Consider the following 113,486-nt stretch of genomic DNA (forward strand, 5'->3'; position numbering starts at 1 on the left):
ACAACGAGGTGGTCTGCGCGCTCGGCGACCCGAGGGTCCCCGCGCTGGCGGAGAGCATGGGGACCACGCGCAGCGCGGCGGCGCTGGAGCTGTGGCGCGACAGGATCGACGGCGCGGTGGTCGCGGTGGGCAACGCGCCGACGGCCCTGTTCAGGCTGCTCGAACTGGTCGAGGAGGGTGTGGGAAGGCCCGCGGCGGTGCTCGGCATCCCCGTGGGCTTCATCGGCGCGGCCGAGTCCAAGCAGGCCCTGGCGAGCAGCGGCCTGGAGTATCTGGTGGTGCACGGCCGCAGGGGCGGCAGTGCGATGGCGGCGGCCGCGGTCAACGCGATCGCCAGTGAGCGAGAATGAACATGGTGGCGGGACGGCTGTACGGCGTGGGCCTGGGTCCTGGCGATCCCGAGCTGGTGACGGTGAAGGCGGCCAGGCTGATCGGCCAGGCCGACGTGATCGCCTATCACAGCGCCAGGCACGGCAGGAGCATCGCGCGGTCGATCGCGCTGCCGTACATGCGGGAGGGTCAGGCCGAGGAACTGCTGAAGTATCCGCTGACCACGGAGACCACCGACCACCCCGGCGGCTACCAGGGCGCGCTCGACGACTTCTACGCCGAGTGCGCCGACCGGCTGGCGGCGCACCTCGACGCGGGCAGGGACGTGGTGGTGCTGTGCGAGGGTGACCCGCTCTTCTACGGCTCCTACATGCACATGCACAAGCGGCTGGCGCACCGCTACGAGACCGAGGTGGTGCCGGGGGTCACGTCGGTGGCGGGGGCGGCCGCGGTGCTGGGGCGTCCGCTGGTGGAGCACGAGGAGACGCTGACCGTACTGCCCGGCACGCTTCCGGCGGAGGTCATCACCGAGAAGCTGAGGAACGCGGACTCGGTGGCGGTGCTCAAGCTGGGGCGGACCTTCGAGAAGGTCAGGGACGCGCTGGCGGAGGCCGGGCGTCTCGACGAGGCCTGGTACGTCGAGCGCGCCACCACGGCCAGCCAGCGGATCGAGCGGCTCAAGGACGTGGACCCGGCCGGCGTGCCCTACTTCTCCCTGGCGCTGCTCCCCAGCGGTAGCCGCCGCGACGAACCGCGGGAGCCGCAGGGAGAGAGCACGTGGGAAGGGGTGGCGGTGGTCGGGCTCGGGCCCGCCGGCGAGCAGTGGCTCACCCCCGAGGCCCGGCAGGTGCTGGCCGAGGCGACCGATCTGGTCGGTTACGGCCCCTACGTGGACAGGGTGCCGCGGCGGCCGGGTCAGCTGCGCCACCGTACCGACAACAGGGTCGAGGCGGAGCGCGCGGCGCACGCCCTGTCGCTCGCCGGCGAAGGCCGCAGGGTGGCCGTCGTCTCCTCGGGCGACCCCGGCGTGTTCGCGATGGCGAGCGCCGTGCTGGAGGCGGCCGAGGACTTCCCCGGCGTCCCGGTGCGGATCGTCCCCGGGCTGACGGCCGCGCACGCCGTGGCGAGCAGGGCGGGCGCGCCGCTCGGTCACGACTACTGCGTCATCTCCCTGTCGGACCTGCTCAAGCCGTGGGAGGTGGTGGCCGACCGGCTGAGGGCCGCCGCGAAGGTGGACCTGGTGCTGGCGATCTACAACCCGGCCTCGCGCAGCCGTACCTGGCAGGTGGGCGCCGCCCGCGACCTGCTCCTGGAGCACCGCGACGCGGGCACTCCCGTGGTGATCGGCCGCGACGTCGGCGGCCCGCAGGAGACGATCACCGTCACCACGCTCGGCGAGCTGGACCCCGCGCAGGTGGACATGCGCTGCCTGCTCATCATCGGCTCCTCCACCACCCGCGCGACGGACGGCGGCACCGTCTACACCCCGCGTCGCTACCCGGCGTGAACCCCCGAGATCCCGAGATGCCACCCGGCGTGAAGCCCAGGAACCCCGAGGCGCCACCCGGCGTGAACTCCAGGAACCCGCTACACCGCGTGGACCCACGCCGCGGCGGCGGCCACGGACTCCACGGCCACCGGGCCCTCGGGGAGCGGTGGTCTGCGGACCACGATCACCGGCAGTCCCGCCTCCTCGAAGGCGTCGAGCTTGGCGACGGTCAGCGAGCCGCCGCTGTCCTTGGTGACCAGCACGTCGAGCCCGTGCGCGCGGATCAGCTCCCCCTCACCCTCGACCGTGTACGGCCCGCGCGCCAGAAGTATCCGGAAATTTCCGGGAATGGGGGGCTCTGGCGGATCGACCGACCTCGCCAGGAACCACAGGTCGGTCAGCCCGGCGAACACCGGCATGCTCCGCCGTCCCGTCGTGAGGAACACCCTGCTCCCCACCGAGGGCAGCACCCGCGCGGCCGCCTCCAGCGAGCCGACCAGCCGCCACCCCGGCCTGGGCGGCCATCCGGGCCGCCGCAGCACCAGCAAGGGCGTCCCGGTGGTACGGCAGGCTTCCACCGCCGAGGCGGTCATGCGGGCCGCGAAGGGATGCGTGGCGTCCACCACTGCGTCGATCCGCTCGGCGGACAGCCACGCCGCCAGACCGGAAGCCCCGCCGAACCCGCCCACGTGGACCTCGCCCACCGGCAGCCGGGGATCGCGCACCCGTCCCGCCAGCGACGACACCACGTGGACCCGTCCGGAGAGCTCGGCCGCCAGCGCCCGCGCCTCGGCCGTGCCACCCAGGATCAGAACCCGCCGCACCCGTCCTCCATCCTCGAACCATGACCACGCCACTGCGCCACGGCTGGACCACCGGCGCCTGCGCGACCGCCGCGACGGCGGCGGCCTACACCGCGCTGCTCACCGGCGACTTCCCCGACCCGGTGACGATCACCCTGCCCAAGGGCCAGCGTCCCGCGTTCGCGCTGGCCAGGGAGTCGCTCGGCGACGGCTACGCCGCCGCCTCGGTGGTCAAGGACGCGGGCGACGACCCCGACGTGACGCACGGCGCACTGATCACCTCGACCGTACGGCAGGCCGCCCCCGGCACCGGGATCACGTTCGCGGCGGGCCGGGGCGTCGGCACGGTCACCAAGCCCGGCCTGCCCCTGGACGTGGGGGAGCCCGCCATCAACCCGGTGCCCCGCCGCATGATGACCGAGCACATCGCGGCCATCGGCGGCCACGGCGACGTCATCGTGGAGATCTCCGTCGAGCACGGCGAGGAGCTGGCCAGGCGCACCTGGAATCCGCGGCTCGGCATCCTGGGCGGCCTGTCGATCCTCGGGACGACGGGCATCGTCGTGCCGTACTCGTGCTCGGCCTGGATCGACAGCATCCGCAGGGGCGTGGACGTGGCCGTCGCCGCGGGCCGTACGCACGTGGCGGGGTGCACCGGCAGCACTTCGGAGAAGGTGGCCGCCGAGCTGTACGGCCTGCCCGAGGACGCGCTGCTCGACATGGGCGACTTCGCGGGCGCGGTGCTGAAGTACCTGCGCCGCCACCCCGTGCCCAGGCTGACGATCGCGGGCGGCGTGGGCAAGCTGTCCAAGCTCGCCGACGGCCATCTCGACCTGCACTCGGGTCGGTCGCAGGTCAACCTGGGCCTGCTGGCCGGGCTGGTCGGCTCGGCGGAGCTGGCCGAGCGCATCCGCGGCGCCAACACCGCGCTGCACGCGCTGCGCCTGGCCCAGGAGGCGGGCGAGCCGCTGGGCGACCTGGTGGCCGAGCGGGCCCACGCCACCGCCGTCGGCGTGCTGCGCGGCGCGCCCGTCGAGGTGGACGTCGTGGTGATCGACAGGGCCGGGGTGATCGTGGGCCGTCACGGCTGACGGCATCGCTCGGCGGAGTAGAGGTGGCTGTCGGGGAACTGCGTCGCGGTCAGCACCCTGCCCACGACGATCACTGCGGTCCTGACCACGCCCGCCGCGGCCACCTTGGCGGCGATGTCCGCGAGCGTGCCCCTGATGACCAGCTCGTCCTCGCGGCTCGCCCTGGCCACCACCGCCACGGGACAGTCGGCCCCGTAACCGGGCACGAGCTCCTCGGCCACCTGCGCGATCCGCTGGACCGCCAGGTGCAGCACCATCGTGGCCCCGCTCGCCGAGAGCGTCGTCAGGTCCTCGCCGGGCGGCATCGGGGTGGCCCGCGCCGAGGTGCGGGTGAGGATGATCGTCTGCCCGACGCCCGGCACGGTCAGCTCCCTGCCCAGCGTCGCCGCCGCCGCGGCGAACGCGGGCACCCCCGGCACCACCTCGTACGGCACGCCGATCGCGTCCAGCCTGCGCATCTGCTCGGCCATGGCGCTGAACACCGAGGGGTCGCCAGAGTGCAGCCTGGCCACGTCCAGCCCCTGGGCGTGCGCGGCGGCCAGCTCGGCGACGATCTCGTCGAGCGTGAGGTCGGCCGTGTCGACCAGGCGGGCGCCCGGCGGGCACGACTCCAGCAGCTCGACGGGGACCAGCGAGCCCGCGTAGAGGCACACGGGAGACGCCTCGATCAGCCGGAGGCCGCGCAGCGTGATCAGGTCGGCGGCGCCGGGGCCCGCGCCGATGAAGTGGACGGTCACGTGCCGCTCTCCTTGGTCGCTGTCCAGATGGTCACCGGCATCATGCTCTTCCATCCGGTGAAGCCGCCCACGGGGGCGGACCTGCTGACCGCCAGGCGGACCAGGTCGCCGCCGTGCCTGCCGTACCAGCCGGTCAGGACGGACTCCGACTCCAGCGTGACGGCGTTGGCCACCAGCCTGCCGCCCGGCGGCAGGGCAGCCCAGCAGGTCTCGAGCAGCCCGGGGACGGTCGCGCCACCGCCGACGAACACCGCCGACGGCGTCGGCAGCCCCTCCAGCGCGCCGGGCGCCCTGCCGGTGACCACCCGCAGCCCCGGCACGCCGAGCGCGGCGGCGTTGCGGCCGATCCGGTCCGCGCGGTCCTGGCGGCTCTCCACGGCGATCGCCCGGCAGGACGGATGGGTGCGCATCCACTCGATCGCGACGCTGCCCGCGCCCGCGCCGACGTCCCACAGCAACTGGCCGGGCAGCGGGGCCAGCCGCGCCAGGCTGACCGCGCGCACCTCGCGCTTGGTGAGCTGCCCGTCGTGCTCGAACGCGGCGTCCGGCAGCCCCGGCACCGGCGGCAGCGGCACGGTCCCCGGATCGGCCACGCACTCGATCGCGACCACGTTCAACTCGCCGGCCTCCGCCGCCCACGAGGCGGCGGTGCCCGTCACCCGCGACTCGTCGGCCGAGCCGAGCCGCGACAGCACGTGCATGACGCTCGCGCCGTAGCCGTGCTCTCTCAGCAGCTCCGCCACCAGGGCGGGGCCCGCTCCGTCCGCCGTCAGCACCAGCACCCTCCGCCCGGGCAGGACGGCGGCGCGCAGCGCGTCGAGCGGACGGCCGACCAGGCTGACGACAGGCGTCTCCTCGACGGGCCAGGCCAGCCGGGCGCAGGCCAGCGACAGGCTGGAGGGATGCGGCAGGATCCGCAGGTTCTCCGGGCCGACCGTCCTGGCCAGTGTCGCGCCGATCCCGAAGAACATCGGATCCCCGCTGGCCAGCACGCAGGTGCCGGGCTCGGAGACCAGCGCGGGAAGGGCGGGCAGGAGCGGCGAGGGCCAGCGCACCTTCCGCGCGCCCCCTGCGGGGACGAGGTCGAGCTGGCGGGCCGAGCCGACCAGCACGGCCGCCTCGGAGATCGCCTGCCTGGCGGCGGGGGACAGTCCTGCCCAGCCGTCGGCCCCGACGCCGACGACCGTGATCACACGTTGCCCAGGGTGTTCGTGATCGTGATCTCGATGACCACGCGGGCCGGGTTCGGCCGCGGCGGCTTGTAGCGGGCGGCGTAGCGGGCCTCGGCGTCGGCGACCTGGTCGGGCTCGGCGCGCAGCACGGCCGTGCCTTCGAGCGTCGACCACCGCCGCCCGTCGACCTGGCAGAGCGCGACCCGCGCGCCGTGGGCGATCAGGCGAGCCTTGTGGGAGGTCCCCGACGTGATGACCCTGGCGATCCCCGCCTCCAGGTCGAGCGTCGCGCCCACCGGCACCACATGAGGGGTGCCGTCCGGACGGACCGTGGTCAGCGTGCACAGGTGCCGCTCGCGCCAGAACTCGGCGAACTCCGCTCCCCGCGCGGCCAGATCCACCTTTGCCCCTTCCGTCCTTTTCTCGTGCACGGGCCAGCGTAGCGACCTGCGCACCGGGACGTTCTGGAAGGATGGGGGACATGAGTGCAGTGAAACTCGACGGCAAGGCGACCGCGGCCAAGATCAAGGCGGACCTCACCGCGCGGGTGGCCGCGCTCAAGGAGCGGGGCGTGGTTCCCGGGCTCGGCACCGTGCTGGTCGGCGACGACCCCGGCAGCCAGATCTACGTCGCGGGCAAGCACCGCGACTGCGCGGAGGTCGGCATCGCCTCCATCCGCGTCGACCTGCCCGACAACGCCTCCCAGGCCGACGTCGAGGCGGCTCTCGACGAGCTCAACGCCTCGCCCGCGTGCACCGGCTACATCGTGCAGCTCCCGCTGCCCAAGCACCTCGACACCATGGCCCTGCTCGAGCGCATGGACCCGGCCAAGGACGCCGACGGCCTGCACCCGGTCAACCTCGGCCGCCTGGTGCACATGGTCGACGCTCCGCTGCCCTGCACGCCGCACGGCATCGTGCTGCTGCTCCAGGAGTACGGCGTGCCGCTGAAGGGCGCCGACGTCGTCGTGGTCGGCCGCGGCATCACGGTGGGGCGCTCGCTCGGCCTGCTCCTGACCCGCCGCAGCGAGAACGCCACCGTGACCCTCTGCCACACGGGCACCGCCGACCTGGCCTGGCACGTGCGCCGCGCGGACGTGGTGGTCGCTGCGGCCGGCGTTCCCGGGCTCATCACGGCCGACATGGTCAAGCCGGGCGCCGCGGTGCTCGACGTGGGCGTGTCGCGGGTGGACGGCAAGATCGCCGGCGACGTGGCGGCGGACGTGGCCGGTGTGGCGGGCTTCCTCACCCCGAACCCCGGCGGCGTGGGCCCGATGACCCGCGCCCTCCTCCTCTCCAACGTGGTAGAGGCCGCCGAACGCTCCCTGACGGGTTCCTAGGGGCACAGCGGGGGAGGCGGTCACCGGGTGAGGGTGGCCGCCCCGCTGTCCGTGATCACGGGGTGCGCTTCTCAGGGGACGCGGTGAAGTGAAGGCATCCTGCGGGCCTGTGTGACTGGGGTGGTTTTTCCCGTCCAATCGGCCAGACGGGCGCCGTTGCGGCGGGGGGCGAAGTCCTGCTGGGTACGCGCCCGTGAGGGACGGTCACCGGTGACCGACGGAGGCGCGTAGGGCGGCTGGTAGCCGTACAGCATCAAAACGATCGCAGCGCCGACCGGAGGTTGCCGGAGGACCGGGCGAGGGCAGCGCGCGCCTGGGTGGGGTCGGCGCCGGTGAGGAGCATGATGACCGCGGTAGGCACCGACCCCTCGGCCGTCTGGAGGGCCGGTTCGACCTCCGCGTCCGGCAGCCCCGTGATCGACGAGACCAGGTCGTGCGCCCGCGCCCACAGCTTTTCGTTCGAGGCCACCAGGTGCGTCATCAGGTTCCCGTGCGTGCGCCCCAGCCTGACCATCGTCAGCGTCGAGATCATGTTGCAGACCAGCTTCTGCGCCGTCCCCGCCTTGAGCCGGGTCGAGCCGGTCAGGAACTCGGGCCCCACCACCACCTCGATGGCGATCTCGGCCGCCGCGCCCAGCGGCGAGCCCGCGTTGCAGGCGACCCCGACCGTCATCACGCCCATGGCCCTGGCGTGCCGCACCCCGCCCACCGCGTACGGCGTGCGCCCGCTGGCCGAGATGCCGACCACAGCGTCGGCCGCCGACAGCGACACCTTCGTCAGGTCGGAGACGGCCAGCTCGGCGGAGTCCTCCGCCCCTTCGACGGCCACCGCGAACGCCGAAGGCCCCCCGGCGATCAGTGCGAAGACCTCCTCGGGCGTCGTGCCGAAGGTGGGGCCGCACTCGCTGGCGTCCAGCATGCCGATGCGGCCCGCCGTGCCGGCGCCGAGGTAGATGAGCCTGCCGCCGTCCCGCATCCGCGCCGAGACGGCGTCCACGGCGGCGGCGATCTGCGCCGACTGCCCCGCGACCGCGGCGGGGACCAGGGCGTCCTGCTCGCCCATGCGCCTGACCAGATCGAGCGTGCTGAGCCCGTCGAGGTCGTCGAGGCCGGGCAGCTGCTGCTCGGTGACGAGATCGCGCAACATGATTCCCCCGTGGAATGGCGAAAATCTAATCAGCTCTGACTATAGATGAAAATTTCCTTCATCGGGTCCGGAAAACCTTGAGCGCATCCCTGGTCGCGCGCAGGGCCGTCTCCGAACTGTCGAAGGTGCGCTGCGCGAGTCCGACGAAGATGCAGTCCACGATCAGCAACTGGCTGATCCTGCTGGCCAGCGCGCCGGGGCGGAAGGCGGTCTCCCGTCCCGCCGACACCAGCACGTGGTCGGCCACCTGGGCCAGCGACGAGCGCGGGTTGTTGGTGATCGCCACCGCCAGCGCGCCCGACTCCTTGGCCGTCCTGGTCGGCACGATCACGTCGGTGGTCTCGCCCGAGCAGCTCACTGCCACCACCACATCCCCCTCACGCAGCAGCGCGGCGCTGGTCAGCGCGAGGTGCGCGTCGCTGAAGGGGTGGCTGGACAGGCCGATGCGCATGAGCTTGTGCGCCAGGTCGGCCGCCACCAGACCCGAGGCGCCGACGCCGTAGACGTTGATCCTGCGCGCGGTGGCGATCGCCGCCACCACCTCACCCAGCTGCTCGGGCACGAGCTGCTCGGCGGTGTCGGACAGCGCGTCGACCTCCGCCCTGGTCACCTTGGCGATCACGTCGGTGAGCGGGTCGTCGGGACCGAGGTCGCCGGGCACCAGCCGCTCGGGCGTCTCCCTTGCCACCGCGCCCGCCAGCGCGAAGCGCAGCTGGGAGTAGCCGGAATAGCCGAGCGCCCGGGCGGTGCGCACGATCGTCGCCTCACTGGTGCCCGAGACCGCGCTGAACTCGGTGATCGTGCTGCGCACCACCACGCCCGGATCGTCCAGGATGATCTTGGCGATGGCCTGGGCCGCGGGCGTGAGGGACGGGAGCACCGCCCGCACCTGCGAGACCGGGTTCACGGGCTCGTTCATCGGGTCAGCCATTCGGCGGCCGCCTGCGCCGAGACCTTGGAGATGCCGTTCGTGGCGACATAGGTGGCCCCCACGGGCTCGGCGGGGATGCCCGTCTCCACGACGATCACGTCGGGGCGGCGCCGTACGGCCTCGGCCACCGTCTCCCGCACCCACGGGTGCCGCGCCGCGTCGTGGATGACCAGCACCAGGGGCCGGTCGTCGAGCTCGGCGGGGAGCCTGCCGACGCGCGTGGTGCCGGGCAGCAGCTCGCCGAGCGCGGCGGCCAGGCCGGTGGGCGTGTCGGGGTCGATCGCCTGGTTGTGCCGCGTGTTGACCTCCACGACCAGCGGCGCGCCGGTCAGCCTGGCCGTGCCCGTGACGGTGAGTGCCCTGCGGGCCGCCTCGATCCCCGCCTCGTCGTCGGCCGCCACGTTCGCCCGCCGCGCGGCGTGCCACTCGGAGAGGGCCGCGACCCTTCCCGCGGCCTCGGCCAGGCGCTCCTCAGGCAGCGATCCGTCGCGGACGGCCGCCACGATCGCGTCGCGGATCTCGTACAGACCCTGCTCGGTGAGCAGTCCCGCGCAGATCGCGTCCACGCCCGCGCTGAGCGCGCGCACCGCGATCTCGCCGGGAGAGTACATCGCTGCGACGGCCTTCATCTCGATCGCGTCGGTGACCACCATCCCGTCGAAGCCCAGCTCCTCGCGGAGCAACCCGGTCAGGATGGTACGGCTCAGCGTCGCCGGCCCCGCCGGGTCGAGCGCCGGGATCAGCAGGTGCCCCGACATGACCGCCCGGACGCCCGCCTTGATCGCGGCCTCGAAGGGCGGCAGGTCACGGGCCCGCAGCTGGTCGAAGGAGGCGTGCACGGTGGGCAGCTCCAGATGCGAGTCGGCGACGGTGTCGCCGTGCCCGGGGAAGTGCTTGGCGCAGGCCGCCACGCCCGCGGCCTGCACCCCCTTGATGTAGGCCACGGAGTGGCGCGCGACCAGGTCGGCCGTCGGGCCGAAGGAGCGGATGCCGATCACCGGGTTGGCCGGGTTGGAGTTGACGTCGACGGAGGGCGCGTAATTGAGCGTGATGTCCGCCTCGGCGAGGAGCCGCCCGATCTGGCGGCCCACCCGCTCGGTCAGCGCCACGTCGTCGACCACGCCGAGGGCCCTGTTACCGGGGAAGGAGCTGCCCTCGCGGGCCTCCAGCCTGGTGACGACACCGCCTTCCTCGTCGATGGCGATCACCACGCCCGGGTTCTCCGCGCGCAGCCCGGCCACCAGCTCGGCGGTGCCCGGCGAGACGTTGCGGGCGAAGAGCACCGCGCCGCCCAGGCCGTCGGCCACCGCCTTCCGCATCCAGTCGGGGGCGGTGACGCCCTCGAACCCGGGCTGCAGGACCGCCATGGCGAGTCGGTACAGGTCGGTCACGAGACCTCCTTCTTCGGCCTCATGGCCAGACGGCGACGCCTGCTCATGGCGGCATTTTCCTTCACGATTATTGATCTGAAGGTAATTTTCTGCCATCGTCGCCCTCGAACACAACCACCTCCCCCGAGAGGCGCCCCCCATGCCCACTAGAAGGACCGTCCTGAAGGGTCTCGCCCTCGCCGCGGCCGCTTCGGTCGTCCCGCTTCCCGCTTTCGCCGAGCCCGACTACGTGCCACCGCTGCGCCAGATGCGCGGCATGTGGATCGCCTCCGTCGTCAACATCAACTGGCCGTCGAAGCCGGGGCTGAGCGCCGACCAGCAGAAGGCGGAGTATCTCGCGTGGCTCGACCTGGCGGTCTCGCGCAAGCTCAACTCGGTGTTCGTGCAGATCAGGCCCACGGCTGACGCCTTCTGGCCGTCGCCGTACGAGCCGTGGTCGCAATACCTGACCGGTGTCCAGGGGCAGGACCCCGGTTACGACCCGCTCGGTTTCGCCGTGGAGGAGACGCACAAGCGGGGGCTCACCTTCCACGCGTGGTTCAACCCCTACCGGGTCTCCATGCAGGCCGACCCCTCGAAGCTGCACCCCTCCCACCCGGGCAGGCAGCACCCCGAGTGGATCCTGCCGTTCGGCGGCAAGCTCTACTACAACCCGGGCCTGCCCGAGGTGCGGAAGTTCTGCCAGGACGCGATGCTCGACGCGCTCACCCGCTACGACATCGACGGCCTGCACTTCGACGACTACTTCTACCCGACCAACACGACGGCCTTCAACGACGCCGCCACCTTCGCCCAGTACGGCGCGGGCTTCCCCGACCTGGCCTCCTGGCGGCGGCACAACGTCGACCTGATGGTCTCGGAGATGCAGCAGCGGGTGCGCGAGGCCAAGCCCGAGGTGGCGTGGGGCATCAGCCCTTCGGGCATCTGGCGCAACAAGGCCAGCGACCCGCTCGGCTCCGAGACCAACGGCGGGCAGTCCTACGACAACCTGCACGCCGACACCCGCGGCTGGGTCAAGAAGGGCTGGCTCGACTACATCGCGCCCCAGCTCTACTGGTACATCGGCCAGCCACCCGCCGACTACTCCAAGCTCGTCCCGTGGTGGTCGAACGTGGCCGACGGCACCGGCACCATGCTGTGGATCGGCCAGGCCGCCTACAAGGCCGGCGACCCCGCCCAGGCCAAGGAGTGGCAGGACCCCGCCGAGCTGTCCAGGCACCTCACGCTCAACAGGTCGCACCCGCAGATCGGCGGCGACATCTGGTACAACGCCAACGACCTGCGCGTCGACCGCATCGGCTCGATCAGCACGGCGGTGCGCGACCACTACCAGCGGCCCGCGCTCGCGCCCCTGCTGCCGAGGCTGGCCGACGGCCGCGGGCCCAGCCGTCCCGTGCTCGCGCACGCGCTGCTCGGAGAGGGCGGTGTGGAGGTCAAGATCGTCGCGCACGGTCACGACGTGCCGTTCAACTACGCGATCTTCAGGTCGTCCGAAAGGCTCGGCTCCTTCGACGACGCCCGCCACCTGGTCGCCGTCGTGCCCGCGGACAAGCACGTGACCTGGACCGACCCCGACGGTAAGAAGGGTGACCACTACTACGCGGTGGCGGTCGACCGGGTCAGCAGGACCAGCCGTCCCAGCCGCGGGCGACAGGTCAGGTAGGTCCTCATGCGGGTTCTCGGCTTGATGTCCGGCACCTCCCACGACGGCATCGACAGCGCGATCGTCGACTGGTCGATGGAGGACGGCACGCTCACCGGGGTGATCGTCCACACCGGCGAGACGCCGTACCCGGCCGAGCTGAGAGCCCGCCTCCTGGCCGCCCTCCCGCCCGCCCAGGTCTCCATGGGCGAGGTCTGCGCGCTCGACACGCTCATCGGCCAGGCCTTCGCCGACGCGGCGCACTCGGCGGGCGCGGCCGACCTCGTCTGCTCGCACGGCCAGACCCTCTTCCACTGGGTCGCCGACGGCCGGGTGCGCGGAACGCTCCAGCTCGGCCAGCCCGCGTGGATCGCCGAACGCACCGGCCTGCCCGTGGTGTCGGATCTGCGCGTGCGCGACGTGGCGGCGGGCGGACAGGGCGCGCCCCTGGTCTCCTACCTCGACCAGCTGCTCATCGGGGGGCTGCGAGGCAGGGGCGGGGCGCTCAACCTGGGCGGCATCGCCAACCTCACCACGCCGGAGGTCGCCTACGACACGGGCCCGGCGTGCGCGCTGATCGACGCGGCGGCTGCGCCGTACGACAGGGACGGCGCGCTGGCGGCGGCGGGCACGGTCGACGAGAAGCTGCTGGCGGAGCTCCTGGCCGAGCCGTACTACCGCGAGGAACCGCCCAAGACCACCGGCAAGGAGCTGTTCACGCCCGGCTACGTCACCTCGGACCTGCCGAAGGCCGATCTCGTGGCGACGTTGACCGCGCTGACCGCCAGAACGGTCGCCGACGAGATCGACAGGCACCGGCTCGACACCGTCATCGTGTCGGGCGGCGGCGTGCGCAACCCGACCCTGATGCGGATGCTCGCCGCCATGACGAAGGCCGAGCTGGTGCCCAGTGACGCCCTCGGCATCCCCTCGGACGCCAAGGAGGCCATCGCGTTCTCCCTGTTCGGCTGGCTGACCGCGCACGGCCTGCCGGCCACGGTGCCGAGCTGCACGGGCGCGTCGGGCCCGCGCGTGCTCGGCACCATCACCCCGGGATCCGGACCACTCAGGCTGCCGGAACCCCTCGCCGAAGCACCGGTCGCCGTTCGGGTCAGGAAGCTCGGCGACCCGCCGGCTGGCTCTCCTGGGACGTTCCAGAACGCTGCGGCGGCACCACCGGCGTCGGCCTGACCAGGCCCAGCGCCACGACCTCGTTGGCCAGCCGCGTGCGGCGGTTGGTGCCCTCGGGGATCCTGAACTTCTGGTAGAGCCTGAGCAGGTGCTGTTTCACCGCCGCCTCGGTCACGACCAGGTCGTCGGCGATCTCGCGGGCCGTCGCGGGGGCGACGAACGCCTCGTCCGAGAGCGCCGGCCGGCACAGCGACGTGAGCACGTCGACCTCTCGCCTGGTCAGCTCGGGCGCGGCGGCCCTGCGCAGCTCGACCTCGGGTGTGAAGTCTTCGCGCGGCACTCCGCCGATGCGCCCGCGCGCCGCGCCGAAGGAGACGACGTCGCCGTCGTCAAGGACCCTCCGGGCGATCGGCCTCCCGTTCACCCGCGTGCCGTTGCGGGACAGACCCAGGTCAACGACATACAGGTACGGTCCGCGCCGTACGAACTCAGCGTGGAGCCGAGACACGCTCGGGTCGGTCAGCCGGATGTCGACACCGCGGCCCCTTCCCACAGTCGTGATCTCTGGACGCAACGGGACCACCTCGCCAGTGTCCTCGATGCGTATGAAGGGCCCCTCCACGGCAGTTCCTCCCCAGGTAGCCCGCCGTTACTGTTACTACAGCTCCGGCTTACCCAGACGAAGGGATGCGGAATCGCCTTTGCCATAAGGAGAATCCGGCGTGAAATTGGTCTGGACCTCTGCGGCCGGTTTTACCTGCTCACGGGTAGACTTCGGGCGAAGATAAGCGGAGGAAACACACATGGCGGACAAGCCCACAAAAGGCCTGGCCGATGTCGTCGCCGCGTCCACAGCGCTGAGCGACATCGACGGGAAGGCCGGTCGCCTCTTCTACCGTGGATATGACATCCATGACCTGGCGGGCCGCGCGACGTTCGAAGAGACCGCCCACCTGTTGCAGCGGGGGAAGCTGCCCACCCGCGACGAGCTGGCCGCCTACGGCGCCGAACTCGTCAGCGGACGCGAGCTGGGCGTCCTGGTCTCGGCCAACATCTCCGAGGTGGCCGAGAAGCAGAAACCGATGGAGGGGCTGCGCACGCTCGTCTCCCTCGCCAGCGCCGACGATCCCGACAGGGATTCCATCGAGGCCGAGGCCGACCTGCGCAAGGCCGCCCGCCTGACCGCCCAGCAGCCGGTCCTGGTCGCCCGCTACCACGCCGCGCGCACCGGCGGCAGTCTGCCCGAGCCCGACCCCGACCTCAGCATCGCGGGCAACTTCCTCCTCCAGGTCACCGGAGAGCATCCCACCGCGCGCCAGGTCGAGATCTTCGACGCCTGCCTGGTCCTGCACGCAGACCACACGATGAACGCCTCCACGTTCGCCGCCCGTGTCTGCGCCGCGACCCTGTCCGACATGCACTCGGCCATCGTCGCCGCGATCGGCACGCTGAAGGGCCCGCTGCACGGCGGCGCGAACGAGCAGGTCATGAAGACGCTGGAGTCGCTCGACCCGTCGCAGGTGGCCCAGTCGGTACGCGACAAGCTGGCCGCGGGCGAGAAGATCATGGGCTTCGGCCACCGCGTCTACAAGACCGAGGACCCGCGCGCGACGCACCTTCGCAGGATGTCCGAGGAACTGGCCACGGCGTCGGGCGACGACACCTACTACCGGATGTCGAAGGAGATGGAGGAGGTCGTCTTCGAGACGAAGGGCCTCTATCCGAACGTTGACTTCTACGCCGCCACCGTCTACCACTACCTTGGCATCCCGACCGATCTGTTCACGCCGGTCTTCTCGATCAGCCGCATGTCCGGATGGACCGCGCACGTGATCGAGCAGCACGCGGACAACCGCCTGATCCGCCCGGACAGTGAGTACATCGGGGAGCGTGACCAGAAGTGGAAGCCTATTGACGAGCGATGAGCCGGGTCGGAGAGAGCGAGGCCGTCGATGCCAACGGAGGCCCGCGCGAACGCGACCATCAGCACGAGAGATGAGCCGGGCCGGAGCGTTCGGCGAATGTGGACATGAGCCCGAGCGGTGAGCGTTGGGGGCCGTACCCGCTGGTACTGGCGGGTGCGGCTCTTGGCGTGCTCGCGATCTTCCTGGTCGACACCGAATGGGGCGGGTTCGCGCTGGGAGCGGTGTTCCTGGTCGCGGCCGCGGTCCGCTTCGCAGGGTACGGCGGGGCGCTTGCCGTACGAGCGAAGAACATCGATGTCCCCACCCTGGCGGTGCTCGGAGCCGCGCTGGTCGTCACCGCGCTGTTCCTGGAGTACCCCGACCTGAAGGCGAGACTCCTGGCCCTTTTCGGGCAGTGACCACGCCTCAGATAACCTCAACCCATATTTTCACGAAGGGGAACCATACGCATGCCCAAGATCAAGGTAGAGGGCCCCGTCGTCGAGCTTGACGGCGACGAGATGACCCGGATCATCTGGCAGTTCATCAAGGACCAGCTGATCCTTCCCTACCTCGACGTCGATCTGAAGTACTACGACCTCGGCATCGAGCACCGCGACGCCACCGACGACCAGGTCACCATCGACGCCGCCAACGCCATCAAGAAGTACGGGGTGGGCGTCAAGTGCGCGACCATCACCCCGGACGAGGCCAGGGTGGAGGAGTTCGGCCTCAAGAAGATGTGGAAGTCCCCGAATGGGACCATCCGTAACATCCTCGGCGGTGTCATCTTCCGCGAGCCGATCATCATGTCGAACGTGCCGCGCCTGGTGCCGGGCTGGACCAAGCCGATCGTCGTCGGTCGTCACGCCTTCGGCGACCAGTACCGCGCCACCGACCTGAAGATTCCCGGCGAGGGCACGCTGACCCTCACCTACACGCCGAAGGACGGCTCCGAGCCGATCGAGCTCGACGTGTACGACTTCCCCGGCCCCGGCATCGCCATGGCGATGTACAACCTGGACGAGTCGATCCGCGACTTCGCCCGCGCCTCGATGCGCTACGGCCTCGACCGCGGCTACCCCGTCTACCTGTCCACGAAGAACACGATCCTGAAGGCCTATGACGGCCGCTTCAAGGACATCTTCGCGGAGGTCTTCGAGGCCGAGTTCAAGGCCGACTTCGAGGCCGCGGGGCTCACCTACGAGCACCGCCTCATCGACGACATGGTCGCCGCGGCCATGAAGTGGGAGGGCGGCTACGTCTGGGCGGCCAAGAACTACGACGGCGACGTCCAGTCCGACACCGTCGCGCAGGGCTTCGGCTCGCTGGGTCTCATGACCTCCGTCCTCATGACCCCCGACGGCCGGACCGTCGAGGCCGAGGCCGCTCACGGCACGGTGACCCGTCACTACCGCGAGCACCAGAAGGGCAACCCCACCTCCACGAACCCGATCGCCTCGATCTTCGCGTGGACCCGTGGCCTGCAGCACCGCGGCAAGCTCGACAACACCCCCGCGGTGAGCGACTTCGCCGAGAAGCTGGAGCAGGTCTGCGTCGAGACCGTCGAGAGCGGTCAGATGACGAAGGACCTGGCCCTCCTGGTCGGCGGCGACGCCAAGTGGCTCACCACCCAGGACTTCCTGGCGGCGCTGGACGAGAACCTGAAGAAGAAGATGGCCTGACCGTCTTCTCCGCTTGAGGGCCGCCCACGGGCGGCCCTTTCGCATGCGTGAGAGGTCAACGCAGAGTAAAGTGATCGCTACTCGGAGTTCGCGGAAGTGCTCCGAAAAAAGCAGTGCCCCGGGGCGCACCTTGCGGTGGAAGCTTGTCCGGGGCTTACGTGACCCAGTGTAGTGGAACAATTGCGAAAGGAGAAGCGCATGTCTCCAGAGATCGCCTGGTTCTCGGCGGCAAGGCTGGCCGAGTATCACGCGGCCCGCCATGGGGATCGGGAGGCGGCGCTGCGCCTTCACTGCTGGAACACCGAGATTTCGAGCGCCTTCTACGAAGCTCTCCAGTTCGTCGAGGTGGGGCTGCGCAACGCCGTCCATCACCGGCTTCAGGAGCAACTCGGTCGCGTCGACTGGTGGTCGACCCTCACGCTCCACCATGCGGGCGCGGACATGATCGCCACGGTGGAGGACAAGCTCGACCGCTTCACGACCTCGTGGACACCGGATGACGTGGTGGCGAGACTGCCTTTCGGGTTCTGGGTCGCGCTGTTCGGGCCGGCCTACGAGCATCCTCTCTGGTACGGGGGGCTGAGACGCGCGCTGCCGGGATACACCGACCGTAGAAGGCTACGGCTGCACCGTGAGTTGGAATCCCTTCGGCTCTTCCGTAACCGGATCGCCCATCATCGGCCGATCTACCATCGTCATCTCGAAGCCGACCACCGATCCGTCCTTCGCATGCTCGGCTACCTCTCCGCCCCGCTCGGCGCTCTCGTCGAGAAGCACTCGCGGGTACCCATGCTGCTCGCCTGTCGTCCGTGAACCGGTGACGTGACACCTCCTGGCGGATTTCATACCCGAGCAAGGGTCATTCACGCCCCGTATTCGGGTAAGAGCACTCCGTAGTCGATCTTCGGGGGTTGTCATGCGGGTGCTGGGTGCGGGACTGGTAGCGATCGGCGCGTTGGCCGCCGGTTGTGGCGGCGGGGGGAGCGACACCACGGTCGCCAAGCCGCAGGTGGACAATGCGGCGGTGCTCCGGCAGGCGAAGGCCGCCAAGGTCGCGGCCGCGGCCAAGGTGAAGGCCAACGAGCTCGGCCAGGTTCCCGTGATCATGTTCCATCGGGTGGTCGACAAGCCCACCACCCAGGACGACCGCACCCCCGCGCAGTTCAGGGCCGACCTCGAGCGCCTGGTCAAGGACGGCTACGTGCCGGTGACCGCCGCCGAGTACGCCATGGGTAAGATCGACATCCCGGCGGGCAAGCACGCCGTCGTGCTGACCTTCGACGACTCCTCCCCCTCCCAGCTCACGCTGGACGAGCTCGGCCAGCCCAAGCAGGGCACCGCCGTCCAGATCCTGCAGGACGTCGCCAAGCGCAACCCGGGATTCCGTGCCGTCGGGACCTTCTACGTGACCCGCGACATGTTCGGCAAGTCCACGCTTGAAGAGCAGGCGCAGATGGTGCTGTGGCTGAAGCAGAACGGCTTCGACATCGGCAACCACACCCGCGATCACCTCAACCTGGCGGGCAAGCCGCAGAAGGCCGTGGTCGAGGAGATCGCCGCCGGCCACAAGTTGATCACCGCGCTCGACGGGCCGCCGCCCGCCACGCTCGCGCTGCCGTACGGCAACCAGCCGCGCAAGAAGGACTGGGCGCGCACCGGCAAGAGCGGCGGGGTCACCTACAACCACGCGGGGGTGTTCCTCGCCGGATACACGCCCGCGCCCGCGCCGTTCAACAAGAACTTCGACCCGCTCGGCATCCCGAGGATCAGGGCGATGGACAAGAAGGGCGACTGCGCGCAGTTCTGCTCGACGGCGTGGCTCGACTGGCTCAACCAGAACGCCGACCAGCGCTACACCTCCGACGGCGACCCGCAGACGGTCGCCTACCCGAAGTTCAAGGCGCCCTTCCTGCGCAAGCACTTCGCCGCGCGCGCCCTGCCGTACTAGACCTGCCGTACTGGATCCTGCCCAGGACGATCGAGCTCTCCGCGGGGTTCAGCAGCAGGTCGACCTGGTGAACCACATCGGCGGACGGCTGTTCTCCAGGGGAGAACAGGGGGATATGAACGTTCATATGAGGTTGACCGGGCGCGCCGGGAAGACCCCAGGCGCGCCCGTTCGCGAGCGTCAGTACTCGGTGGTCAGCGTGACGCCGCTGAAGTTCGTCACGCCGTACAGGCTGACGTGGTTCCAGCTGTTCGGCTGGACGTCGGCCACCAGGCTCTCCGCGGTGCCAGGACCCGTGGACTTGGCGTCATAGGAGGTGGCGGTCGCCCATCCCGCCCTCTTGACGTACAGGTCGGCGTTGCCCGTGCCGCCCGAGGAGGTGACCTTGAGCCTCGTCACGCCCGGCGGGATCCACAGGTAGAAGTAGGCGTAGTTCTGGACGGTGTGTCCGATGCCGGTGCGCTTGCAGTCCTCGCCCATGCGACGCGGGTCGTCGCCTGGACAGTCGGGCAGGGCGGGCGGTTCGGCGCAGGCGCCCGCCGCGCACGCGGTCAGCCAGGCGCGCCAGTCGGCCTCGTGATCCAGCGACCTCAGCAGGCCGCCCGCGGCGCTCCAGTCTCCCGTCCTGTAGTGGCCGAGCAGCGTGGCGACCTCGGCGCGCTGCCGTTCGAGCATGTAGCGTACGGCGAGGTAGCCCCAGACGTAGATGCGGTTCTCGCCCTGGCCGTAGGCGGTGTCGAAGAGCTCGCGCAGTGTGTGGCTGTGTTTGGCGGCCTCGGTGTAGGCGGTGGTGTTGGGCAGGCCGCGGTAGGACCACGAGACGTACTCGGCCAGCCCCTCGCTCCACCACACGACGGGCGTGGTCGGCGAGCCGAAGTTCCCGTGCAGGTCGAAGCGGCCGTCGAGGTAGTGCGTGTATTCGTGGTTGAGGTTCCACACCGCGAAGTCCGGGCGCTCCCACGTCGCCTCGTAGGCGATGAACCGCGCCTGGTTGCCCGCCGCGGCCGGGTCGCCCTCGAGGTACATGCCGCCGTTGTTGGTGTCGATGCCGTAGATCGGGCCCGCGTAGGTGCGGTAGTCGGCGCTGGAGTCGAAGACGACCACCTCCAGCGTCGCGTTGCCGTCGCCGGCGACGGGCCGGCCGCCGGAGTCGACCAGGTCGTGGAAGAAGGCGTCCTGGTTCGCCAGGCTCGCGCAGGTCGTGGCGAACTGCGCGGCGGTCATGTCCTGGGCCAGGATGCGCAGGGCCGGGCCGCAGGTGTGGGTGAGCGGCAGGGCCACGGCCTTCAGTTTGGCGGGCAGGTCGCACACGTCGTAGAAGGCGCAGTCGGCGGGCACGCTGTCGAAGGTCACGTCCGCGATGCCGATCCAGAGCGGGGCGGTCCTGCCGGTGATCGAGTACTCCTCGAGCATGGCCTTCACCATCGGCCTGACGGTCGCGACCAGCTCGGCGTGGCTCAGGAACCTGGCCAGCTCCCGCCCGGCGTTGACGGTCATGAAGGCCGAGTCGGTGCCGAGCAGGTCCAGATGGTTCTCGGCAAAGGCCCTGAGGGAGTGGAGCAGGCCGTGGTCGGCGGCGACGGCTGCGACGAAGTCGGGCCGCCAGTGGCCGCGGAAGATCGTGTTGAAGGCCTCGTAGACGGCGTTGCGCATCCACCAGGAGGCGTTGTGGGCGCTGTCGTAGGAGTCGAGCAGGCGCTTCATGACCGGGATGTAGCGGGCGTTCTCTCCGGAGCTGGCGGTCAGGATGACCGCCTCGGTGAGCACCTCTCCGTTGGCGTCGGAGACGGTCCTGGAGGCGGGCGCGGCGAAGAAGGCGTCGAGCCCCGCCCGCACGGGGACCTGCAGGTTCTCGGTGTACGGCCCGACCGCGTCCCGGTTGTACCACTGCACGTAATAGCCGGCGCGCAGGTAGAGCAGGACCTGGCCGGCGGAGGTGGAGTTGTCGCCGGGGTAGGAGGGGGCGGCGCTTCGCAGGGCGTTCGCGACGGTGATCATTTGCGACTCGCGGAAGGCGCCGTGGGCGTCGGCGCCCGTCAGCGCGAACAGCGTGTTGACGCACGACACCGGCGCCGCCTTGATCGCCGCCACGAGCGCGTCGCCCGTCCTGGTGGTGAAGACGGTGACGTCGCAGGCCGCCGCTTTCGGCGAACGGGCGGAGGGACGCGGGCGGGTGGGCTTCAGCGCGGCGGGGTCGTGGTAGTCGCGCCTGGTCTCTTCGTGGGGTTCGGCCAGCGGCGGCAGCTCGGTGGCGCGCAGCGGCTCGGCCTGCCGGTGCGGGCTGGCGGCCGTGGCGTCACCCGCGGGCGGCGGCTCCTCGCCAGACGGGGGCCGGCCTGGCGTCGCCCCGGCGGCCTCGGCGCGCGCGGCGAGTGCGGGGGCTTCGGCGACTGCGGGGGTTTCGGCGGACGCGGTGACCGTGGCCTCGGTCTTGGCGGCGACCGCGGAGGGCGGGGCCGCCGCGGATAACTCGACGGAGTCGGCATAGGAGGCGGGGGCGAGGCCGCCCGCTCCCAGACCGAGCGCCAGGGCGACGGCAGCCGCCTTCAGCAGGGATTTCGCGATTCTCATCGCCACTCCTGGGGGATGGAGCGCGGTAGGGCCGGGCCCCCGAACATCCGGCTGGCCGCGATGGGCTACGTGATGTGTAACATGTCACACCGTTTTTTCGAAGGCAAGACCCAGTTCGCTGCCGACCCGGCGCACGAGGAGCCCTGGCGAAACGTCAGCCTCGGCGGGTGCCGAACGTGAGGCCCGCGCGGTGGAGGCGGTCGATGAGCGGCTGTCCCATCGCGACGGCGGTCGTGAGCTGGCCCGCGACCTCGGGCACGTTGTCGAAGGCGAGGCAGAGCGCCGACTCGGCGAGCATCTTGGCCGTCTCGCCGTAACCGGGATCGCCTCCCGAGACCTCGGTGACGACGCGCTCCCCGCCGCCCTCGCCGAGGAAGGTGACGGTGAACCAGCTCTTCTCCCGCTGTTCCGGCGTCGGCCCTTCGCCCGCGCCGATCCTGCCGATCAGCCAGCCGCGGGCCGGGGGAACCTGAGCCAGGACGGCCAGCGCCCCCGCCCCCGCCGCCAGGCCCAGCGCCGTGGGCAGCCGCCTGACCGCGAAGTGCTGGCGGTAGGCGAAGTCGGGCCCGTAGCGATCGAGGGCGCGGGCCGAGCGGGCGACGATCTGGTGGTCGATCGTGGGCATGGGCAGCGCCCATCCGCCGACGTACCGCAGGCCGCCCGGCCGGGAGCTGATCCTGCGGTCCTTCGGACGGATCTCGGCCGACCGCCGCTGCGTGCCCGCCTCGGCCATCTGCCTGACCCTGGACAGCGCGGTCACCGCCGAGTGGACGGTGCCGCCCGAGGCCCTGCCGTTGCTCCTGACGAAGCCGCTGATCCGCAGCGGGACGCCACGGGGCAGCTGGTTGACGGTGTAGAGGACACCGAGGTCGTAGGGGATGGAGTCGAAGCCGCAGGCGTGCACGATCTTCGCGCCGGTGCTCCTGGCCATGCCGTCGTAGCGGACGAACATCCGGTCGACGAACTCGGGCTCGCCCGTCAGGTCGACGTAGTGCGTGCCGGCCCGCGCGCACGCCTTGACGAGCGGCTCGCCGTACCTGATGTAGGGGCCGACGGTGGTGGCGACCACGCGCGCCTGCTCGGCGACGGCGGCGAGGGAGGCGGGGTCGGTGACGTCGGCGTGCAGGAGAGGGACGTCGTGACCGAGCGCCTCGAGCTTGGCACGGTTACGCCCGGCCAGCGCCCAGCGGCAACCGGGCGGGACGGCCTCGGCGAGATACTCCGCCGTGAGCGCACCGGTGAACCCGCTCGCTCCGAACAGCACGATGTCGTACATGAGCTCCAGAATGTCATTCTGTAGCCCCGATGACGAGAGGCCCGTGACCGTTGACGCGCGCGATGACAGCGACCAGGCGGGGCGTGGCAGGACCGCGCGATCAGCGCGGCGTGCGACCACCAACTGTGACGTCACGAACGGTTAACGGTTCCCTGAGAGGATCCTGAGCGTCGTAAAGTTTTCGTCGTCAGGCCGAAGCCAACGTGGGGATGACGCATGCCGCAGATCGCGCCGTTGATGGCGGGCGATCCCAGCCAGCTGGGCTCGTTCACGCTGTCCGGGCGCATCGGGGAGGGCGGTCAGGGGATCGTCTACCTGGGGACCGACAACCAGGGGGAGCGTGCGGCGATCAAGTTGCTGCACGTGAAGTTCAGTGGCGACACGACTGCCAGGTCACGCTTCGCGAGGGAGCTCAAGGCCGCCCAGCGGGTGGCCTCGTTCTGCACGGCCCGCGTGGTCGAGGCGGATCTCGAGGGCAACACGCCGTACATCGCCAGCGAGTACATCGACGGCCTCTCGCTCAGGGACATCGTCGAGAGCGACGGCCCGCTGACCGGCCAGGCGCTGGAGCGGCTGGCGATCGGCACGGCGACCGCGCTGACCGCGATCCACCAGGCCTCGATCATCCATCGCGACTTCAAGCCTGACAACGTGCTCATCGCGGCCGACGGGCCCCGGGTGGTCGACTTCGGGATCGCGCGGATCATCGACTCGACGGGCACGATCACCAGCAGGGCGATCGGCACGCCCGCCTACATGGCGCCCGAGCAGATCGCTGGCGACGACATCGGGCCCTACACCGACGTGTTCGCCTGGGGCGCGACGATCGCCTACGCGGCGACGGGCGTGACCGTCTTCGAGGGCAACTCGATCGCGGTCGTGCTCAACCGCATCCTCAACCACGAGGTCGACGTCAGCACGCTGCCCGAGCCGCTGCGCGGCGTGGCGGCCGCCGCGCTGGCCAAGGACCCCCGCGCGCGGCCCTCGGCCGACGAGATCCTGCTGCGCCTGCTCGGGCACCCCGCCCGTACGGCGAGCGCCTCCACGGCGGTGCTCAGCGAAGGCGTGAAGATCGCCAGCGACGACACCACGCCGATGGCGCGCCTCCCCACGACCGTCGCCGAGGCGTCCGCCACGCAGTCGTCGACCAGGCCGCCCGCCCGGCGACCCACGACGGCCTCGCACCCCACCCGGGCTCCGCAGCCCGGGCCCGTGCAGCAGCATGTGTCCGGTCAGCATCCCGTCTCCGGTCAGCATCCCGTTTCCGGTCAGCAGCATGTCTCCGGTCAGCACCCCGTCTCCGGTCAGCACCCCGTCTCCGGTCAGCATCCTGTGCCCGCTCAGCAGCCCGTGTCCGGGCCGGGGTTCATGACCCAGCCGCCGCCCGCCGCGCCTGCGGCGCGGCGGCGCAAACCGGTGACCCCGTGGGTGGCGCTGGTCGTGGCCCTGCTCCTGGTCGCCGCGCTCGCGGTGGCGGCCATGCAGTACGGCTGGCCCGTCGCGTTCGGCAGCGAGCGCGGCCCCGACCCGGCCCCCACCGGCGACTCGGTCGTCGACAGGGCGGCGGCCACGGGCAGGCTCACGATCGGGGTGCGGGGCGACGTCCCCGGGGTCGGCTACGAGGCCACCGAGGGGTCCTTCTCCGGCCTCGACATCGACGTGGCCAAGCGCGTCGCGAAGGCGCTCGGCGTCGCGGAGAGCGGCATCACCTTCGTCGTCCTCCCCAGGGACGAACGAGACGACGCGCTTGCCGGCGGACGGGTCGACCTCGTGGTGGCGACCTACTCCATCGACGACAGCGACGTGCAGTTCGCCGGGCCGTACATCGTGGCCCATCAGGCCGTGCTGGTGCGCGACGGAGACAGCAAGATCGCCAAGCCCGCCGATCTCAAGGGCCGCAAGCTGTGCGACCAGCGCAGCACCGCGGTCGGCAAGGTGCAGAAGATGGTCGACATGGTCACCGTCACCGCCAGCAACTACGCCGACTGCATCAGGAAGCTCGCCGCGGGCAAGGTCGACGCGGTGGCGGGCGACGACCTGCTGCTGGCCGGCTTCGCCAACAGGGAGAACGCCCGCTACCGCATCCTGCCCGCGACGCTGAGCGACGAGCGCTACGCCGTCGGCATCAGGAAGGGCGACCTGCGCGGCTGCGAGGCGGTCAAGGGCGCGATCTCCGACCTCATCGCGAACAACGTGATCGCGCAGCTCGTCGCCACTCATTTTGGCAATGTTGAGTTCAGGGCGGATCTGAAGGTACCCGTGATGGAAGCCTGTCGATGACGAGCGAGTAACATCCAGACGTCACGATTCGATTCTTCTGAGTTAGGGGAAGGCCATGGCCGCGCCCGTCAAGGTAACCGTCACCGGAGCTGCCGGACAGATCGGTTATGCCCTGCTGTTCCGCATCGCTTCGGGCCAGCTGCTCGGCGCAGACGTCCCGGTCAAGCTGAGCCTGCTGGAGATCCCGCAGGCGGTGAAGGCGGCCGAGGGCACCGCGATGGAGCTCGACGACTGCGCCTTCCCGCTGCTGTCCGGCATCGAGATCACCGACGACCCCAACGTCGCCTTCAATGGCGCCAACGTCGCCCTGCTGGTCGGCGCCATGCCGCGCAAGGCCGGCATGGAGCGCGGCGACCTGCTCGGCGCCAACGGCGGCATCTTCGGCCCGCAGGGCAAGGCGATCAACGACCACGCCGCCGACGACATCAGGGTCCTGGTCGTCGGCAACCCGGCCAACACCAACGCGCTCATCGCCCAGCAGCACGCGCCCGACGTGCCCGCCGAGCGCTTCACCGCGATGACCCGCCTCGACCACAACCGCGCCCTGTCGCAGCTGGCCGCCAAGCTGCAGGTGCCGGTCACCGAGATCAAGAACATGACGATCTGGGGCAACCACTCGGCCACCCAGTACCCCGACCTGTTCCACGCCGAGGTCGGCGGGAAGGTCGCCGCCGAGCAGGTCGACCCCGAGTGGCTGCGCGACACGTTCATCCCGACCGTCGCCAAGCGCGGCGCGGCGATCATCGAGGCCCGTGGTGCCTCCTCGGCCGCCTCCGCGGCGAACGCGGCCATCGACCATGTCCACGACTGGATCAACGGCACCGACTGGACCTCCGCGGCGATTCCGTCCGACGGCTCCTACGGCGTGCCCGAGGGCCTCATCTCCTCCTTCCCGGTCCGCTCGGTGGACGGCAAGTGGGAGATCATCCAGGGGCTGGAGATCGACGCGTTCTCCCGCGAGCGCATCGACGCCTCGGTCGCCGAGCTGATCGAGGAGCGCGACGCGGTCCGCGAGCTCGGCCTGATCTAGCTTCTTCGGTACGGCAGGCGAGGCCCATCCCGGCATGGGCCTCGCCTTCGTGCATTGGGGACGGTCCACGCGGCGGTAGGACGGCCCGACCGTGGCCCATCGCATCCCACACCGCGTCCAGGCGTTTCGTGGCACGTCCACCGTCGCCGCAGGCCGGGCGTCGCGGCGGAACAGTTGTCAAGGCGAGGTGGCCAGGGCGAGGGCCGCCTGCCGGAGCCGGCGGAGGGCGGTCGCGGCGCTCTCGGCGTCGTCGTCGGTCAGGAAGCGCAGCACGATGCCGTCGAAGGCGGACAGGAAGAACCTGGCCACCGTGAGGGGCGGCTGGGCGAGGTGCTGTCCCGTGCGGGCGCCGGCGTCCGCGACCAGCTGTGACGCCAGTTCGTCCAGGCCCCTGACGTACCCCACGACGACCTCACGCAGGTAAGGGTCGCGCAGGGCGTGGGTGTGCAGCTCCATGAGCAGCAGGTACCGCCGCGGCTGCGCCTGGACGGTGTGCCAGAGCGCCTCGACCACGGCGTCGAACGTCTCCTCGAAGCCCGCCTCGGCCGGGGTGGCCGCCGCCACCTGCTCGACCAGCGCGCGCGTGAGCTCCTCCAGGACCGCGCGGTAGAGCTCCTGCTTGGAGCCGAACGTGTAGTGCACGGTCGCCTGCGCCACGCCCAGTTCGGCGGCGACCGCCCTGGTGCTGCCAGCCGCCACCCCCTCTCGCGCCATGAGGTCGATGGCGGCTTCGACGAGCTGGGGACGCCGTTCGGCGGCGGAGACGTGGGGCATGGCGGCCAGCTTACCGTCGCCAGACTGTTTCGAGCGACTTTGTCGAACGACAAAGTCTCGGCTAGCCTCCGCGGTATGACGATGAAGCTGCCCTCTCCGCCCGGTCTGCCGCTGGTCGGCCACGGGCTGAGCATCCCGGTGGACCGGCCGGTCGCCTACCTCCTGCGGCTGGCCCGCGCATGGGGTCCCATCTACCGGATCGACTTCTTCGGCCGGGAGATGACGTTCGTCTCCGGCCTCGACCTGGTCTCCGAGCTCTGCGACGAGTCCAGGTTCCGCAAGAACGTCCACGACGACCTGGTCAACCTGCGGGAGCTCGGCGGCGACGGGCTGTTCACCGCCTACAACGACGAACCGAACTGGCGGAAGGCCCACGACATCCTGCTGCCGTCGTTCTCGCTCGGGGCCATGCGCGGCTACCACGAGAGGATGAAGCAGGTGGCCAGAGGGCTGCTGGCGAAGTGGGAACGGGCCGGCGACACCCCGGTCGACGTCGCCGCCGACATGACGAGGCTCACGCTGGACACGATCGGGCTGTGCGGCTTCGACTACGACTTCGCCTCCTTCGAGAGCGACGAGCCGCATCCCTTCGTCGAGGCACTGGTCAGAGCCCTCGCCTACGCCCAGGCCAAGGCGACGTTCGTCCCCGGCCTCGGCTTCCTGTACGCCAGGCGCACCGCGCGGTACAAGGCCGACCTGGCGTACATGAGCGAGCTCGTGGACGAGCTGATCAGGCGCCGCAGGGCGACGGGGGACCGGCGTACCGACGACCTGCTCGGCCGCATGCTGAACTCGGCGGATCCCCTGGACGACCTCAACGTGCGCCACCAGGTGATCACCTTCCTGGTCGCGGGGCACGAGACCACCAGCGGGGCGTTGTCGTTCGCGCTCTACAACCTGGCCAAGCACCCGGCCGCGCTGGCCAGGGCGCAGGAGGAGGTGGACGCGCTCTGGGGGGACTCCGAACCTGACCCCGGCTTCGGCGACGTGGGCAAGCTGCGCTACATCCGGCAGGTGATCATGGAGAGCCTGCGACTGTTCCCCACCGCGCCCGCCTTCGCCGTGGAGCCGCTGGCCGACACCGTCATCGGCGGGCGCTACGAGGTGCGCAAGGGCGAGACGCTGATGGTGCTCACCTCGCAGCTGCACCGCGATCCCGCGTGGGGCGACAACGTCGAGCTCTTCGATCCCGAGCGGTTCGCGCCCGAGCGAGAGGACGCCAGGCCGGTCCACGCGTTCAAGGCGTTCGGCAGCGGCGAGCGCGCCTGCATCGGCAGGCAGTTCGCGTTGCACGAGGCCACGCTGGTGCTCGCGCTCCTGGTCCACCGCTTCCGCCTCGTCGACCACGACGACTACCAGCTCGCCATCAAGGAGACGCTCACCCTCAAGCCCGACGGGTTCACCCTCCGCGTCGCCCCGCGCACCCCCGCGCCCAGGCGAGCCGCGTCTGAGGACGTGGACACCGGCGCGCCGCAGGGGAAGGTCGCGACGGGGACGGCGATCACCGTGCTGCACGGCTCCACGATGGGAACCTGCGCGGGAATCACCCACGACCTGGCCGGACAGGGCCGCGCGTACGGCTTCGGCGCCACCGTCGCCTCGCTCGACCAGGCGAAGGGCGGGCTGCCGGCCACGGGTGAGCCCGTCGTGATCGTGACCGCCTCTTACAACGGCAGGCCGACCGACGACGCGGGCGCGTTCGTGGAGTGGCTGACCGGCCTGGAGCCCGGCTCGCTGGACGGCGTGCGCTACGCGCTGCTCGGCGTGGGCGACCGCAACTGGTCGGCCACCTACCAGCGCATCCCGACGCTGGTCGACGACCGCCTCCGGGCGGCGGGAGCCGTACCGCTGGTGGAGCGGGGGGTCGCGGACGTCTCGGGTGACTTCGCGGGAGCGGTCGACCGCTGGGCGGGCGGCCTGTGGCGCAGGCTCCTGGAGGAGTACGGCGGTGCCGAGCCCGACGACGAGGGGCGGCCGATGCACAGCGTCGAGGAGGTCGCGGACTGGCGGTCGGAGGCGTACGGCGTGCTGCCCATGCGGGTGCTCGCCGCCGAGGACCTGGCCCCGCTCGGCCGCCCGAAGCTCCATCTGCGCCTCGCGCTGCCCGACGGCGTCGCCTACCGGACCGGCGACCACTTCGCGCTCCTGCCGCAGAACCCCCCGCACCTGGTGGAAGCGGCCGCCGTACGCTTCGGGCTTGATCTCGACAGGACCGTCAGGATCAGGGCGAGCCGGCACACGCGGCTGCCCGTCGACGAGCCCCTGACGATTCGCCGGCTGCTGACGGAGGTCCTCGACCTGCGCGGGCCCGCCACGCCCGAGCAGGTGGCGGTCCTGGCCGAGCACACCTCGTGCCCCCACCAGCGGCGCGCGCTGGCCGCGGGGGAGCACGGCGGGCGCGGCGTGCTCGATCTGCTGGCCGAGTACGCGGCCTGCGACCTGCCCTTCGCCCGCTACCTCGACCTGGCCACGATGCTCCGGCCGCGCACCTACTCCGTCTCCTCCTCCGCGCTGGCCGAGCCGGGCACGGTCGACCTGATGGTCTCGCCGCTCGCGGACGGCATCGCCTCCGCGTACCTGGCGGCGACGCGCGAGGGCGACGTGCTGCACGCCAGAGTGCTGCCGGGGCCCGAGCCGTACCGGCTGCTGGAGGACGAGAGCGCGCCCGCGATCCTGGTCGCCGCGGGGACGGGGCTGGCCCCCTTCCGCGGCGTCATCCGGGACCGGCTGCACCGCGGGGCGTCGGGCACGCTGCTGTGCTACTTCGGCTGCGACGACCCGGACGTGGACTACCTCCACCGCGCGGAGCTGGAGGCGGCCGAGTCGGCGGGCGTGGTCAGCATGCGGCCCGCCTTCTCCAAGGCGCCGGTCGACGGCGTGCACTTCGTCCAGGACCGCATCCTGCGCGAGTCCGCGGAGGTGTGGCAGGCGCTGAGCGACGGCGCCCGCGTCTACGTCTGCGGCGACGGCCGGCACATGGCGCCCGGCGTGCGCGCGGCCTTCGTGGGCGTCCACCGGGCGGCGACGGGCGGCGACGCCGAGCGGGGCGAGGCCTGGCTGGAGGGGCTCATCGCCTCGGGCAGATACGTCGAGGACGTCTGGTCCGGCCCCGAAGCCACCTAGCGGACGCGCGTGTCGGTGGAGGGGTTTGCCCAGGTCAGGGCGGCAGAATGGGCGCCCTGAATCGAGGTGACGGGGGACTGGTGGGCATGGGATGCGTTCCGGTGAGGGTGCTCGCCGGCCTGGTCGGCGTGGTGGTCCTGAGCGGCCCGATGGCCGTGCGGGCCGACGGGGGAGGGGGCAGGGCCGATCTGTCCGTGACCGTGTCGGCCGGCCCGTCCACCGCCCAGCCCGGCCAGCTGATCAGCTACCGGGTCCAGGTGCGCAACGACGGTCCGGGGGACGCGGTGCTTCCGGTGCTGAAGGTGAACGTCCCGGCCGAGGTGGACATCCTGGGCGTGGACGTGGCGACGTGCCGCCCTGGCCGTACGGTCAGCGAGGTGGTCTGCCCCTCGGACACGGACGTGATCGCCGGAGGGACCGGCGGGGTGACGATCAACGGGATCGTCAGGCCGGGTGCGAGGGGTCCGCTGCGGCTGCTGGCGACCATCTCCTCGGCGGTCGAGGACCCCGACCCGCTGGACAACGTCGTGACCCTCGACACCGGCGTGGCCCCCGGCGCGGACCTGGGCGTGCGGCTCAGGGGCAGGCCGAAGCGGGGAGCGGGCCTGTCGATGGCGGCCACGGTCCGCAACCGCGGCCCGCGTCCGGTGCGCGACGCCCAGGTCTCGTTCACGACGGACGGCGCGCGCCTGCTGTCGGCCGAGGGTGCCAGGTGCGACACGAGTGCCGGTCAGGTGGTGTGCGCGCTGCGCCGGGTGGAGGCGGGGCGGAAGGTGCGGTTCACTCTCGCCTTCCGCGCCCCGCGCAGGCCGGTGAAGACGCTGGCCGTGGTGCGGTCGTCGCAGGTGGGTGATCGCCGTCCGGCCGACAACCAGGCCAGCATGCGCCTCTCCGTCCGGTAGTCGTGGCGTTCAGCTGGCTCTGGGCGCGCAGGTGGGAGCCTGCTGAGTGGCCGAGGTGGGCTCCGTCGTGGCGAACACCACCCCGGCGGCGGTCAGACTGCACCCGAGCACGATCGCGAGAGCGAACAACACCTTCTGTGAAAAGGTCCTCACATTTCGCTATCTCAGCACATTTTGGCTTACCGAGTGAGCGCATTCCAGGCATCCGCCACGATGTCGCGGATCGAGGCGCGCTCGGCCTTCCACCCCAGCTCATGCTGGATCTTGTCGGACGAGGCGACCAGCACGGCGGGGTCGCCGGCGCGGCGGGGGCCGACCACGGCGGGAATCGGGTGTCCGGTGATCTCGCGGCAGACCTCGATCACCTCGCGCACCGAGAAGCCGGTGCCGCTCCCCAGGTTGTAGATCTTGTGCTCGCCCTGGGCGCAGGCGGACAGCGCGAGCAGGTGCGCGCGGGCCAGGTCCGCGACGTGGATGTAGTCGCGCACACAGGTGCCGTCGGCCGTCGGGTAGTCGGTGCCGAAGACGCTGACCGACTCGCGCTCGCCAGTGGCGACCTTGAGGACGTTGGGGATGAGGTGCGTCTCGACGGTGTGCCGCTCGCGGTAGACACGGCCGTCGGCGGCGGTGTAGGCGCCCGCGACGTTGAAGTAGCGCATGCTCACGGCGCCCAGGCCGTGCAGCCCCGCGTAGGCGGTCAGCGCGGTGTCGACGGCGAGCTTGGAGGCGCCGTAGGGGTTGGTCGGGCGGGTCGGGTCGCTCTCGAGGATGGGTGAGCGCTCGGGCTCGCCGTACGTCGCGGCCGTGGAGGAGAAGACGATGCGCGACACGCCGTGCGAGCGCATCGCGTCGAGCAGGGCCAGCGTGCCGCCGAGGTTGTGGGCCCAGTAAAGCCCCGGCTGCTCCACCGACTCGCCGACCAGTGACTTGGCGGCGAAGTGGAGCACGCCCTCCACGCCGTCGAGCGCGTCGCCGACATCGGTGATAGATCTGTTGACGAAGCGCGCGCCGTCGGGAACGGCGTCGGCGTGCCCGGTGGACAGGTCGTCAAGGACGGTCACCTCGTGCCCCGCCTCGACGAGCTGGGCGGCGACGACGCTGCCGACGTAGCCGGCGCCTCCCGTGACGAGAAGCTTCATGTTCACCTCTGTTTGTTCATGTTTGATTATGTACGACTCCAGCATACTCGGCCCCACCCGATCGAGCCGGGTACGCTGGCAGACCACTACGTCGAAAGCACTGCGTTGAACAGCGTTGCGGCCAATAGCGCCATCGTCCTGCTCTTCATCCTGATCGGCGGCTTCTTCGCGGCGGCCGAGATGGCCTTGGTCTCCCTGCGGGAGAGCCAGATCCGCAAGCTCGAACAGCGAGGACGCAGAGGTGCCAGGGTCGCGAAGCTGGCCCAGGACCCAAATCGTTTTCTGTCGGCGGTGCAGATCGGTGTCACGGTGGCCACCATGCTGTCGGCCGCCTTCGGCGCCGACCGGCTGGCCGGCGAGTTCGAACCTACCCTCGTGCGCTGGGGGCTTCCTGAAGGTTTCGCCCAGCCCGCCGCGCTGGTCCTGGTGACGCTGGTCATCTCCTACATGTCGCTGGTGCTCGGCGAGCTGGCGCCCAAGCGCCTGGCCAGGCAGCGGGCCGAGGGGCTCTCCCTGGTCGTCGCGCCCTTCCTTGACCGGTTGGCCAGTCTGTCCAGGCCGGTCATCTGGGCCCTGTCGAAGTCCACCGACGGCGTCGTCAGGCTGCTCGGCGGCAACCCCCACGCCGACAGGGAGGAGATGACCACCGAGGAGCTGCGGGACATGGTCGTCGGCCACACCGACCTGACCGCCGACGAGCGGCACCTCATCGCCGAGGTGTTCTCGGCCGGCAAGCGCCAGCTGCGCGAGGTGATGCTGCCGCGCACCGAGGTGGAGTTCATGGATGCCGAGACGCCGCTGGCCGAGGCCGCCGTGCTGGCCGCGACGATGCCGCACTCCCGCTTCCCCGTCCATCGCGGCTCCTACGACGAGATCGCGGGCTTCGTCCATGTCAGGGACCTGCTCGACCCCGTGCTCACCGGGCAGATCGAGCCGATCAGCCAGCTCGTACCGATCCGGCCCGTCAAGTTCGTGCCCGCCTCCAAGCGCGTGCTCACCACGCTGTCGGAGATGCGCGACGAGGGACATCACCTGGCCATCGTCGTCGACGAGTACGGCGGCACGGCGGGCATCGTCACCATGGAGGACCTGGTCGAGGAGCTGATCGGCGACATCAGGGACGAGTACGACATCGAGGAGCCGCCCGTCCCGCTGCCGGCGGGCGAGATCGAGATCGACGGACTGACCAACCTCAACGACTTCGCCGCCCAGACCGGCATCCGCCTGCCCGACGGCCCCTACGAGACGCTCGGCGGCTTCGTGATGGCGGGGCTCGGCCACCTGGCCGCGGTCAGCGAGAAGATCGAGATTCCCGGCTTCGACCTCACGGTGACCGAGCTCGACGGGCGCAGAATCTCCAGGATCAGGGTGAAACGCCGGACTGTGATCGAGTCGCCGCCCGAGCCGGATTCCTGACACAATTGCGGGCTATGGCCAGACCTCGCGTACTCTCCGGCATCCAGCCCACAGCGGACTCCTTCCACCTGGGCAACTACCTGGGTGCGGTCCGTCAGTGGGTCACGCTGCAGGATACGCACGACGCCTTCTACTGCGTGGTCGACCTGCACGCGATCACCGTGCCCACCGACCCCGCCGACCTGCGCCGCCGCTCCCGCGTGGCCGCCGCGCAGCTGTTCGCCACCGGGCTCGACCCCGAGCGCGCCACCGTCTTCGTGCAGTCGCACGTGCGCGAGCACACCGAGCTGGCCTGGGTGCTGAACTGCCTCACCGGCATGGGCGAGGCGGCCCGCATGACCCAGTTCAAGGACAAGTCGGCCAAATACGGCGAGAGCGCCGCCAGCGTCGGGCTGTTCACCTACCCGATCCTGCAGGCCGCCGACATCCTGCTCTACCAGGCCGACAGCGTGCCGGTCGGCGCCGACCAGAAGCAGCACCTCGAGCTGACCCGCGACCTCGCCCAGCGCTTCAACCACCGCTTCGGCGACACCTTCACCCTCCCGCAGCCGCACATCCTCAAGGAGGTCGAGAAGATCACCGATCTTCAGGACCCGTCGGCGAAGATGTCCAAGTCCTCCTCCTCGCCCGCCGGCATCCTCGACGTGCTGGAGCAGCCGGGGCCGCTGCGCAAGAAGATCATGCGCGCGGTGACCGACACGGGCACCGAGGTGCTGTTCGACGAGGAGAACAAGCCCGGCATCTCCAACCTGCTGCGCATCCAGTCCGCGCTGACCGGCACGCCGATCGCCGACCTGGTCGCGCGTTACGAGGGCCAGGGCTACGGCACGTTCAAGAAGGACGTCGCCGAGATCGTGGTGGAGGCGTTCGCGCCGATCAGGGAGCGCACGGAGAAGCTGCTCGCCGACGAGGCCGAGCTCGACCGGCTGCTGGCCATCGGCGCCGAGCGCGCGGGCGCGGTCGCCCGCGAGACCATGGCCCAGGTCCGCGAGCGCGTGGGTTTCCTGCCGCGCGCCTTCTGACCGTCTCTCCCGTACGGCCGCCGCCCGCTCGACACAGGCTGACGCGTGACGATCCGCTGGAGATCGGGTAGAAGCATTCCTCATGGGCACATGGGCCGAGCGGATCGGCGCGGTCAAGGAATGGATCAGCCGCACGACCGAACGGTCGAGAGTGCGCTGGCATCTGGTCGACCACGTGCTCAGGACGGTCCAGCGCTACCAACTGCAGAACGGCGACAGGCTCGCGGGAGCGGTGACGTACTTCGCGTTCCTGTCGCTCTTCCCGATCATCGCGCTGGCCTTCGCGGTCTTCGGCTACGTCCTGACCGAGCGTCCCGAACTCTCCGAGGCGCTCAGGAAGTCCATCGCAGAGCAGCTGCCCGGCCTCGTCGACCAGCTCAACCTCGACCAGATCGCCAAGGCCAGGACGAGCGCGGGCGTGATCGGCCTGGTCGGTCTGCTGTACGCGGGGATGGGCGCGATCGACGCGCTGCGCGGCGCCCTGCGCGAGATCTCGATGGCGACCACGCCGCCGCTCAACTTCGTCCTCGGCAAGCTGCGCGACCTGGCCACGCTGATCATGCTGGGGGTGACGATGGTCGTCTCGGCGCTGGTCGGTGGCTTCGCCACGCAGGCGACCACGACCGTGGCCGCATTCCTCGGCGTCGAGACCTCCCTGGGCGCCAAGCTCACGCTGGGCGCCGTCGGCCTGCTGGGCAGCGTCGGCGCCGACTGGGTCATGTTCCTGATCGTGCTGGGCTGGGTGGCCAGGCCCACCCGCCCGTTCAGGACGCTGGCCAGGGGAGCGCTGCTGGGAGCCATCGGGTTCGGGGTGCTGAAACAGGTGGCCACCCTGCTGCTGGCGACCACGCTGAGCAATCCCGTCTACGGCACCTTCGCCGTGACGGCGGGGTTGCTGCTGTGGATCAACTTCTCCGCGCGGCTCACGCTCTACGTCGCCGCGTGGACCGCCACCTCCGGCCTCACCCCGCCGCCCGCCCCGACGCCTCTGCCGTCCGACAGGAGCTACTGATCCAAGGCCTGCCTGCGCGCCCTGCGCCTGCGGATGCCGTACAGGAGCCAGCCGAGGCCGCCGAGCAGGCCCACGCCGACGACCGCGGAGCCGACCGCGCGGCTGGTGCCGGTCTGTGCGGCGGCGGCCGCGTCGAGCACCGGCGCGCTCCGGGGTGGGGCGGCCGACGGCGTCGCCGTGGCCGCCACCTCCGCGGTGACGGGCTGGGCGGGCAGCGGGTCCACCAGCCGGCCCACCGGAGTGGCCTTCCCCCGCGTCGCGAACCCCCAGTTGAGCAGGTCCTCGACCTCCTCCCAGAAGTAGCCCTCGTGCCGCATGATCGCCACGATGATCGTGTGTCCGTCGCGGGTGGCCGCGCCGACGAAGCTGCCGAGGGCCTTGGAGGTCCAGCCGTTCTTGACGCCGACCATGCCCTTGTAGCGCCACAGCAGCTTGTTGTGGTTGCCGATCTCGTAGTAGCCCTTCGGCGCGGGGAAGCGCGAGGACTTGAGGCTGACGTACCGGCGGAATTCGGGGTTGGCCAGGCCCGCGCGGGCGATGAGCGCCAGGTCGTAGGCAGAGCTGCTCTGCCCCGGCTTGTCCAGGCCGCTCGGCGTCTTGGCCACCGTGTCGTTGGCCTGCAGGCGCTTGGCCTCGGCGTTCATGTCGGCGAGCGTCGTCGCCAGCCCGCCGTTCGCCTCGGCCAGCGCCATCGCCGCGTCGTTGCCCGAGGTGAGCATGAGCGCCTTGAACAGGTCGTCGACCTTGTAGGTGGTCTTGACCGACAGCCCGACCGCGCTGCCCTCCTGGTTGACGGCCGTCCTGCTGGGCCTGACCTTGAGGTTCTTGTCGAGCTTGGGAATGAGGCTGAGCGCGGTGAGCGCCTTCAGCGTGCTGGCGGGCAGGAAGCGGCCGTGCGCGTTCTTGGCCGCGAGCACCTGCCCGGTCCCGGCGTCGGCGATCACGAAGGACGTGGCCTTGGTCTTCGGCGGCGCCTTCACGCCCGCGGGCGCCACCAGGCCCTTGCTCGCCAGCTGATCACCCCCCAGCACCGGTACGGCAGGCGGTTCGGCGAAGGCGGGCCCGGCCAGGGCGACCGCGGCAAGGAGTGCCGCGACCGGCACCAGTTTCATCCCCATAGCGACCTCAGCGTAGCTTCGTCACATAGCGCATGAGGCGTCACTACCCGCCCGGAAACTGAGAGATGAGCATGTCGAGAAAGATCGCCGGATTCCTGATCGTCATTGGCGCGTTCATGGTGTTCGAATGGATCAACCTTGGATTCAACCTCGCCGATGGGCATTCGACCGGTTTCTACATGGTCCACGGCATACTCATCGCGGTCAACGTCGTGCTGGGCGTGGCACTGGCGCTGATCGGATGGCGAGGTCTCAACCGCCACAGAGCGCGCGGCGAGTGATCAGGTGCAGTTCGTCGGCCTCCTCCCTGGAGTCGCCGATCGTGGTGAAGCCCAGCTTGCCGTGCTCGGGGATGGCGCCGAGCAGGTGCAGCACGTTGCCGGTCTTCCGTACGTGGTCGAAGCCGAGGCCGAGCCCGTCGACGAGCTTCACCACCTCGCCTGGCGTACGGCCCTCCAGGCAGCCGGCCGAGCAGTTGTCCGTCGCCGTGTAGTACTTCGGCCGGCCCCCGCTCATCAGCAGCCCCGTGCCGGGGTCGTAGGATGCGTCCGTGGTGAGCAGCGTGGCGCCGAAGGGATGCGTGGTGCCGCCGATGCGCAGGTTCACCTCGCACAGCAGCGCCGCGTAGCCCGCGTCCGTCTTCATCGCGAAGAAATCCATGCCGAACAGGCCCACCACCCCGCGCTTGGCGAGTAACCCGGCGATCTTCTCGGCCGACGCGGCGACCTCGGCGCGGTACTCCGGCCTGGCGGGAAAGGTGCAGCCCTGGTAGACGGGCCCGTCGAGGACCTGGTCGTGGGTGGCGACGACGTCGTGGTGGCCGCCGGGGGTGATCCTGGCCAGCGCGCTGGGGTAGTAGAGCGGGCGGTGCTCGATGAACTCCTCGACCACCCCGCCCCGCTCGGCGAGCTTCGCGGCGAAGCCGGTCCAGGTCTCGTCCGCGCCCGCGGAGAACTCGGTGCCGCTCCAGTCGTGCTTGGGCACGATCGCGTTGCCCAGGCCGGAGTAGCCGTCGTTCAGCTTGACCATGACCCGCTCGCCCGGCAGCGACAGCACCGCGTCCTCGATCTGCGCCATCGTGTAGAGGTCGCCGAATCCGCGCGCCATGGGCACGCCCGCCTCGGTGCCGATCTCGCGGGCCCCGCTCTTGGAGCCGTAGTAGGCCAGCGACATGGCCGGGCCGTAGATGGGGACGTTCAGTGACGTGGCGAGCTCCTCCTCCAGGTCGCTCATCACGAACGGCACCAGCCACGCGTCGTCCCCGATGACCGACCGTATCCGCTCGACCACGTCGGGTCGGTCGAGCACCGTCCTCGTCAGCGGCTGGCTGTCGGGGTCGTCGACCGTGATCAGGTGCAGCCGCCTGGCCGCGTCGTCCTGATCGGGGAGGAAGCTGAAGTAGTAGTCGACGATCTCCTGATGGACCGGCGTCGAGGAGAGGTAGACCACCGAGACCCTCGGCGCGCGCAGGGTCAGCAGGAGGAAGAGCAGGCGCTCCTCGTAGCACCTTGCTGCCTTGATGCGGCGGAGCTCATCCTGCGGCAGGGAGAGCGAGGGTACGACCACCAGGGTCCCCTCACTCGGCTCGAAGATGCTCAACCGTGCATGCTTCTCCCCGAACGGGATATTAGTGATCATATAGTGAGTGAAACACGCATTCTTCTCACTTACATGCATCGCCGCAGTGTGATGACCAGGACCGGAGGTGACAGGATTTGGAACGGGGCCAACGTTTGGGGGTAGCAACATCGGGTGACAATTTAATGATCCGATGTGACTATTTCCGGACCACGTAACCGTTCACGTACTGTGACGACCTGCGGTTACGGGCATGCCGCAGCCCAACTTTTGGTGTAGTTGTCCGCGAGAGGGGCGGCAGGGGAGATACAGTCGATGGCATCGCCATCGGGCTTATGGCCGACCCCGCTGATCTCTGACACCGGTACACGCGGGTGTGTGGCATTCGCTTCACCGGGCAGCTTCCCCGACCGGGCGGCTGAATCGAGTGATCGCACAAGGAAAGACGGCGCAATGAGCCGTGCGACGGCGCTGTCGCACGTGACGGGACGGTGAGCAATGCGGGGACGTGAGCTACGGGGGGAACTCGACGCGTTCCTGGCGGAGAACGAGCAGGGTTTGGTGGCCTTCCGCCGCGACCTGCACATGCACCCTGAGCTCGCCTTCGCCGAGTACCGCACGACCCAGAAGATCGCCGACCGGCTGACCGCGCTCGGCCTCCACCCTTCCGTGCTCCCGCGTGGCACCGGCCTGATCTGCGAGGTCGGCAGCGGCGACGGCCCGACCATCGCGCTGCGCGCCGACATCGACGCGCTGGCCCTGCCCGACGAGAAGGACGTGCCGTACCGCTCGACCGTGCACGGCGTCTGCCACGCCTGCGGACACGACGTGCACACCGCGATCCTGCTCGGCACCGCGATGTTCCTGGCCAGGCAGGCACGTGAGGGCCTGCTGCCGGGCCGGGTGCGCCTGCTCTTCCAGCCCGCCGAGGAACTGCCGGGCGGCGCGCTCGAGGTCATGGCCCACGGCGGCATCAGCGGCGTCGACCGCATCTTCGGCCTGCACTGCGACCCCAAGGTCGACGTCGGCCAGGTCGGGCTCAAGGCCGGCCCCATCACCTCGGCCTGCGACAAGCTCGCCATCAGGGTCAGCGGCCCCGGCGGCCACACGGCCCGCCCGCACCTCACCGCCGACCTGGTCTTCGCCCTCGCCAAGATCCTCACCGAGCTGCCCGCGGCGCTCTCCCGCAGGGTCGACCCCCGCTCGTCGCTGTCGCTGGTGTGGGGCCGCGTGGAGGCGGGCACGGCCGCCAACGCCATCCCCGACGACGGCATCGCCGAGGGCACCGTCCGCTGCCTGGACGAGGCGGCCTGGCACGCCGCCCCCGACCTCATCAAGGCGCTGCTGGAGTCCGTCGCCGGCGCGTACGGCGTCGAGGCGACCATGGACTACAGCAGGGGCGTCCCGCCGGTCGTCAACGACGAGGACAGCGTCCAGATGCTCGCCGAGGCCGCCGAGCGCGCCCTCGGCACCGGCGCGGTGGTCCCCACCCAGCAGTCGCTCGGCGGCGAAGACTTCGCCTGGTACCTCGAGTCGATCCCCGGCGCCTTCGCCCGCCTGGGCACCAGGTCGCCCGGCGGCCTCGACTTCGACATCCACCAGGGCGCGTTCGACGTGGACGAGAGCGCCATCGGGCACGGGGTGCGCTTCATGGCGGCGACGGCGCTGACGGCCCTGTGGGAGGGAAACCGTCCCGGCCAGGTCGCCGCACCGTTGCCCGAACTCATCTGACCCGTCTCACCGGCATGAGCCTCTTACGGGGGAGCCCAGCTCCCCCGAGCCCCTTCGCAGGGGACTGCCGTCCCCCCGACCCCCGGTCGTCGTGCACGTCCAATGGACAGGTACTTCGAGGTCCAAATCTGGTGGGCACATCACTTGCAAGCATCTCTGCATAAATGCCCAGTAGTAGCCGGAGCCTTGGCCGATATTCAGGCCAGAGCGGTAACGTGGATATATGGAGATCATTCCAATCAGCGAAGCGAAGGACCGGCTCACAGAGCTTGCCGACAGGGCCGCTCGCGAGCATGATCACTTCACGCTTACCCGGAACGGGCGACCGCATGCCGTCATTGTGTCCGTGGCGGAATGGGAATCTCTGCAGGAGACGCTGGAGATCCTCGCCGATCCGGAAATGCGTGCTGACCTGGTCGAAGCCGCGGCCGCCGAGGCGCGAGGCGACGTGACCACCGAGGAGGAGATGTCTGCCATCATGGCTGCCCGCCTCGGCAAGGCAAGCGCGTGAGCGACCGCTACACCATTCTCCTGGACCCGCCGGCCCGCCGCGCGCTCACCTCCGGTCTCCCCGAGTCCGTGGCGGCGGCGGCCTGGGAGCTGATAACCGGCGCCATCGCACGCGATCCATGGCGGGTCGGCAAACCTCTCCAAGAGCCATACGACGGATTGCACGTCGCCAGGCGAGGGACGTATCTCATCGTCTACCGCATCGACGAGGACAAGCAGACCGTGGCGATCCAGACGATCAAACACCGTCGAGACGCCTACCGTCCGTAGCCGTCTACCAGGCGCACACCTAGATTGACCGACGGGTCTTACAGGGCTACCAGGAGCTCTCCGAAGGAGCGGCAGGCCTGTTCTGGTACTTCGCCACGTGACAGATACGCCCCGACTGATGGGCAGCGATGAACGCGGCCAGCCGAGATACCCGATGCCGTTTCTTCAGGCCGACGGCCTGATTGTGCGGCGGCCGTGATCGGTCTGGTTCCGAGACCGCGTCAATCTCGGACGTTCGATGAACCGGGTCAGCGGGAGGCGCGCAGGGGTGGGCGGCGGGCCCAGGTGGCCCAGCGCCAGAGCCATTCGAGCGGCCCCTGGCGGTAGCGCCGCAGCCAGAGCGTGGACCACAGCCACTGGACGGCGAGGATCGGCCCGGCGATCATGAGCACCGTCGTCGTGGGCCAGGTGGCAGGGGAGCCGCCGACGACGCGGGCGGCCACCAGGACGAGGAGCGTCGCGGTCAGGTAGTTGGTCAGCGCCATCCGGCCCAGCGGCGCGAAGACCGCCTGCAGCAGCGCCCGCAGCGGCGTCCTGAGCAGGACCAGCATGGCGCAGATGTATGCGCCGGCCAGCAGCAACCCGGCCACGCTGAACGCCGGCGAGTCGCCCGTGCCGTCCTGAGTCCACAGGAACGGCACCGCCGCCACCGCGAAGGCCAGGCACAGGACGGCCGGCACCCAGGTGGAGCGGTCGATCCGGCCGATCACGCCGTACCTGGTCAGCGCCGAGCCCAGCAGGAACAGGCCGGGGACCAGCGAGTAGTGCCCGCCCTGGATGATCAGTGACGTCGCGATCAGCACCGCGGCCAGCCCGGCCACGGCCCAACGCGGCAGCCAGGTCGAGGGCAGCAGCACCGACAGGCCGACGATGGCGTAGACGGTGAGGATGTCGCCCCGCCACAGCAGGAACATGTGGGCCAGGCCGATGGCGAGCAGCATCAGGAGCCGGCGCAGCAGGAGCAGCCGCGGCCGGGGCACGCCTTGCCCGGCGGACTCCAGCAGCAGCGAGAAGCCGACGCCGAACAGCAGGGAGAAGATGGGGAAGAAGCGCTGCGCCACCAGCAACCCGAGCCAGTCACCGCCCGTGCCGGGTGCCACGGCCTTCACGGCGTCGCCGGCGTTGGAGATCGGCCCGACGTTGGCCAGGAGGATGCCGCACAGCGCGAATCCGCGCACCACGTCGAGCGCGGCGATACGGGGGCGGGCGGGGGCGTCGTCCCCGCGCCGGTGACCGCCGGGAGAGCTGGTCGGAGCAGGCGCGGGGCGGAAGTCTTCATGTGACATGAGGCCACATCCTGCGGATCAGGCCCGGAGGGGCGGCACAGGTCGAAAGCAGGGTTGTGGCCGTGGAGACCGTACTTTCGGCTGATTCACCCGGGGGTGGCCGACCTCCTAGCGTGAACGGCGTGAACGTCCGGGATCGGCTGGCCGCGCGTCCCGACGTGGTGGCCATCAGGGGTGTCCGCGTCGCGGCCGACACCGGGCTCGCGGCGGCGTTCGCCGGGCTGCTCGCCTTCTGGGCGTACCGGATCTCGGACAGCTGGGGCGGCGGCTACTGGCAGTTCGGCTGCGCCGCCGGCGCCCTGGTGTGCGGGCTGGCCCTGGCGCGCCGCCGGGGGCGGGCGTGGGCGGCGGTGGCGGGGCTGGCCGTCGCGGCGGCGGCCGTCCTGGCGAGCCGGTTCGCCGAACTGCCCGCCGAGCCGGGCCCCGCCATGGCCCTGGGCCTGTCGGTGCTGGTCGGCTCGGCGGTCAGGGCGCTCCCTGGCCTGGCGGCCTACGCCGTCGCGGCCGGTGGGCTCGCGGTGGCCCTCGGCAGCCTGCTCACCGCCCATTCGGCCGGCTCCGCCGTCCCGTCCGTGACGACGCTGAACCTCGGCGGATGGCTGGCCGGGGTCGCGTTCGGCGTGAGTGGGCAGGTGCTCGCCGTCCGCCGCCGCACCATGGCCGACGCCGTACGCCGCCACGAGCGCCTCCAGCTCGCCAGGGAGCTGCACGACGTCGTCGCCCACCACATCACGGGCATCGTGCTCCAGGCCCAGGCCGGCCAGGTCCTCGTCCGCAAGCAGCCCGATCGGCTGGGCGGCGCGCTGTCCGGCATCGAGAGCGCCGGCTCCGACGCGCTGGCCGCCATGCGCCGCCTCGTCGGCCTGCTGCGCGAGGCCGAGGGGGCGACCCTCGCGCTCGGCCCCGAACGCCTCAGCGACCTGATCGAGCGCTTCGACGGCCCCGAGGTGCGCCTGCGCCTGCCCGACGGCGACAACGAGCCGGCCTGGCCGCCCGAGGTGACCACCACCGTCTACCGGGTCGTGCGGGAGGCGCTGATCAACGTCTCCCGCCACGCCCCGCACGCCCGCACCGTCGACGTCACCGTCACCGTCACTGTCGCCCTCGACCGCGACACCGTCACGGTCGAGGTCGCCGACGACGCCCCGCCCGTCGCCGCGCGGCACCACCACCGCCGCGGGTACGGCCTGCTCGGCATGCGGGAGCGACTGGAGGCCCTGGGCGGCACGCTGGACGCCGGACCGCGTCAAGGTGGCGGCTGGTCCGTACGCGCGACCTTGCCCCTGCCCGCGCGGGAGCGTCGATGACCATCAGCGTCCTGCTGGCCGACGACCAGGCGATGGTCCGCGCCAGCCTCCGGGTCATCCTCGAGGACCAGCCCGACATCGAGGTCGTCGCCGAGGCCGCCGACGGCGACGAGGCGGTCGCCCTGGCCCGTCGGCTGCGCCCGGACGTGTGCCTGGTCGACGTTCAGATGCCCCGTATGGACGGCGTCGAGGTCACCCGCGCCCTGGCCGGGCCCGGCGTGCTCGCCCCGCTCCGGGTCGTCGTGGTCACCACCTTCGACCTGGACGAGTACGTCTACGGTGCGTTGCGCGGCGGCGCCGTCGGCTTCGTGCTCAAGGACGCGGGACCGGCCCTGCTGGTGGAGGCCGTGCGCGCGGCGAGCGCGGGGGACGCACTGATCTCACCGTCGATCACGCTGCGGCTGCTGCGGCATGTGACGGCCGCGGGGCCGGCGCCCGCCCATCGCCCCGGGCGGCTGCTGTCGGCACGGGAGATCGAGGTCGTTCAGGCCATCGCCAGGGGCCGCACCAACCGGGAGATCGCCGGCGAGCTGTTCATCTCGCTCAGCACGGTGAAGGGCCACATCGCCGGCGTCCAAGCCAAGCTCGGCCTACGCAACCGAGTCCAGATCGCCTCCTGGGCCTGGCAAAACGGCCTCACGAGTGACTCCGTGGACGAGCCCTGAATCGTACGGAGAGCGCCACGACGAGGGGCGCGCGCGAGGCCCAGAGACTCTGTCAAGACGCGCGCCCAGTCCATCTCTCAAGCCTGCGGACGCACCACCGCTCGCGTCCGATGGATCAGTTCCCGAGAGGCGAAGAGCGACAAGGTGTGCCTCGTGATCGATGTTGATCCGCCCCTGGCCGAGCATGCCAAGCGCGGTGAGCGGTATGACCGTCTGGCGGCGAAATGTCCGGCGACTTATGGGTTGGACGTGCGTGACGACCGGGGGTCAGGGGGACGGAAGTCCCCTGCGAGGGGGCGCGGGGGAGCTGGGCTCCCCCCGTAGGAGGAGCCCGAGCCCGTTGCGCGAAGTGAGGCCCATGCCTGTGTGGGCCGTGCGGAAGCCGTTAGGAGACGCGGCCGAAGACGATCGGCAGTTCCAGGGACGAGAGGCCAGGAGTGACCTCCACCTTCGTCCCCGCCGGATACCGCAGCGTGTAGTCGTAGTCCGTCGAGATCAGCACCAGGCCGATCTTGTGTCCCTTCTTGAACACGTAGTCCTGCGCCTGGAAGTCCCAGCGGAACGTGTACGCCTTCCCCGCCTTGATCGGCTGCGTCTTGTCGGCCTTGTGGCGGTTGCGCACGTCGAGCCAGCCGCGCGAGACGATCTTGTAAGGCGCCGACACCGTCCCATGCCGGTACAGGAACGTGCAGCCGCTCTCGCCCGGCACCGCCTGCCCGTAGCAGTACGTCTGGCCGGTGTTCACCAGGCGTCCGTTGGCCCGGGTGTCGGTGCCGTAGTCCACCAGCAGCGCCGTCAGGTACGGCGAGGCGCCGTCCTTCAGTGAGGCCCGCACCGAGACGCTGGGCGTGCCGGAGATCCGCACATCCGTCGGCAGGGCGGAGGTCAGGTAGGCCAGGCGGTTCGGGTCGGCCGAGGGAGCCGACTCGACCAGCTGCTCGGCGGTGCGGGTGTTCTGGTCGACGAAGGACTCGCGGGAGGAGTGCGGGCTGGGCAGGAGGCCGAGCTGGGACGACGAGCCCAGCCAGAGCCTGACGTCACGGGCGCCGGGCAGCGGCCAGGAGGCGTGCCGGCCCCACTGGCCCGGCCCGATCTCCACGTCGGCCTGCGGCTCGGTCATGATGCCGGTGTCGATGCCGTGGAGCCAGTGGTCGAACCAGCCGTGCAGCTGGCGCAGCCACTCCACGGTCCTGACGTTGAACGGGTCGGAGTGCCCGCCCTGGTGCAGCCAGATCTTGCGGGGGACGTCGCGCCGGCTGAGCGCCTCCCACCACTGGGCGGCCTGCTTGGTCTTGACGTTCCAGTCGTTGAGCCCGTGGACGAGGAAGACGCTCGCCTTGACCTTGTCCACGTTGACGAGGAAGTCGCGGGCGGCCCAGAAGTCGCTGTAGTCGCCGCTGATGCGGTCCTGGGTGGCGGTGAACTCGTCCATCACCGGGGCGCAGATCTCCTTGCCCGCTCGGGTGAGGACGGCCTTGGCCATGACGTCGACGTCCTCGCCCTGGTAGCCGCCGGGCGCGAGGACGCCGCCGTTGGCGCGGTAGTAGTCGTACCACGAGGAGATCGCGGCGATCGGGACGATCGTCTTGAGTCCTTCGACGCCGGTGGCGGCGACCTGGTTGGGCAGCGTGCCGTTGTAGGAGACGCCGATCATGCCGACGCTGCCGGTGGACCAGGAGGCGCTGACGGGGTTGCCCGCGGCGTCGAAGCCCTTGGCTCTGCCGTTCAGCCAGTCGATGACGGCCTTGGGGCCGGCGCTCTCCTGCGCGTCGCCGACGGTCGGGCAGCCGGTGGACCTGCCGCTGCCGAGGCTCTCCACCCTGGCCACGGCGTAGCCGCGGGGGACGAAGTAGTTGTCGTAGTAGCCGGGGAAGGTCTCGACCGCGGCCTTGGTCTCAGCGGCGAGCAGGCCGGGCAGCGGGTTGCCGTTCTCGTCGACGTCCACCTTGTGGTTGGGGATGCTGCCGTCGATGCCCGCGTAGTAGGGGCTCGACTCCATGATGATCGGGACCTTGAGCCCCGTCTCGGTCTCCTTGGGGCGCAGGAAGTCGGCCGCGACCCTGTCGTTCTTGCCGTCGCGGTCGCTGTCGACGCCCTCGACCTCCACGTACACCGTCTGCTTGATCGCGTCGGCGCGGGAGTAGATGGGCTGGGTCGGGCCTGTGGGGGTGGCGGATAAGGCGGGGCCGGCTCCCGCTGCCGCGAGTAACGCGGCGGTCAGCGGGATGACGAGCATGCGCATGAGGGGTACTCCCGGTGGTATGTGAAATTTCTAGCCATACAACGAAATCTTCGGCTTGACGGCAAGATCTTGACTTGGGGCAAACTTCGGTAAAGCCGTGTTGAGGCGGCTATACCCAGCACATAAGCTGCAGGTCAGGGCACCTCCACGCCGCTCCCAGGTCACAGACGCGACTGATGTCGATAACGGAGCGGTTGCGGACCTGTGTGCCGGTTTGGTCTGTCCTGGCCAAACAACTATCTTCCGTGCAGGGTTGCCGTGCGTTTCTTCGCGCGTGCGATGAAGGTTGGACGGCGGGGAAATGGAAGGAGTCGCCTTGCTCAGCAAGCGATTCGGCAAGATTGCGGTCGGCACCGTCGCTGGTGCCATGCTCATGGCGGCCGCGGCATGTGGTGGTGGCGGCAGCACGGGCGCGACCAGTTCAGCGGCTCCCAGCGCGGGTGCCGGCAGCGAGCCGGCGAAGGCCAGCGGGCTGAAGGTCGGACTCGCCTTCGACGTCGGCGGCCGGGGTGACAAGTCCTTCAACGACGCCGCCTACGCGGGTCTCGAGCAGGCTCAGAAGGAGCTCGGCGCCGACATCAAGGAGCTCAGCCCCGCGGGCGACGGCTCCAACCGCGGTGAGCTGCTCCGCCAGCTGGCCGAGGCGGGCTACAACCCCATCATCGGTGTCGGCTTCGCCTACGGCGAGGACATCAAGAAGGCGGCCCAGGAGTACCCGGACATCGAGTTCGCGGTCGTCGACTCCGCCTCCAACGCCCCGAACGTGACCGGTCTGCTGTTCGCCGAGGAGCAGGGCTCCTACCTGGCGGGCGTCGCGGCCGCGCTGAAGAGCAAGGCCGGCCACGTCGGCTTCGTCGGCGGTGTCGAGAACGACCTGATCAAGAAGTTCGAGGCGGGCTTCTCCGCCGGTGTCAAGGCCACCAAGCCCGACACCAAGGTCGACGTCAAGTACCTCACCCCCGACGGTGACTTCAGCGGCTTCAAGGCCCCCGACAAGGGCAAGATCGCGGCCGAGAAGATGTACCAGGACGGCGCGGACATCGTCTACCAGGCCGCCGGCGACTCCGGCACCGGTGTCTTCCAGGCCGCGGCCGCGGCCAAGAAGCAGGCCATCGGCGTCGACTCCGACCAGCGTCTGACGGTCAAGGAGGCCGACCTCCAGGCGGTCATCATGACCTCGATGATCAAGCGCGTCGACGTCGGCGTGTTCGAGTTCATCAAGGCCTTCCAGGGCGGCGCCAAGGGCGGCAAGAACGACGTCTACGACCTCAAGGTCGACGGTGTCGGCCTGTCCACCACCGGTGGCGAGATCGACGACATCAAGGAGCAGATCGACGCCGCGAAGAAGAAGATCGTGGACGGCGAGATCACCGTTCCGAGCAAGCCGTAATCTGGGTAGACACCCAAGAGGACATTGAGGGCCCGGGGGCGCTCCCCCCGGGCCTTCGCTCTATCCCGGCTCTCCAGGAGACCGTATGAGCTCGGACACCCTCGCCCCGGCGAAACCCGCCGTCGAGCTGGAGGGCATCACCAAGCGCTTTCCCGGCGTCGTCGCCAACCATGACATCCGCATCACCATCCAGGCAGGCACCGTTCACGCCATCTGCGGTGAGAACGGCGCGGGCAAGTCCACCCTGATGAAGATCCTGTACGGCATGCAGAAGCCGGACGAGGGCCAGATCAGGGTGAACGGCAACGATGTCAGCTTCCGCACGCCGAGCGACGCCATCGCGACCGGCATCGGCATGGTGCACCAGCACTTCATGCTCGCCGACAACCTCACCGTGCTGGAGAACATCGTTCTCGGCGCGGAGCCGAGGTCCGGCGGCCGTCTCGACGTGGCAGGCGCGCGCAGGCGCATCAGCGAGCTGGCCGAGGCACACGGCCTGCGCGTCGATCCCGACCGGCTGGTCGAGGATCTCGGCGTCGGCGACCGCCAGCGGGTGGAGATCCTCAAGGTCCTCTACCGGGGCGCCCGCATCCTCATCCTCGACGAGCCGACCGCGGTGCTCGTGCCGCAGGAGGTCGACGAGCTCTTCGAGAACCTGCGCGAGCTCAAGGCCGAGGGCCTGACGGTCATCTTCATCTCTCACAAGCTCGACGAGGTGCTCAGCATCGCCGACGAGATCACCGTGATCCGTCGCGGCACCACGGTCGCGACCGTGCCCCGTAGCCAGGTCACCAGCGCCCGCCAGTTGGCGGAGATGATGGTCGGCACCGAGCTGCCCACCCCCGAGACGCGCGAGTCCACGGTCACCGACACGGTCGAGCTCCGCGTCGAGGGCCTCACCATGGAGGCCGAGGGCTTCCGGCCGCTGCCCCGTGGTGCCGACCTGCGCGAGTTCCTCAGCGGCAGGCGTCTCCTGCTCGACGACGTCTCCTTCGAGATCCGCAAGGGCGAGATCGTCGGCATCGCGGGCGTCGAGGGCAACGGCCAGTCCGAGCTGATCGAGGCGATCATGGGCATGCGCCAGGCGCACGGCCGGATCACGCTCGGCGCCGAGGACATCAGTGAGTGGACCACGCTCAGGCGCCGCGAGGCGGGCATCGGCTACATCCCCGAGGACCGGCACCGCCAGGGCCTGCTGCTGGAAGCGTCGCTCTGGGAGAACCGGGTGCTCGGCCACCAGACCAGGAAGCCCGCGCGCAAGGGCATCTGGATCGACAGGAAGGCCTCGAAGGCCGACACCGAGCGCATCGTCAAGGACTACGACGTGCGCACGCCGAGCGTCGAGACGCTGGCGCTGGCCCTGTCGGGCGGCAACCAGCAGAAGCTGATCGTCGGCAGGGAGATGAGCGGCGAGCCGTCGTTCCTCATCGCCGCCCACCCGACCAGAGGCGTGGACGTCGGCGCCCAGGCGGCCATCTGGGACCACCTGCGCGAGGCCAGGGCCGCGGGCCTGGCCGTGCTGCTGATCTCGGCGGACCTGGACGAGCTGATCGGCCTGTCGGACACGCTCTATGTGATCTTCAGGGGCAGGCTGGTGTCGAAGCTCGACCCCGCGCACGTCAGTCCCGAGCAGCTCGGCGGCTACATGACAGGCGCCATCACCGAGGAAGGGTCATGATGCCCGCAGGGCTCAATCGCCTGCTGCTGACGGTGGGCGGCGCGGTCGTCGCCATCGTGCTCGCGCTGGCGATCTCCAGCGTGGCGATTCTCGCGGCGGGAGCCGATCCCGTCGCCGCGTTCGCGGCGTTCTTCGACTTCGGCTCGACTCCCATCACCGTGGTCAGCGGCGTCGCGACCGTGATCAACAGGGCCGTGCCCCTGTTCATCGCCGGTCTGGCGGTGGCCGTCGGCTTCCGGATGAACCTCTTCAACATCGGCGTCGAGGGCCAGTACCGCATCGCGGCCATCTGCGCCGCCTACGTGGGCGCGACCTTCACCGCTCCCGCGCCGATCCAGATCGCGGTCATCATCATCGTGGCGGCGGCCGTCGGCGGGCTCTACGCGCTGATCCCCGCCCTCATGAAGGTCGGCAGGGGCGTCAACGAGGTCATCGCGACCATCATGCTCAACTACATCGCGATCAACCTCACCGCCTTCCTGCTGCGCGGCCCGTTCCAGGGGCCCAGGCCCGAGGGGCAGCTGACGGTCACGACCGCCGACATCCCCGAGACGGGCTGGTTCCCCAACTTCAACTTCCTGTTCACGATGTTCGGCCTGCCGGCCCCGCGCGGCGCGGGCCTGTGGGGCTTCCTCGGCGTGGCGGTCGTGCTCGGCATCGTGCTGTGGGTGGTGCTCGAGCGCACCCGCTTCGGCTTCGACGTCAAGGCCAGCGGGCTCAACTCCATCGCCGCGCTCGCCTCGGGCGTCAGGCCGAAGAAGATGGTCATCTCCGCGATGGTGCTCTCGGGCGCGATCGCCGGTCTGATCGGACTGCCGGAGATCCTCGGCCGCACCCACAACTACGGCACGAGCTTCACGGCGGGCCTCGGCTTCCTCGGCATCGCGGTGGCGCTGCTGGGCCGTAACAAGCCGGTCGGCATCGCGGTCGCCGCGCTGCTGTTCGGCTTCCTCGACCGGGCGCAGGGGCCGCTGCAGTTCGCCGACGTGCCGCCCTCGGTCATCATGATCATGCAGGGCACGATCGTGCTGCTCGTGGTCATCGCCAACGAGATCACCAGCAGGATGGCGCTGCGCCAGGAGGAACGTCGTGCCGCGCGCCAGCTCGCCACGACCAACCGCGTAGAGGTGGCCGCATGAGCGTTCTCGCTGCTCGCAGGGTCAGGAAGTACCACCTGACGCTCATCGTCGTCGCGGTGCTGATCCTGGTGCTGGCCCTGGTCAGGGTCGTCACGGGGAAGGTCGACATCACCTCCTCCGGCACCTTCCAGGCCGCGCTGCTGCTGGCCGTGCCCATCGGTCTGGCCGGTCTGGGCGGGCTGTGGGCCGAGCGGGCCGGCGTCGTCAACATCGGCCTCGAGGGCATGATGGTGCTCGGCACCTGGTTCGCCGGCTGGGCCGGCTACCAGTGGGGCTGGCCCGCCGCGCTGGTGGCAGGGCTCGCCGCGGGCGCGATCGGCGGTCTGCTGCACGCCATCGCCACCGTCGGCTTCGGCGTCGACCACATCATCAGCGGCGTCGCCATCAACCTGCTCGGGCCAGGCGTCACCAGGTTCCTGTCCGAGGTGCTGTACGCCGAGGGCAGCCGGGCCGCCGAGGCGGGGGCGGGCATCACCACCTCGCCCGCGCTGTCGTCCAAGGCGCCACAGGTCAGCCTGCCGTTCTTCTCCTCGGGACCCGACCTGCTCGGCCGCCTGGAGAGCACGCACTGGTTCCTGGTCTCCGACGTCGCCGGCATCCTGCGCGGCCTGACCCACAACGTGGACGTCCTGGTCATCCTGGCCGTGGCGCTGATCCCGCTGAGCTACTTCGTGCTGTGGCACACCGCGTTCGGCCTGAGGCTGCGCTCGGCGGGCGAGAACCCGTGGGCGGCCGAGTCGCTGGGCGTCAACGTCTACCTCACCAAGTACGTCGCGACCGTCATCTCCGGCGCGCTGGCCGGGCTCGGCGGCGTGTTCCTGGTCTTCGTCACCACCAAGTACGTCGAGGGCCAGACCGGCGGACGAGGCTTCATCGGTCTGGCCGCCATGATCTTCGGCAACTGGCGTCCCGGCGGCCTCGCCGCGGGCGCCTCGCTGTTCGGCTACGCCGACGGCCTGCAACTGCGCAGCTCCGCCGCCGTGACCAGCTTCTTCCTGTTCGGCGCGATCCTGCTGCTGCTCTACGTGGGCAACAGGATCAGGCAGCTGCTGTCGTCGTCGCGTGAGACGACGGCCGCAGCCCTGGTCGGGGCCAGGGACTACACCGTCATGGCGTTCGCCGCCATGGGCGTGGTCGTCCTGCTGTGGCTGTGGATGACCGTCGACCGGCTGCCGAACGAGTTCGTCTACATCACCCCGCACGTCCTGACGCTCCTGGTCCTCCTGGTCGCCTCGCAGCACCTGCGGATGCCCAAGGCCGACGGCGTGCGCTACCGCCGCGGGGAGCAGCATTGAGCATCGACTGGGACGCCCTTCGCGACCAGGCCGCGCAGGCCATGCAGCACGCCTACGCGCCCTACTCCAAGTTCCCCGTGGGCGCCGCCGCCCTGGTCGACGACGGGCGCGTCGTCACCGGCTGCAACGTGGAGAACGCCTCCTACGGTCTCGGCCTGTGCGCCGAGTGCGGTCTCGTCTCGGCGCTGCACGCCTCGGGCGGTGGCCGCCTGGTGGCCTTCACCTGCGTGGACGGCCACGGCGAGCTGCTCATGCCGTGCGGACGCTGCCGCCAGCTGCTCTTCGAGTTCGGCGGCGAGGACCTGCTGGTGGAGACGCCCGACGGGCCCAGGCGGATGGCCGAGATCCTGCCGTACGCCTTCGGCCCCGACGACCTCTCCCGAGGAGCGTGAGCATGGACGTCATCGAGGTCATCGTCACCAAGCGCGGCAAGGGCGCGCTCAGCACCGAGCAGATCGACTGGGTGATCGACGCCTACACCCGCGGCGAGGTCGCCGACGAGCAGATGTCCGCGCTGGCCATGGCGATCCTGCTGAACGGCATGGACCGGCGCGAGATCGCCGACTGGACCCAGGCGATGATCCGCACGGGCGAGCGCATGGACTGGTCGATGCTCGACCGGCCCACCGCGGACAAGCACTCCACGGGCGGCGTCGGCGACAAGATCACGCTGCCGCTGGCCCCGCTGGTGGCGGCCTGCGGCGCCTACGTCCCCCAGCTGTCGGGGCGTGGCCTCGGCCACACCGGCGGCACGCTGGACAAGCTGGAGTCCATCCCCGGCTGGCGGGCCTCACTGTCCAACGACGAGATGCTCTCGGTCCTGCGCGGCGCGGGCGCCGTCGTCTGCGCCGCGGGCTCGGGTCTCGCGCCCGCCGACAAGAAGCTGTACGCCCTGCGCGACGTCACGGGCACCGTCGAGTCGATCCCGCTGATCGCCTCCTCGATCATGTCCAAGAAGATCGCCGAGGGGACCGGCTCGCTGGTCCTCGACGTGAAGGTCGGCTCGGGCGCGTTCATGAAGGACGTCGCGCACGCCAGGGAGCTGGCCACCACGATGGTGGCGCTCGGCACCGACGCGGGGGTCAGGACCGTCGCCCTGCTGACGGCGATGGACCGGCCACTGGGACTGGCCGTGGGCAACGCCCTCGAGGTCGCCGAGTCGGTCGAGGTCCTCGCCGGTGGCGGTCCCGCCGACGTGGTGGAGCTGACCGTACGGCTGGCGAGGGAGATGCTCGACGCCGCGGGAGTCTCGGGCAAGGACCCCGCCGAGGCGCTGAAGGACGGCTCGGCCATGGACGCCTGGCGCAGGATGATCTCCGCCCAGGGCGGGGACCCCGACGGCGTCCTGCCCAGGGCGGCGGAGACGATGACCGTCTCCTGCCCCGCCTCGGGTGTGCTCACCCGGCTGGACGCCTACGGCGTCGGGCTCGCGGCCTGGCGCCTCGGCGCCGGACGGGCGCGCAAGGAGGACCCCGTGTCGTTCGGCGCGGGCGTCACGCTGCACGCCAAACCGGGTGACCTGGTGCGGGAGGGGCAGCCGCTGATGACCCTGCACACCGACGAGACCGCCCGGTTCGACCGGGCCCTGGCGGCACTGGACGGCGCCTACGAGGTCGGCCCCGCGAGCGACCCCGCGCTGCTGCCACTGGTGATCGAGCGCGTCACCGCCTGACCACGGGCGCCGTCCGCCTCCAAAGCAGCGCTGGCGTCGGTCCAGGAAGCGGGCGGCGACGCTCGCCGACGTCAGTGCACGAGGCGGACGGTGTCGCCTGTCGTGACGCGACCGGGGCGGAGCACCTCGGCGTAGACGCCCACACACGGACGTGGGCCGAAACCGGGCATGGGCTCGACCATGTTGTGCGCCGCGGGCATGCGCAGGGCCGAGGTGTCGCGGGGCAGCGAGCCGTGCTCCAGCGTGGGGACCGCGCAGCGCGGCGTCGGCACGGTCACCCGCAGCACGACCTCGTCGCCGACCGCGACCTCCGCGCCCGCCCACCCGTTCTCGACGTACCCTTCGCCGGCCGTCCTGATGACGAGGTTGGGACGGTAGCGCACCGCCTCCACACCCACGGCCTCGATCGCCGAGGTGGTCACGAGGTGCAGCGGCGCGTAGTCGAAGAACGTACCCGGCGGGGCACCCGCGCCCAGCACGGTCTCCTCGACGGCCACGCGGGCCGTGAGGCCCTCGCTGAGCACCTCCTCCGGCACCGCCCGATCCAGTGCCGCCCGCTCCGGCGGGGTCGCGGTGAGCGTCACCTTCCTGCCGAGGGCGCGCGAGAGCGCCTCGTCCACGCCTGGATCGTCGGCGCGGACACTCTCGCCGTCCGGCAGGATCACGCGGACCCCGCCGGGCTCGATCGCGGCGCTGAGGGCGAGCATGCCGCGCCAGACGCGCGGGTTCTTGGGACTGGCGACCTTGCCGGTCTCGGCGTCGACCAGGGCCAGGCCCCTGTCACCGGCGAGACCGGACGTGGTGACGTCACTCGCGTCGACGTCCTGGCCCAGCAGGCCCTTCACAGGGTAGCGACGCACCACCGCCACGGTTCCCAGGATCCCGCCCATCCGTCCTCCTTTGTGATCAGCGTGTCATGACCATACTGGAGGACGGACCTGTTCCCGGCCGGCGGGTCAGCGGAAGGCGGCGACGTTCTCCCGGGCCCACTGGGCGAAGGAGCGCGGCGCGCGCCCGGTGACGTCCTGGACCACCGAGTTGACGGTGTTCGGCTCCTCGGGGACGTTGCCGAAGACGTCGATCATGAAGTCGATCAGCTCCTGCGGCTGTCCCTCGGCCGCCATCCGCGCCCGCGCCTCGTCCTCGGTGAGCTCGACGAACTCGACCGGCCTGCCGAGCGCCTCGCCGATGATTCGCACCTTGTCGCGGGTGGTCAGCCGCTCGGGCCCGGTGAGGCCGTACGTCCTGCCGTGGTGGCCGTCCTCCACCAGTGCGGTGGCCGCGACGGCGGCGATGTCGGCCTCGTGCACCATCGCCGTGGTCGCGTCGCCGAACGGCTCGCGGACGACCCCCTCGGCGCGTACGGCATCGGCCCACTGGAGCGCGTTGCTCATGAACTCCGTCGGGTGCACGAACGTCCACTCCAGCTCGCTCGCCTTGAGCGCGGGCTCCAGCGTGCTCTCGTCCCAGCCGCCCAGCACGGTGACCCTGCGCACGCCCGCCTTGACGGCCAGATCGACGATCTCCTGGCCGTTGGACAGCGGCGCGTAGTCGTCACCGCCGAAGGTGATCAGGTGGGCGGCGGTCACGCCGTCGAAGGCCGCCGCAAGGGTGTCCGTCACGGTGAGGTCACCGGCGACGACCTCGACGCCCTCGGGGAAGACGGCCTTCGCGGGGTCGCGGGTGAGGGCGCGCACCTGGTGTCCGGCCTCGACGAGGTGGCTGACGATGTGGCGGCCGACGGTCCCGGTGGCCCCGGTCACGAGAAAGGTCATGGCGTGCTCCCTAAGCGCTGTCTGTGGTGTCAGAAGCAACAGTAGGAAGCATCGCGGAAAGGAAGCTTCCGCGATTCACGGTGACTTTGGGGTTGACGAAAACGGACGCCGTGACGGCGGGCAACCGGAGTCCTGCTGGGGGAGCGCCCGCGGCGGAGGGGACCCTGTGATCGGCGGAGGCGCCAGGCGGGCTTGCCGTACGGGATGGACGGCGGAAAGCTCCGCGCCCGCGTGAAGAAGACAGCTGAGACGGGAGCGAAGGAGGAGGATCAGACGGGGATGGGGGCGAAGACGGAGGAGAGGACGGCGCGGTGGGTGGGGCGGGCGGCGGCGTGGCGGGCGCGGCCCTCGTCGGTGATGCAGACGAACACGCCCCTGCGGTCGAGGTCGCACACCCCGCGCGTGACCAGCCCGCTCTTCTCCAGGCGGGCGACGACGCGGGACAGTGCGCTCTGGCTCAGGTGCACCTCGTCGGCGAGCTCCTGCACCCGGAACTTCCTGCACTCACTGGCGACGATGCGGTCGAGCACCTCGAACTCGCTGACCCCGAGATCGTGCTTGTCGCCGAGCTCCCGCTCCAGCGCGCACAGTGTCTTCGCGTGTTTGGCCAGCACCTCGTGCCAGGCCGCGACCACGGCCTCCTCGTTCATGTCGCGGAGAATACCATCCGGTTAACTCCCATGCAACGACATTAAATTCTGTTGCATTAAATGTAGATGCATGTAGTCTCTGTCCTCATGTCCTCCACTTCTGCTCGATGGGGCGCGCTCGTCGTGCTCTCAGCTGTGATGTTCCTTGACGCCCTCGACGTGTCGATGGTCGGTGTCGCGCTGCCCTCCATCCAGGCGGACCTGGGCCTTTCTCCTTCTTCCCTGCAGTGGGTGGTCAGCGGCTACGTGCTGGGATACGGCGGTCTTCTGCTACTCGGGGGCAGGACCGCCGACCTGCTCGGCCGACGCAGGGTCTTCCTGGTCGCGCTGGCAGTCTTCGCCGCCGCCTCGCTGATCGGCGGCATCGTGGACGACGGCACGTTGCTGATCGCCGCCCGCTTTGTGAAGGGCATGGCCGCGGCCTTCACCGCGCCTGCCGCTTTGTCGATCATCACGACGACCTTTGCCGAAGGTCCCGCTCGCAACAAGGCGCTGAGCATCTTCACCGCCTCGGGGGCCAGCGGCTTCTCGCTCGGACTGGTGCTGTCCGGCCTGCTGACCGAGCTGGGCTGGCGCTGGACCTTCCTGATGCCGGTGCCCGTCGCGATCATCGCGCTGGTCGCCGCGCTCAAGGTGCTGCCCAAGGTGAAGGAGGAGCGGGTCGAAGGGGGCTACGACCTGATCGGCGCCGTCCTCATCACCGCCTCGATGCTGCTGCTCGTCTTCACCGTTGTCACCGCGCCCGAGGTGGGCTGGCTGTCGGCGCGCACCATCGGCTCACTGGTGCTCTCGTTCGCGCTGCTCGGCCTGTTCGTCTTCGCCGAGCTCAGGGTCAAGCACCCGCTCGTACGGCTCGGCCTGCTGCGTTCGGCCCCGATCGTCCGGGCCAACCTGGGCCTGGTCATCCTGATGGGCTCCTACATCGGATTCCAGTTCGCGGCCATGCAGTACTTCCAGAACCTGCTCCACTGGTCGGCGCTGCAGACGGCGCTCGCCTTCCTGCCCGCGGGCCTGCTCGTCGCGATCACCTCGACCAAGATGGGCGACCTCGCCGACAGGTTCGGCACCGCCAGGCTCATCGTGATCGGCGCGACGGCGCTGGCCGGCGGCTACGCCTTCTTCCTCGGCATCGACGAGAACCCGAGCCTCGGCGGCCTGGTCCTTCCCGGCATGGTCCTGCTGGGCATCGCGTTCGCGCTGTCCTTCCCCTCGCTCAACATCCAGGCCACCAACGGTGTGCACGACGACGAGCAGGGTCTGGCCTCGGGGATGCTCAACACCTCCGGCCAGGTCGGCGGCGCGGTCGTGCTGGCCGTGGTCACCGCGGTGCTGACCTCCGGCGGGGAGGGCGCCATCACCATCGACTCGCTCAAGAGCTCGATCATGGTCCCGCTGATCCTGGCGGTGGTCGGGCTGCTGGTGTCGGCGACGGGCCTGAACTTCCGCAAGGCTCCCGCGGTCGAGCGCGAAGACGTCAAGGTCTTCGAGACGGTCTGATCCACCGTCGAGGCGCCGGTCTCCCTGCCGGGGAGGCCGGCGTCTCCGCGTGTCATCGGTCCGTACGGCCGTGCAGCCTCGCGTGCGCGGGCGCATGTGGTCTGTGCGTCCTCGTGTGTGGCCTTTCGCAGGCCGGTTCGGCATGGCGCGGAGGTCGGGCGCTTGGGCCACTGCGGGCAGGGAAGCAATGGGGTATGCGGCTTTCGCGCGTCGGCGCCATCGTGGGTTGCCTCGCCGTCCTGGTGGCCTGCGGTCCTGGCCAGGCCCCCGGCGGGGCCGGCTCGTCGCCTGGCGGTGCGGGCACGACCGGAGCCGGCATGACCGGCGCGAGCCCTCGTGGGACGAGCCCGAGTCCGGACGGCACGTCGTCGCCCACAGATCCGGCCAGCCCGGCCCTCCCGGTCCCGACGAACACCAAGGATGTCGAGGTCGAGGGTGATCCGGGCGAGCCCGTCCTGGTCAAGGCGGTCAGGTTCGCCGACCACGGCCCCCTCGACAGGGTGGTGATCGACCTCGACGGCGACGTCACCGGCTACAGCGTCAGATGGGTGGACGAGCTCATCCAGGACGGCTCGGGCGAACCGATCGACGTGCGGGGTGGCGCCTACCTTCAGGTCACGCTCAAGCCAGCCAACGCGCACACCGACGAGGGCAAGCCCACGTGGACCGGCGGCCCGATCTTCCAGGCCGGTCTCGGGAACGTGCAGAACGTCGTGAAGACGGGCGACTTCGAGGGTGTGGTCGGCATCGGCCTCGTGCTCGACCACCGGGCGCCGTTCTCGGTGGCGAAGCTGACCTCTCCCGACCGCCTCGTGGTCGACGTGGCACACTGAACACGTGGTGAGAAAGATCGAGGGAGCGACCCGGATCCCGGTCCCGGGCGGCAAGGTCATCGACGAACACATCGGCCGCGTGAACAGCGGCGACGAGGCGGTCTCCATCGCGCACATGACGGCGCCGCCCGGCTGGGAGGAGCCCGCGCAGACGCCGGAGTTCACCGAGTACACGGTGGTGCTGCGCGGAAGCGTCGTGATCGAGCACGCCGAGGGGACGACCGAGGTCTCGGCCGGGCAGTCGTTCGTCTCGGAGCCGGGGGAGAAGATCCGCTACAGCGTGGGCCCCGAGGGCGCCGAGTACGTCGCGGTCTGCCTGCCGGCGTTCTCCCCCGACACCGCCAACCGCGACCCCGAACCCTGGTAGACCGGGGGCCGCGAATCACGCGAGCACCTCCGACACGCCCGCCCCGCCGAACTGGGGTGGCTCGCATCGACAGGCGCCACGAGAATCGGCGCGGGTTTCTGGCAGTCTTTGCAAGATCGATGTTTTTGCTGGTGGCGGTAGGATGACGAGATGAGCCAGCGACCCACTCCTGACGAGATCCGCCGGGCGCCGAAGGTGCTGCTCCACGACCATCTCGACGGTGGTCTGCGGGCGGAGACGATCGTCGATCTGGCCCGCGAGACGGGCTACGACCGGCTGCCCACGACCGACCCCGACAACCTCAGGCAGTGGTTCGAGGAGGCCTCCGACTCTGGGTCGCTCGTGCGGTACCTGGAGACCTTCGACCACACCGTCGGTGTCATGCAGACGCGCGAGTCCCTGGTCAGGGTGGCCGCCGAGTGCGCCGAAGACCTGGCCGCCGACGGCGTCGTCTACGCCGAGGTGCGGTACGCCCCCGAGCAGCACACCACCACGGGCCTCAGCCTCGACCAGGTCGTGGAAGCGGTGTTGGAGGGGTTCGGCCAGGTGCCCGGCATCAAGGTGGGCACGCTGCTCACCGCCATGCGGCACCAGGCGCGCTCCATGGAGATCGCGGAGCTGGCCGTACGCTACAGGGACGTCGGCGTGGTCGGCTTCGACATCGCCGGCGCCGAGGCGGGCTACCCGCCCACCAGGCACCTCGACGCGTTCGAGTACCTCCAGAGGGAGAACGCGCACTTCACCATCCACGCGGGCGAGGCGTTCGGGCTGCCGTCGATCTGGCAGGCCATCCAGTGGTGCGGCGCCGACCGGCTCGGGCACGGCGTGCGCATCATCGACGACATCTCCGCGGCGGACGACGGGTCCACCAAGCTCGGCAGGCTCGCGGCCTACGTCCGTGACAAGCGCATCCCCCTGGAGATGTGCCCGACCTCCAACCTGCAGACGGGGGCCGCCCCCTCGATCGCCGAGCACCCGATCGGGCTGCTGCGCCGCCTGCACTTCAGGGTGACGGTCAACACCGACAACAGGCTCATGAGCTCCACGAGCGTGACCGAGGAGTTCGCCAAGCTGGTCGAGGCCTTCGACTACGGCTGGGACGACCTGCAGTGGTTCACGGTGAACGCGATGAAGTCGGCGTTCATCCCCTTCGACGAGCGTCTCGCGCTCATCAACGGCGTGATCAAACCCGGGTTCGCGCAGCTCAAGTGGCAGGCATGAAGCAGACCTTCCGCGCGTCGACCGCCTTCGTCCTCGGCTGGATCTGGGTGGCCTTCGTGGTGTTCAACGTCTTCGACCTGACCCTCCGCTACAGCGGCAAGGCGTCGCTGGTGGCGGGGGCGGTCCTGGGCGTGCTGACCGCGCTGGTCTACATCACGGCGCTGCGCCCCGCCACCGTGGTCGCCGACGACGGGCTGCGCGTGCGCAACCCGTTGCGGACCACGTTCCTGCCGTGGGCGTCGGTCGACGACGTGCAGGTGTCGCACACGATCAACATCTCGCACGGGGACCGGGTCCTGCGGGCCTGGACACCCCAGGCCTCGGCGCGCGAGCGCGCCAGGGCGAACCGCCGCGGCCACCCCCGCTCCCAGCGCGGCCGCTACCCGACCGAGCCGACGCTGTCCAAGGGTGAGCGGGCGGCGCAGGAGGCGATGGCGGGCAAGACGCACGCCGACTGGGTGGCCGAGCAGATCACCGAACGAGCGGAGAACGCCAAGCGCCGCCGTGAGCAGCCGGGCGACGTCCGCGTCAGCTGGGCGCCCGACGCCCTCGCGGCCTGCGCCGCGGCGCTGGCCCTCGTGGTGGTCGCCATCGTCGCCTGACGAGCTGGCCTCGGGGGCGGCGGTGTTGACCCTGACACCGTGTGAGGCCGTAGACCTGGAGGAGTCATGTTCAGTATCGGAGACTTCGCCAGGCTGGGCCTGGTGTCGGTGCGCATGTTGCGCCACTACGACGCCATTGGCCTGCTTCGCCCCGCCCACATCGACCCCGTCACCGGCTACCGCTCCTACCAGGCGGGACAGCTGGCCAGGCTCAACCGCGTCGTCGCGCTCAAGGATCTCGGCTTCACCCTCGACCAGGTGGGCGCGATCCTCGACGACAAGGTCAGCGCCGAGGAACTGCACGGCATGGTACGGCTGCGCCGCGCCCAGCTGGAGGCGCGGATCACCGCCGACCTGGCCAGGTTGAGAGGGGTGGAGGCACGGCTCCGGACGATCGAGCGGGAGGGTTACATGGAAGACGCCGAAGTCGTGGTCAAGAAGGTCGCACCGGTCAGGGTCGCCCAGCTCAGCGCGAGGGCGGCCAGCTACGACACCGAGGACATCAGCCCGGTCATCCAGCCGCTCTACCAGCGGATCTGCGAGAGGCTGGGCGCGGCGGGCGTGCCGATGCAGGGGCCGGGCATCGCCTACTACCTGCCGGAGGACGACGGCACGGTGCTGGTGCACGCCACGTTCCCGGTCAACCTCGACACGGACGCGGGCCAGGTCCACGACTTCGAGGTCGTGGACCTGCCCGGCATCGAGGCCGCGGCGACCATCATCCACCGGGGGTCGATGGAGAACGTCGGGCCGACGTTCCAGACACTGGCCCACTGGATCGAGGAGAACGGCTACCGGGCGCTCGGCCTGGCCCGCGAGGTCTCCCTGCACTGCCCGCCCGACATGAGCGAGTGGGTGCACGAGCTGCAGATCGAGATCGCGAGCGCCTGAGGTCAGAGCCCGAGGGCCGCGCCGAGATCGGCCTTGAGCGCGTCGAGGCCGGCGGCGGCGACGGCACGGGCCTCGGCCACCTCTCCGGTCACCGGGACGACGACCTCCAGGTAGCACTTGAGCTTGGGCTCGGTGCCCGAAGGGCGCACCACGACCCGCGCGCCGCCCGCCAGGCGGTAGCGCAGGCCGTCGGTCGGCGGCAGCCCGCCGTCACCCTCGGCCAGGTCGTCCCACGCCTCGACGTTCCTGCCGCCCAGGGTCGCGGGCGGCGTCGCCCGCAGCCTCGCCATGGCGGCGGAGATCAGCGTCAGGTCCGCCACGCGAAAGGACAGCTGCGAGGTGGCGTGCAGTCCGTGGCGTCTGGCCTGGTCGTCCAGGAGGTCGAGGAGGGTGCGGCCGTCGAGCTTCGCCGCCGCGGCGATGCCCGCGACGGTGAGTGCGGCGCCGATGCCGTCCTTGTCGTGGACCGGCAGGCCGTGCGCGCCGCCGACGCTGTAGCCGAGCGCCTCCTCGTAGCCGTAGATCAGGCCCTCGCCGGCTCGCATGATCCACTTGAAGCCGGTGAGCGTCTCGGCGTGCCGCACGCCGTACGCCTGGGCGACGCGGCCGAGCAGGGACGAGGAGACGATCGTGGTGGCCACCAGCCTGTCACCGGAGGTGTGGGCGATCACGTGCTCGCCGAGCAGCGCGCCGACCTCGTCACCCGTCAGCATCCTGAAGGTCCCGTCGCCCAGCGGGACGCCCACGGCGCACCTGTCGGCGTCGGGGTCGTTGGCCAGCACGAGGTCGGCCTCGACCTTGGCGGCCAGAGCCAGCGCGAGATCCATCGCGCCCGGCTCCTCGGGGTTGGGGAAGGCCACGGTCGGGAAGTCGGGGTCGGGCTCGCGCTGCTCCTCGACCATGACGGGGGCGGGGAAGCCGGCCTTCCGCATGGCCGTCTCGAAGACCGTCGCGCCGACGCCGTGAAGCGGCGTGTAGGCCACGCGCAGGTCGCGCGCCTCGCCCAGGGGCAGCAGCGTGACCGCCTCCAGGTAGTCGGCGACGATGGCGGAGTCGAGCACCTCGAACGAGCCGAGGGGGAGCGCGTCGACGGGGCCCGCCGCGTCGATGGCGGCCGAGATCTGGCCGTCGACGGGCGGCACGATCTGCGAGCCGTCGCCCCAGTAGACCTTGTAGCCGTTGTCGCGGGGTGGGTTGTGGCTGGCGGTCACCGTGACGCCCGCGGCGGCTCCGAGATGCCGGACGGCGAAGGCGAGCACCGGGGTCGGCAGCGGCTCGGGCAGGATCGAGGCGCGCAGGCCCGCTCCCGCGAGGACGGCGGCGGTGTCGCGAGCGAAGACGTCCGACTTGTGCCGGGCGTCGTAGCCGATCACCACGTGCATGCCGGGGCCGAGCACCTCGGCCAGGCCGGCGGCCGCCCGCATGACGGTGACGCGGTTCATGCGGTTGGGGCCCGCGCCGAGTTCGCCGCGCAGGCCCGCCGTACCGAACTCCAGCTTGGCTCCGAAGCGCTCCTGGAGCGCGTCGGGGTCGTCGAGGAGCGCGGAGAGCTCCGCCCTGGTGTCGGGGTCGGGATCCTGGGCCAGCCAGGCGAGCGCGAGCTCCCGCGAGCCCGTGATCGCGGCGCTCTCCCCGCGAGCTCCTGCGCTCATAGCCGGTCGACCACCTTGGCGAGGAGGGTGCCCATCCTGGTGGCCGTCGCGCGGCCGACCTCGAGGACCTCCTCGTGGTTGAGCGGGGCGCCGACCAGGCCCGCGCCGGGGTTGGTGACCAGCGAGATGCCGAGCACCTCGGCGCCGCCCTCCCGGGCCGCGATGGCCTCGAGGACCGTGGACATGCCGACCATGTCGCCGCCGAGCGTGCGCAGCATGCGGATCTCGGCGGGCGTCTCGTAGGTCGGGCCGCGGAAGGCCACGTAGACGCCCTCGGTCAGCGACGGGTCCACCTGCTTGGCGAGGGCGCGCAGCCGCTTGGAGTAGACCTCGGTGAGGTCGATGAAGGTGGCGCCGGTCAGCGGGTTGGCGCCGGTCAGGTTGATGTGGTCGCTGATCAGCACGGGGTCGCCGACGTTCTGCGTCTCGGGGCGCAGCCCGCCCGCCGCGTTGGTCAGCACGACCGTGCGCACGCCCGCCGCGATCGCCGTGCGCACGCCGTGGACCACCGGCCCGACGCCGAGCCCTTCGTACAGATGGGTGCGGCCCAGGAAGATCAGCGCATGCCGTCCCGAGGAAGTGCGTACGACGCGGATCCTCCCCGCGTGGCCCGCCACCGCAGGCGGGTTGAACCCCGGCAGCTCGGTCACCGGCAGCTCGACGAGCAGGTCGCCGATCGCGTCGGCCGCGGGCACCCAGCCCGACCCCATCACGAGCGCCACGTCGAAGACGTCGAGGTCGGTGGCCTTCCTCAGGGCGGCGGCGGCCTCCTGGGCCTGAACATAGGTCATCTCAGTAGTTTAGGAGCAGCCTGTCGAGGACCCGCACGCCGAACTGCAGGGCCTCGACCGGCACCCGCTCGTCCACTCCGTGGAACATTCCCGCGAAGTCCATGTCCTTGGGCAGGCGCAGCGGGACGAACCCGAACCCGCGCACCCCGAGGTCGGCGAAGAAGGTCTTGTTGTCGGTGCCGCCCGACATGCAGTACGGCACCGCCCGCGCCGTCGGGTCCTCCGCCTTCAGCGCCGCGATCATCGACTCGACCAGCGCGCCGTCGAACGTCGTCTCCAGCGCGATGTCGTGCTGCACGAACTCGCGGCGCACGTTCGGGCCGAGCAGCTCGTCGACGGTCTTGAAGAAGTCCTCCTCGTAGCCGGGCAGGAAGCGCCCGTCCACGACCGCCTCGGCCTGCCCGGGGATGACGTTGGCCTTGTACCCGGCGCTCAGCATGGTCGGGTTGGTCGTGTGGCTCAGCGTCGCGCCGACGAAGCGGACCAGCGGGCCCAGCTTCTCCAGCACGGGGGCCGGGTTCTCGGGGTCGAAGGGCAGGCCGAAGGCGTCCGACACCTCGGCGAGGAACTGCCGCACCGTGGGCGTGAGCGTCAGCGGCCACTCGTGGGCGCCCAGGCGCGCCACGGCCTTGGCCACCTCGGTCACGGCGTTGCTGGAGTTGAGCATCGAGCCGTGGCCGGCCGTGCCGTCGGCGACCAGGCGCATCCAGGACAGGCCCTTCTGCGCGGTCTCGATGAGGTAGAGGCGCAGGGCGGGATCGACCTCGAGGGAGTAGCCGCCGACCTCGCTGATCGACTCGGTCACGCCGTCGAACAGGTCACGGTGGTTGGCGGTGAGGTACTTGGCGCCGTAGACGCCGCCGGCCTCCTCGTCGGCCACCCACGCGAACACGAGGTCGCGGCGCGGCCGCTTGCCCTCGCGGACCATCTGGCGCAGGACCGCGAGCATCATCGCGTCCATGTCCTTCATGTCGACCGCGCCCCGGCCCCAGATGTAGCCGTCGCGGATCTCGCCCGCGAACGGGTCCACGCTCCAGTCGGCCGCGTTGGCGGGAACCACGTCCAGGTGGCCGTGGACCAGCAGCGCGGGAAGCGAGGGGTCGCTGCCCTCGATCCTGGTCACCACGTTGCCCCTGCCGGGGGCGCTCTCGCTGTAGTGCGCCTCGACGCCGACCTCGGCCAGCCGCGCCATGACGACCTCGGCGGCGGCGCGCTCGCCGGGGCCGCTGCCGTCGCCGTAGTTGCTGCTGTCCACCCGGATCAGCTCGGCGCAGAGCTCGGCGACTTCCAGTTCGGCAGGGGTCATGAATGCTCCTTGCGTAGGAACCCGCGCTTGTAGGCCCGGGTGATGAGGGTGACGTTGACATCGGTCACGTCGTCCAGCGGACCGACGACCTCGGTCAGGAAGCGGTAGAGGTCGGCCTCGTGGGCGACCGCCACCTGGACCAGCATGGTGTAGGTGCCCGAGGTGGCCGCACAGTAGCGCACACCCGGATGCCTCTTGAGGGTCTCACCGACCTGGTCGAGGCCGTGGGGGCGGACCCGCAGCCACAGCTGCGCCTCGACGTCGAGGCCGAGCAGCGAGGGCTCGACCTCGGCGCGCAGCAGCAGCACCCGCCGCTCCAGCAGCGAGGCCACCCTGCGCCTGGCGGTGGGCACCGAGATGCCGGTCCGTTCGGCGATCGAGGTGAAGCCGATCCTGCCGTCGGCGACGAGCAGCTCGGCGACCTCGCTCTCCAGCGGTGACAGGCCGTCCTGGTCGGGGAGGGTGACGTCGGGCCGTGGCGGGCTCAGGAGCGCGACCTCCTCGTCGGTGAGGTACGGCGCGTGCCACTCGGCCACCGTGCGGAAAGTGTGCAGCACCACCTGCGTCTGCGTGCCGGCGACGCCGTCGATGCCGTGCACCTCGACGTTGAGGATCTCGTGCAGCGCGGCCCTGCTGGGGGCCACCAGCTCGGCGCCGATATCGGCCGCGCCGGTCACCGAGTAGACCGAGCGGGTGTCGGACCTGGAGGCCAGCGCGTCGGCCACCCTCGCCGCGGTGCCCGCCCGGACCTGGACGTGCAGGTGGACCGGGCTGCCGTGCCCGGAGCGCAGGTCGTCGTAGATGGCGGTGACCTGCACCGCGCCGTCGCCGATCAGTCGCTGGAGCCGCCTGGCGACCGTGCGTTCGTGCTCGCCCACGGCCCGGCCGATCTCGCCCCACGACGCGCGGGGGTTGACCTGCAGCGCGGCGACCAGCCGCCGGCCGAGAACGTCCACGTGGGGCTGACTCCATGTCGGGTTTGTAAATTTATGAACAGACATTTGACTGTTTCGGTCGTCCGCATGCACAGTAAGCCATCTCCGCACCCCGAAGCAAAGGAGCCCCCTGGTGGCAATCACCAGCTCGCCGCTCGGCATCCCCCGAAGTCGGGGCCGCCAGCTTTTGGCAGCAAGCGTCGGCAACGTCGTCGAGTGGTACGACTGGTACGCGTATTCGTTCCTGGCCGTCTACTTCTCCAGCCAGGTCTTCCCCGAGAACGACAACCCCCTCGTCCCCGTGCTGAGCGCCTTCGCCATCTTCGCGGTGGGCTTCTTCATGCGGCCGCTCGGCGGACTCCTGGTCGGCTCCTTCGCCGACAGGTTCGGCCGCAAGGCCGCCATGACGTTCACCATCATCCTCATGGGCGCGGGCTCGCTGCTGCTGGCCGTCACCCCGACCTATGCCGCCGCGGGTGTGCTGGCCCCGATCATCCTGACGCTCGCCAGGCTCATCCAGGGCCTGTCGGTCGGCGGCGAGTTCGCCGCCGCCACCACCTTCCTGGTGGAGTCGGCCCCTCCCGGCCGCAGGGGCCTGTTCTCGAGCTTCCAGTACGTCAGCACGACCATCGGCCAGCTCCTCGCCTCGGGCCTGGCCGCCCTGCTGGCCACGATGCTGTCCAAGGCCGACATGAACTCGTACGGCTGGCGCATCCCGTTCGTCATCGGCGCGGTGATCAGCCTGGTGGGCCTGTGGATCCGCAAGGGCGCCGACGAGACGTCAGCCGTGTCGCAGGAGATCCAGGAGGGCAAGGCCGAGCGGCCGAAGCTCTTCGAGTTCCTGGTCCGCTACCCGACCAAGGCGGCCATGATCGTCGGCATCACCGTGGCCGGCACCGTCGCCTACTACACCTGGACGACGTTCCTGCCGACCTACGCCCAGCAGAACGTCGGCTTCGACCCCGCGATGTCGCTGCAGGTCGGCACCATCTCGCTGCTGTTCTTCATGGTGCTGCAGCCGCTGCTCGGCATGCTGTCGGACCGGGTCGGCCGCAGGCCCATGCTGATCGCCTTCGGCCTGGCCTTCACGCTGCTGCCGGTGCCGATGCTCGGCGCGCTGTCCAACAGCTTCGCCAGCCTGCTGATCATCCAGATGATCGGCATGGTCTTCCTCGGCTGCTTCACCTCGATCTCCGCGGCGGTGAACTCCGAGCTCTTCCCGACCAGGGTGCGGGCGTCGGGTGCGGGCTTCCCGTACTCGCTGACCGTCGCCATCTTCGGTGGCACGGCGCCGCTGATCGGCACCGCGCTGAAGGACGCCGGCAACTCGGGGCTCTTCCCCTGGTACATGTCGGCGCTGGCGCTGGTCTCCACGCTGGTCTACGTCTTCGCGCTGAAGGAGACCAAGGACCAGCCGCTGAGCTGATCACGGTGCGCCCGGCCGTCGCCGGGCGCACCCTTCGCCGGGCGCGGCGCCGCCCGGTCAGGTGCCGTCCGACTTGCAGGGACGGCCGCGCAGGTTCTTCACGTAGTCGTCGGGAGCGCCCGCCATCTCCGCGGCGTCGGCCAGGCTGCCCAGGTAGCTCGCGGACGGCAGGCCGCCCTCGTAGCTGTCGAGGACGTAGAACCAGGCGAGGACCTCGCCGTCGAGCGTCTGCACGCGCAGCCGTACCTTGTGGTAGACGCCGCGGCTGGCGCCCTCCCACTGGTCGAGGGAGGCCTCATCCCACTCGGGCACGTCGTAGAGCACGACGAACACCTGATGGTCCGGCTCCTCCACGATGGAGGCCAGCGCACCCTCCCCGCGAGCGCCCTCACCACAGAACGTCAGGCGCCAGCCCTGCAGCCAGCCCACGCCCCGCACGGGGGAGTGAGGAGCGCGCATGGCCATCTGCTTGGGATCCATGTTCGAGCCATAGGCCGCATAAAGCCTGGTTCCGCCCGTATTCTGCGGAGAATCAGGAAGTCGTCCCATCTCACTCTCCTCGCCATGTGGTGCTCACCACCGCGCCATCCTGCCACGCCTGGGAGCGCGGTCGTCGGTTCGAAGCCCTTGGGCGGGAACCGGTTCGTTGTCACGTCTCCATATGCGGGACAATGGGACACGTGACTAGGATCGTGATCATCGGTGGCGGACCAGGCGGCTACGAGGCGGCTCTGGTGGCCGCGCAACTGGGCGCGCAGGTCACGATGGTCGAGGAGGACGGTCCGGGCGGCGCCTGCGTCCTGACCGACTGCGTGCCGTCCAAGACGATGATCGCGACCTCGGTCCGCAAGCAGGCGTTGCTCGACGCGCCCTCGCTCGGCGTGCACTACTCCGGCGGGGCCGACCGCGACGTGGGGTCGGCCGAGGTCGACATGCCCCTGGTCAACAAGCGGGTGAAGGAGCTGGCCCAGGCGCAGTCCGCCGACATCGGCGCGCGGGTCGCGGCCGAGGGCGTCGAGATCATCAAGGCCCGCGGCCGGCTGGTCGACCCGCAGGTGGTCAGGGCCGGCGACCGGACCATCAGGGCGGACGTCGTCATAGTCGCCACCGGCGCCACGCCGCGCATCCTGCCGGGCGCCGAGCCCGACGGCGAGCGCATCCTCACCTGGCGGCACCTCTACGACCTCGACGAGCTGCCCGAGCACCTCATCGTGATCGGCTCGGGTGTGACGGGGGCCGAGTTCGCCGGCGCCTACCGCTCGCTCGGGTCCGAGGTCACACTGGTGTCCTCCCGCGACCGCATGATGCCCAACGAGGACGCCGACGCCGCCGAGGTGCTCGAAGAGGTCTACCGGCGCCGCGGCATGAACGTCATGGGCCGCTCGCGCGCCGCCTCCGTCAAGCGCACCGCCGACGGGGTCGTGGTGACCCTGGAGGACGGCCGCACCGCCGAGGGCTCCCACGCGCTGATGACGGTCGGCATGGTCCCCAACACCTCGGGCCTCGGCCTCGAGGAGGCCGGCGTGACCCTCGACAGGGGCGGGTTCATCCAGGTCGACAAGGTGTCGCGCACCTCGGCTCCCGGCGTCTACGCCGCGGGCGACTGCACGGGCGTGCTCATGCTCGCCTCCGTCGCCGCCATGCAGGGCCGCATCGCCGTCTGGCACGCGCTCGGCGAGGCCGTCCAGCCGCTGCGGCTCGCGACCGTCGCCTCCACCATCTTCACCGACCCCGAGATCGCCGCCGTCGGCGTGTCGCAGAAGCAGATCGAGGCGGGCGAGATCGAGGCGAACGTCGTCAAGCTGCCGCTGTCGACCAACGCCAGGGCGAAGATGCAGGGGTTCAACGACGGCTTCATCAAGCTCTTCTGCCGCCCGCACACCGGCATCGTGCTCGGCGGCGTCGTCGTGGCCCCCAGGGCCTCCGAGCTCATCCTCGCCGTGTCGGTCGCGGTGCAGCAGCGGCTCACGGTCGACCAACTGGCCCACACGTTCGCGGTGTACCCGTCGCTGTCCGGATCCATCACGGAGGCGGCGCGCCGCCTGATGCAGCCGACCGCCGCCATCGGCATCTGACGCCCCCGCGCGCGGGCGCGGTCCGACGGGCTGCGCGCTCAGGCGCCGTCGGGTGACTCCGCGCTCAGGCGCGGTAGGGCCCTGGACGGCGGGCCGCCGCGGCCCACAGGGCGAGCGTGACGAGCAGGCCGAGCGATCCGACGACCACCAGGACCAGCCCGAGAGAGACCACGGGACCGCCCGCGGGTGTGGACGGCGGGTCGAACGCGGCCGGACGCTCCGCCCTCGCGCTGGGCGAAGGCGTGGGTGTGGCGAAGCCCTTCGCGTCGTCGGGGACGTTCTTCGGCGTGCCGCGCGCGCCGGTCAGGTCGAGATCGTCGGCGAAGGTGAAGTCGGCGTCATGGACGTTGGCGCCGGCGAGCTCGGCTCCGTCCATCTCCGCGGAGCTGAACCGCACCTCCCGCAGGTCCGCGTCGCGGAAGAGCGCGTGGGGAGCCTCGATCGAGATCAGCTCGGCCTCGTGCAGCTTGGCCCTGGTGAAGTCGGCCCTGCGCGCCTTGGCCTGGCCGAGCTTGGCGTCGACGAGATCGGCGCCGACGAGCTTGGCGAGCGTGAGGTCCGCCTGGCCGAGGTAGGCCCTGGTGAGCTTGGCGCCGCTGAGGTTCGCCCGGGGAAAGCGCACCTGCGTCGCGCCGACGTCGACGAGGTCGGCGCCGCGCAGGTCGGCGTAGTCGCCGTGCATCTGCCCGAGATCGGCGCCGCGCAGATCGGCCTCCCTGAAGTCGACGTACTTCGCGACGGCCTGCCCGAGGTCGGTCTGCCGCATCGAGGCCTCGCGCAGGATCGCGCCGGTCAGGTCCTTCTGGGTGAGGTCGACGCCGTCGAACGTCGCGCCGGTCAGGTCGGCGCAGCGCAGGGAGGAAGGCAGCCTGCGTCCCTTGCTGAAGTCGGCGCCGCGAAGGTTCGCCCGGTCGGCGGCCCGGCACGGGCCCGCATGAGCGTGCGCGGACGGCGCGGCCACCACCACGGGCAGCGCCATGAGGGCGGTGACGAGCGCTAAGGAGATCGAACGGCGCAACGGGGCCTCCTTGCCACCGGCCCCATGGGTCCGCCAGGCGGTTGCTTGACCTTCAGCTTACAAAGCCCCGGGGGCCACACGGTCCCCAGGAGTCACAGCTGTGTGCCGTGGAACGCGGAAAGGCCCCGGTGAGAAGCTCACCGGGGCCCGTCCGTTCAGGACCGGAGGCAGGGGTGGTTACCAGTCACCGCCGCCGAAGTCACCACCGCCGAAGTCGCCGCCGCCGCCGAAGTCGCCCCAGCCACCGCCACCGCCCATGTCGCCGCCGCCGAAGTCGCCCGCGCCCGCGTCGGAGTAGCCGGCGCCGTAGCCGCCCATGCCGAAGCCGCCGCCGAGCATGCTGCCCATCATGGTGCCGACGAACATCATGGTCATGACGTCGCCGAAGCCGCCGTAGTAGCCGTAGGCGTAGGGCTGGTAGGCCGGTCCCGCGTCGTAGTACGGGCGGTACTGGCCGTTGACCATGACCTGGCGGGTCTCCGGGTCGTAGCCGCCCTCCACCGCCATGGCGTCGGCCGCGCAGGCGGGCACCTCGCGGGGCGCGCCGCCGGCCGGGGCCCAGCGCACGTCGCGCACCGAAGGACCGTGCTGCGGGTTGAAGAAGCAGGGCGCCCGCCGCTCGGGGATGGGCTCGTTGTTGACCCTGGCCTTCACCACGGCCAGCGCGTAGCGGCCGTCCTCGAGCGTCGTGGTGACGTCGCGGACCTGCTCGGCCTGCTGCACGGTGACCAGCTGCTCCTTGGCCTTCTCGTAGGAGTCGAGGGCGGTCTGCCACTCGGTGATGTTCTGACCGCCTGCGCCCGCGAGCCTGACGTCGCTGTCGAGCGCGGTGATCTCCTCACCGAACTTGGTGACGTCCTCCTCCACCGTGGTCTTGACCGCGGTGAGCTCGGCGAGGCGCCGCTCCTCCAGCTTCTTCTTCTTGTTCTTGGAGTAGAGGAAGTAGCCGCCACCGCCGACCAGGGCCAGCACGCCGAGGCCCACCAGCGCGCCGGTGCCGGAGCCCTCGCTGCCCGCGGTGCTGCCGGTGTCGAGGGCCGAACGCTTGCCCGCGGCCGCCAGGTCGATGCGGTTGGTGAAGTCCTCCATGCCCGCCACGATGTCGCCGGAGTTGGCGTTGACGGAGAGGTTGACGATCCGGGTCACGAGGGACTGCTTCACCTGGCTGGAGGCGGCGAACAGGCTCTTGCCGTCGATGACCGCGATGGTGGCCATCGGGCGGCCGGCCGCGTCGAGGGCCTTGCCCAGCGAGGAGAAGTAGGTGCCCAGCTCCGACTCCTGCACCGTGTTGTCGGGCAGTGCCACGGCGTAGATCTTGTTGTCGGCGCCCTTGAGCGCGTCGCGGATGCCGGACTGCTCATCGGAGGTGAGCGGCGAGCCTGACTGCACGAAGAGCGGGTCCCCGCCCTTCCAGGTCGTGACCACGGTGTTGACGTCGGGTGGGGCCGCGGCGTGCGCGGCGGGCGAAAGCGCGAAAACGGCGAACAGACCGGCGATCAGAGCCGCGATCGCGGCCGTCGTCCGGCGCAGCGGATGGGTCATTGGCAGCAAGCCTCCTTCGTCCTTTAGGACGAATGAGCGGTTGGCAGAGTTCCTCGTCTCCGAACCTACCCGCTAGGCGTCCTTGATCTCGCAGATGGCCGCCCCTGATGTGACGGTCTGTCCCACGGTCGCCACCAGGCCCGTGACGGTGCCCGCCTTGTGCGCGGTCAGCGGCTGCTCCATCTTCATCGCCTCGAGCACGACGATCGTGTCCCCCTCGGCCACCGTGTCGCCGTCGGCGACCACGACCTTGACGATCGTGCCCTGCATGGGGCTGACCAGCGCGTCGCCACCGGCCGCCGCCTTCTTGGCGGCGCCCGCCTTCCTGCGGGACGGCCTGCCGGCCGCCGGCTTGGGCGCCGCCGCGGCGAACCCGGCGGGGAGCACGACTTCCAGACGCTTGCCGCCGACCTCGACGGTCACGCTCTCCCTGGCGGAGGGCTCACCGGACTCCACGCCCCCCGTGTACGGCGGGACGCCGCCCGCCCACTCCGTCTCGATCCACCGGGTGTGGACGGCGAACGGCTCGGCGGTGAAGGCGGGGTCGCCGGCCACGGCCCGGTGGAAGGGCAGCACCGTCGGCATGCCGTCGATCTCGAACTCGGCCAGCGCCCTGCGGGAGCGTTCGAGCGCCTCGGTGCGGGTGCGTCCGGTGACGATGAGCTTGGCGACCAGCGAGTCGAAGGTCTGGGGGACGGTCATCCCCTCCTCGTAGCCGGAGTCGAGCCGTACGCCGGGGCCCGAGGGGGCGCGCATCACGGTCAGGGTGCCGGGAGCGGGCAGGAAGTTCCTGCCCGGGTCCTCGGCGTTGATCCGGAACTCGATGGAGTGGCCGCGCAGCGGCGGGTCGTCGTAGCCGAGCGGCTCGCCGTCGGCGACGCGGAACATCTCGCGCACCAGGTCGACGCCCGCGACCTCCTCCGTGACCGGGTGCTCGACCTGCAGGCGGGTGTTGACCTCGAGGAAGGAGATCGTGCCGTCCTGGCCGACGAGGAACTCGCAGGTGCCCGCGCCGACGTAGCCCGCCTCGCGCAGGATGGCCTTGGAGCTGGTGTAGAGGGTCTCGACCTGCTCGGGTGTGAGGAAGGGGGCGGGCGCCTCCTCCACGAGCTTCTGGTGGCGGCGCTGCAGCGAGCAGTCGCGGGTGCTGACCACGACCACGTTGCCATGCGTGTCGGCCAGGCACTGGGTCTCGACGTGGCGGGGGCGGTCGAGGTAGCGCTCGACGAAGCACTCGCCGCGGCCGAAGGCGGTGACGGCCTCGCGCACCGCCGACTCGTAGAGGTCGGGAACCTCCTCGAGCGTCCTGGCGACCTTGATGCCGCGCCCGCCGCCGCCGTACGCGGCCTTGATCGCGATGGGCAGCCCGTGCTCGCGCGCGAAGGCGAGCACCTCCTCGACGCCCGAGACCGGGTCCTTGGTGCCCGCGACCAGGGGCGCGCCGACCTTCTGCGCGATGTGCCTGGCCTGGACCTTGTCGCCGAGCGCGGCGATGGCGGAGGGCGGCGGGCCGATCCAGGTCAGGCCCGCGTCGATGACGGCCTGGGCGAAGTCGGCGTTCTCGGCGAGGAAGCCGTACCCGGGATGGACGGCGTCGGCCCCGGTCTCGGCGGCGATCCGCAGCAGCTTGGCGATGTCGAGGTAGGTCTCGGCGGGCGAGCGGCCGCCGAGCGCGTGGGCCTCACCGGCGACCTTGACGTGGAGCGCGTCGAGATCCTGCTCGGCGTAGACGGCGACGCTGGCGATCCCCGCGTCCTCGCACGCCCTGGCGATCCGCACGGCGATCTCGCCACGATTGGCGATCAGAACTTTCCGCACCGACGTCTTTCCCTTCTCGACCAGGTCTGCAAAGGAGTCTAGGGCGGTCACCTGCCGAGGTAGGCGCCGCCGTTCACGTGGAGGACCTGCCCCGTGAGATGACCCGCACCGGGGGAGGCGAGGAAGAGGACGGTTTCGGCGATGTCGTCGGGCGTGCCGGCGCGGCCGTTGCGGGTGCTCTCGACGCGGTGCTTGACGCCCTCGGGCGTGAGGCGGCCGCGGAAGAACTCGGTGTCGACGACGAGGCCGGGCGCCACGACGTTGGCCGTCGCCCTGGAGCCGAGCTCGGCCGCCAGATCGGCGGTCCACGACTCCATGGCGGCCTTGGCGGCGCCGTACGAGCCCGAACCGGTGCCCCGCGCGGCGATGGAGCCGATGGAGACGATCCTGCCGCCCTTGGCCAGGCGCGGCAGGAGCGCGGTGGTGACCAGGACGGCCGACATCAGGTTGGCGTTGAGGTTGGCCCACCAGGCCTCGGCGACGTCCATCAGGTCCTCGTCCTGAGGCTTGCCGCGTTCGAGGTTGGTGTTGCCGCCCGCGTTGTTGACCAGCACGTCGACCGTCCTGGGCAGCAGGGTGAGCGCCTCCTGCACGGCGACGGGGCTGGCGGCGTTGAAGACGGCGTAGGACGCGCCGAGCCGTTCCGCGGCGTCCTTCAGGACCTGCTCACGGCGGCCGGTGATGGTGACCTTGTCGCCCTGTGCGGCGAACGCGGCGGCGATGGCGTAGCCGATGCCGGTTCCTCCGCCGGTGACCACAACCTCGCGCATGCTTGTCCCCCTTTATCCGAACAATCCTCTGGAGGACCATAGCCGCTCGGCATAACCCGGGGCGACGGCGGGGTTGCCTGCCTATCGTGAGGGCGCCCGTCGGTCGAATCTGGAGGAGCGCATGACGCACAACTTGCTCGGTGGCAACCCTGCGGAGATGCAGCAGATGGCCACCCAGTTCACCCAGCAGGCCGAGGCGGTGCGCAGCACCATGGCGGCGCTGGATCGTGAGGCGGCCAAGGTCGGCACCGCGTGGACCGGGCCGGGGGCCGACCGGTTCGGCGGCGCGTGGCAGAGCTACCGGGCCTCCTTCCAGCGGATGGCGGAGGAGCTGCAGGAGGCGGCTCGGGTGATCAACACCTATCGGGGCAACATCGAGTCGGCCACCCGCTGACGCCTCATTCCTCCCAGCCCGGCCCCTCCGTAGGTGCCGGGCTGGCGTCTTTTGGGGAGAGATCTGGCTCGCTCCCTCCGTGGGTGCCGGGCTGGGTTTTCTGGGGGGTGATCTGGCTCGCGCCCTCAGATGCCGGGCTGGGTTCATTGGTGAGGGGATCCGGCCGGATCTCTCTGGGGGAAGGGCGATCTGGGCGGGTACCGGGTCCGGAGGGCTTTAGTCCGGCAAAAGGGGCAAGCTAGGCTCTGGGGCCGTGATCGTTCGGGGACTGCTGGCAGGGATGCTGGCAACGCAGGTCTTGACCGCTCCCGCGGCGGCCGTGCGGGCGCCGGAGGTCTGCGACCCGCCCAGAGGCACGCTGGCCGTCGCCGAGCCATGGGCGCAGCGCAGGCTCGACCCCAAACGGGTGTGGCCCATCACGCGGGGCGAGGGCGTGACGGTCGCCGTCATCGACAGCGGCGTGGATCTGACGCACCCCTCGCTGCGCGTCGCGGGCAAGGCCGATCTCACCGGCACCGGCTACCGCGACTGCATCGGCCACGGAACCGCGGTCGCCGGCATCATCGCGGCCCAGCACCTCAAGGGCGTGGCGTTCCACGGTGTGGCCCCCGGCGTCCGGCTCCTGTCGTTCAAGCAGACCAACGAGGAGCGGAAAGGCAACCCCGAGCTCCTCGCCAAGGCCATCAAGACCGCCACCGACCTCAAGTCCGACGTGATCAACCTCTCCATCGAGATGGAGGCGGACGATCCCAGGATCAGGGCCGCCGTCGCCTACGCGCTGGCCAACAACGTGGTGGTGGTCGCCGCGGCAGGCAACGTCAAGAAGGAGGACGGCACCCCGGCTCCCGCCTACCCCGCGAGCTACGAGGGGGTGATCTCGGTGGGTTCGGCGGGACCGGACGGCAGGCTCACGAGCTTCTCCAATGCCGCGGGACAGGTCTCCGTCCTCGGCCCCGGCGGGACCATCACCAGCACCTGGACAGGCAAGTCCTTCGCCACCGACCTCGAAGGCACCAGTTACGCCGCGCCGTACGTCGCGGGGGTGGCGGCGCTGGTCCGCGCGCGCTTCCCCGGCCTCGACCAGGCACAGGTGAAGCGGCGGATCATGCTCACCGCGGACGGCGCGTCGGGCCAGGGAACGGGCGCGGGCATGGTGAACCCCCTTCTCGCCGTCACCGCGATCCTGCCCTCGGAGAACGGCCCCGCGCTGGCTCCGCCCCTTCCCTCCGCGCTGCCCGCGGGCGTCGTGAGCAAGGTGCCGCCCGTGAACGAGCACGCGATCTCGCTCGGCCTCATCGTGGCCGGCGGCGCGCTGGCCGGGATCGGGATCGTGGTGGCCGCGCGGATGCTGGTGCCGATGGGGCGGCGCAGGGGATGGCGGGCCGGCAGGGCGAACTGACGATGTCCTGACGATGAAGTGTCAGAAACCCATGTTACGGATGGTGCGGATTTGGTTGAATATGCCGAGATCTTGCACTGTGGTGTGAAAGGACTGAGATGCACCCCCTGCGTCCGGGCGATCCCGAGCAAGTAGGCGAGTACTCGATTCTCGGGCGCGTGGGCGAGGGACCGCGGGGCGTGGTCTACCTGGGCCAGGAGTCCGACGACGGTCCCGTACGCGCCATCAAGGTCTTCACCGACGCCGGTGAGGAGATCGTCGACCAGCTGCGGTCGGCCAAGCGGGTGTCGAGCTCGTACGTGGCGCGGACGCTGGACGCCGGGCTGGTGGACGGCAGGCCGTACCTCGTCAGGGAGCACGTGGAGGGCCGCAGCCTCGCCGAGACGGTCGAGGCGGACGGCCCCCTGGAGGGCGACGCGCTGGAGCGCGCCGCGGTCGGCATCCTCACCGCGCTGACCGCGATCCACCTGAAGGGCCTGTCGCACCGGGGGCTGACGCCGTACAACGTGATCCTCGGCGCCGACGGCCCCAGGGTGACGGACGCGGGCGCGGGCGAGCCCGAGGGCGAGATGGGCTACCGCGCCCCCGAGCAGCTCAACGGGCTGCAGCATGGGCCGTACGCCGACATCTTCAGCTGGGCGGCCACCGTCGTCTTCGCGGCCTCGGGACAGCCGCCGTTCGGCCACGACCGTGAGGCCGTGCTCAACGAGAAGCCCGACGTGGGCGACCTCGAGCAGCCCCTGCGCAAGGTGGTCGTCGCGGCGCTGGCCAAGGACGTCGGCCAGCGGCCCACCACGTACACCGCGCTGCTGCAGCTGCTCGGCGACAAGAGCGCCGACAAGCTGGTCGCGGCCGGCGATCCGGGCGCGGCGCAGCAGACCGCGGTCATGGTGCCGCCCCAGGTCGGTCCCGGCGAGCTGGCGGTGCCGCCGCAGGCGGGCCACGTCGGGCCGCCCATCGAGGGCGTTCCCGTGCAGACGCCGCACGCCCAGCTGCCGCCGAGGCTGCCCGACTGGGTCACCCCGCAGCCCGCGTGGGGACCGCCGGGCCAGCCCCGCCAGGGGCAGCTGCCTCCTCCGCGCGAGCCGCAGCAGGTGTGGCAAGCGCAGGCCCAGCCGCAGGGCAGCCCGCGCCGCAGGTCCTTCCCCCTCGGGCTGGTGGCGGGTGTCGGCGTCGTCGCGCTGATGTCGGGCCTCGGGCTGTGGGGCGCGAGCCAGTACACCACCGTGGGGAACCTCAGCCCCGCCGCCGCCGAGGGCAAGGTGGCCGAGTCGCCGGCCGTCTCGACCGACGCGCCCGTGGGCGCCGCCGGTGACGCGCAGCCGCTCCCGCAGCCCACGACGACGGTGACCGTGCCATGGGCCACCACGTCGGCCGGTGCCGACGACGCGGGAGTGGGGCCGCTGGTGCTGCCGAGCGAGTGGACGACCGACAGCCCACAGGTGCCGGAGCTCACCTCGGCGCCCCTGCCGACGCAGTCGATCGCGGTGCCCAGCACGCAGCCGCAGGTGGCGCAGCCCACCGCGACGGTGACGGTCTCGTCGACGGCCAAGCCGTCGGAGAGCGCCTCGGAGAAGAAGTCGGACGAGCCAACGGAGAAGCCCTCCGAGAAGCCGACGGAGAAGCCCAAGGAGAAGGAGAAGCCCACCGAGGAGCCCACTCCGACCCCGGAGCCCACTCCCACCCCGGAGCCGACTCCCACGCAGAAGCCCTCCGAGAAGCCCTCCGAGAAGCCCACTGAGGAGCCCAAGCCGACGCCGACGAAGACGACGGCGGAGCCCAAGCCGACGCCGACGAAGACGACGGCCAAGCCCACACCGACTCCCACCAAGACGACGCCGAAGCCGGCGCCCACCCCGACCAAGACCACCGCGCCGCCGCCCCCGGCGGAGCAGAAGAACCCCCACACCGCCACCGAGGTGTGCGGCTCGGGGTACTACGTGCAGCGCCAGAGCTCCTTCAGCGGTGGCACGACCTACCAGCTCTACAACAGCGGCGCGGGTCAGAACTGCGTCGTCACCATGAAGACCTCCAACATCGGCCAGGAGACCCCGGTCAGCGCGACGCTCGAGGTTCAGGGTGGCGGCTCCAAGACCGACAGCGGCAACTTCAAGTACTACGCGGGTCCCGTCTACCTGCCCGCCAAGGGCAAGTGCGTGAAGTACTCCGGCAGCGCGGGCTCGGGGAGCACGAGCGCGGGATGGGCCAACTGCGGATGAACAATGGCTATACGCGAACGTAACGGATAATCCGCACGACCGTAATGTCCCTGCCGCAACATGATCGCATCCGGGACGAACGGGAGTGAGTCATGGCGGAGCCGCCCCCTCAGCAAGTCGACCACCACCAGCTGAGGAAACGGGCGGCTCCCGCTTTTGACGACGCGGGCTCCGACATCCGGGCCGCGGTGCGCATGGCCGCTGAGGCGCTGCGCGGGCTCGGCGGCTGGTCCACCGACGAGGAGGTCGACAAGGCCTTCGTCGAGTGGTTCACGCCGAAGAGAGACGAGATGATCGAGCTCATCGGCCAGTTCGCCGAGGTCTACGAGGACGTCGGCGACGGGCTGCGCGCGATCTCGCAGAACGTCGCCACCGTCGACTGGGGGATCGCGGACGACCTCAAGGTCGAGGACCTGCCGATCTACTCCTGGCCGCCGAAGCAGGGTTCCTGATGGCGGCGGCGGGGTTCGACCCGTCCATCGGGAAGAACGGCCTGCTCAAGATGGCCAACCCGATGGCGCCCTACCGCCTGCTGACCATCGCCCTGGCCGCGGGGGCGGGCTCGATGATCCTGCTGCGGATCTACGCGGGCGTCACGGCCCCCGAGATCCCCCCAGATCAGCTCCGCAAGGCGGCCGAGATCTTCAGGAAGCTCGCCGACGACCTCGACGGCGGGGCCAAGCCCGAGGGCGGCATCGCCGACCTGGCCGACAAGGCCGCGGCGTCGGTGTGGGAGCACAACGGCGGGGCGGCCGTCGACGCCTTCAAGAAGCTCTACACCGAGAGGATCGCCCTGTTCCCTCCGGCGTTCGCCAAGGACTGCAGGGTCATCGCGACGGGCTGCGACGCCTACGCCGCCCTCGTCGAGGAGGTGCGCAAGCGACTGGCGGAGATCGACGACGCCATCATGCAGGTGCTGTGGGTGGTCGCCTTCCAGCCGCTCACCACGGCCCTGTACGCCGTGGCCAAGGCGTGGGCCGCGCTGCAGATCGCCCGGCTGGCCAAGCTCGCCCAGGCGCTGAAGAGCCTCTTCGCGCTGAAGGCGGTCCAGATCCTGCGCATGGCCTTCCCCACCTACCTGCTGACGACGATCAACTACGCGCTGATCGACGGCGCGGCCTACGCGGCGGGCTCGGTCACCGCGAGCGCGACGAGCAAGGCGGCGTGGGGCGTGCCCGTAGGCGGAGTCAAGGAGAACGCCGAGGACTTCGGGGTCATCGTCGGCGCCAACACCGGCTACATCGTCGGCTACGACCTCGCGAAGCTCGGCCTGCCAGGGCCCGCCAGCCGTGGAAGCGAGCTCACGGCCAGGCTCATGGGCTCCGCCTACGGCTACACGCCCACGGAGAACGTGATCAAGGGCGAGGAGGAGCTCGCGGCCACGCCGGAACAGTGGGCGTCCAAGCTGGAGGGCCACGGCCTCCGGGCGCTGATCTTCCCGCCCGGCTGGCGCTTCGTGAGGTGACCTGCGGCGGCTGATCAGTACCCCCGGTAGCCGCTGCCCGTCTTCATGCCGACCACGCCGGGCACCTCGGAGACCGAGCCGTAGCGCTCGATGGCGTAGCGGACCCCGGCGATGATGTTGTCCACCGGGTTCCAGATGTCCTTGTGCCCTGGCAGCGCCCAGCGGTTGAAGGTCGGGTCGATGGTCTGCATCAAGCCCTTGGACGGGATGCCCGCGGCGGCGTTGGAGTCCCAGTTGTTGATGGCGTGCGGATTGCCACCCGACTCGTGCTGAATGATCATCCAGATGTCGCTGGCGTTCATCTTGGAGACGGGGTAGCCCTGTTCGGCCAGGATCGCGGTCGCCTGCTCGATCCACTCCTTGATCTTCCCCGTCGGCGCGGGGCCGCCACCGGCAGCCGGGGGCGGCCCGCTGGGGCCGTAGCCGCCGAAGCCGCCGCCGGAACCGCCGGGGCCGCCGCCCTCCCCGCGCACCCCGTAGCCGGGGGTGCGCTCCCAGCCCGCGATCTTCTTTCCCGGCTCGGGAACGAACGGCTGGGCGGCGGCCTCCCTGATGGCCGCGAAGGTGTCGCGGCCGTTCTTGTAGTCGGCTCCGAGCTTGTCGACGGCCGTCTTAGCGTCCTTCACCGCCGTGCGGACCTTGCGCACGTGCCCCTCGGCGGTGTCGGCCTTGGCCGCGTAGATCTTCTCCGACTCGGCCGCCTTCTGCTGGGATGTGGCGTCGGGGTTCTGCTTGCCGTAGTCGGTCACCGCCGTGGCCGCGCTGTCCAGCAGTGCCTGGACCTTGGGCTTGGCGTCGGCCAGCGCGGTCGCCACCGCGTCGAGCGCGTTCGCGCAGGCGGCAAGGGCGTCGTGCAGGCCGTCGGCCGCTCTGCCATACCCGCTCATGTAGGAGACGAAGGAGTTGGCCGAGCTGCCGTGCCAGGCGGCGTCCACGTTGCGGACGGCGGCGCCCACACCTGCGCCGAACTCGGCGACGTCGCCCGCGGCCGAGCGCCAGTCGGCCGTGATGTCGCGGATGCCGTCGGGGTTGCCGCTGACCTCGCGCAGCAGGCCCTCCAGCCGCTCCTTGGAGCTCACGAGGTCGCCTTGTGCGCCGCGCGCACGTTGTCCATGACGGTGTCCAGAGCCGTTTCGACGCCGCCGAGCTTCTTCTTCGCATGACCGAGCTCGTCCGACAGCGTGCTCCACGCGGCGTCGACGGCCTCGGCCAGCCCGCCCGCGCCGCCGACCTTGCCGAAGTTCGTGGAGTCGGTCGGCGTGCTCGCCTTCACGGGCATGGCGGTGTCGACGCTCTCGTACTGCCCCGCGGCCTTGAGCGCGTCGGAGCGGCACTTGTCGAGTGCCTCGAAGTGGAGATCCACGAGATCATTCCTCAGCGGTCAGGTAGGCGGTCTGGGAGAGGCGGGCGCCGAAGCGGCGGTCGACGTAGTAGCCGCGGCCGGGCGGCAGCGGGTGCGGCCGGACGTTGCCGAACAGGTAACCCTCGTCCTTGTTGCCGGACAGGATCACCGCGGGGGTGGCCATGTCCTTCAGCCGCTGGATGACGGGGTCGAACATGGCCCTGCTCGCGCCGCCCATCTGCCGCGACATGACCAGGTGCAGGCCGATGTCGCGGGCCTGGGGCAGCAGCTCGACCAGCGGGCCGAGCGGGTTGCCCGAGGTGGCGACCAGGTCGTAGTCGTCGACGAAGATGTAGAGGTCGGCGCCCTTCCACCAGCTGCGCTCGCGCAGCTGCTCGGGCGTCAGGTCGGCCGGAGGCAGGCGGTTGACCAGCGCGTCGCGGGTGTCCTTGATGAGGTCGGCGGCCGCCGCGCTGGAGGCGGCGTAGCCGATGCGGTGGTCGGTCACCGCGGAGTCGAGCAGCGACCTGCGGTAGTCGATCACGATCATCCTGGCCTCGCCGGGGGTGAGCCTGGCGACCAGCCCCTCGGCGATGAGGCGCAGCAGGTTGGACTTCCCGCTCTCGTTGTCGCCCACCACGATGAAGTGGGGGTCGGCCTCGAAGTCGAGCATGACGGGAGAGAGCGTGGCCTCGTCGATGCCGATCGGGACGACGCGCGGACCGGTCTCCTCAGGACGGGGCAGCGTGTGCGCGGGCAGGATCGCGGGCAGCAACCTGATCGCGGGAGCGGGCCTGCCCTGCCATGAGTCCCTGATGGCGTGCACGAGCCCGCGCACCCCCACGGCCAGGTCGTCAGAGGTCTGCACGCCGTCGATCCTGGGCAGCGCGGTCAGGAAGTGCAGGCCGTCCTTGGTGAGGCCGCGTCCTGGCACGCCCTCGGGCACCGCGAGCGCCTTCTTCCTGTTGACCTCCGACTCGTAGGCGTCGCCGAGCTTCAGCTCGACCCTGGTGGCGAACAGGTCGCGGATGCCCGGCCTGAACTCCGACCACTTGTTGGTGGCCGCGACGATGTGGATGCCGTAACCGAGGCCGCGGGCGGCCAGGTCGGTGACGACGGGCTCGAGGTTCTCGAACTCCTGGCGCAGCGTCAGCCAGCCGTCCACGACCAGGAAGACGTCGCCCCAGCCGTCGCCCTCGATGGCGCCCTCCGACAGCATCCGGCGGTAGCTGACGATCGACTCGATGCCCTGCTCGGCGAACTCCCGCTCGCGCTGCTCGAGGATGGAGGCGATCTCGGCCACCGTACGGCGGACGCGGTCGCCGTCCAGGCGGGTGGCCACGCCGCCCACGTGCGGCAGCGGCTCCAGGGAGGCGAGCGCGCCGCCGCCGAAGTCGAGGCAGTAGAACTGCGCCTCCTGCGGGGTGTGCATGAGCGCCATGCTGGTGACGAGCGTGCGCAGCGCGGTGCTCTTGCCGCTCTGGGTGCCGCCCGCGATGCCCACGTGGCCGCCGCCGCCCGACAGGTCCAGCCACAGCGGGTCGCGGCGCTGCTCGAAGGGCTTGTCGATGACGCCGACGACGGCGTGCAGCCGGCCCCTGCCCGTCCAGCCCGTCGTGGACAGGCCGTACTCGGGGGTGACCGACAGCGGAGGGAGCAGGTGCGCGAGAGTGGGCGGCTCGGCCAGCGGCGGCAGCCAGATGCGGTGCGCGGGGGGTCCGGCGCCCTCCAGCCGCGCGACGACCACGTCGAGGAGGCTGCGCTGGTTCGCGCCGGTCTCCTCCTCGACAGGGGCGATGGCCATGGGCTCGTCGGGCTCGGGGACGGGGGAGTAGGCGGGGCCGTACTCCACGACCTGGTGCGAGGGGGCGCCGCCGTCCTGCGCGGCGGCCTGGGCCGGGTCGGCGTGGTACGCGCCCGAGACGTAGGCGGCCTTGAAGCGGGTCATCCCGGTGGTGTCGAACTTGAGGTAGCCGTTGCCGGGCGCGGAGGGCAGCTCGTAGGCGTCGGCCACGCCGAGCACGACCCTGCTCTCCATGGCGGAGAACGTGCGCAGGCCGATCCGGTACGACAGGTGGGTGTCGAGGCCGCGCAGCCTGCCCTCCTCGAGGCGCTGCGAGGCCAGCAGCAGGTGCACGCCCAGCGAACGGCCGAGGCGGCCGATCATCACGAACAGCTCGATGAACTCGGGCTTGGCCGTCAGCAGCTCGCTGAACTCGTCGAGCACGACGAAGAGCGTGGGCATCGGGGCGAGGTCGGCGCCCTGCTCGCGGGCGCGTTCGTAGTCGCGCAGCGAGGCGTAGTTGCCGGCCGCGCGCAGCAGCTCCTGCCTGCGCACCATCTCGCCGTGCAGGGCGTCGTGCATGCGGTCGACCAGCGGCAGCTCGTCCTCGAGGTTGGTGATGACCGCGGAGACGTGCGAGAGGTTGTCCAGGCCGAGGAAGGTCGCGCCGCCCTTGAAGTCGACGAGGACGAAGTTGAGGATCTCCGAGGAGTGCGTCATGGCCAGGCCGAGGACCAGCGTGCGGAGCAGCTCGCTCTTGCCCGAACCCGTCGCGCCGATGACCAGGCCGTGCGGGCCCATGCCGCCCTGGGCGGACTCCTTGATGTCGAGCTCGACCACGCGCCCGTCGGCGCCGAGGCCGATGGGGACCCTGAGCCTGTTGCGGCCCGCGCGCGGCAGCCAGGTCATCGAGGGATCCAGCCGGGCGGGATCGCCCACGCCCAGCAGGTCGGTCAGCGAGGTGTTGGCGCCGAGCACGTCCTGCGTCTCGCCCCCGCTGACCGCGGAGGCGCGCAGCGGCGCGAGCTGCCTGGCCAGGCCCTCCGCGCGCAGGTAGTTGAGGAAGTCGGGGTCGCCGAGTCTGTTGGTCGAGCGCTTCCCCGCATGGTCGATCTTGACCATGTGGAAGCCGTCGGGCTGGATGTCCAGGCGCAGCGTGCTGCGCTCCTCGACGGCGCCGGTCGCGCCGGACAGGTCGATCACGGTCACGCCCTGGATGGCGTCCATGCCGAGCTGCGAGTCGTGCGGGACGTGCCCGCCGTCGACGATCACCACGTGGTACGGCAGCGCCTCGGCCGCCGCGCCCGGCTTGAACCTGGCCCGCTCCTTCAGCTCCTCGCCGACGAGCTGGTCGAGCTGGCCGAGGTTCTCGGCCATGAGCCTGACCTGGCCCGCGGCGTCGCTCTGCTCGGGGTGGAGGGCGTGGGGGAGCCACTTGACCCAGTCCCACTGCGGCATCGAATCCTTCGACGCGCAGATCATGATCCGCATGTCGTCGGGGGAGTGGAAGACGACGAGCTGGGCGATCATCGCCTTGACCAGGTCGCGGACGGCGGCCGTGTCGCCGCCCAGGTGAATCCTGGCGAAGGAGTTGAGCGCCACCGCGACGGGCAGTTCCGACACGGTGGAGTGGGCTCTGACGAACCTGCGCAGCGCGCCGGCCGACAGGGCGTCGAGGTCCTCGACCGGCTTGGAGTCCGGGGGGACGAGCTGCACGGCGAGCTTCTGCACACCGGTGCCGAGCCGTACGGTGCCGAAGTCCTCGTCCCGCGGCCTGCGCTCCCACAGGCGCGGCCCCATGGCCACCCACCACAGCGTGTCAGGGGCGGGGCCGCTCCACTCCAGCGCCTCACGCTGCTGGACGGCCGCCTTGCGGACCTTGCGCCTGATCTGTGACAGGTAGCGAAAATAGTCGCGGCGCAGGCCGTTGAGACGGTTCTTGCGCTCGCCCGCGTTGCGGCCCATCTGCCCGATCGTCATGCCGAGCATGGAGACACCGAACAGGCCGCTGGCCACGTACATGAGCGGGCTGGAGTTGCCGCCCGCGGTGAACATCAGTCCCATGGCGCCCGCGCCCGCCAGCATCGGGACGTACGTGAGCACGCCCATCATGCCCGCCGGCTCCACCTCGGGAATCTCGGGCGGAGACTCCAGCAGGATCTCCCCGCGTGGAGGCTTGGGGCTGGGGCGGCGCTCGGGGCGGCGCACGACGACGATGCTCACTGGCCGGACAACCCTCCTGTCACAGGAACCACTTTATTACCAGATGCCGTTATCGTCGGGAACGTGACTTCGATCGCGCATCCGCCGATGCAGCAAGGCGCGCTCCCGCAGATCCACGCGCCCCTGTCTCCGCTCTGCCACGTCACGATCGTCGCGCCACGCAGGCGTGCGGACCTGGCGCTGCCCGCCGACATCCCGCTGCCGCACGTGCTGCCGGGCCTGCTGCGCGCCGTGGGCGAGGCGGGCGGCGAGTCCTCCGCGGCGCCGGGCTGGGTGCTCCAGCGGCTCGGTGGCGCCCCCTTCGACCTGGGCCTGAGCCTGGGCGCGCTGGGCGTGCTCGACGGCGAGGTGCTGTACCTGCGGCCGCGCGAGGCGGCGCTGCCGCCGGCGCTCTTCGACGACGTGGCCGACGTGGTGGCCACGGGGGTCAAGGACGGCTCCGGCAAGTGGGAGTCGCACCACACCAGGGCGATGGGCGCGGGCGCGGCGGCCGTGCTGCTCGGCATGGGCGCGCTCGCGCTCACGCTGGCGGACGGCCCGCGGACGGGCCTGGCCCTGGTGTCGGGCGTGCTCACGGTGCTGCTGCTGGTGGCGGGCGCGGCGCTGTCCAGGGCGGTCGGCGACGCCTCCGCGGGCGCCATGATCGGCTACTCCGCGCTGCCGTACGCCTTCCTGGCCGGACTGTTCGCGCCGGGGGCGGGCCTCGGCGCGCCGCACCTGCTGGCCGGGCTCGCCTGTACGGCGCTGGCCGCCACGATCGGCGGCGCGGTCATCGCCGGCGGCGTCGCGGGCTTCCTCGGCACGGCGACCGCCTCCGTCGCGGGCGCGATCGCCGCGGCCCTCGTGATGGTCTTCGGCGCGTCGCCGGCCGGAACGGCGGCGGTGGCGGTCACCGTCCTGATGGCCTTCAGCCCGCTCATCCCCACCCTGTCGTTCAGGATGGCCAGGGTGCCGCTGCCCGCGCTGCCCACCAACGCCGAGGAACTACGCGCCGACAACCAGATCCTCGACAGCGCCTCGGTGCTGGAGCGCACCGACCAGGCACGCCGCTACGCGACGGGGATGGTCATCGCGATCGCCCTGGTGGCTCTCGGCGCCCTGGCCCTCCTCGTGGCCGAGGGCGGCTGGGTCGCCATCTCGATGGCCGTCACGCTCTCGCTGACGCTCGTCCTGCGCGCCCGCGTCTTCCACGGCTTCGGCCAGCGCCTCTGGCTGATCCTCACGGGCCTGGCGGGGCTCGTGGCGCCCGCCGTGGCCCAGAGCGTCGGGGCGGGGACCGTCGGCGCCGTCGCCGTGGTGGTCGGGCTGCTGTGGACGGCGATGGTCCTGCTCGGCCTCGGGCTGTGGCTGCCGACGGGACGGCCTTCGCCGTTCTGGGGCAGAGCGGGCGACATCGTGGACGTCATGCTGATCGTCGCACTGTTCCCGCTCGCGCTCGGCGTGCTGGATGTCTACTCCTGGATCCGCGGCCTGTCAGGCTGACGGGTCCCAGGCCAGGCGTCGCATGCGGTCGATCCGGTCGGCGTTCTCCCTGAGGTAGGAGTCCCGGAGGTCGTCGAACTCGCGCCGGATCGACTCCGAGCTGGTGTCGTTCCCCAGCGGCAGGGCGAGCAGGTCGCGGGCGCGCCGCTCGTGGTCGTCCGGAGCGGCCCTGACCAGTACCCGAGCTTCAGGGACGATGAAGCCCGGCGCCCTGCCGCCCGGCCACCAGAACTTCGACTGGGTGGCGCCGAAGCGCGAGAAGTGACGCGGTGATTGCGGGGTTTCATCCGCCGCGGCTAGGTTGAGGCGTTGCTGCGGCGAATGTGATGGATGGAGCGAGAATGAGCGAGGGGAACTTCGGCGGCATCGACGTCGAGAAGCTCATCAAGGGCGCCGACGCCCAGATGGCCCGGGTGGAGGAGATGCAGGAGAAACTGACCGCGCTGGTCGGCCGGGCCTCCGACGACGACGGCCTGGTCACCGTGGAGTACACCAGCGAGGGTATGCGCGAGCTCCAGCTCCACCCCAAGGCGATGCGGCTGAGCTCGGGCGAGCTCGCCGAGCTGATCAAGGAGACCGTCGCGGCCGCGGCGGCCGACCTGCAGCGCGGGCTCAACGAGGTCATGGGCGAGGTGTTCGGCGAGGACAACCCCATGCGGTACGCCGCCGACCCCGAAGGCTCGATGCACGACATCAGGCAGGCGCGTGCGGCCTTCGACCGGACCTTCGAGGACGTGATGGGCGAACTGGACCGCATCAGCCGCAGGCTCGATCTCTGAGCCCGCGGCCGATGCCGTTCAGCAGATGCAGTCGGGACTGGTCCCTTCGATCCTGATCCCGAAGGCGTCGCCCTCGGGATCGTAGATCTCCCGGGGCCGCTCTCCGCTGGACTCTCCGGCGGGGCTCGCTCCCATGCCGGGCACGTAGGGGTACATCCCCGAGCCCGTCGGCCCTGCTCCGCGCAGCACGCTGGGAGCGCCCGACGCCGCAGCGCCGCCAGGGGCGCCGTAGCCGAACGGGACGCTCTCCTTGCCGATCACGCCGTCCGTGCCCATGGAGAAGGGCGTGACGGGCGTCGTGGTGCGCGGCGTGTTCGTGCCGAGCATGTCGGCCGTCGTCGGGGTGGTGTGCGTGGGCACCGTCGTGGTCGGCGTGGGCGTTCCGTCGGCGAGGTCGGTGCCGGTGTCGCCGCCGATCACCGGAGGGGTGGTCTGCGGGTCGCGGGGGTTCTGTGAGGTGTCGCCGTCGCCCTGGCCCGGCTGCTCCGGCGCCGGTTCCTGCGGAGAGGGCTCCTGCGGCGCCGGCTGCTCCGGCGTCGGGTCCTGCGGCTTGGGGTCCTGCGGATCGGGATCCTGAGGCGTGGGGTCCTGCGGCCGCGAGTCGCCGCCCGGGTTCTGCTCCTGGCCGCCCGATCCGGATCCGCCCGATCCAGACCCGCTCGACCCGCCGGTTCCCGCGCCGGTTGAGCCCTGGCCGCCACCGGACGAGCCCTGGCCACCGGACGACGAGCCCCCGTTCCACGTCTGCGACGAGGTGTTGGGCGTGTCGGAGTCGCTGACGGTGACCTTGCCGGCCTTGCGCCCGCCCGTGTAGTCGAGGGGGGTGATCTTGGGAAGATCCCACGCCAGGCCCTCGGGCAGCTTGGCGTTGATCTTCTCGATCTCCGCGTTGAGCTTACGCAGGTGCTCCCTGGCGAGGATGTCCCCGATCGGGTTCGACTTGGGGGTGATCTCGCTGGGAGAGGGCGAGGGGGTGGGCAGCTTCAGGCCGTAGGTGTTGGCGTCGCTGGTCAAACTGTTCTGGTTGGCACTGAGGTCGACGTAGCCGCCCGGCACGTTGCTCTTGTAGCGCTCCAGCACCTCGGAGTACTGCTTGAGCTGGGTGCCGGTGTCCTTCAACGCCTTGTGCAGGGCCGCGGCTGTGGAGTGCAACGACCTCAGCGTCTTCTGCGCGTCCGCGGCGTCCTTGCCGTGCCAGGACGTCAGCAACGCCCGGTGCGCGCGCATCACCCTGGCCTGAAGCCCCGTCTCCGCGTCGAGTTTCGTGGCGGCGGAGAGGAACTCCTCGCTGGCGCGCGCAAGGCTCGCCGGGTCCGTGTTGTCGAGAAATGCCTTGATCTGCGCGTATGTCAGCTTCTCGTCGACCACGCAACCGGGGAAAGTTGAATAGATCTTGATAGGCGCCCAGGTGCCCATGGTGCCCTCCTCAGGCGCTGCTGTCCTTGTGACCCTGGTCGGTGTTGTCCACGGCCTTCTCGATGGCGATGCCCAGCACCTCGATCCTGCCGACCAGTTCCTTGTACTTGGTGAACATGACCTCGTACGCCTGGGCGATGTTCTCACCGAAGTACGTGGCCGTCTCCCACGCGCCGGTCTCCCTCGGCCCCACGTTGCCGAGGACCTCGAACTGGGTGAACGTGCCGGTCCCCGTCCAGGTCGCGCTGCCGCCGCCGGGAGCGGCGCCCTCGAAGTCGCTCAGCTCCTTGCGTAGTCCCCGGGCCGCGTCCCTGACCGAGTCGTGCTCGAGGTAGCGCTCGACGTCGGGGTCGAGCCCCTCCCAGTTGGGGGTGAGCTCCACCTCCGGCGGAGGCGTGCCTCCGACGTCTTCCTTCATGCCCTGTCCTTCGACACGTCGTCGATGCGATGGATGGTGACCTTGGCGTCACTGGAGAACAGGTCGTCGTCCTCCAATAGCCAGGTGGTCCTGTCGCGCTCCTTCTGCTCGGTCTTCGAGCCGGAGGCCGGGGGCGGGTAGATGCCGGGTGTGCCGCCGCTCGCGGAGGCGCGCACGCCGGCGCCCGCTCCTTGTACGACTCCCGCCGCGCCACCACTGGTTCCCCCGGAGGAGCCGCTGCCGCCGGAGGAGGAGCCCGTGCCCGTGGTCCCGAAGGGCGTGGTGCCGTCGCCGACCTGGGACATGGACGGGTCGTAGCCGGCGAGGCTGGTGTTCCCGCCCTTGCCGTCGAAGCCCGCGCCCTTCACGTCCGCGCCGTCGGGCGGCGACGATCCGTCGACGCTGCCGGGGTCGCCGTCGATGTCGCCGGCGCCGGGATCCACGGTCTGGATCTTGCCGTCGGGCCCCGAGCCGGTCACGCCGCCGCCGAGGTCCGAACCGTCGGGGGCCCGGCCGTCCAGGTCGATGTCGTCGACATCGGAGCCGTCCGGCCCGTCACCGTCGAACTCGCCCAGCCCGTCGAGGCCGGAACCATCGAGGCCGTCGGGCCCCTTGCCGAGCGTGGGGTCGTAGGCCTTCGTGGACAGGCCGGGCAGACCGCCGGGGCCGACCCCGCCGGGCGCCTGGAGGTCCTTCACCTTCACCTGGGGCACGGTGAACTGCGGGATATCGGTCTTCAGCGACTCGGGGAAGCGCCAGTGCGCCGTCTCGACGGTGGCCTTGGTCAGCTCCCGCAGGAACTTGTTGGCCGCCTTCTGCTCCTTCTCCTGCTTGCTCTCGCCGACCATGTTGAGGAAGGGCACGTCGCTGAAGAGAGAGGTGATGCCGCCCGCGATCGTGCCGATGACACCACCGATGACCGCGCCGGGCGGTCCGCCGACCATGAAGCCGATGCCCGCGCCGCCCATACCCCACTGGCCGGCTGCTTCCAGCGTCGAGATGTCGCTGCCCGCCTTGTCCGGCGGGTCGCCCCTGAAGGCCCTGAGCGTGTCCGAGTAGGCGGCCAGCGCGGGGCCGATGCCGCGCGTCGCGCACCTGCTCTTGTCGCCGTCCGAGATCGACTCCCTGACGCTGGCGGCCGAGTCGCGCAGGCGGCGCAGCTGGGCCTTCACCTGCTTGGCGTCCTCGCCCACCGTCCACGACTTGTCGAGCGCCTTCAGGTGCGTGTCGAGGATCTCGATCATCGTGTCGAGCTTGACCCCGATGGCCGCGAACTCCTCGGCCGCGGCCCTGACCAGATCGGGCTTCGTGTTCTTGATCGCCTCTCGCAACATGTCGAGCGGCAGCTCTTCGGAACTCGTGTCCTCGATCCGCGCCTTGATGGGCGAGGTGTATGTGGCCATCTCAGACCTTGGCCCTGCTGGCGTGCTCGGCGCTCTTCTGCTCACCGGTGTCGACGTTGGTCAGCGCCGTGTCGAGCAGCTGGATCGTCGCGGCAAGCGTCCTGGACAAGCTCACGTAGGAGCCGGCGACCGCCGCCTCCGCCTGCGTGAAGCTGGTCCGCATCCCCATCGCGGCCGCCCAGAACCCCCCCATCGCCTCGTGGTCGGCTGCCAGAGCGCGGACCGGGCCCTTCTCGGGAAAGGCCACAGGGTCCACGTCGTACGAGGTCGCGCCGGGCACGAACAGGTCGAGCAACTCGTCGAGGTCGCGCCTGGCGTTCCTGATCGCCTGGCGGCTGAGCTCGAGCCCGCCGTCGCTGCCCACGGCTTACTTACCGTCGAACATCGCGGTGTTGATGCGCTCGACGTCCCGCATGTTCATGTTCGTGATGTTGATGTTCTGGGACAGCAGCTGGACGACGTCCGCCAGGTCCTTGGCGCCCGTCTGCCAGGTGGCGCGGGCGGTCTCGTAGGCGGTCTTGGCGGCACCCTGCCAGATCGCCGTCTTGGCGGAGAGCTGGTTCTCCAGGTCCTCGAGCTCGGCGACGAGCTCCTTGAACGCGTTGCCGAAGGCCACCTCACCGGCGTCGAGACCGGAGTAGTTGATCTTGGTGACGTCGAAGATGTCGTGATCAGCCATCAGGACCTACCTGTTCGAGGGAAACGTGACGTCGGCGTCGATCATCGCCGCGATCCTGTTGAACCGCGCCTCTTCCTGCGCGTTGAAGAGGTCGTAGTTCTTGTTGTTGGCCTGGATCGACTCCGCGAGCTGGGTCAGGCTCTTGAGGATGACGTCCAGCCGCTCGTGCCAGGCCTTGGCCACGCGCACGAAGGCCTCGCGAGACCCACCCACCCAGTGGGCGTGCAGGTCCTGGTTGGCGCCGTCGAGCTTGCGCTGGATCGCCAGAATGTTGGTCTGGGACTGCATGATCCGCGAGATCGCTTGCTCTAGGTCAGCCCGACTTGCTTGTGCCTGATCGGCCATGTCACCTCCAGGTGATCCGGGTACTCCCGAATCACAGTAATGATCAGGCGTCACACAGCTGACCTGACTTCAGGTTAAGCTTTGATTACATTTTCATGGATTAGCTATATATGCAGCTCAAGGCGCGTATTTGCGGATCTCGCTGGAATCACGGGCATGACGCCCGTAATGTGACCTTGTGACTGATCCCTTTGGCCTGCCGACGATCCCCACCGGTCCCGAGCATCCGAAGCAGCGCGACCCCGAGTTTCAGATGCGTACCGCTCCTGTCCGGCAGCTGGGCAAGGATCTCGCCGGCCACAGCGACGACCTGACCGCGCTGAGCAAGAAGACACAGGGCATCGACCTGCCCGGCCTGACGTTCGGCGCCATCGGTTACGGCGTGGTGGGAGCGCACAACGGCGTGCGCGACAGTACGGCGGACGCGCTGGCCAAGGGCAAGGACGTGCTGGAGTCGTGGCGCACCGCACTCGGCGCGGCGGCCGACTACACGCAACTGGCCGACGATGCCAGCAAGACCAAGGGTGACGAGAAGGGCGGCGGCAAGACGCCCCAGCTGGGTGGCATGAAGACCCCCCAGATGGGCGGCATGAAGACGCCCAAGTTCGGCGGGCCCGACACCAAAGGGCTCGGCCTGCCCGATTCCAAGCTGCCGGACTCGAAGCTTCCTGACTCGAAGCTGCCCGACAGCAGCCTCCCCGACTCGAAGCTGCCCGACTCGCAGCTCCCCGATTCCAAGCTGCCGGACTCGAAGCTTCCTGACTCGAAGCTGCCCGACAGCAGCCTCCCCGACTCGAAGCTGCCCGACTCGCAGCTCCCCGATTCCAAGCTGCCGGACTCGAAGCTGCCCGACACCAGTGATCTGGACAAGAAGCTGACCAACCCGATCGAGAGCAAGCTCTCGGGATACGACCCCAAGCTCTCGGGTCAGGATCTCACCGCCAGGACGCTTCCCCAGCCGAACACGAACCAGCCCACGACCAGCCTTCCCGACCCGAGGACCGGGGGCGGGAGCGCCTTCGGCTCGGGTGGCGCGGGAGCGGTCCCCGGGCTCGGGGGAGCCGGCGCGGGCGCGCGCGGGCTGGGCGCCGGCGGCGCGCCGATGTACCCGTTCGCTCCCGGCATGGGCGGGAGCCCGGCGGATCAGAAGAAGGACAAGGACGGGTCGGATCTCCTCAAGGGAGACCCAACGGACTATGAGGACGACGACCAGGACATCGCGCCGGCCGTCCTCGGCAAGGAGTAGACCGTGGACTGGCAGGCCACCTTCAGGCTCGCCGCCGAGATGGTCACGGCGGCATCGCTCCGACTCCCCGCGGCCGCGCCGCTGATCCCGCTGTTCTGGGCGGCGGTGTCCGATCCCGACACCATGGTCCGCGTGGGCGAGGCCTGGGGCGACAACACCCCCGGACCGCGCAAGGCGGCAGGGCCGTTCGTGACGAAACCTGAGCCGGTGGAGTGGCGCCCGCCGATGGCGGTGCAGGACGACATCGCCCTTCTCCGCGCCGACCTACGCAGTCTGCTGGCTGCCGCGGAGTCGAAGGAGGACTGGAAGGGCGGCTCTTTCACGGCGTTCAAGAAGCTCGCCCAGGAGTTCGACAGCGAACTCGAGCACCTGGGGGAGCTGCGCAAGGGCATGAAGGGCAGCATGCTGTCCGGCTCGAACGTCTTCAAGACTTATGCCCTGGTGCTTCTGGCGATCGCCACGTTCGTGGTCGCACTGGCCGTGTTCGCCACCGCCATGAGCATCACGCCTCAGACGGCGGTGGCGGCCCAGGTGCAGGCCAACACACAGGCGTCCAAGCTCTACAACATCGTCAGCACCCTGGTCAGGACCGTCGCCAAGCTGACGTTCCGGCTCACCCTCCTGATGGGCGGCATCGGCTACGCCGCGGCCGGCATGAGCGCCAAGTTCCCCGGCATGCAGGCCGTCAAGGGCGAGTCGCCCAACTTCACCAAGGCCCAGGCCGTCTGGGACCAGCAGGAGCTGACGATCAAGAAGGCCCCCGACCTCGGTCTGCCCGACAAGAAGATCGGCGGGAGCTTCAGCAACCTGATCCCTGGCCTGTCCTAGTCGGGCAGGGGATAGGTCAGCAGCGTTCCGGGTTTGATCTTCTTGGGGTCGGGGCCGATGAGGTCGCGGTTGAAGTCGTAGATCTCCTGCCAGCGGCTCGCGTCGCCGTACACCTTGGCGGCCATCTCCTGTAGCGAGCCGCCCTGGTAGGGCCAGATGCCGACCCGCTGCGCCTGTGGCGCCTGGTACGGGGGCAGCTCAGGCACCTCGTTCGTGTGCAGGGGCCGCCACACCCTGAAGACCGACGTGGGGGCGAAGCCGAGCACCTGCTTCTGGCCGTCGCCCTTCAGCCACTTGTGCTGCGTCTCCCACTTCGCCTTCGAGATCGCCCAGTTGCGGACGGCGACGAACTGGGCGAAGGCGAAGCCGCCCTCCGCGACCGCCATGCCGGTCTTCACGGTGCTCGCGCCCCAGGTCGCGGCCACGCCACCCTGCAGGCCGCCCTTCCAGAACACGCCGCCGATGGGGGCGAAGGTGCCGGCCAGCGTCGCGCCCGTGGAGATCCGCATCGACTGCACGATGGAGGAGGGGCTCAGGTTGAAGAAGCTGTTGCCTCTGAGCACCTGCGCGGTCATCTGCGTGCCCAGCACGCCCGCCCACACCCAGCCCGAGGTCTTGGCGTACTTGGCGAAGGAGGCCTTGCTGAGCCCCGCGAGGAACTCGGCGTCGAACGGGCGGGCCAGGCCGGTGCGCACCGAGGCGCCCGCCCTGCCGGCGAGCGCGGTGAGCCGTCCGGGCATCTTCAGCCTGCCGATCAGGGGGAGCGACCGCAGGATGCCCGCCATTGACCTGAACAGGGTGCCGACCCTGGCCAGCAACTGGATGCCCATGGTGACGAGCTGGGCGGCACGGGCGAAGGCGGCGGTCGCGACGAGCCTGGCGCCGAGGAAGGCCGCCATCCTGAGGGCGTAGAAGAGGCCGGCCCAGATCAGGGCCGCCTCGATGATCTCCCTCAGCGCCTGCTTCGTCAGCCTGGCGGACTCGGCGACCGCGTCGAGCACCGTGGCGCATCCGGTGCAGTTCGCCGTGAGCGCGTGGCGGTTGTTCCTGTCGACGATGCCGCCCCACAGCTCGCGGAACCGGTCGGCGGCCGGGCCCTTCCACGACTTCAGGATGCTGTCCATGGGGCCGTCGATCGCCTGCTCGAGGGTCTTGAGCTCCTCACCCAGCCGCCGGTGCGCGTTGGCGGCGGCCCTGAGCCGCTCCTCCGTGCCGTCGCCGCCGAAGAGCGTGGGCAGCGCCCTGGCCAGAGCGACGATGGTGTCGATCAACGGCTGCGGGTTGAACGCGCTGCCGAGGTCGGTGTTGACGTTCCAGCCCCACTCCGTGGGGTTCCAGTTCCACTTCCACGGCAGCAGGCTCGGGTCGCGGGTCTCCGCCTCCGGCTGGCTCATGAGGTGGGCCTGAGGGCGCTGGCGTCGTGGCCGGTCTGGTAGTTGCGCGCGCTCAGCTCGAAGGCCTCGGAGAGGTAGGCCAGAGCGGTCTGGAGGTCGAAGAGGTAACCGGCGATCGCCTCGTAACGGCCCATGCCGCTGGTTTCGGGCGTGCCGTCCACGTAGCTTGCGGACAGATCATCGGTGCCGGGGGCGAGACCGAAATCGCTCCTGCCGAGCTTCGCGGGCGCGAACCTCGTCGCCATGGCCGCCACGTCGTCCGCCTGGTCGCCACACGTCTCCATGGCCCTACGCAGGTCTTTCCCGCTGGCCTTCAGATCGCTCACTCGGGACCCCCTTTGCCGCTGACCGAGTGAGTCAAGACCTTAATATTTCCGGTCCATTAAGGTCTAGTTAAGGGCGACAGGTTTGAGGGCGGCGGCAGGGTCGAGTTTCGGCCCCTCCGGAATCAGGTGCAGGATCGACGAGGGGATCGGCGCCACATCGGTCGCCTCGTAGCCGAAGGTGGCCAGCTGGGCGCCCGACTGGAGGGGGAACCTGCGGCCCTGGTCGGTGATCAGGAAGAACTGGGTGACCGAACCGAGCTGCTTCTCGCCCGGCAGCAGGCCCGCGACCGCCGCCGAGCCGTGCGGCAGCAGCACCTGGTCGAAGTGCTCGGGGTCGGCGGGGGTCTTGGGAGGGGCCAGCGGGACGCGGCTGCCCGTGGTCAGCCTGGCCGAGACCGAGCCCTTCAGCGTGTCGGCGTAGACCGCGCACAGCGGCGCGGAGAGCGGCGGATTGATCACCTTGGGCATCGTCGCGGGCATGCCGTTGTTCTCGATCGGCCGCTGCGCGGAGGGGGAGGCGTTCACCGAGGCCGCGTCGGTCGTGATGGGCAGGACCTTGCGCGTGCCGTACGCCCTCTTGCTGGCCGAGTCCTCCAGCAGGAGCCTGGCCTGCGTTTCGGAGATTGGCGCGAACCCGTCGGCGAGCAGCACGTACCAGCGCGCCTCTCCACCGGGGAGCGGGGGCACGGTGAACACCTGGCCGACGACCGCGGCGACCTTGCCGTCGCTTCCCCTGACCTTCTGTCCGCGCCGCGGCACGGGGGGCGCGGCGAAGTCGCGGCCGGGCGGGATGGCGTTGAGCCAGGCAGGAGGCACCTTCCTGGGCTGGACGCCGAGCGTGCGCACCCCCGCGGGGGAGACCTTCATCCGGCGGTCGGCCCAGATGACCCAGTTCTGGTGGCCGTCGTTGACGACCATCGCCCCCTCCCCGACCGGCGTGCCGCCGAGCTCGGTGCCGCCGACCAGCGTGGTGTACGCCCTGCGGCCCACCGAGGGGTCGTCGCCCTCCACGACGCAGACCGACCACGGCGCCTTGACCAGCTTGTCGCGCTTCGGCAGCGAGTTGGGCGCCCCCGGAATGCCCACCAGCGGCCCTCGGGCGAAGTCGTCGAGCGAGGCGGCCGAGACGTTGCGCACCTTGATCTCGGCGGCGTCGAGCAGCAGCCTGGCCGAGACGTAGTTGCTGACCGGCAGCAGCTTGCGCTCCTGCTGGCTGTAGACGTAGAGGGCGCCGCTCTCCTCCTCGACCAGGAGCTGCCCCGCCTCGGTGAGCTTGGTGGCTCCGCCCGGCTTGACCAGCCCCCAGATGCCGAAGACCGCCATCACCAGGACGGCGAGCAGGATCCCGCAGAACATCGCGATGTTCTGGCGCCGCATGGGGGACTCCGGCACGTCGGGCTCCGCCTGCAGCAGGGCCATGCCCAGGCGCTGCTGCATCAGCCGGTGCGCCTGGTAAAGATCCTTCCTGGTCTGCATGCAGGACAGGTTAGCCGGGCAGCGCCGCCTGGATCGGTGTCACGGTGCCCGTCGTCACCAGCAGCCCCCTGCCCGGCGGGCCGCCCACCGCGCCCCTCGGCAACCGCACGGTGAACAGGTCCCCGTCGGCGGGGCTCTGCACCGACAGCAGCAGCCCGGTGCGCGATTTGCGCGTCTCGGCGACGAAGCCCCGGTAGGCGGTGGACAGGTCGCCGGTCGAGCCCGCGACGATCAGCCCGTGCTCGCCGTCCCTGCCGGTTCTGAGCGTCTCCTCCAGCAGCGCGCCGAGCGGGGCGTCGGGGTTGATCAGCTCCGCGTCGTCCACGACGACGACGTAGCGCTCGCGCCCTTCCAGCAGCTCGCGCAGCCCCGTGCCGTTGCCGTCCAGGACGGCCAGCGCGCCCTCCAGCTCGCGCAGCGGGCTGCGGCGGGGGACGACGGCGACCACGGGCGTGCCCGCGGAGATAAGCGAGCGCGCCGCGGTGAGCAGCGCGGACGAGCGGCCCGACCGGGGAGGGCCCGCGATGACCGCGCCGGGGCCGTGGGCGAGCAGGTCCACGCCCACGGGGGCCAGCGCGTCGCCCCCGACGCCGAGCAGCGCCCACAGCGGCCCGCCGCCGGGCGGGCCCAGCTCGAGCGCTTGGGCGGCGGTGACGCGCATCGGCAGGGCGTCGACCCGCAGCGGAGCCTCGCCCTCCGCCTCGCGGGAGCGGGCCAGCGCCTGCAGCGCGGCCACCTGGGTGGGGCCGGACGGGTCGGGGGCGAGCAGGGCGATCTGGCTCTCCACGACGCCGTGCTCGCCCGCCGACAGGGCGCGGCCTGGTGGCATGGCGGCGGGCAGGTCCTTGACCGGCAGCCCGGCGAGCCCGTAGTCGGCGGGGTCGGCCAGCCGCAGGATCAGCCGCTCGTCGAAGACGGTGGACACCTGGCCGAGCAGCGCCGAGCGGTCGCCGGTCACCACCGCGCGCAGGCCGACGGCCGGTCCCTCGCGCAGCAGCTGGAGCAGTGCCTCGGTGAGCCTGCCGTAGTCGTAGCCCTCGAACGCCGCGACGTATCCCTCCCACCTGTCGACCATGAGCACCAGCCACGGCAGCCGGTGTCCCGCCGCGCGGTACTCGGCCAGCGAGGCGTGCCCCGCCTCGGCCAGCAGTTGCTGCCTGCGGCCCACCTCCTCGCGCAACCTGGCGAGCAGCCGTTCGACCCGGTCGAGCTGGTCGCGGGTGACGACCGCACCGCAGTGCGGGAGCGCGACCAGCGGCAGCATCGCGCCCGAGCCGCAGTCAATGACGTGCAGGTGCACGTCGGCGGGCGACTCGGTGGCGGCGATGGCGCCCGCGATCGTGCGCAGCGCGGTGGACCTGCCGCTGCGCGCCGCGCCCGCGATGAGCAGATGGCCGCCGCGCTCCAGGTCGAGCGCGAGCGGCCGCCGCTCCTGCGCCCACGGCAGGTCGGTCACCCCGAACTCGAGGCCCCGGGGCTCGGCCACGACCACCCGCGCGGGCAGCGGCGGCAGCCACGGGCTCGGCTGCTCGGGAACGTCGGCCCGCTCCGCCGCCGCTGCGATCGTGTCGGCCAGGATCGCCAGGTCGGTGACCGCCAGGCCGTCGAGAGGCTCGGGCGCGGACGGCAGCGGCCTGCCCAGCGCGCTCCACCCGAGCTCCACCGCGCGCGGCTGCGCCTGCGCGTCGCCCGGCGCGCGGCCGCCCACCCGGGCCGCCTGCACCGCCACGTGCTTCACGTAGCACCGGCCGGGCGTCGCCTTGGAGATGTGCGCCGCGTCGGGGATGCCGATGACGTCGGCCGACTCGGCGGCCTCTGTCACCCTGAGCGCGATCCGCAGCGAGGTGTTGGCCTGGATGTCGGCGGTCACCACGCCCGCGGGCCGCTGCGTGGCCAGGATCAGGTGGATGCCGAGCGAGCGGCCCCTGCGCGCGATGTCGACCAGGCCGGCCACGAAGTCGGGCAGCTCGGCGACCAGCGCGGCGAACTCGTCGATGATCAGCACCAGGCGGGGCAGCGTGCCAGGGTAGTCGTCGATGTCCTTGGCGTCCGCGTCGAGGAGCAGCCGTTCCCTGCGCCTGATCTCGGCGGCCAGCGAGGTCAGCGCCCGCTGGGTCAGGTGGCCGTCGAGGTCGCTGACCATGCCCACGGTGTGCGGCAGGCGCGCGCAGTCCTTGAAGGCGGCGCCGCCCTTGTAGTCGATCAGCACGAAGGTCAGCTGGTCGGGCCGGTTGCGGGCGGCGAGCGCGCAGATCATCGTCTGGAGCAGCTCCGACTTGCCCGCGCCGGTCGTGCCCGCGATCAGGGCGTGCGGGCCGTCCTTGGCCAGGTCGACGGTGAACGGGCCCTCGGGGCCGACGCCCAGCAGGACCTCGGTGGTCGGCCCCTCCCACCGGACCGGCGGGTGCAGCAGGTCGAGCAGGCGCACCGCCTCGGGCAGGCTGCCGTTCGGGTCGTCGCGGGAGACGTCGCGCAGCGGGGAGAGCGCCCTGGCCAGACGCTCGCACCACTCGTTCGGCACCTGGTCGGTCAGCGCGGGGCCGAGCGTGTCGAGGCCGCCGCCGCGCAGCCGTACCTGCCCGTCGAGGCCGCAGGCGGCCACGGTCTCGCACTCCTCGGGCAGCAGCCGCTGCTCCTCGTCCACCGCCAGCGTGTAGACGCCCGCGCGCGGGCCCTGCCGCAGCACCTGCGGCATCCCCTGCAGGCCGCGCAGCACCTGCGCGCCGTCGAGCACGACCAGCACGTCGTAGGGGCGCTCGTCGTAGGAGGGCCGCTTGTCGGTCTCGGGGCCGCCCAGGTCGTCCCAGCCGGTCGGGACCTTGCCGAAGTCGGGGATCGAGGTGTTGAGCCGCTCGTCGATCAGCGCGGTCAGCTCCGCCACCCGCCGGGCCGCCGCCTCCGGATCGGCACCCACCAGCACCACGCAGTCTTCACCGCCGTGGGGCGCGCAGTGCGGCAGCCAGCGAGTCCAGCCCCACCGCTCCTCGGCGTCGGCGCTCGCCGAGATCACCACGATGGCCAGGTCGCGAGGGCTGTGCAGCGCGGCCGCCTGGGCGATCATCCAGCTCACCAGGGCCGCCGTCACCTCGCGCGCGCCCGTGACGCCCGCGACGCCGAGGCGTCGCATCGGCAGCGCCACGGGCACCTTCCTGCAGACAGGGCTCTCGTACGGCTGGTCGAACTCCAGGTCGGCGGGCAGGTCGGCGAGACCGACCCGCAGCCTGAGCGCGTCGGCGTCGTGGATCCTGCGCTCCCACAGCCGCCTGCGCGGCCCCGTCGCGGTGAGCAGCACCTCGGCGGGATCGGGGGCGGCGGCCCTGCGGGCCCGCTCGTCGTTCCTCCTGGCCTCCTCGACCTCCTCACGGAAGGCCGCGAGATCCTCCTTGTACTGCCGGACGGAGCGCTTGTGCTGCCTGCGTCCGTGCCGCCGGTCGCTCCACCACTGGCCGAGCATGATGAGCGGGGTCATGAGCGCGATGAGCAGGTAGTACCACTGCCCGGTGACCAGCATCATCGTCACGCCGAGCACCGCGGGCAGCAGGGCGGCGAGCAACTGCAGCCGCATCGTCTCGGCCCGCCTGGGTTCCTGGGGCACCCCGAACCTGCGCGCGGTGTCGGGACGGCGCAGCCTGGGCGGGCGGTTGTAGGCGAGCCCGCCGTCGGGATGCGGGGCCAGGTGAGCGTCGGCGGGTTCGATCGCGGTCAGCGTGAAGAGCGAGGAGCCCGCGGCCAGCAGGGCGTGCTCGGGCCAGTCGGCGGGCCCGGTGACCGGCTCGCCGTCCAGGGTGATCTCGGGCGGCTCGCCCATGGGCGGCGTGTCCCTCAGCGCCAGCTCGTCGAGCTCCTCGGCGTACCTGCCCTTGGCCTTCCTGCGCGGGGGCTCCTGCGGCTTCCGCGGCGGGGGCTCGACGTTGATCGAGTCGGGGGTCACGCGGAGGATCGCGGCCTGGGCCGCCAGCGAGGGGTCCTGGACGGCGATCGCGCAGGTCGGGTCGGCGCCGATCACGTGGACGCCCAGGCCGAGGCGGTGCACCGAGCCCGCCTGCGGGCCGCCCACCACGCGCACCTCGGCCACGCCGCCCGGCTCGGCGACCACGGTGAGGCTCGCGAGGCCGGGGCGCAGGGTGATCCTGTCGCCGTTGCGCAGGACCGCTCGGACCGGGGCCCGCGGATCGACGGGACGGCCGTCGCGCCACACCGTCGGCCCGTCGAACCCCAGGCCGGAGGCGGCCGCGAGGGTGTCGGCCGGTCGGACGTGATCGCGGTGCCCGCCGGTGGACACGCGCGTCTCGCCGCGCTGCCGCGGGACGCGGGGCTCGGCGCCGCCCAGGCCGTACGGGGCCCGGTTCCTGGACAGGCGGACCACCTTGGCCAGCGGCTCCTCCGGCGGGCCCGCCAGCGCCTCGGCCACCCTGGCGACCGTCGTGCCCGCGTCGCCCTCGATCACGACGTCACGGTCGCCGTGCTGGTCGAGCACGGTGAGCATGATCCGCATGTGCCGCTCCTCGGGGTCGGACCGGCCGCCACGCTAACGCGTGCCCGCCGCGCCCGCCGCCCGGATGACGACACCGGCATCAGGGAGGGGGCCGGCGACCCGCTTCCATCGTGCGGTCGCGCAGCTCCTCGGCCTTCTCCTCCAGCAGCCCCGCGTAGGCGTTCACCTCGGCGGTGACCTCCACCAGATTCGCCGCCGCCCTGTGCAGCCTGCCGACCATCCACGAGGTGGCGGGGGCCGCGGCGAGGCGCGCGACCCAGCGACGGCGGAACCGGGAGAAGCGCCCGTTGTGCCTGGCCATGTCCCAAGCATCCCACAGTTTGAACAGGTTCAGGTGACAACTCTGTGAATTCTGTGACCAATGTGGTCGCTATCACCAAATACGCCGTCAATTCAAGCCGCTTTAATTAACCGGTCTGGTTGACAGGCTCCTACCTGCGAAAGGAGCATTGGTCCTCGTATTTGGGCCCCGTCCCGCGTCATCAGATGCACATAATGGCCTGAATTCCCGCAAATTCATCATGGGAGCCCCCCACCTATGAGGACCAGCGAAAAGCCTGCCGTGAACTCGGCGGGACCCGCAGGCGTGCTCTCCAGCAGCACCTCACGCAAGCTTCCCGTGCCCCCGCGCGAGCGCAAACCCGCGCTCGCCGCGCTGGCCGTTCTCCTCATTCTCGGTGGCGCGCTGGCGACCACGCTGCTCGTCATGCGCAGCGGCGACCGCATTTCCGCGATCAGAGTGGTGCAACAGATCGGGGTGGGTCAGAAGATCTCCCCCAACGCACTGGAAGAGGTGCAGATAGCCGATACCGGCGTCGCCTTCGTGGCGTGGTCGGAGCGGTTCGCCGTGGTCGAGACCTACGCCGCGGCGACCATTCTTCCCGGCACCCTGCTCACCGACGAGATGACCGTGACCGCGAGCGAGGAGCTCGGTCCCGGCAAGGCCAAGGTCGGGCTCGCGCTCAAGCCGGGCCAGGCGCCCGCAGGGCTCAGGGAGGGCGACCGGGTGCAGGTCATCCACGTGCCGGGACGCTCGTCCGGCGGGCAGAGCAGGGTGCTTGCGCCCAACGCCCTGGTGCACATCGTGGGCGAGCCGACCAGGACGGGCTCGGCGGGGCTGATCACCGTCATCGTCGACTCCACCATCTCGCCGCAGGTCGCCGCCTACGCCTCCAGCGGCGAGATCGCGGTGGCCGAGCTGCCGGGAGCGCGCTGACGTGGCGCTGATCGTGCTGGCCGCCGACAAGGGGGCGCCGGGCGTCACCACCGCGGCGACCGCGCTCGGCGCCGTCTGGCCGCGTGCCGTCCTCCTCGCCGAGTGCGACCCGGCGGGCGGCGACCTGGCCTATCGGCTGCCCGCCGCCGACGGCGGCATGCTGAACCCCGGCAGGGGGCTGCTCACGCTGGGCGCGACCGCCAGGCGAGGGCTGGAGCCCGGGCAGATCCACGAGCACACGCAGAAGATCATCGGTGGCCTCGACGTGCTCGCCGGGCTCACCCACGGCGAGCAGGCCGCGGGCCTGAGCTGGATGTGGGGGCCGCTCGGGCGGGCGCTGTCCGCGCTGCCGCACGCCGACGTGCTGGCCGACTGCGGCAGGCTGGGCGCGCACCCGCAGACGGGCGAGCTGGTCGCCGAGGCCGAGCTGCTCGTGCTGTTCACCCGCGCGAGCCTCGACCACGTCGCCCACCTGCGCGAACGCCTCCCCATCGTGCCCAAGGGCCCGCAGGTCGGCGTGGTCGTGATCGCCGACCCGCGCACCTACCGCGCCTCCATCGACGAGGTCCGCAGGATCGTGGGCGGCCAGGCGGCGTTCGTGGCCGGGCTCGCGCACGACCCCAAGGGCGCCGAGCTGCTGCGCGGCCAGTGGGGCGGCCGGCTCGACCGCTCCCTGCTCATCCGTACGGCCCGCGAGCTGGCGGGGCGGCTCTCCGCCCAGGTGAGGGTGCCATGACCATCGACCACTCGCTGGTGAAGCGGTTCCGCCAGGAGGTCGGCGACCGCCTGGCCCACCAGCGCCGCCTCGACCAGGCCAACGGCATGCCCGCCATGACGGGCGAGGACGAGCGGCAGTTCGCCCGCGCGCTGATCTCCCAGGTGCTCGAGGAGTTCGCGCGCGGCGAGATCGGCTCCGGCCGTACCCCGCCCACGCTGGAAGAGGAGGAGGCGCTCGCGGCCGGGATCCACGCCGCGCTGTTCGGCGTCGGCCGCCTCCAGCCGCTGCTCGACGACGACGAGGTCGAGAACATCGACATCAACGGCTGTGATCGTGTGTTCGTCAGCTACGCCGACGGCCAGGAGCTCACCCACGAGCCCGTCGCCGAGTCCGACGAGGAGCTGATCGAGCTCATCCAGATCCTGGCCGCCTACTCGGGCCTGTCCAGCAGGCCGTTCGACACCGCCAACCCGCAGCTCGACCTGCGCCTGCCCGACGGCTCACGGCTGTCGGCCGTCATGGACGTGACCGTACGGCCCGCCGTCTCGATCCGCAGGGCCAGGCTCGGCAAGGTGTTCCTGTCCGACCTCGTGGGCAACGGCACGCTCACCCCGCTGGTCGGGCGCTTCCTCACCGCCGCCGTCGCCGCCCGCAAGAACATCATGATCGCCGGGTCCACCAACGCGGGCAAGACCACGCTGCTGCGGGCGCTGGCCAACGAGATCCCCGCCCACGAACGGCTGATCACCGTCGAGCGCGCGCTCGAACTCGGCCTCGACCAGTTCCCTGAGCTCCACCCGAACGTCGTCGCCTTCGAGCAGCGCCTGCCCAACTCCGAGGGCCAGGGCGAGATCACCATGGCCGAGCTGGTACGCCGATCCCTCCGCATGAACCCGTCGCGGGTGATCGTCGGCGAGGTGCTCGGCGACGAGATCGTCACCATGCTGAACGCGATGACCCAGGGCAACGACGGCTCCCTGTCCACCATCCACGCCAACTCCAGCATGGAGGTCTTCAACCGCATCTCCACCTACGCGCTCCAGGCCGCCGAGCGGCTGCCCATCGACGCCACCCACATGCTCATCGCGGGCGCCATCGACTTCGTGGTCTTCATCGAGAAGCGCAACGACTACGCGGCGGGCGGCACCCTGCGGCGCTTCGTGTCGAGCGTGCGCGAGGTGAACGGGGTCGACGGGCGCGTCCTGTCCAGCGAGATCTTCGCGCCGGGGCCCGACGGCACCGCCGTACCGCACGCGCCCGTCTCCTGCCTCGACGAGCTCGCCCCGCACGGCTACGCCCCCGGAGCCTGGTGATGATCGGCATCGATCCCCTGGCCCTGCTGTCCGGCGCCGCCGTCGGCGGCGGCCTGTTCCTCCTCGTTCTCTCCTTGTACGGCGTGCGCCCGCGCCCCCGATCCGCGCCCCGCCACCTGGTGCGCACCCTGTCGACCCGTACGGCCGTCGCGGCGATCCTGGCCACGGTGATCCTCGCGGTGACGCAGTGGCCGGTGATGGCCGGTGGCGCGGCGCTGCTCGTCTTCGCCTGGCGAGGACTGTCGGGCGGGGCAGCCTCGGAACGCGCCGCCATGGTCCGCCTCGAGGGGCTGGCCGCCTGGACCGAGTCGCTGCGCGACACCATCGCCGGAGCCGCGGGCCTGGAGCAGGCCATTCCCTCCTCGATCAGGGCCGCGGCGCCCATGCTCCGCCCGCACCTGCGCGCCATGGTCGACCGCCTGCACACGCGGATGGCGCTGCCCGACGCGCTGCGGCTGTTCGCCGACGAGCTCGACGACCCTTCGGCCGATCTGGTCATCGCCGCGCTGATCCTCAACTCGAGGCTGCGCGGGCCCGGGCTGCGAGACGTGCTGGGCGCCCTCGCGGTCTCGGCGCGCGAGGAGCTCGACATGCGTCGCCGGGTCGAAGCCGAGCGCCGCTCCACCCGCCGATCGGTGCAGATCGTCGTGCTCACCGCGCTCGGTTTCGCGGCGGCGCTGGTCGTCTTCAATCCCTCCTACGTGGCCGAGTACCGGTCGCTGCTCGGACAGGCCGTCCTGGTGGTGGTGGCGGGACTGTTCGGCGCCGGGTTCGCCTGGATGCGCAGGCTGGCCCGCTTCGACAAACCGACCAGGTTGCTCGGCGTCGACCCACCCACGGGAGGTGCCCATGGTTGAGGGAGTGCTGGCCGGAGGGGTGCTCGGGCTGGGGGTGTTCCTCCTGATGCGGGCGCTCTTCCCGGCCAGGCCCGGGCTCGTCGCCCGCCTCGTCGCGCTCGACGCCGCCAGGGAGGACACCGACGCCCCCGGGCTCCGGCTCGTGCTCCCCGACGAGGAGGTCGGCGCGTTCAGACGCGGTCTCGGGATCCGCCTGGCCAGACTCTACGCCGCCAGGGGCTGGGAGGTCCGCTCGATCAGAGCCGATCTGGCGCTGGTCGGACGCTCGTTCGAGGGCTTCCTGGCCACCAAGGCGCTGCTGGCCGCCGGTGGGCTGCTCGCCTTTCCCGTCCTGGTCGGATGGCTGGTGCTCATGGAGTGGGGGGTGTCGCTGACCATCCCGTTCTGGGCGGCGCTGGCCGTGTCGCTGCTGTTCTTCGTCCTGCCCGACCTGCAGATCAGGCGCGACGCGGCGGCCAAGCGGCGCGACTTCCGGCACGTGGTGGGCGCCTTCCTCGACCTGGTCTCCATGAACCTCGCGGGCGGCAGGGGCGTCCCCGAGGCGCTCATGATGGCCGTATCGGTCAGCGGCGACTCCCCGAACTGGGCGATGTCCCGCATCCGCGAGGCGCTCAGCGGGGCCAGGATCGTCGGCATCACCCCGTGGCAGGCGCTCGGCCAGCTCGGCGAGGAGATCAACGTCGACGAGCTGCGCGACCTGTCCGCCGCTCTCGGGCTGGTGGCCGACGACGGCGCGAAGGTCCGCGCCTCGCTGACCGCCCGCGCCGCCACCCTCCGCCGCCGCGAACTCGCCGAGATCGAGGGACGGGCGGGGGAGCGGTCCCAGTCCATGCTCGTCGCCCAGCTCCTGCTGTGCGCCGGGTTCGTGATCTTTCTCAGTTTTCCCGCCGCTATGAAGATGTTGGGGTCGTGATGAACCATCCGTGGATCGTGTACCTGACCGCCTACCTCGGGGTCCGCGTACACCGCGCCCGCACCGCGCCCTCCCGCGGGGCCTCCGCCGTCGAGTGGGTGATCATCACCGCGATCATCGCGGGGGTGGCGCTGGGGCTCGCGACACTGATCAAGACGCTCGTGGAGCAGAAGCAGAGCGACCTCCAGAACAGCTTCGGCGGAGGCGGCGGCTCGGGCGGCGGCAACGAGTGACCCTTTCCCGTCCCCCCTCCCTCTCCGGGATCCCGCGCCCTCGCGAGTGGAGTCCACTCGAGAGGCCCGAGTCCATCCTCGAGGGACCCGCGCCCACGCTCGAGGGACCCGCGCCCATCCTCGAGGGTCACTGGCCCACGTTCGAGGGGCCCGCGCCCACTCTTGAAGGCGGCGGGCCTATCTGGCAGCGTCGGCCTGCCCACCTTCTGTCTCGACGCTGCCCCGCCTCTAAGGGACGCCGGCCCGTTCGTGGCGGGGGCCTCCCGAAAAGGCATCCCCGCAGCTCGGCTCACTCGGGAAGGGGGGACCGCGGCGCCACGGTCGTCGAACTCGCGATGATCATGCCGATCGTGCTCGCCGTCGTCCTGCTGATCGTCCAGGTGGCGCTGTGGTTCCACGGACGCCAGGTCGCCGACGCCGCCGCCAGGGAGGGCGCCAGGATCGCCAGATCGGCCCCCTTCGATTCGACGAGCTGGCAGGACGAGGCCGTCTCCAGGGCCGAAGACGTCGCCAGAGCCATCGGCCCGCGCATCCTCGACGGCGCCGCCGCGACAGCCGTACCCAAAGGGGCCGACGAACGCTGGGTGACGGTGACGGGCAGCGCCGTGCAGGTGATCCCGCTGCTCCCCGACCTGACCTTCACGATCACGGCCACGTCGGGCGGGCCCGTGGAGTGCTTCCGTCCCGACAACGACGACGGAGGCGACGACTGCCATTGACTGCTCCCTCTCATCAAGGAGGGGGATTCCCGTACGGCCTACGGCCGCGACGCCGCTTACGCGACACGCCTCACGGCGCGGGGTTTCTGCTTCATAGCCGACTGCGGAAGGGAGGACCCTTGCCGACTGACACCAGCTCCACAGACATCGCCAGAGTTCTGTCTGGCTACGGCTCGACCAGCCGCAAGAATGTTCTTCGCCGCGTTCATATCCCGGTCATGCCGGGTGCGGCAGCCCGGACACGTCCAGTGCTGGGTGGAAAGACTCAGCTGGGACAGCAGGTATCCGCAGGACGAGCAGGTCTTGGAGGACGGGTACCAGCGGTCGATCACGACCAGCCGACGTCCGGCTCGCTCGCACTTGTACTCGAGTTGACGCCGGAACTCGCCCCAACCGGCATCGGAGATGGCGCGGGCGAGGCTGCGGTTCTTGACCATGTTCTTGACCGCGAGGTCTTCGATCACGATGGTGTCCGCCTTGCGGACCAGGTTCGTGCTGGTGCGGTGCAGGAAGTCTTGCCCCCTTCGGAGGATCGGGTGAACGCCGACAGGGGCTCGATGGCCGTGGAGACCGTGCTGCTGGCGCCGGTCTTTCTGCTGTTCCTGTTGTTCCTCGTAGGTGCGGGACGGCTGGTCGAGGCGCAGGGCGAGGTGAACGGCGCGGCCAGGGACGCCGCCAGGGCCGCCTCGGTCCAGCGCACGCTCGACGGCGCGGAGGGAGCGGCGGAGGCGAGCGCGAAGGCGGCGCTGGAAGGGCAGTGCGCCGCGCCGCAGATCTCGCTGGAGGGGACGGCGTGGCAGGAGGGCGGCCAGGTCAGGGCGGAAGTGACCTGCGAGCTGAACCTGGACTTCCTGGGATTCGGCGCGACCAAACAGATGACCGGCATGTCGGTCGTCCCCCTGGAGCAGTTCCGGAGAGTCGATTGAACCACCACCAGCCGACCGAAGCGGGGTCCTGGGGTCGATCGACGCAGCACCAGCCGACCGAAGCGGCTCCCCCGGGTCAATCGAACGAGAACCGACCGATCAACGCTGCTCCCCGAAGCCGATTGGGCGTAAACCGACCGATCGTGCGTGCGAGGCGAGGGCGCAGGCCAATGGGAGCGGTTTCGGCGGGCGGAGTCCATGAGCGTGGGTCGATGTCGGTATTCACGGTGTTGTTCTCCGTCGTCGTGTTCCTGCTCGCCGGCCTGCTCGTGGACGGCGGCGCCGCCATCAACGCGAGATTGCGGGCCGCCGACGTGGCCGAGCAGGCGGCACGGGCGGGTGCGGACCGGATCGACGTGGAGTACCTGCGCCAGAGCGGCCAGGCCCGCCTGCTGGGCCAGGAGGAGGTGTGCGCCCGCGCCGAGGAGATCGTAAGTGCTTACTCACCCAGCGAAGTCAAGGCCGCCGACTGCCGGGTCGGCGACGCGCAGACCCAGGTGACGGTCTGGGTCCGGGTGAGCTGGAAGGCGTTCTTCCTCGGCGCGCTGGGCTTTCCCGGCGCGGAGATGGAAGGACAGGCCACCGCCGCGCCCGACGCCCGCTGAACCAGACCGAATCTCGTCACTCGCTGGCCGCACGGGTCGCGGGTGACGACGCTTGATGCGAAGGAGGGAGAGGCGATGCCGACCCGAGAGCCCGCACGCCCGGACGATCCGGCCCGTCCACCAGCCAGTACGGCAGGCCCGAACACACCCGCACGCCCCAAAACCACCCCATACCGTCCCGCCACCCGACCAGACCACCCAGAAGGTACGGCAGGCCCGAACCCGCCCGCATTCACCGCCGAAGCCACCCGAGACCGTCCGGCCACCAAAGCAGGCCACCCAGGGGGCGATGAGGGCGCCGTGGGATGGAGCGAGGCCAAGGGAGCCGTGAGGCGTGCCCTGGATGAGGGCGCCATAGGGCGGAGTGCGGCTGAAGGTGTCGAGAGACGTAGCGCGGATGACGGCGCGGTGAGGCGGGGTGTGGCTGGCGGCGACCTCGGGCGACGTGTGGTTGAAGGTGCCCCGAGTCGTGGCGGTGCAGAAGGGGTCGTGAGGCGGGGCCTGGACGAGGGCGCCGTGGGGCGGGGCGTGGTTGGCGGCGACCTGGAGCGGACTGTGGCTGAAGGTGGCGTGGGGCGGGGCGGGGCTGGAGGTGGTGTGAGGCGTGGCACCGGTGAAAGCGCGAGGGGGCGCGTGGCCGACGGTGATGTGGGGTGGCGCGCGGCTGAGGGTGTCGCTGGGCGGGGTGCAGGTGAAGGTGGCGTTGGGCGTGGTGGGGGGAGTGGGCGGGTGGGAAGGCGCCCTGTGGCGGTTCCGGTGCGGATTCCGGCCAGGCGTACACCCGGTGACATCCTCGCGGGGCTCGGGGCGCTCGTCGTGTTGGTGGCGCTCGTGGGTGGGGTGCCCTATGCGCTTCTGACGCTGGCCGGGCCGCCGATCTCGCCCGAACTGCTCGACATCAACCTGCTGACCAGCAGCGTCGGTGCGAGCACGGTTGTGGCGATCATGGTGCTGCTGGTCTGGCTGGCCTGGTTGCAGCTGTTCGTGTGCGTGATCGTCGAGGTGTACGGCGGTATCCGTCGGGTGGGCATGCCCGCACGCGTCCCGTTGTCGGGGGCGACCCAGGCGCTGGCGAACCGGCTGGTGTCGGCGGTGTTGCTGCTGTTCACGGCGGGGGCGGTGGCCGTGCCGGTCGCCGCGTGGTCCGCGCCGCCCGAGCGTCCCTCGATGACCACGGTGGCCTATGCGGCGCCGGTCGTCGTGGAGGAGGCGACGGTCTACAAGGCGAAGAAGGTCTACACCGTGCAGCCGCCGCACGGCAGGCATCACGAGAGCTTGTGGGAGATCGCGGAGAAGTGTCTGGGCGATGGGCGGAGATATCCGGAAATCTTCCGGCTGAACCAGTACAAGGAGCAGCCGGACGGCGCCCGCCTGCGCATGGCTGATCTGATCAGGCCGGGATGGGTGCTCGACATGCCGGACGACGCGGTCAACGTGCACGTCGTCCCGGCGGGACAGCCGAGGGAGAAGACGCTCAAGGAGCACCCCGGGCCGCCCGAGCAGGTGGTGGAGGGTGACGCGCGAGCGGGTCAGGAGCCCGGTCCCTCCCGCGGCAGAGAGACCCCGGCGCCTCCCGCCCAGGAGGACTCGCACCAGGAGCAGCGGGACGCTCAGCCGGGCGAGGGGAACCGCGGCGAGTCAGTGACGAACGCACACGGGCGGGAAGCCGTGCCGGGCGAGGGCCGGGAGGCAGGGCCCCGGCCAGGCAAGGAGACAGGAGAGGCCGGGCAGGCAGGACGAACGGAAGACAGCCAGGCGAGGGAGGCAGCGCAGGCCAAGGAAGCGGCGGAGGGGAAGGAAGCGGAGCGCGCCAAGGAAGCAGAGCGGGCCAGGGAAGCAGAACAGGCCACGGAAGCGGAGCGGCCCAAGGAAGCAGAACAGGCCAACAAAGCAGAACAGGCCGAGAGAGCAGAGCGGGCCAGGGAAGCAGAACAGGCCACGGAAGCGGAGCGGCCCAAGGAAGCAGAACAGGCCAACAAAGCAGAACAGGCCGAGAGAGCAGAGCGGGCCAGGGAAGCAGAACAGGCCACGGAAGCGGAGCGGCCCAAGGAAGCAGAACAGGCCAACAAAGCAGAACAGGCCGAGAGAGCAGAGCGGGCCAAGGAAGCGGAGCGGGCGGAGGAAGACCGGCAGGCGGAGCAGAGTCCGGGGTTGGATCTGGTCGACTACCTCGGCGGGGCCTCGCTGGCCGCCGCAGGCCTTCTCGTCGCCCTGGGCGGCAAGCGTCGCCGTCAGCTCTGGCACCGCGCCTTCGGCCACCGCATCTCCCGCCCCCGCGACGACGCCGCCCTGGCCGAAGTGGCGCTCCGCCTCGGCGCCGACGCCCCGGGCGCCCGCATGCTCGACACCGGTCTGCGTCTCCTCGGTTCCGCACTGGCCGCCCAGAACCGGGTCCCGCCCACCGTCTACGCCGCGCACCTGTCCGCCAGGACCCTCGATCTGTGGATCCATCCCCCCAGCCCGGACGCGCCCGAGCCGTGGGAGGCGCAGGACGGCGGGCAGGTCTGGCGGCTGGCCGCGCACGAGGGCAGGCTCCTGGAGGAGCAGACGGGCGGCGCGCCGTACCCGGGGCTGGTCTCGCTGGGCACCGACGGCGGTGGCCGCGTCCTCGTCGACCTGGAGGCCGCCCACGGACTGATCAACATCCGCGGCCCCCACACCACCGCGGCCCTCGCCGCGCTGGCCGTCGAGCTGGCCACCAACAGGTGGTCGGACGAGATGCGGGTGACGCTGGTCGGGTTCGGCGAGGAGCTGACCGCCATCGCGCCCGAACGGGTCAGGTCCGTCGGCAGCCTGTCGGAGGTGCTGCCGGAGCTGGAGGAGGGCGCCGCCCCTCGCCAGGAGGTGCTGACCGGGCGGGTCAACGGCCACTCGCGGCGGGCGCACTACCTGCTCAGCGCCGTCGCCCCCACCCAGGAGGAGGCCCGCAGGCTGGCGCTGCTGGCCCGCAGGGACACCGCGGGGTTCGTGGTCACGGGCGAGGTGCCGCACGCCACCTGGACCATGGAGATCACCGAGGAGGGCCGCGCGCGCATCCCGGAGCTGGGCTTCGAGGTGACCGCGCAACTGCTGCCCCGCCGCCACTACCAGGCCCTCGTGGACCTGTTCGGTACGGCGGAGCGCCACGAGGGCGAGGCCATGCCCGACCCCGAGCCCCTGGAGGAGCTCCACCCGCCCGCCGTCGAGGTCAGGCTGCTCGGCCCGATCGAGGTCGTCGGCCCCGAGGCGATGGAGGAGGGGCGGATGGAGCTGGCCACCGAGCTCGTGGTGTATCTGGCCACGCACCCGGGCGGCGTCCACCCCGTCGTGCTCGGCGGCGTGCTGTGGCCGCGCGGCGTGCAGGCGCTGGTCCGTGACGCCACGATCGCGCGGGTCGCGCACTGGCTCGGCGAGGAGCACCTGCGCACCGACGACGCGGGACGGCTCACGCTCGGCCCGGGAGTGCGCACCGACTGGACCCTCTTCCGCGAGCTGGTGCGCCGCTCGCACGGCGACGAGACCGCGAGAGCCGTCCTCCTGGAGCGGGCGCTCGGCCTCGTCCGGGGGCCGCTGCTGGCGGGCAGGCCGCCCGGCAGGTACGCGTGGCTGGCGGCCGACGAGCTGGAGTACGACGTGGCGGCGGCCGTCGCCGACGCCGCCCACCGGCTGTGCGAGATCAGGCTGGCGCACGGCGAGGCGGACGCCGCGGTGGCCGCCGTCCGCGCGGGCCTGCTGCTCGCTGCCGACGACGAGGGGCTCTGGCGCGACCTGCTGCGCGCCACCCACGCCACAGGTGACCAGGTACGGCTGCGCGCCGTCGTCGAGGGCCTGACCCGCAGATCGGCCTCGCACCCGTACGGCGGGGGGATGGCCTCCGAGACCGAGGCGCTCATCGACGAGCTGCTGCCGTCGTGGCGGATCCACGTGGTCAGGGAGTCGTCGGCATGATGCGTACCGAGAAGAGACAGATACCAGGACTGATCGCGCCGGTGGTCGCCGTCGCCCTGCTCGGGGCGGGTTGCGCGGACGCGGGCGCCGATCGGCCCTTCACCCCCCGCAAGGCGGCGGCCGCTCCCACGACGGCTACCAGCCCCGCGGTGACGGAGACCATCGTGGTGGGGCCGAAGACGAAGGTGCTGGTGGAACGGCCGGTGATCACCGATCCGCGGCACGCCGAGCTGCTGAAGGCGTTCACCGACATCTACGCGGGCATGTGGCGGGCCGTCGTCACCGGCGACGAGTCCTACCTCGAAAGGGTGGCCGATCCGGGCGGGCGCGCGGCGATCGGCTGGGTGCGCGGCTTCGAGGACAGGTCGGTGCGCGGCACCGCGCGGGTCTTCGCGATGAACGTCACGGCCGTCATGGACGGCGGCGCCGAGGTCAGCGCCTGCGTCGACGAGACCCGCCTGCGCCTGCTGTCGGGCAGGGGCGGCGTCGCCGTACCGGACCAGCCGGGGTGGACCCGGGCCGCCTACCTGCAGGCCATGATCCTGAGCAGGGGCGACGACGGGATCTGGCGGGTCAAGGACTTCAGACACGGCAAGGAAGGGTGCGCACGAT

At 70.8% G+C, this 113,486-nt stretch carries 103 protein-coding genes (3 of these 103 cut by a window edge); 60 read left to right on the forward strand and 43 right to left on the reverse strand.

Annotation, left to right across the window (positions count from 1 at the left end; translation table 11 throughout):
- Together H4W81_RS41105 and H4W81_RS41110 are read left to right on the forward strand one after the other, a co-directional pair.
- Positions 1–350, forward strand: partial view of a precorrin-8X methylmutase gene (locus H4W81_RS41105; RefSeq protein ID WP_192779723.1) — the 3' portion only. It extends 271 nt beyond the left edge of the window; 350 of the gene's 621 nt are visible here — the last part of the coding sequence; its start codon lies off the left edge, out of view; it ends in the stop codon at positions 348–350.
- Positions 347–1,837 carry a precorrin-2 C(20)-methyltransferase gene (locus H4W81_RS41110; RefSeq protein WP_192779724.1) on the forward strand — a complete coding sequence of 497 codons (1,491 nt, stop codon included), beginning with the start codon at positions 347–349 and terminating at the stop codon, positions 1,835–1,837. The genes H4W81_RS41105 and H4W81_RS41110 overlap by 4 nt, the downstream gene beginning before the upstream one ends.
- An 80-nt stretch (positions 1,838–1,917) precedes the next feature.
- Here the strand turns inward: H4W81_RS41110 and H4W81_RS41115 are convergent, their stop codons facing one another.
- Positions 1,918–2,643: a cobalt-precorrin-6A reductase gene (locus H4W81_RS41115; RefSeq protein WP_192779725.1), complete on the reverse strand. Its 726-nt coding sequence runs from the start codon at positions 2,641–2,643 to the stop codon at positions 1,918–1,920.
- Positions 2,644–2,663: 20 nt separating this feature from the next.
- Between H4W81_RS41115 and H4W81_RS41120 the strand changes: the two genes are divergently transcribed.
- On the forward strand, positions 2,664–3,713 hold the full coding sequence (locus H4W81_RS41120) for a cobalt-precorrin-5B (C(1))-methyltransferase (protein ID WP_192779726.1): 1,050 nt from the start codon (positions 2,664–2,666) through the stop codon (positions 3,711–3,713).
- On the opposite strand, the gene cobM is transcribed toward H4W81_RS41120, so the two are convergent.
- Genes cobM through H4W81_RS41135 form a run of 3 tightly spaced genes read right to left on the reverse strand, consistent with a single transcriptional unit; the run spans position 3,704 to position 6,023 of the window.
- Entirely contained in the window at positions 3,704–4,450 is a 747-nt protein-coding gene (gene cobM / locus H4W81_RS41125; protein ID WP_192779727.1) for a precorrin-4 C(11)-methyltransferase, read from the reverse strand. The two genes, H4W81_RS41120 and cobM, sit on opposite strands and share 10 nt — an antisense overlap.
- Entirely contained in the window at positions 4,447–5,643 is a 1,197-nt protein-coding gene (gene cbiE / locus H4W81_RS41130; protein WP_192779728.1) for a precorrin-6y C5,15-methyltransferase (decarboxylating) subunit CbiE, read from the reverse strand. The genes cobM and cbiE overlap by 4 nt, the downstream gene beginning before the upstream one ends.
- The gene (locus H4W81_RS41135) at positions 5,640–6,023 is read right to left on the reverse strand and encodes a pyridoxamine 5'-phosphate oxidase family protein (RefSeq protein ID WP_192779729.1); all 384 of its coding nucleotides are present in this window, start codon (positions 6,021–6,023) and stop codon (positions 5,640–5,642) included. The genes cbiE and H4W81_RS41135 overlap by 4 nt, the downstream gene beginning before the upstream one ends.
- 80 nt (positions 6,024–6,103) lie before the next feature.
- On the opposite strand from H4W81_RS41135, the gene H4W81_RS41140 reads away from it, so the two are divergent.
- A complete protein-coding gene (locus H4W81_RS41140) occupies positions 6,104–6,961 on the forward strand; it encodes a bifunctional methylenetetrahydrofolate dehydrogenase/methenyltetrahydrofolate cyclohydrolase (RefSeq protein ID WP_192779730.1) in 858 nt (285 codons plus the stop codon).
- A gap of 253 nt (positions 6,962–7,214) precedes the next feature.
- Here H4W81_RS41140 and murQ read toward each other — a convergent pair whose 3' ends face one another.
- Genes murQ through H4W81_RS41155 form a run of 3 tightly spaced genes read right to left on the reverse strand, consistent with a single transcriptional unit; the run spans position 7,215 to position 10,430 of the window.
- Positions 7,215–8,108: an N-acetylmuramic acid 6-phosphate etherase gene (gene murQ / locus H4W81_RS41145; RefSeq protein WP_192779731.1), complete on the reverse strand. Its 894-nt coding sequence runs from the start codon at positions 8,106–8,108 to the stop codon at positions 7,215–7,217.
- A 58-nt stretch (positions 8,109–8,166) separates the two neighbouring features.
- Complete coding sequence (locus H4W81_RS41150; protein ID WP_192779732.1) at positions 8,167–9,027, reverse strand: MurR/RpiR family transcriptional regulator; 861 nt, start codon at positions 9,025–9,027, stop codon at positions 8,167–8,169.
- Positions 9,024–10,430 carry a glycoside hydrolase family 3 protein gene (locus H4W81_RS41155; RefSeq protein ID WP_318782397.1) on the reverse strand — a complete coding sequence of 469 codons (1,407 nt, stop codon included), beginning with the start codon at positions 10,428–10,430 and terminating at the stop codon, positions 9,024–9,026. The genes H4W81_RS41150 and H4W81_RS41155 overlap by 4 nt, the downstream gene beginning before the upstream one ends.
- Positions 10,431–10,569: 139 nt before the next feature.
- On the opposite strand from H4W81_RS41155, the gene H4W81_RS41160 reads away from it, so the two are divergent.
- Together H4W81_RS41160 and H4W81_RS41165 are read left to right on the forward strand one after the other, a co-directional pair.
- Positions 10,570–12,093, forward strand: a complete 1,524-nt coding sequence (locus H4W81_RS41160; RefSeq protein WP_192779734.1) for a glycoside hydrolase family 10-like protein — start codon at positions 10,570–10,572, stop codon at positions 12,091–12,093.
- Between the two features lie 6 nt (positions 12,094–12,099).
- On the forward strand, positions 12,100–13,263 hold the full coding sequence (locus H4W81_RS41165) for an anhydro-N-acetylmuramic acid kinase (RefSeq protein ID WP_192779735.1): 1,164 nt from the start codon (positions 12,100–12,102) through the stop codon (positions 13,261–13,263).
- On the opposite strand, the gene H4W81_RS41170 is transcribed toward H4W81_RS41165, so the two are convergent.
- Positions 13,184–13,825: an FHA domain-containing protein gene (locus tag H4W81_RS41170; protein WP_183650508.1), complete on the reverse strand. Its 642-nt coding sequence runs from the start codon at positions 13,823–13,825 to the stop codon at positions 13,184–13,186. The genes H4W81_RS41165 and H4W81_RS41170 overlap by 80 nt on opposite strands.
- Positions 13,826–14,006: 181 nt before the next feature.
- Between H4W81_RS41170 and H4W81_RS41175 the strand changes: the two genes are divergently transcribed.
- The 5 genes from H4W81_RS41175 to H4W81_RS41195 all read left to right on the forward strand — a co-directional run bounded on the left by H4W81_RS41175 (position 14,007) and on the right by H4W81_RS41195 (position 18,740).
- Complete coding sequence (locus H4W81_RS41175) at positions 14,007–15,128, forward strand: citrate/2-methylcitrate synthase (RefSeq protein WP_192779736.1); 1,122 nt, start codon at positions 14,007–14,009, stop codon at positions 15,126–15,128.
- Between the two features lie 104 nt (positions 15,129–15,232).
- The gene (locus H4W81_RS41180; protein WP_192779737.1) at positions 15,233–15,526 is read left to right on the forward strand and encodes a DUF3017 domain-containing protein; all 294 of its coding nucleotides are present in this window, start codon (positions 15,233–15,235) and stop codon (positions 15,524–15,526) included.
- A gap of 51 nt (positions 15,527–15,577) precedes the next feature.
- Complete coding sequence (locus H4W81_RS41185) at positions 15,578–16,792, forward strand: NADP-dependent isocitrate dehydrogenase (RefSeq protein ID WP_192779738.1); 1,215 nt, start codon at positions 15,578–15,580, stop codon at positions 16,790–16,792.
- Between the two features lie 180 nt (positions 16,793–16,972).
- Positions 16,973–17,605, forward strand: coding sequence for an Abi family protein (locus tag H4W81_RS41190; protein WP_192779739.1), 633 nt, complete (start codon positions 16,973–16,975; stop codon positions 17,603–17,605).
- Between the two features lie 103 nt (positions 17,606–17,708).
- The gene (locus tag H4W81_RS41195; protein WP_192779740.1) at positions 17,709–18,740 is read left to right on the forward strand and encodes a polysaccharide deacetylase family protein; all 1,032 of its coding nucleotides are present in this window, start codon (positions 17,709–17,711) and stop codon (positions 18,738–18,740) included.
- Positions 18,741–18,920: 180 nt separating this feature from the next.
- On the opposite strand, the gene H4W81_RS41200 is transcribed toward H4W81_RS41195, so the two are convergent.
- Positions 18,921–21,311 carry a M9 family metallopeptidase gene (locus H4W81_RS41200; protein WP_192779741.1) on the reverse strand — a complete coding sequence of 797 codons (2,391 nt, stop codon included), beginning with the start codon at positions 21,309–21,311 and terminating at the stop codon, positions 18,921–18,923.
- Positions 21,312–21,465: 154 nt separating this feature from the next.
- Positions 21,466–22,587: a saccharopine dehydrogenase family protein gene (locus H4W81_RS41205; RefSeq protein ID WP_192779742.1), complete on the reverse strand. Its 1,122-nt coding sequence runs from the start codon at positions 22,585–22,587 to the stop codon at positions 21,466–21,468.
- 216 nt (positions 22,588–22,803) lie between these two features.
- On the opposite strand from H4W81_RS41205, the gene H4W81_RS41210 reads away from it, so the two are divergent.
- Together H4W81_RS41210 and H4W81_RS41215 are read left to right on the forward strand one after the other, a co-directional pair.
- On the forward strand, positions 22,804–24,867 hold the full coding sequence (locus tag H4W81_RS41210) for a serine/threonine-protein kinase (protein WP_192779743.1): 2,064 nt from the start codon (positions 22,804–22,806) through the stop codon (positions 24,865–24,867).
- Between the two features lie 55 nt (positions 24,868–24,922).
- Positions 24,923–25,897 (forward strand): malate dehydrogenase, encoded by a 975-nt coding sequence (locus tag H4W81_RS41215; RefSeq protein WP_192779744.1) that lies wholly within the window; start codon positions 24,923–24,925, stop codon positions 25,895–25,897.
- 177 nt (positions 25,898–26,074) lie between these two features.
- Here H4W81_RS41215 and H4W81_RS41220 read toward each other — a convergent pair whose 3' ends face one another.
- Positions 26,075–26,671 carry a TetR/AcrR family transcriptional regulator gene (locus H4W81_RS41220; RefSeq protein WP_192779745.1) on the reverse strand — a complete coding sequence of 199 codons (597 nt, stop codon included), beginning with the start codon at positions 26,669–26,671 and terminating at the stop codon, positions 26,075–26,077.
- A 75-nt stretch (positions 26,672–26,746) separates the two neighbouring features.
- Here H4W81_RS41220 and H4W81_RS41225 point away from each other — a divergent pair, with 75 nt between their 5' ends.
- Together H4W81_RS41225 and H4W81_RS41230 are read left to right on the forward strand one after the other, a co-directional pair.
- Positions 26,747–29,794 (forward strand): bifunctional cytochrome P450/NADPH--P450 reductase, encoded by a 3,048-nt coding sequence (locus tag H4W81_RS41225; RefSeq protein ID WP_192779746.1) that lies wholly within the window; start codon positions 26,747–26,749, stop codon positions 29,792–29,794.
- A 101-nt stretch (positions 29,795–29,895) separates the two neighbouring features.
- Positions 29,896–30,696 (forward strand): COG1361 family protein, encoded by an 801-nt coding sequence (locus H4W81_RS41230; protein ID WP_192779747.1) that lies wholly within the window; start codon positions 29,896–29,898, stop codon positions 30,694–30,696.
- A 179-nt stretch (positions 30,697–30,875) separates the two neighbouring features.
- Here the strand turns inward: H4W81_RS41230 and galE are convergent, their stop codons facing one another.
- Positions 30,876–31,835 (reverse strand): UDP-glucose 4-epimerase GalE, encoded by a 960-nt coding sequence (gene galE / locus H4W81_RS41235; protein ID WP_192779748.1) that lies wholly within the window; start codon positions 31,833–31,835, stop codon positions 30,876–30,878.
- A 105-nt stretch (positions 31,836–31,940) separates the two neighbouring features.
- Between galE and H4W81_RS41240 the strand changes: the two genes are divergently transcribed.
- The 3 genes from H4W81_RS41240 to H4W81_RS41250 all read left to right on the forward strand — a co-directional run bounded on the left by H4W81_RS41240 (position 31,941) and on the right by H4W81_RS41250 (position 35,285).
- Entirely contained in the window at positions 31,941–33,251 is a 1,311-nt protein-coding gene (locus H4W81_RS41240) for a hemolysin family protein (RefSeq protein ID WP_225959035.1), read from the forward strand.
- A gap of 14 nt (positions 33,252–33,265) precedes the next feature.
- Complete coding sequence (gene trpS, locus H4W81_RS41245) at positions 33,266–34,273, forward strand: tryptophan--tRNA ligase (protein ID WP_192779750.1); 1,008 nt, start codon at positions 33,266–33,268, stop codon at positions 34,271–34,273.
- An 82-nt stretch (positions 34,274–34,355) separates the two neighbouring features.
- Positions 34,356–35,285 (forward strand): YihY/virulence factor BrkB family protein, encoded by a 930-nt coding sequence (locus H4W81_RS41250; RefSeq protein WP_192779751.1) that lies wholly within the window; start codon positions 34,356–34,358, stop codon positions 35,283–35,285.
- On the opposite strand, the gene H4W81_RS41255 is transcribed toward H4W81_RS41250, so the two are convergent.
- Positions 35,279–36,403 carry a D-alanyl-D-alanine carboxypeptidase family protein gene (locus H4W81_RS41255; protein WP_192779752.1) on the reverse strand — a complete coding sequence of 375 codons (1,125 nt, stop codon included), beginning with the start codon at positions 36,401–36,403 and terminating at the stop codon, positions 35,279–35,281. The two genes, H4W81_RS41250 and H4W81_RS41255, sit on opposite strands and share 7 nt — an antisense overlap.
- Before the next feature lie 71 nt (positions 36,404–36,474).
- On the opposite strand from H4W81_RS41255, the gene H4W81_RS41260 reads away from it, so the two are divergent.
- Positions 36,475–36,684, forward strand: a complete 210-nt coding sequence (locus H4W81_RS41260; protein WP_225959036.1) for an SCO4848 family membrane protein — start codon at positions 36,475–36,477, stop codon at positions 36,682–36,684.
- On the opposite strand, the gene H4W81_RS41265 is transcribed toward H4W81_RS41260, so the two are convergent.
- A complete protein-coding gene (locus H4W81_RS41265) occupies positions 36,656–38,002 on the reverse strand; it encodes a peptide ligase PGM1-related protein (RefSeq protein ID WP_225959037.1) in 1,347 nt (448 codons plus the stop codon). The genes H4W81_RS41260 and H4W81_RS41265 overlap by 29 nt on opposite strands.
- 477 nt (positions 38,003–38,479) lie before the next feature.
- Between H4W81_RS41265 and H4W81_RS41270 the strand changes: the two genes are divergently transcribed.
- From H4W81_RS41270 to H4W81_RS41280, 3 genes are all read left to right on the forward strand, one after another.
- Positions 38,480–39,712: a M20 family metallopeptidase gene (locus tag H4W81_RS41270; RefSeq protein WP_192779755.1), complete on the forward strand. Its 1,233-nt coding sequence runs from the start codon at positions 38,480–38,482 to the stop codon at positions 39,710–39,712.
- A gap of 223 nt (positions 39,713–39,935) precedes the next feature.
- A complete protein-coding gene (locus H4W81_RS41275) occupies positions 39,936–40,223 on the forward strand; it encodes a type II toxin-antitoxin system Phd/YefM family antitoxin (RefSeq protein WP_192779756.1) in 288 nt (95 codons plus the stop codon).
- Positions 40,220–40,492, forward strand: a complete 273-nt coding sequence (locus H4W81_RS41280; protein WP_192779757.1) for a type II toxin-antitoxin system RelE family toxin — start codon at positions 40,220–40,222, stop codon at positions 40,490–40,492. Before H4W81_RS41275 ends, H4W81_RS41280 begins: the two co-directional genes overlap by 4 nt.
- 248 nt (positions 40,493–40,740) lie before the next feature.
- Here the strand turns inward: H4W81_RS41280 and H4W81_RS41285 are convergent, their stop codons facing one another.
- Entirely contained in the window at positions 40,741–41,778 is a 1,038-nt protein-coding gene (locus H4W81_RS41285; protein WP_192779758.1) for a DUF418 domain-containing protein, read from the reverse strand.
- Between the two features lie 122 nt (positions 41,779–41,900).
- On the opposite strand from H4W81_RS41285, the gene H4W81_RS41290 reads away from it, so the two are divergent.
- Together H4W81_RS41290 and H4W81_RS41295 are read left to right on the forward strand one after the other, a co-directional pair.
- Positions 41,901–43,085: a sensor histidine kinase gene (locus tag H4W81_RS41290; protein ID WP_318782400.1), complete on the forward strand. Its 1,185-nt coding sequence runs from the start codon at positions 41,901–41,903 to the stop codon at positions 43,083–43,085.
- Positions 43,082–43,750, forward strand: coding sequence for a response regulator (locus H4W81_RS41295; protein ID WP_192779759.1), 669 nt, complete (start codon positions 43,082–43,084; stop codon positions 43,748–43,750). Before H4W81_RS41290 ends, H4W81_RS41295 begins: the two co-directional genes overlap by 4 nt.
- Positions 43,751–44,135: 385 nt before the next feature.
- Here the strand turns inward: H4W81_RS41295 and H4W81_RS41300 are convergent, their stop codons facing one another.
- Positions 44,136–45,992: a Xaa-Pro dipeptidyl-peptidase gene (locus H4W81_RS41300; RefSeq protein ID WP_192779760.1), complete on the reverse strand. Its 1,857-nt coding sequence runs from the start codon at positions 45,990–45,992 to the stop codon at positions 44,136–44,138.
- 316 nt (positions 45,993–46,308) lie between these two features.
- On the opposite strand from H4W81_RS41300, the gene H4W81_RS41305 reads away from it, so the two are divergent.
- The 6 genes from H4W81_RS41305 to H4W81_RS41330 all read left to right on the forward strand — a co-directional run bounded on the left by H4W81_RS41305 (position 46,309) and on the right by H4W81_RS41330 (position 53,166).
- Positions 46,309–47,382: a BMP family lipoprotein gene (locus H4W81_RS41305; RefSeq protein ID WP_225959038.1), complete on the forward strand. Its 1,074-nt coding sequence runs from the start codon at positions 46,309–46,311 to the stop codon at positions 47,380–47,382.
- Positions 47,383–47,467: 85 nt separating this feature from the next.
- A complete protein-coding gene (locus H4W81_RS41310; RefSeq protein ID WP_192779762.1) occupies positions 47,468–49,060 on the forward strand; it encodes an ABC transporter ATP-binding protein in 1,593 nt (530 codons plus the stop codon).
- Positions 49,057–50,199: an ABC transporter permease gene (locus H4W81_RS41315; RefSeq protein WP_225959039.1), complete on the forward strand. Its 1,143-nt coding sequence runs from the start codon at positions 49,057–49,059 to the stop codon at positions 50,197–50,199. The genes H4W81_RS41310 and H4W81_RS41315 overlap by 4 nt, the downstream gene beginning before the upstream one ends.
- Positions 50,196–51,494, forward strand: a complete 1,299-nt coding sequence (locus tag H4W81_RS41320) for an ABC transporter permease (protein ID WP_192779763.1) — start codon at positions 50,196–50,198, stop codon at positions 51,492–51,494. The genes H4W81_RS41315 and H4W81_RS41320 overlap by 4 nt, the downstream gene beginning before the upstream one ends.
- On the forward strand, positions 51,491–51,886 hold the full coding sequence (locus H4W81_RS41325; protein WP_192779764.1) for a cytidine deaminase: 396 nt from the start codon (positions 51,491–51,493) through the stop codon (positions 51,884–51,886). Before H4W81_RS41320 ends, H4W81_RS41325 begins: the two co-directional genes overlap by 4 nt.
- 2 nt (positions 51,887–51,888) lie before the next feature.
- On the forward strand, positions 51,889–53,166 hold the full coding sequence (locus H4W81_RS41330) for a thymidine phosphorylase (RefSeq protein ID WP_192779765.1): 1,278 nt from the start codon (positions 51,889–51,891) through the stop codon (positions 53,164–53,166).
- 71 nt (positions 53,167–53,237) lie between these two features.
- On the opposite strand, the gene H4W81_RS41335 is transcribed toward H4W81_RS41330, so the two are convergent.
- The 3 genes from H4W81_RS41335 to H4W81_RS41345 all read right to left on the reverse strand — a co-directional run bounded on the left by H4W81_RS41335 (position 53,238) and on the right by H4W81_RS41345 (position 55,591).
- Complete coding sequence (locus tag H4W81_RS41335; RefSeq protein WP_192779766.1) at positions 53,238–54,056, reverse strand: MOSC domain-containing protein; 819 nt, start codon at positions 54,054–54,056, stop codon at positions 53,238–53,240.
- Positions 54,057–54,122: 66 nt separating this feature from the next.
- Positions 54,123–54,941, reverse strand: a complete 819-nt coding sequence (locus tag H4W81_RS41340) for an NmrA family NAD(P)-binding protein (RefSeq protein WP_192779767.1) — start codon at positions 54,939–54,941, stop codon at positions 54,123–54,125.
- Between the two features lie 269 nt (positions 54,942–55,210).
- Positions 55,211–55,591 (reverse strand): MarR family winged helix-turn-helix transcriptional regulator, encoded by a 381-nt coding sequence (locus H4W81_RS41345; RefSeq protein WP_192779768.1) that lies wholly within the window; start codon positions 55,589–55,591, stop codon positions 55,211–55,213.
- An 87-nt stretch (positions 55,592–55,678) separates the two neighbouring features.
- On the opposite strand from H4W81_RS41345, the gene H4W81_RS41350 reads away from it, so the two are divergent.
- The 6 genes from H4W81_RS41350 to H4W81_RS41375 all read left to right on the forward strand — a co-directional run bounded on the left by H4W81_RS41350 (position 55,679) and on the right by H4W81_RS41375 (position 61,002).
- Complete coding sequence (locus tag H4W81_RS41350; RefSeq protein WP_225959040.1) at positions 55,679–57,088, forward strand: MFS transporter; 1,410 nt, start codon at positions 55,679–55,681, stop codon at positions 57,086–57,088.
- A gap of 194 nt (positions 57,089–57,282) precedes the next feature.
- Positions 57,283–57,921, forward strand: coding sequence for an AMIN-like domain-containing (lipo)protein (locus H4W81_RS41355; RefSeq protein ID WP_192779770.1), 639 nt, complete (start codon positions 57,283–57,285; stop codon positions 57,919–57,921).
- 4 nt (positions 57,922–57,925) lie between these two features.
- Positions 57,926–58,288, forward strand: a complete 363-nt coding sequence (locus H4W81_RS41360; RefSeq protein ID WP_192779771.1) for a cupin domain-containing protein — start codon at positions 57,926–57,928, stop codon at positions 58,286–58,288.
- 150 nt (positions 58,289–58,438) lie between these two features.
- Positions 58,439–59,509 carry an adenosine deaminase gene (locus tag H4W81_RS41365; protein ID WP_192779772.1) on the forward strand — a complete coding sequence of 357 codons (1,071 nt, stop codon included), beginning with the start codon at positions 58,439–58,441 and terminating at the stop codon, positions 59,507–59,509.
- Positions 59,506–60,111, forward strand: coding sequence for a PH domain-containing protein (locus H4W81_RS41370; RefSeq protein ID WP_192779773.1), 606 nt, complete (start codon positions 59,506–59,508; stop codon positions 60,109–60,111). The genes H4W81_RS41365 and H4W81_RS41370 overlap by 4 nt, the downstream gene beginning before the upstream one ends.
- Positions 60,112–60,177: 66 nt before the next feature.
- Positions 60,178–61,002, forward strand: a complete 825-nt coding sequence (locus tag H4W81_RS41375) for a MerR family transcriptional regulator (RefSeq protein ID WP_192779774.1) — start codon at positions 60,178–60,180, stop codon at positions 61,000–61,002.
- 2 nt (positions 61,003–61,004) lie between these two features.
- Here the strand turns inward: H4W81_RS41375 and H4W81_RS41380 are convergent, their stop codons facing one another.
- From H4W81_RS41380 to H4W81_RS41395, 4 genes are read right to left on the reverse strand one after another with little or no spacing between them, the layout of a single operon-like run.
- Positions 61,005–62,654: a phospho-sugar mutase gene (locus tag H4W81_RS41380; RefSeq protein ID WP_192779775.1), complete on the reverse strand. Its 1,650-nt coding sequence runs from the start codon at positions 62,652–62,654 to the stop codon at positions 61,005–61,007.
- Complete coding sequence (locus H4W81_RS41385; RefSeq protein ID WP_192779776.1) at positions 62,651–63,445, reverse strand: purine-nucleoside phosphorylase; 795 nt, start codon at positions 63,443–63,445, stop codon at positions 62,651–62,653. Before H4W81_RS41385 ends, H4W81_RS41380 begins: the two co-directional genes overlap by 4 nt.
- 1 nt (position 63,446) lies before the next feature.
- Positions 63,447–64,751 (reverse strand): M20/M25/M40 family metallo-hydrolase, encoded by a 1,305-nt coding sequence (locus H4W81_RS41390; RefSeq protein WP_192779777.1) that lies wholly within the window; start codon positions 64,749–64,751, stop codon positions 63,447–63,449.
- Entirely contained in the window at positions 64,748–65,707 is a 960-nt protein-coding gene (locus tag H4W81_RS41395) for an Lrp/AsnC family transcriptional regulator (protein ID WP_318782402.1), read from the reverse strand. Before H4W81_RS41395 ends, H4W81_RS41390 begins: the two co-directional genes overlap by 4 nt.
- Before the next feature lie 112 nt (positions 65,708–65,819).
- Between H4W81_RS41395 and H4W81_RS41400 the strand changes: the two genes are divergently transcribed.
- Positions 65,820–67,112: an MFS transporter gene (locus H4W81_RS41400; protein ID WP_318782403.1), complete on the forward strand. Its 1,293-nt coding sequence runs from the start codon at positions 65,820–65,822 to the stop codon at positions 67,110–67,112.
- Between the two features lie 57 nt (positions 67,113–67,169).
- On the opposite strand, the gene H4W81_RS41405 is transcribed toward H4W81_RS41400, so the two are convergent.
- Positions 67,170–67,661, reverse strand: coding sequence for a gamma-glutamylcyclotransferase family protein (locus H4W81_RS41405; RefSeq protein ID WP_192779779.1), 492 nt, complete (start codon positions 67,659–67,661; stop codon positions 67,170–67,172).
- A gap of 131 nt (positions 67,662–67,792) precedes the next feature.
- On the opposite strand from H4W81_RS41405, the gene H4W81_RS41410 reads away from it, so the two are divergent.
- Complete coding sequence (locus H4W81_RS41410) at positions 67,793–69,187, forward strand: NAD(P)H-quinone dehydrogenase (protein WP_192779780.1); 1,395 nt, start codon at positions 67,793–67,795, stop codon at positions 69,185–69,187.
- Between the two features lie 64 nt (positions 69,188–69,251).
- Here the strand turns inward: H4W81_RS41410 and H4W81_RS41415 are convergent, their stop codons facing one another.
- The 4 genes from H4W81_RS41415 to H4W81_RS41430 all read right to left on the reverse strand — a co-directional run bounded on the left by H4W81_RS41415 (position 69,252) and on the right by H4W81_RS41430 (position 74,335).
- Positions 69,252–70,205, reverse strand: a complete 954-nt coding sequence (locus H4W81_RS41415) for a pentapeptide repeat-containing protein (protein WP_192779781.1) — start codon at positions 70,203–70,205, stop codon at positions 69,252–69,254.
- Positions 70,206–70,382: 177 nt separating this feature from the next.
- Positions 70,383–71,747 (reverse strand): hypothetical protein, encoded by a 1,365-nt coding sequence (locus tag H4W81_RS41420; protein WP_225959041.1) that lies wholly within the window; start codon positions 71,745–71,747, stop codon positions 70,383–70,385.
- Between the two features lie 72 nt (positions 71,748–71,819).
- Positions 71,820–73,565 (reverse strand): acetyl/propionyl/methylcrotonyl-CoA carboxylase subunit alpha, encoded by a 1,746-nt coding sequence (locus H4W81_RS41425; protein ID WP_192779782.1) that lies wholly within the window; start codon positions 73,563–73,565, stop codon positions 71,820–71,822.
- Positions 73,566–73,612: 47 nt separating this feature from the next.
- Positions 73,613–74,335 carry an SDR family oxidoreductase gene (locus H4W81_RS41430; protein WP_192779783.1) on the reverse strand — a complete coding sequence of 241 codons (723 nt, stop codon included), beginning with the start codon at positions 74,333–74,335 and terminating at the stop codon, positions 73,613–73,615.
- A gap of 121 nt (positions 74,336–74,456) precedes the next feature.
- Here H4W81_RS41430 and H4W81_RS41435 point away from each other — a divergent pair, with 121 nt between their 5' ends.
- The 5 genes from H4W81_RS41435 to H4W81_RS41455 all read left to right on the forward strand — a co-directional run bounded on the left by H4W81_RS41435 (position 74,457) and on the right by H4W81_RS41455 (position 79,812).
- Positions 74,457–74,729 (forward strand): WXG100 family type VII secretion target, encoded by a 273-nt coding sequence (locus tag H4W81_RS41435; protein ID WP_192779784.1) that lies wholly within the window; start codon positions 74,457–74,459, stop codon positions 74,727–74,729.
- 253 nt (positions 74,730–74,982) lie between these two features.
- Positions 74,983–76,128 carry a S8 family serine peptidase gene (locus tag H4W81_RS41440; RefSeq protein WP_192779785.1) on the forward strand — a complete coding sequence of 382 codons (1,146 nt, stop codon included), beginning with the start codon at positions 74,983–74,985 and terminating at the stop codon, positions 76,126–76,128.
- Positions 76,129–76,226: 98 nt separating this feature from the next.
- Positions 76,227–78,347 carry a serine/threonine protein kinase gene (locus H4W81_RS41445; RefSeq protein ID WP_192779786.1) on the forward strand — a complete coding sequence of 707 codons (2,121 nt, stop codon included), beginning with the start codon at positions 76,227–76,229 and terminating at the stop codon, positions 78,345–78,347.
- Between the two features lie 92 nt (positions 78,348–78,439).
- The gene (locus H4W81_RS41450; RefSeq protein WP_192779787.1) at positions 78,440–78,799 is read left to right on the forward strand and encodes a hypothetical protein; all 360 of its coding nucleotides are present in this window, start codon (positions 78,440–78,442) and stop codon (positions 78,797–78,799) included.
- On the forward strand, positions 78,799–79,812 hold the full coding sequence (locus tag H4W81_RS41455; RefSeq protein ID WP_192779788.1) for a hypothetical protein: 1,014 nt from the start codon (positions 78,799–78,801) through the stop codon (positions 79,810–79,812). Before H4W81_RS41450 ends, H4W81_RS41455 begins: the two co-directional genes overlap by 1 nt.
- Positions 79,813–79,826: 14 nt before the next feature.
- Here the strand turns inward: H4W81_RS41455 and H4W81_RS41460 are convergent, their stop codons facing one another.
- Genes H4W81_RS41460 through eccCa form a run of 3 tightly spaced genes read right to left on the reverse strand, consistent with a single transcriptional unit; the run spans position 79,827 to position 85,160 of the window.
- Complete coding sequence (locus H4W81_RS41460) at positions 79,827–80,891, reverse strand: transglycosylase SLT domain-containing protein (RefSeq protein WP_318782405.1); 1,065 nt, start codon at positions 80,889–80,891, stop codon at positions 79,827–79,829.
- A complete protein-coding gene (locus tag H4W81_RS41465) occupies positions 80,888–81,175 on the reverse strand; it encodes a hypothetical protein (RefSeq protein WP_192779789.1) in 288 nt (95 codons plus the stop codon). Before H4W81_RS41465 ends, H4W81_RS41460 begins: the two co-directional genes overlap by 4 nt.
- Before the next feature lie 4 nt (positions 81,176–81,179).
- The gene (gene eccCa / locus H4W81_RS41470) at positions 81,180–85,160 is read right to left on the reverse strand and encodes a type VII secretion protein EccCa (RefSeq protein WP_192779790.1); all 3,981 of its coding nucleotides are present in this window, start codon (positions 85,158–85,160) and stop codon (positions 81,180–81,182) included.
- A gap of 63 nt (positions 85,161–85,223) precedes the next feature.
- On the opposite strand from eccCa, the gene eccD reads away from it, so the two are divergent.
- The 3 genes from eccD to H4W81_RS41485 all read left to right on the forward strand — a co-directional run bounded on the left by eccD (position 85,224) and on the right by H4W81_RS41485 (position 87,421).
- Positions 85,224–86,642: a type VII secretion integral membrane protein EccD gene (eccD, locus tag H4W81_RS41475; RefSeq protein ID WP_192779791.1), complete on the forward strand. Its 1,419-nt coding sequence runs from the start codon at positions 85,224–85,226 to the stop codon at positions 86,640–86,642.
- A gap of 103 nt (positions 86,643–86,745) precedes the next feature.
- Positions 86,746–86,907, forward strand: a complete 162-nt coding sequence (locus H4W81_RS41480) for a hypothetical protein (RefSeq protein WP_192779792.1) — start codon at positions 86,746–86,748, stop codon at positions 86,905–86,907.
- Positions 86,908–86,983: 76 nt separating this feature from the next.
- The gene (locus tag H4W81_RS41485) at positions 86,984–87,421 is read left to right on the forward strand and encodes a YbaB/EbfC family nucleoid-associated protein (protein WP_192779793.1); all 438 of its coding nucleotides are present in this window, start codon (positions 86,984–86,986) and stop codon (positions 87,419–87,421) included.
- An 18-nt stretch (positions 87,422–87,439) separates the two neighbouring features.
- Here the strand turns inward: H4W81_RS41485 and H4W81_RS41490 are convergent, their stop codons facing one another.
- The 6 genes from H4W81_RS41490 to H4W81_RS41515 are packed head-to-tail and all read right to left on the reverse strand — an operon-like array spanning position 87,440 to position 91,682.
- Positions 87,440–88,837, reverse strand: a complete 1,398-nt coding sequence (locus H4W81_RS41490; protein WP_192779794.1) for a WXG100 family type VII secretion target — start codon at positions 88,835–88,837, stop codon at positions 87,440–87,442.
- Between the two features lie 10 nt (positions 88,838–88,847).
- On the reverse strand, positions 88,848–89,255 hold the full coding sequence (locus H4W81_RS41495) for a hypothetical protein (protein ID WP_192779795.1): 408 nt from the start codon (positions 89,253–89,255) through the stop codon (positions 88,848–88,850).
- Positions 89,252–90,658 carry a WXG100 family type VII secretion target gene (locus H4W81_RS41500; RefSeq protein WP_192779796.1) on the reverse strand — a complete coding sequence of 469 codons (1,407 nt, stop codon included), beginning with the start codon at positions 90,656–90,658 and terminating at the stop codon, positions 89,252–89,254. The genes H4W81_RS41495 and H4W81_RS41500 overlap by 4 nt, the downstream gene beginning before the upstream one ends.
- 1 nt (position 90,659) lies before the next feature.
- On the reverse strand, positions 90,660–91,022 hold the full coding sequence (locus tag H4W81_RS41505) for a hypothetical protein (RefSeq protein WP_192779797.1): 363 nt from the start codon (positions 91,020–91,022) through the stop codon (positions 90,660–90,662).
- 3 nt (positions 91,023–91,025) lie between these two features.
- The gene (locus tag H4W81_RS41510; RefSeq protein ID WP_192779798.1) at positions 91,026–91,337 is read right to left on the reverse strand and encodes a WXG100 family type VII secretion target; all 312 of its coding nucleotides are present in this window, start codon (positions 91,335–91,337) and stop codon (positions 91,026–91,028) included.
- A gap of 6 nt (positions 91,338–91,343) precedes the next feature.
- Positions 91,344–91,682, reverse strand: a complete 339-nt coding sequence (locus H4W81_RS41515; RefSeq protein ID WP_192779799.1) for a WXG100 family type VII secretion target — start codon at positions 91,680–91,682, stop codon at positions 91,344–91,346.
- Between the two features lie 178 nt (positions 91,683–91,860).
- Here H4W81_RS41515 and H4W81_RS41520 point away from each other — a divergent pair, with 178 nt between their 5' ends.
- Positions 91,861–92,928: a hypothetical protein gene (locus tag H4W81_RS41520; protein WP_192779800.1), complete on the forward strand. Its 1,068-nt coding sequence runs from the start codon at positions 91,861–91,863 to the stop codon at positions 92,926–92,928.
- 3 nt (positions 92,929–92,931) lie between these two features.
- Entirely contained in the window at positions 92,932–93,756 is an 825-nt protein-coding gene (locus H4W81_RS41525) for a hypothetical protein (RefSeq protein ID WP_192779801.1), read from the forward strand.
- Here H4W81_RS41525 and H4W81_RS41530 read toward each other — a convergent pair.
- The 5 genes from H4W81_RS41530 to H4W81_RS41550 all read right to left on the reverse strand — a co-directional run bounded on the left by H4W81_RS41530 (position 93,753) and on the right by H4W81_RS41550 (position 101,748).
- Entirely contained in the window at positions 93,753–95,150 is a 1,398-nt protein-coding gene (locus tag H4W81_RS41530; RefSeq protein ID WP_192779802.1) for a WXG100 family type VII secretion target, read from the reverse strand. The two genes, H4W81_RS41525 and H4W81_RS41530, sit on opposite strands and share 4 nt — an antisense overlap.
- Positions 95,147–95,476: a hypothetical protein gene (locus H4W81_RS41535; protein ID WP_192779803.1), complete on the reverse strand. Its 330-nt coding sequence runs from the start codon at positions 95,474–95,476 to the stop codon at positions 95,147–95,149. The genes H4W81_RS41530 and H4W81_RS41535 overlap by 4 nt, the downstream gene beginning before the upstream one ends.
- Positions 95,477–95,539: 63 nt before the next feature.
- Positions 95,540–96,952 carry a type VII secretion protein EccB gene (gene eccB / locus H4W81_RS41540; RefSeq protein WP_192779804.1) on the reverse strand — a complete coding sequence of 471 codons (1,413 nt, stop codon included), beginning with the start codon at positions 96,950–96,952 and terminating at the stop codon, positions 95,540–95,542.
- 10 nt (positions 96,953–96,962) lie between these two features.
- Positions 96,963–101,447, reverse strand: coding sequence for an FtsK/SpoIIIE domain-containing protein (locus tag H4W81_RS41545; RefSeq protein ID WP_192779805.1), 4,485 nt, complete (start codon positions 101,445–101,447; stop codon positions 96,963–96,965).
- A 79-nt stretch (positions 101,448–101,526) separates the two neighbouring features.
- The gene (locus tag H4W81_RS41550) at positions 101,527–101,748 is read right to left on the reverse strand and encodes a hypothetical protein (RefSeq protein ID WP_192779806.1); all 222 of its coding nucleotides are present in this window, start codon (positions 101,746–101,748) and stop codon (positions 101,527–101,529) included.
- A 237-nt stretch (positions 101,749–101,985) separates the two neighbouring features.
- On the opposite strand from H4W81_RS41550, the gene H4W81_RS41555 reads away from it, so the two are divergent.
- The 7 genes from H4W81_RS41555 to H4W81_RS41585 are packed head-to-tail and all read left to right on the forward strand — an operon-like array spanning position 101,986 to position 107,416.
- On the forward strand, positions 101,986–102,663 hold the full coding sequence (locus H4W81_RS41555; protein WP_192779807.1) for a hypothetical protein: 678 nt from the start codon (positions 101,986–101,988) through the stop codon (positions 102,661–102,663).
- Between the two features lies 1 nt (position 102,664).
- Positions 102,665–103,399, forward strand: a complete 735-nt coding sequence (locus H4W81_RS41560; protein WP_192779808.1) for a CpaE/TadZ family protein — start codon at positions 102,665–102,667, stop codon at positions 103,397–103,399.
- Positions 103,396–104,694, forward strand: a complete 1,299-nt coding sequence (locus H4W81_RS41565; RefSeq protein WP_192779809.1) for a TadA family conjugal transfer-associated ATPase — start codon at positions 103,396–103,398, stop codon at positions 104,692–104,694. Before H4W81_RS41560 ends, H4W81_RS41565 begins: the two co-directional genes overlap by 4 nt.
- A complete protein-coding gene (locus tag H4W81_RS41570; RefSeq protein ID WP_192779810.1) occupies positions 104,694–105,551 on the forward strand; it encodes a type II secretion system F family protein in 858 nt (285 codons plus the stop codon). The genes H4W81_RS41565 and H4W81_RS41570 overlap by 1 nt, the downstream gene beginning before the upstream one ends.
- Positions 105,544–106,464 carry a type II secretion system F family protein gene (locus tag H4W81_RS41575; RefSeq protein ID WP_192779811.1) on the forward strand — a complete coding sequence of 307 codons (921 nt, stop codon included), beginning with the start codon at positions 105,544–105,546 and terminating at the stop codon, positions 106,462–106,464. Before H4W81_RS41570 ends, H4W81_RS41575 begins: the two co-directional genes overlap by 8 nt.
- Positions 106,464–106,697: a hypothetical protein gene (locus H4W81_RS41580; RefSeq protein WP_192781351.1), complete on the forward strand. Its 234-nt coding sequence runs from the start codon at positions 106,464–106,466 to the stop codon at positions 106,695–106,697. The genes H4W81_RS41575 and H4W81_RS41580 overlap by 1 nt, the downstream gene beginning before the upstream one ends.
- Positions 106,694–107,416 (forward strand): TadE/TadG family type IV pilus assembly protein, encoded by a 723-nt coding sequence (locus H4W81_RS41585; protein WP_318782406.1) that lies wholly within the window; start codon positions 106,694–106,696, stop codon positions 107,414–107,416. The genes H4W81_RS41580 and H4W81_RS41585 overlap by 4 nt, the downstream gene beginning before the upstream one ends.
- Before the next feature lie 56 nt (positions 107,417–107,472).
- On the opposite strand, the gene H4W81_RS41590 is transcribed toward H4W81_RS41585, so the two are convergent.
- Complete coding sequence (locus H4W81_RS41590; RefSeq protein ID WP_264083383.1) at positions 107,473–108,111, reverse strand: RNA-guided endonuclease InsQ/TnpB family protein; 639 nt, start codon at positions 108,109–108,111, stop codon at positions 107,473–107,475.
- Between H4W81_RS41590 and H4W81_RS50265 the strand changes: the two genes are divergently transcribed.
- A complete protein-coding gene (locus tag H4W81_RS50265) occupies positions 108,022–108,342 on the forward strand; it encodes a pilus assembly protein (RefSeq protein WP_420538765.1) in 321 nt (106 codons plus the stop codon). The two genes, H4W81_RS41590 and H4W81_RS50265, sit on opposite strands and share 90 nt — an antisense overlap.
- Before the next feature lie 212 nt (positions 108,343–108,554).
- Positions 108,555–108,947: a pilus assembly protein TadG-related protein gene (locus H4W81_RS41600; protein WP_192779814.1), complete on the forward strand. Its 393-nt coding sequence runs from the start codon at positions 108,555–108,557 to the stop codon at positions 108,945–108,947.
- A 729-nt stretch (positions 108,948–109,676) separates the two neighbouring features.
- Positions 109,677–112,874, forward strand: a complete 3,198-nt coding sequence (locus H4W81_RS48075) for a hypothetical protein (protein ID WP_318782407.1) — start codon at positions 109,677–109,679, stop codon at positions 112,872–112,874.
- A protein-coding gene (locus H4W81_RS41610) for a hypothetical protein (protein ID WP_192779815.1) crosses the window boundary here: on the forward strand, positions 112,871–113,486 show its 5' portion. Its footprint extends 2 nt past the window's final position; the window shows 616 of its 618 coding nt (coding positions 1–616); its start codon is at positions 112,871–112,873; only part of the stop codon is in view: it crosses the right edge, with 1 base visible at position 113,486. Before H4W81_RS48075 ends, H4W81_RS41610 begins: the two co-directional genes overlap by 4 nt.
- Positions 113,485–113,486, forward strand: a 2-nt sliver of a protein-coding gene (locus H4W81_RS41615) for a hypothetical protein (RefSeq protein ID WP_225959042.1). 919 nt of this gene lie beyond the right edge of the window; only 2 of the gene's 921 nt are visible here; its start codon straddles the right edge of the window (only 2 of its three bases are visible, at positions 113,485–113,486); its stop codon lies off the right edge, out of view. The genes H4W81_RS41610 and H4W81_RS41615 overlap by 4 nt, the downstream gene beginning before the upstream one ends.

This window comes from Nonomuraea africana (assembly GCF_014873535.1).
In the GTDB taxonomy this organism is placed as follows: Bacteria; Actinomycetota; Actinomycetes; order Streptosporangiales; family Streptosporangiaceae; genus Nonomuraea; species Nonomuraea africana.

Bases quoted from the DNA above. Each gene is read 5' to 3' on its own strand.
- H4W81_RS41110 (WP_192779724.1), top strand. From the start codon at position 347: ATGAACATGGTGGCGGGACGGCTGTACGGCGTGGGCCTGGGTCCTGGC.
- H4W81_RS41120 (WP_192779726.1), top strand. From the start codon at position 2,664: ATGACCACGCCACTGCGCCACGGCTGGACCACCGGCGCCTGCGCGACC.
- H4W81_RS41140 (WP_192779730.1), top strand. From the start codon at position 6,104: ATGAGTGCAGTGAAACTCGACGGCAAGGCGACCGCGGCCAAGATCAAG.
- murQ (WP_192779731.1), bottom strand. From the start codon at position 8,108: ATGTTGCGCGATCTCGTCACCGAGCAGCAGCTGCCCGGCCTCGACGAC.
- H4W81_RS41150 (WP_192779732.1), bottom strand. From the start codon at position 9,027: ATGAACGAGCCCGTGAACCCGGTCTCGCAGGTGCGGGCGGTGCTCCCG.
- H4W81_RS41160 (WP_192779734.1), top strand. From the start codon at position 10,570: ATGCCCACTAGAAGGACCGTCCTGAAGGGTCTCGCCCTCGCCGCGGCC.
- H4W81_RS41165 (WP_192779735.1), top strand. From the start codon at position 12,100: ATGCGGGTTCTCGGCTTGATGTCCGGCACCTCCCACGACGGCATCGAC.
- H4W81_RS41175 (WP_192779736.1), top strand. From the start codon at position 14,007: ATGGCGGACAAGCCCACAAAAGGCCTGGCCGATGTCGTCGCCGCGTCC.
- H4W81_RS41180 (WP_192779737.1), top strand. From the start codon at position 15,233: ATGAGCCCGAGCGGTGAGCGTTGGGGGCCGTACCCGCTGGTACTGGCG.
- H4W81_RS41185 (WP_192779738.1), top strand. From the start codon at position 15,578: ATGCCCAAGATCAAGGTAGAGGGCCCCGTCGTCGAGCTTGACGGCGAC.
- H4W81_RS41195 (WP_192779740.1), top strand. From the start codon at position 17,709: ATGCGGGTGCTGGGTGCGGGACTGGTAGCGATCGGCGCGTTGGCCGCC.
- H4W81_RS41200 (WP_192779741.1), bottom strand. From the start codon at position 21,311: ATGAGAATCGCGAAATCCCTGCTGAAGGCGGCTGCCGTCGCCCTGGCG.
- H4W81_RS41205 (WP_192779742.1), bottom strand. From the start codon at position 22,587: ATGTACGACATCGTGCTGTTCGGAGCGAGCGGGTTCACCGGTGCGCTC.
- H4W81_RS41210 (WP_192779743.1), top strand. From the start codon at position 22,804: ATGCCGCAGATCGCGCCGTTGATGGCGGGCGATCCCAGCCAGCTGGGC.
- H4W81_RS41215 (WP_192779744.1), top strand. From the start codon at position 24,923: ATGGCCGCGCCCGTCAAGGTAACCGTCACCGGAGCTGCCGGACAGATC.
- H4W81_RS41220 (WP_192779745.1), bottom strand. From the start codon at position 26,671: ATGCCCCACGTCTCCGCCGCCGAACGGCGTCCCCAGCTCGTCGAAGCC.
- H4W81_RS41225 (WP_192779746.1), top strand. From the start codon at position 26,747: ATGACGATGAAGCTGCCCTCTCCGCCCGGTCTGCCGCTGGTCGGCCAC.
- galE (WP_192779748.1), bottom strand. From the start codon at position 31,835: ATGAAGCTTCTCGTCACGGGAGGCGCCGGCTACGTCGGCAGCGTCGTC.
- trpS (WP_192779750.1), top strand. From the start codon at position 33,266: ATGGCCAGACCTCGCGTACTCTCCGGCATCCAGCCCACAGCGGACTCC.
- H4W81_RS41250 (WP_192779751.1), top strand. From the start codon at position 34,356: ATGGGCACATGGGCCGAGCGGATCGGCGCGGTCAAGGAATGGATCAGC.
- H4W81_RS41255 (WP_192779752.1), bottom strand. From the start codon at position 36,403: ATGGGGATGAAACTGGTGCCGGTCGCGGCACTCCTTGCCGCGGTCGCC.
- H4W81_RS41260 (WP_225959036.1), top strand. From the start codon at position 36,475: ATGTCGAGAAAGATCGCCGGATTCCTGATCGTCATTGGCGCGTTCATG.
- H4W81_RS41270 (WP_192779755.1), top strand. From the start codon at position 38,480: ATGCGGGGACGTGAGCTACGGGGGGAACTCGACGCGTTCCTGGCGGAG.
- H4W81_RS41275 (WP_192779756.1), top strand. From the start codon at position 39,936: ATGGAGATCATTCCAATCAGCGAAGCGAAGGACCGGCTCACAGAGCTT.
- H4W81_RS41285 (WP_192779758.1), bottom strand. From the start codon at position 41,778: ATGTCACATGAAGACTTCCGCCCCGCGCCTGCTCCGACCAGCTCTCCC.
- H4W81_RS41295 (WP_192779759.1), top strand. From the start codon at position 43,082: ATGACCATCAGCGTCCTGCTGGCCGACGACCAGGCGATGGTCCGCGCC.
- H4W81_RS41300 (WP_192779760.1), bottom strand. From the start codon at position 45,992: ATGCGCATGCTCGTCATCCCGCTGACCGCCGCGTTACTCGCGGCAGCG.
- H4W81_RS41310 (WP_192779762.1), top strand. From the start codon at position 47,468: ATGAGCTCGGACACCCTCGCCCCGGCGAAACCCGCCGTCGAGCTGGAG.
- H4W81_RS41315 (WP_225959039.1), top strand. From the start codon at position 49,057: ATGATGCCCGCAGGGCTCAATCGCCTGCTGCTGACGGTGGGCGGCGCG.
- H4W81_RS41320 (WP_192779763.1), top strand. From the start codon at position 50,196: ATGAGCGTTCTCGCTGCTCGCAGGGTCAGGAAGTACCACCTGACGCTC.
- H4W81_RS41330 (WP_192779765.1), top strand. From the start codon at position 51,889: ATGGACGTCATCGAGGTCATCGTCACCAAGCGCGGCAAGGGCGCGCTC.
- H4W81_RS41335 (WP_192779766.1), bottom strand. From the start codon at position 54,056: ATGGGCGGGATCCTGGGAACCGTGGCGGTGGTGCGTCGCTACCCTGTG.
- H4W81_RS41340 (WP_192779767.1), bottom strand. From the start codon at position 54,941: ATGACCTTTCTCGTGACCGGGGCCACCGGGACCGTCGGCCGCCACATC.
- H4W81_RS41345 (WP_192779768.1), bottom strand. From the start codon at position 55,591: ATGAACGAGGAGGCCGTGGTCGCGGCCTGGCACGAGGTGCTGGCCAAA.
- H4W81_RS41350 (WP_225959040.1), top strand. From the start codon at position 55,679: ATGTCCTCCACTTCTGCTCGATGGGGCGCGCTCGTCGTGCTCTCAGCT.
- H4W81_RS41355 (WP_192779770.1), top strand. From the start codon at position 57,283: ATGCGGCTTTCGCGCGTCGGCGCCATCGTGGGTTGCCTCGCCGTCCTG.
- H4W81_RS41365 (WP_192779772.1), top strand. From the start codon at position 58,439: ATGAGCCAGCGACCCACTCCTGACGAGATCCGCCGGGCGCCGAAGGTG.
- H4W81_RS41370 (WP_192779773.1), top strand. From the start codon at position 59,506: ATGAAGCAGACCTTCCGCGCGTCGACCGCCTTCGTCCTCGGCTGGATC.
- H4W81_RS41375 (WP_192779774.1), top strand. From the start codon at position 60,178: ATGTTCAGTATCGGAGACTTCGCCAGGCTGGGCCTGGTGTCGGTGCGC.
- H4W81_RS41380 (WP_192779775.1), bottom strand. From the start codon at position 62,654: ATGAGCGCAGGAGCTCGCGGGGAGAGCGCCGCGATCACGGGCTCGCGG.
- H4W81_RS41385 (WP_192779776.1), bottom strand. From the start codon at position 63,445: ATGACCTATGTTCAGGCCCAGGAGGCCGCCGCCGCCCTGAGGAAGGCC.
- H4W81_RS41390 (WP_192779777.1), bottom strand. From the start codon at position 64,751: ATGACCCCTGCCGAACTGGAAGTCGCCGAGCTCTGCGCCGAGCTGATC.
- H4W81_RS41405 (WP_192779779.1), bottom strand. From the start codon at position 67,661: ATGGGACGACTTCCTGATTCTCCGCAGAATACGGGCGGAACCAGGCTT.
- H4W81_RS41420 (WP_225959041.1), bottom strand. From the start codon at position 71,747: ATGACCCATCCGCTGCGCCGGACGACGGCCGCGATCGCGGCTCTGATC.
- H4W81_RS41430 (WP_192779783.1), bottom strand. From the start codon at position 74,335: ATGCGCGAGGTTGTGGTCACCGGCGGAGGAACCGGCATCGGCTACGCC.
- H4W81_RS41435 (WP_192779784.1), top strand. From the start codon at position 74,457: ATGACGCACAACTTGCTCGGTGGCAACCCTGCGGAGATGCAGCAGATG.
- H4W81_RS41445 (WP_192779786.1), top strand. From the start codon at position 76,227: ATGCACCCCCTGCGTCCGGGCGATCCCGAGCAAGTAGGCGAGTACTCG.
- H4W81_RS41450 (WP_192779787.1), top strand. From the start codon at position 78,440: ATGGCGGAGCCGCCCCCTCAGCAAGTCGACCACCACCAGCTGAGGAAA.
- H4W81_RS41455 (WP_192779788.1), top strand. From the start codon at position 78,799: ATGGCGGCGGCGGGGTTCGACCCGTCCATCGGGAAGAACGGCCTGCTC.
- H4W81_RS41485 (WP_192779793.1), top strand. From the start codon at position 86,984: ATGAGCGAGGGGAACTTCGGCGGCATCGACGTCGAGAAGCTCATCAAG.
- H4W81_RS41490 (WP_192779794.1), bottom strand. From the start codon at position 88,837: ATGGGCACCTGGGCGCCTATCAAGATCTATTCAACTTTCCCCGGTTGC.
- H4W81_RS41495 (WP_192779795.1), bottom strand. From the start codon at position 89,255: ATGAAGGAAGACGTCGGAGGCACGCCTCCGCCGGAGGTGGAGCTCACC.
- H4W81_RS41500 (WP_192779796.1), bottom strand. From the start codon at position 90,658: ATGGCCACATACACCTCGCCCATCAAGGCGCGGATCGAGGACACGAGT.
- H4W81_RS41510 (WP_192779798.1), bottom strand. From the start codon at position 91,337: ATGGCTGATCACGACATCTTCGACGTCACCAAGATCAACTACTCCGGT.
- H4W81_RS41515 (WP_192779799.1), bottom strand. From the start codon at position 91,682: ATGGCCGATCAGGCACAAGCAAGTCGGGCTGACCTAGAGCAAGCGATC.
- H4W81_RS41530 (WP_192779802.1), bottom strand. From the start codon at position 95,150: ATGAGCCAGCCGGAGGCGGAGACCCGCGACCCGAGCCTGCTGCCGTGG.
- eccB (WP_192779804.1), bottom strand. From the start codon at position 96,952: ATGCAGACCAGGAAGGATCTTTACCAGGCGCACCGGCTGATGCAGCAG.
- H4W81_RS41545 (WP_192779805.1), bottom strand. From the start codon at position 101,447: ATGCGGATCATGCTCACCGTGCTCGACCAGCACGGCGACCGTGACGTC.
- H4W81_RS41550 (WP_192779806.1), bottom strand. From the start codon at position 101,748: ATGGCCAGGCACAACGGGCGCTTCTCCCGGTTCCGCCGTCGCTGGGTC.
- H4W81_RS41555 (WP_192779807.1), top strand. From the start codon at position 101,986: ATGAGGACCAGCGAAAAGCCTGCCGTGAACTCGGCGGGACCCGCAGGC.
- H4W81_RS41565 (WP_192779809.1), top strand. From the start codon at position 103,396: ATGACCATCGACCACTCGCTGGTGAAGCGGTTCCGCCAGGAGGTCGGC.
- H4W81_RS41570 (WP_192779810.1), top strand. From the start codon at position 104,694: ATGATCGGCATCGATCCCCTGGCCCTGCTGTCCGGCGCCGCCGTCGGC.
- H4W81_RS41575 (WP_192779811.1), top strand. From the start codon at position 105,544: ATGGTTGAGGGAGTGCTGGCCGGAGGGGTGCTCGGGCTGGGGGTGTTC.
- H4W81_RS41580 (WP_192781351.1), top strand. From the start codon at position 106,464: ATGAACCATCCGTGGATCGTGTACCTGACCGCCTACCTCGGGGTCCGC.
- H4W81_RS41600 (WP_192779814.1), top strand. From the start codon at position 108,555: ATGTCGGTATTCACGGTGTTGTTCTCCGTCGTCGTGTTCCTGCTCGCC.